General features: G+C 63.9%; 115 protein-coding genes and 1 tRNA gene (2 of these 116 cut by a window edge). 70 read left to right on the top strand and 46 right to left on the bottom strand.

The features are described 5' to 3' along the window. Positions 1-7, bottom strand: partial view of a DUF7882 family protein gene (locus AC1C2O_RS09335; RefSeq protein ID WP_495430156.1) — the 5' portion only. It extends 329 nt beyond the left edge of the window; the window shows 7 of its 336 coding nt (coding positions 1-7); it begins with the start codon at positions 5-7; its stop codon lies beyond the left edge, outside the window. Between the two features lie 27 nt (positions 8-34). Here AC1C2O_RS09335 and AC1C2O_RS09330 point away from each other — a divergent pair, with 27 nt between their 5' ends. Beyond that, a complete protein-coding gene (locus tag AC1C2O_RS09330) occupies positions 35-1,288 on the top strand; it encodes an FAD-binding protein (RefSeq protein ID WP_495430155.1) in 1,254 nt (417 codons plus the stop codon). Positions 1,289-1,305: 17 nt separating this feature from the next. Here AC1C2O_RS09330 and helR read toward each other — a convergent pair whose 3' ends face one another. Next, positions 1,306-3,444 carry an RNA polymerase recycling motor ATPase HelR gene (gene helR / locus AC1C2O_RS09325; RefSeq protein WP_495430154.1) on the bottom strand — a complete coding sequence of 713 codons (2,139 nt, stop codon included), beginning with the start codon at positions 3,442-3,444 and terminating at the stop codon, positions 1,306-1,308. Between the two features lie 126 nt (positions 3,445-3,570). On the opposite strand from helR, the gene AC1C2O_RS09320 reads away from it, so the two are divergent. The 8 genes from AC1C2O_RS09320 to AC1C2O_RS09285 all read left to right on the top strand — a co-directional run bounded on the left by AC1C2O_RS09320 (position 3,571) and on the right by AC1C2O_RS09285 (position 8,800). Next, a complete protein-coding gene (locus AC1C2O_RS09320) occupies positions 3,571-3,909 on the top strand; it encodes a DUF6804 family protein (protein WP_495430153.1) in 339 nt (112 codons plus the stop codon). A 51-nt stretch (positions 3,910-3,960) separates the two neighbouring features. Further along, the gene (locus AC1C2O_RS09315) at positions 3,961-4,137 is read left to right on the top strand and encodes a hypothetical protein (RefSeq protein WP_495430152.1); all 177 of its coding nucleotides are present in this window, start codon (positions 3,961-3,963) and stop codon (positions 4,135-4,137) included. Between the two features lie 47 nt (positions 4,138-4,184). Further along, a complete protein-coding gene (locus AC1C2O_RS09310) occupies positions 4,185-5,480 on the top strand; it encodes a cysteine desulfurase (RefSeq protein ID WP_495430151.1) in 1,296 nt (431 codons plus the stop codon). Continuing rightward, positions 5,477-5,920: a Fe-S cluster assembly sulfur transfer protein SufU gene (gene sufU, locus AC1C2O_RS09305; RefSeq protein WP_495430150.1), complete on the top strand. Its 444-nt coding sequence runs from the start codon at positions 5,477-5,479 to the stop codon at positions 5,918-5,920. The genes AC1C2O_RS09310 and sufU overlap by 4 nt, the downstream gene beginning before the upstream one ends. Before the next feature lie 99 nt (positions 5,921-6,019). Next, positions 6,020-6,892 (top strand): sulfurtransferase, encoded by an 873-nt coding sequence (locus AC1C2O_RS09300; RefSeq protein ID WP_495430149.1) that lies wholly within the window; start codon positions 6,020-6,022, stop codon positions 6,890-6,892. Between the two features lie 82 nt (positions 6,893-6,974). Next, positions 6,975-7,643, top strand: coding sequence for a GntR family transcriptional regulator (locus tag AC1C2O_RS09295; protein WP_495430148.1), 669 nt, complete (start codon positions 6,975-6,977; stop codon positions 7,641-7,643). A gap of 42 nt (positions 7,644-7,685) precedes the next feature. Beyond that, positions 7,686-7,931 carry a hypothetical protein gene (locus AC1C2O_RS09290; protein ID WP_495430147.1) on the top strand — a complete coding sequence of 82 codons (246 nt, stop codon included), beginning with the start codon at positions 7,686-7,688 and terminating at the stop codon, positions 7,929-7,931. Between the two features lie 26 nt (positions 7,932-7,957). Further along, positions 7,958-8,800: a hypothetical protein gene (locus AC1C2O_RS09285; RefSeq protein ID WP_495430146.1), complete on the top strand. Its 843-nt coding sequence runs from the start codon at positions 7,958-7,960 to the stop codon at positions 8,798-8,800. Positions 8,801-8,806: 6 nt separating this feature from the next. On the opposite strand, the gene AC1C2O_RS09280 is transcribed toward AC1C2O_RS09285, so the two are convergent. After that, entirely contained in the window at positions 8,807-9,643 is an 837-nt protein-coding gene (locus AC1C2O_RS09280; protein ID WP_495430145.1) for an SDR family NAD(P)-dependent oxidoreductase, read from the bottom strand. Between the two features lie 127 nt (positions 9,644-9,770). Here AC1C2O_RS09280 and AC1C2O_RS09275 point away from each other — a divergent pair, with 127 nt between their 5' ends. Beyond that, positions 9,771-10,331, top strand: a complete 561-nt coding sequence (locus tag AC1C2O_RS09275) for an asparagine synthase (protein WP_495430144.1) — start codon at positions 9,771-9,773, stop codon at positions 10,329-10,331. Between the two features lie 36 nt (positions 10,332-10,367). Here AC1C2O_RS09275 and AC1C2O_RS09270 read toward each other — a convergent pair whose 3' ends face one another. Then, positions 10,368-11,450, bottom strand: coding sequence for a LacI family DNA-binding transcriptional regulator (locus AC1C2O_RS09270; protein ID WP_495430143.1), 1,083 nt, complete (start codon positions 11,448-11,450; stop codon positions 10,368-10,370). A 170-nt stretch (positions 11,451-11,620) separates the two neighbouring features. Between AC1C2O_RS09270 and AC1C2O_RS09265 the strand changes: the two genes are divergently transcribed. The 6 genes from AC1C2O_RS09265 to AC1C2O_RS09240 all read left to right on the top strand — a co-directional run bounded on the left by AC1C2O_RS09265 (position 11,621) and on the right by AC1C2O_RS09240 (position 17,404). Then, on the top strand, positions 11,621-12,778 hold the full coding sequence (locus tag AC1C2O_RS09265; RefSeq protein ID WP_495430142.1) for an extracellular solute-binding protein: 1,158 nt from the start codon (positions 11,621-11,623) through the stop codon (positions 12,776-12,778). Between the two features lie 13 nt (positions 12,779-12,791). Further along, positions 12,792-13,751, top strand: coding sequence for an ABC transporter permease (locus tag AC1C2O_RS09260; RefSeq protein WP_495430141.1), 960 nt, complete (start codon positions 12,792-12,794; stop codon positions 13,749-13,751). Beyond that, entirely contained in the window at positions 13,751-14,605 is an 855-nt protein-coding gene (locus AC1C2O_RS09255; RefSeq protein WP_495430140.1) for an ABC transporter permease, read from the top strand. The genes AC1C2O_RS09260 and AC1C2O_RS09255 overlap by 1 nt, the downstream gene beginning before the upstream one ends. A 7-nt stretch (positions 14,606-14,612) precedes the next feature. Further along, on the top strand, positions 14,613-15,680 hold the full coding sequence (locus AC1C2O_RS09250; RefSeq protein WP_495430139.1) for an ABC transporter ATP-binding protein: 1,068 nt from the start codon (positions 14,613-14,615) through the stop codon (positions 15,678-15,680). After that, positions 15,677-17,236, top strand: a complete 1,560-nt coding sequence (locus tag AC1C2O_RS09245) for an inositol monophosphatase family protein (RefSeq protein WP_495430138.1) — start codon at positions 15,677-15,679, stop codon at positions 17,234-17,236. The genes AC1C2O_RS09250 and AC1C2O_RS09245 overlap by 4 nt, the downstream gene beginning before the upstream one ends. A gap of 95 nt (positions 17,237-17,331) precedes the next feature. Further along, positions 17,332-17,404 (top strand) — tRNA-Arg (locus AC1C2O_RS09240). 612 nt (positions 17,405-18,016) lie between these two features. Here AC1C2O_RS09240 and AC1C2O_RS09235 read toward each other — a convergent pair. Next, positions 18,017-18,646: a Fic family protein gene (locus AC1C2O_RS09235; RefSeq protein WP_495430137.1), complete on the bottom strand. Its 630-nt coding sequence runs from the start codon at positions 18,644-18,646 to the stop codon at positions 18,017-18,019. Positions 18,647-19,463: 817 nt separating this feature from the next. On the opposite strand from AC1C2O_RS09235, the gene AC1C2O_RS09230 reads away from it, so the two are divergent. Next, positions 19,464-19,796, top strand: a complete 333-nt coding sequence (locus AC1C2O_RS09230) for a CU044_2847 family protein (RefSeq protein ID WP_495430136.1) — start codon at positions 19,464-19,466, stop codon at positions 19,794-19,796. Here the strand turns inward: AC1C2O_RS09230 and AC1C2O_RS09225 are convergent. Further along, the gene (locus tag AC1C2O_RS09225) at positions 19,793-20,011 is read right to left on the bottom strand and encodes a hypothetical protein (protein WP_495430135.1); all 219 of its coding nucleotides are present in this window, start codon (positions 20,009-20,011) and stop codon (positions 19,793-19,795) included. The genes AC1C2O_RS09230 and AC1C2O_RS09225 overlap by 4 nt on opposite strands. Positions 20,012-20,092: 81 nt before the next feature. Here AC1C2O_RS09225 and AC1C2O_RS09220 point away from each other — a divergent pair, with 81 nt between their 5' ends. The 5 genes from AC1C2O_RS09220 to AC1C2O_RS09200 all read left to right on the top strand — a co-directional run bounded on the left by AC1C2O_RS09220 (position 20,093) and on the right by AC1C2O_RS09200 (position 27,307). Beyond that, on the top strand, positions 20,093-21,010 hold the full coding sequence (locus AC1C2O_RS09220) for an AAA family ATPase (RefSeq protein ID WP_495430134.1): 918 nt from the start codon (positions 20,093-20,095) through the stop codon (positions 21,008-21,010). Continuing rightward, positions 21,003-23,348 carry a S8 family peptidase gene (locus tag AC1C2O_RS09215; RefSeq protein ID WP_495430133.1) on the top strand — a complete coding sequence of 782 codons (2,346 nt, stop codon included), beginning with the start codon at positions 21,003-21,005 and terminating at the stop codon, positions 23,346-23,348. Before AC1C2O_RS09220 ends, AC1C2O_RS09215 begins: the two co-directional genes overlap by 8 nt. A 721-nt stretch (positions 23,349-24,069) precedes the next feature. Beyond that, entirely contained in the window at positions 24,070-25,260 is a 1,191-nt protein-coding gene (locus AC1C2O_RS09210) for a hypothetical protein (protein ID WP_495430132.1), read from the top strand. 441 nt (positions 25,261-25,701) lie between these two features. Next, positions 25,702-26,826 carry a DUF3644 domain-containing protein gene (locus tag AC1C2O_RS09205; RefSeq protein WP_495430131.1) on the top strand — a complete coding sequence of 375 codons (1,125 nt, stop codon included), beginning with the start codon at positions 25,702-25,704 and terminating at the stop codon, positions 26,824-26,826. Between the two features lie 250 nt (positions 26,827-27,076). Next, positions 27,077-27,307, top strand: coding sequence for a hypothetical protein (locus tag AC1C2O_RS09200; RefSeq protein WP_495430130.1), 231 nt, complete (start codon positions 27,077-27,079; stop codon positions 27,305-27,307). Positions 27,308-27,377: 70 nt separating this feature from the next. Here AC1C2O_RS09200 and AC1C2O_RS09195 read toward each other — a convergent pair whose 3' ends face one another. Then, entirely contained in the window at positions 27,378-27,722 is a 345-nt protein-coding gene (locus AC1C2O_RS09195; protein WP_495430129.1) for a hypothetical protein, read from the bottom strand. On the opposite strand from AC1C2O_RS09195, the gene AC1C2O_RS09190 reads away from it, so the two are divergent. Together AC1C2O_RS09190 and AC1C2O_RS09185 are read left to right on the top strand one after the other, a co-directional pair. Next, a complete protein-coding gene (locus AC1C2O_RS09190; RefSeq protein ID WP_495430128.1) occupies positions 27,715-27,894 on the top strand; it encodes a hypothetical protein in 180 nt (59 codons plus the stop codon). The genes AC1C2O_RS09195 and AC1C2O_RS09190 overlap by 8 nt on opposite strands. Positions 27,895-28,025: 131 nt before the next feature. Further along, positions 28,026-28,805 (top strand): hypothetical protein, encoded by a 780-nt coding sequence (locus AC1C2O_RS09185; protein WP_495430127.1) that lies wholly within the window; start codon positions 28,026-28,028, stop codon positions 28,803-28,805. 468 nt (positions 28,806-29,273) lie between these two features. Here AC1C2O_RS09185 and AC1C2O_RS09180 read toward each other — a convergent pair whose 3' ends face one another. The 6 genes from AC1C2O_RS09180 to AC1C2O_RS09155 all read right to left on the bottom strand — a co-directional run bounded on the left by AC1C2O_RS09180 (position 29,274) and on the right by AC1C2O_RS09155 (position 36,444). Beyond that, positions 29,274-30,398: a reverse transcriptase family protein gene (locus AC1C2O_RS09180; RefSeq protein ID WP_495430126.1), complete on the bottom strand. Its 1,125-nt coding sequence runs from the start codon at positions 30,396-30,398 to the stop codon at positions 29,274-29,276. Positions 30,399-30,620: 222 nt separating this feature from the next. Next, entirely contained in the window at positions 30,621-31,829 is a 1,209-nt protein-coding gene (locus tag AC1C2O_RS09175; RefSeq protein WP_495430125.1) for a phosphoribosyltransferase-like protein, read from the bottom strand. Between the two features lie 139 nt (positions 31,830-31,968). Then, a complete protein-coding gene (locus AC1C2O_RS09170) occupies positions 31,969-32,283 on the bottom strand; it encodes a hypothetical protein (protein WP_495430124.1) in 315 nt (104 codons plus the stop codon). Between the two features lie 183 nt (positions 32,284-32,466). Then, positions 32,467-33,237 carry an HAD family hydrolase gene (locus AC1C2O_RS09165; protein WP_495430123.1) on the bottom strand — a complete coding sequence of 257 codons (771 nt, stop codon included), beginning with the start codon at positions 33,235-33,237 and terminating at the stop codon, positions 32,467-32,469. A gap of 63 nt (positions 33,238-33,300) precedes the next feature. Beyond that, positions 33,301-35,511, bottom strand: coding sequence for a DUF4073 domain-containing protein (locus tag AC1C2O_RS09160; protein ID WP_495430122.1), 2,211 nt, complete (start codon positions 35,509-35,511; stop codon positions 33,301-33,303). Positions 35,512-35,694: 183 nt separating this feature from the next. Further along, the gene (locus AC1C2O_RS09155; RefSeq protein WP_495430121.1) at positions 35,695-36,444 is read right to left on the bottom strand and encodes a GntR family transcriptional regulator; all 750 of its coding nucleotides are present in this window, start codon (positions 36,442-36,444) and stop codon (positions 35,695-35,697) included. A 59-nt stretch (positions 36,445-36,503) separates the two neighbouring features. Between AC1C2O_RS09155 and AC1C2O_RS09150 the strand changes: the two genes are divergently transcribed. Both AC1C2O_RS09150 and AC1C2O_RS09145 read left to right on the top strand, forming a co-directional pair. Continuing rightward, positions 36,504-37,991: an L-serine ammonia-lyase, iron-sulfur-dependent, subunit alpha gene (locus AC1C2O_RS09150; RefSeq protein WP_495430120.1), complete on the top strand. Its 1,488-nt coding sequence runs from the start codon at positions 36,504-36,506 to the stop codon at positions 37,989-37,991. A 5-nt stretch (positions 37,992-37,996) separates the two neighbouring features. Further along, positions 37,997-38,752 carry an AAA family ATPase gene (locus AC1C2O_RS09145; protein ID WP_495430119.1) on the top strand — a complete coding sequence of 252 codons (756 nt, stop codon included), beginning with the start codon at positions 37,997-37,999 and terminating at the stop codon, positions 38,750-38,752. 33 nt (positions 38,753-38,785) lie between these two features. On the opposite strand, the gene hrpB is transcribed toward AC1C2O_RS09145, so the two are convergent. Next, complete coding sequence (gene hrpB / locus AC1C2O_RS09140) at positions 38,786-41,371, bottom strand: ATP-dependent helicase HrpB (protein ID WP_495430118.1); 2,586 nt, start codon at positions 41,369-41,371, stop codon at positions 38,786-38,788. A gap of 249 nt (positions 41,372-41,620) precedes the next feature. Beyond that, entirely contained in the window at positions 41,621-43,447 is a 1,827-nt protein-coding gene (locus tag AC1C2O_RS09135; protein ID WP_495430117.1) for an HNH endonuclease signature motif containing protein, read from the bottom strand. A gap of 153 nt (positions 43,448-43,600) precedes the next feature. Between AC1C2O_RS09135 and AC1C2O_RS09130 the strand changes: the two genes are divergently transcribed. Continuing rightward, the gene (locus AC1C2O_RS09130; RefSeq protein WP_495430116.1) at positions 43,601-44,419 is read left to right on the top strand and encodes an ABC transporter ATP-binding protein; all 819 of its coding nucleotides are present in this window, start codon (positions 43,601-43,603) and stop codon (positions 44,417-44,419) included. Continuing rightward, entirely contained in the window at positions 44,416-45,150 is a 735-nt protein-coding gene (locus AC1C2O_RS09125) for an ABC transporter permease (protein WP_495430115.1), read from the top strand. The genes AC1C2O_RS09130 and AC1C2O_RS09125 overlap by 4 nt, the downstream gene beginning before the upstream one ends. Before the next feature lie 138 nt (positions 45,151-45,288). Here AC1C2O_RS09125 and AC1C2O_RS09120 read toward each other — a convergent pair whose 3' ends face one another. Both AC1C2O_RS09120 and AC1C2O_RS09115 read right to left on the bottom strand, forming a co-directional pair. Beyond that, positions 45,289-46,902: an SPFH domain-containing protein gene (locus tag AC1C2O_RS09120; protein WP_495430114.1), complete on the bottom strand. Its 1,614-nt coding sequence runs from the start codon at positions 46,900-46,902 to the stop codon at positions 45,289-45,291. A gap of 95 nt (positions 46,903-46,997) precedes the next feature. Continuing rightward, positions 46,998-47,426 carry a MarR family winged helix-turn-helix transcriptional regulator gene (locus AC1C2O_RS09115; protein WP_495430113.1) on the bottom strand — a complete coding sequence of 143 codons (429 nt, stop codon included), beginning with the start codon at positions 47,424-47,426 and terminating at the stop codon, positions 46,998-47,000. Positions 47,427-47,873: 447 nt separating this feature from the next. Here AC1C2O_RS09115 and AC1C2O_RS09110 point away from each other — a divergent pair, with 447 nt between their 5' ends. The 6 genes from AC1C2O_RS09110 to AC1C2O_RS09085 all read left to right on the top strand — a co-directional run bounded on the left by AC1C2O_RS09110 (position 47,874) and on the right by AC1C2O_RS09085 (position 54,116). Next, positions 47,874-48,614 (top strand): TnsA-like heteromeric transposase endonuclease subunit, encoded by a 741-nt coding sequence (locus AC1C2O_RS09110; RefSeq protein WP_495430112.1) that lies wholly within the window; start codon positions 47,874-47,876, stop codon positions 48,612-48,614. Then, entirely contained in the window at positions 48,611-48,820 is a 210-nt protein-coding gene (locus AC1C2O_RS09105) for a hypothetical protein (protein ID WP_495430111.1), read from the top strand. The genes AC1C2O_RS09110 and AC1C2O_RS09105 overlap by 4 nt, the downstream gene beginning before the upstream one ends. Before the next feature lie 260 nt (positions 48,821-49,080). Next, positions 49,081-50,376 carry an RES family NAD+ phosphorylase gene (locus AC1C2O_RS09100; RefSeq protein ID WP_495430110.1) on the top strand — a complete coding sequence of 432 codons (1,296 nt, stop codon included), beginning with the start codon at positions 49,081-49,083 and terminating at the stop codon, positions 50,374-50,376. 202 nt (positions 50,377-50,578) lie between these two features. Next, positions 50,579-52,603: a GNAT family N-acetyltransferase gene (locus AC1C2O_RS09095; RefSeq protein WP_495430109.1), complete on the top strand. Its 2,025-nt coding sequence runs from the start codon at positions 50,579-50,581 to the stop codon at positions 52,601-52,603. Then, positions 52,600-53,040, top strand: coding sequence for an ASCH domain-containing protein (locus AC1C2O_RS09090; RefSeq protein ID WP_495430108.1), 441 nt, complete (start codon positions 52,600-52,602; stop codon positions 53,038-53,040). The genes AC1C2O_RS09095 and AC1C2O_RS09090 overlap by 4 nt, the downstream gene beginning before the upstream one ends. A 305-nt stretch (positions 53,041-53,345) precedes the next feature. Next, on the top strand, positions 53,346-54,116 hold the full coding sequence (locus tag AC1C2O_RS09085) for a hypothetical protein (RefSeq protein ID WP_495430107.1): 771 nt from the start codon (positions 53,346-53,348) through the stop codon (positions 54,114-54,116). A 181-nt stretch (positions 54,117-54,297) separates the two neighbouring features. Here AC1C2O_RS09085 and AC1C2O_RS09080 read toward each other — a convergent pair whose 3' ends face one another. Next, on the bottom strand, positions 54,298-54,666 hold the full coding sequence (locus tag AC1C2O_RS09080) for a DoxX family protein (RefSeq protein WP_495430106.1): 369 nt from the start codon (positions 54,664-54,666) through the stop codon (positions 54,298-54,300). A 120-nt stretch (positions 54,667-54,786) separates the two neighbouring features. Further along, positions 54,787-55,197, bottom strand: a complete 411-nt coding sequence (locus AC1C2O_RS09075; RefSeq protein ID WP_495430105.1) for a nuclear transport factor 2 family protein — start codon at positions 55,195-55,197, stop codon at positions 54,787-54,789. 84 nt (positions 55,198-55,281) lie between these two features. Here AC1C2O_RS09075 and AC1C2O_RS09070 point away from each other — a divergent pair, with 84 nt between their 5' ends. The 10 genes from AC1C2O_RS09070 (at position 55,282) to AC1C2O_RS09025 (ending at position 63,478) form a co-directional block, all read left to right on the top strand. Beyond that, positions 55,282-55,917 carry a TetR/AcrR family transcriptional regulator gene (locus tag AC1C2O_RS09070; protein WP_495430104.1) on the top strand — a complete coding sequence of 212 codons (636 nt, stop codon included), beginning with the start codon at positions 55,282-55,284 and terminating at the stop codon, positions 55,915-55,917. A gap of 113 nt (positions 55,918-56,030) precedes the next feature. Beyond that, entirely contained in the window at positions 56,031-56,447 is a 417-nt protein-coding gene (locus AC1C2O_RS09065; RefSeq protein WP_495430103.1) for an NUDIX domain-containing protein, read from the top strand. A 376-nt stretch (positions 56,448-56,823) separates the two neighbouring features. Next, positions 56,824-57,921, top strand: a complete 1,098-nt coding sequence (locus AC1C2O_RS09060; RefSeq protein ID WP_495430102.1) for an SDR family oxidoreductase — start codon at positions 56,824-56,826, stop codon at positions 57,919-57,921. 56 nt (positions 57,922-57,977) lie between these two features. Next, positions 57,978-58,316, top strand: coding sequence for an ArsR/SmtB family transcription factor (locus AC1C2O_RS09055; protein WP_495430101.1), 339 nt, complete (start codon positions 57,978-57,980; stop codon positions 58,314-58,316). A 1-nt stretch (position 58,317) separates the two neighbouring features. After that, entirely contained in the window at positions 58,318-58,962 is a 645-nt protein-coding gene (locus tag AC1C2O_RS09050) for a dihydrofolate reductase family protein (RefSeq protein WP_495430100.1), read from the top strand. A 9-nt stretch (positions 58,963-58,971) separates the two neighbouring features. Beyond that, on the top strand, positions 58,972-59,433 hold the full coding sequence (locus AC1C2O_RS09045; protein ID WP_495430099.1) for an SRPBCC domain-containing protein: 462 nt from the start codon (positions 58,972-58,974) through the stop codon (positions 59,431-59,433). A 100-nt stretch (positions 59,434-59,533) separates the two neighbouring features. Continuing rightward, positions 59,534-60,568: a helix-turn-helix domain-containing protein gene (locus AC1C2O_RS09040; RefSeq protein ID WP_495430098.1), complete on the top strand. Its 1,035-nt coding sequence runs from the start codon at positions 59,534-59,536 to the stop codon at positions 60,566-60,568. A 94-nt stretch (positions 60,569-60,662) separates the two neighbouring features. Beyond that, complete coding sequence (locus tag AC1C2O_RS09035) at positions 60,663-61,784, top strand: sensor histidine kinase (protein ID WP_495430097.1); 1,122 nt, start codon at positions 60,663-60,665, stop codon at positions 61,782-61,784. After that, a complete protein-coding gene (locus tag AC1C2O_RS09030) occupies positions 61,781-62,464 on the top strand; it encodes a response regulator (RefSeq protein WP_495430096.1) in 684 nt (227 codons plus the stop codon). Before AC1C2O_RS09035 ends, AC1C2O_RS09030 begins: the two co-directional genes overlap by 4 nt. 147 nt (positions 62,465-62,611) lie before the next feature. Then, on the top strand, positions 62,612-63,478 hold the full coding sequence (locus AC1C2O_RS09025; RefSeq protein ID WP_495430095.1) for a CPBP family intramembrane glutamic endopeptidase: 867 nt from the start codon (positions 62,612-62,614) through the stop codon (positions 63,476-63,478). A gap of 62 nt (positions 63,479-63,540) precedes the next feature. Here the strand turns inward: AC1C2O_RS09025 and AC1C2O_RS09020 are convergent, their stop codons facing one another. Further along, complete coding sequence (locus AC1C2O_RS09020; RefSeq protein ID WP_495430094.1) at positions 63,541-64,446, bottom strand: oxidoreductase; 906 nt, start codon at positions 64,444-64,446, stop codon at positions 63,541-63,543. 62 nt (positions 64,447-64,508) lie between these two features. On the opposite strand from AC1C2O_RS09020, the gene AC1C2O_RS09015 reads away from it, so the two are divergent. From AC1C2O_RS09015 to AC1C2O_RS09000, 4 genes are all read left to right on the top strand, one after another. After that, positions 64,509-65,093, top strand: coding sequence for a TetR/AcrR family transcriptional regulator (locus AC1C2O_RS09015; RefSeq protein ID WP_495430093.1), 585 nt, complete (start codon positions 64,509-64,511; stop codon positions 65,091-65,093). Positions 65,094-65,102: 9 nt separating this feature from the next. After that, on the top strand, positions 65,103-65,951 hold the full coding sequence (locus AC1C2O_RS09010) for a helix-turn-helix domain-containing protein (protein ID WP_495430092.1): 849 nt from the start codon (positions 65,103-65,105) through the stop codon (positions 65,949-65,951). 44 nt (positions 65,952-65,995) lie between these two features. Further along, on the top strand, positions 65,996-66,751 hold the full coding sequence (locus AC1C2O_RS09005; RefSeq protein WP_495430091.1) for an SDR family oxidoreductase: 756 nt from the start codon (positions 65,996-65,998) through the stop codon (positions 66,749-66,751). Between the two features lie 191 nt (positions 66,752-66,942). After that, positions 66,943-67,671 (top strand): SurA N-terminal domain-containing protein, encoded by a 729-nt coding sequence (locus tag AC1C2O_RS09000; protein ID WP_495430090.1) that lies wholly within the window; start codon positions 66,943-66,945, stop codon positions 67,669-67,671. A gap of 62 nt (positions 67,672-67,733) precedes the next feature. Here AC1C2O_RS09000 and AC1C2O_RS08995 read toward each other — a convergent pair whose 3' ends face one another. Next, entirely contained in the window at positions 67,734-68,588 is an 855-nt protein-coding gene (locus tag AC1C2O_RS08995; RefSeq protein WP_495430089.1) for a PHP domain-containing protein, read from the bottom strand. A gap of 53 nt (positions 68,589-68,641) precedes the next feature. Here AC1C2O_RS08995 and AC1C2O_RS08990 point away from each other — a divergent pair, with 53 nt between their 5' ends. After that, positions 68,642-69,079, top strand: a complete 438-nt coding sequence (locus AC1C2O_RS08990) for a VOC family protein (protein WP_495430088.1) — start codon at positions 68,642-68,644, stop codon at positions 69,077-69,079. A 239-nt stretch (positions 69,080-69,318) separates the two neighbouring features. On the opposite strand, the gene AC1C2O_RS08985 is transcribed toward AC1C2O_RS08990, so the two are convergent. Beyond that, on the bottom strand, positions 69,319-70,008 hold the full coding sequence (locus tag AC1C2O_RS08985; protein WP_495430087.1) for a helix-turn-helix transcriptional regulator: 690 nt from the start codon (positions 70,006-70,008) through the stop codon (positions 69,319-69,321). 73 nt (positions 70,009-70,081) lie between these two features. On the opposite strand from AC1C2O_RS08985, the gene AC1C2O_RS08980 reads away from it, so the two are divergent. The 5 genes from AC1C2O_RS08980 (at position 70,082) to AC1C2O_RS08960 (ending at position 74,886) form a co-directional block, all read left to right on the top strand. Then, complete coding sequence (locus AC1C2O_RS08980; RefSeq protein WP_495430086.1) at positions 70,082-70,810, top strand: alpha/beta fold hydrolase; 729 nt, start codon at positions 70,082-70,084, stop codon at positions 70,808-70,810. Between the two features lie 114 nt (positions 70,811-70,924). Further along, the gene (locus AC1C2O_RS08975) at positions 70,925-72,361 is read left to right on the top strand and encodes a sensor histidine kinase (protein WP_495430085.1); all 1,437 of its coding nucleotides are present in this window, start codon (positions 70,925-70,927) and stop codon (positions 72,359-72,361) included. 4 nt (positions 72,362-72,365) lie between these two features. Beyond that, positions 72,366-73,037: a response regulator gene (locus tag AC1C2O_RS08970; protein ID WP_495430084.1), complete on the top strand. Its 672-nt coding sequence runs from the start codon at positions 72,366-72,368 to the stop codon at positions 73,035-73,037. 35 nt (positions 73,038-73,072) lie between these two features. Next, a complete protein-coding gene (locus AC1C2O_RS08965) occupies positions 73,073-73,804 on the top strand; it encodes an alpha/beta fold hydrolase (protein ID WP_495430083.1) in 732 nt (243 codons plus the stop codon). Positions 73,805-73,866: 62 nt separating this feature from the next. Further along, the gene (locus AC1C2O_RS08960; RefSeq protein WP_495430082.1) at positions 73,867-74,886 is read left to right on the top strand and encodes an alpha/beta hydrolase; all 1,020 of its coding nucleotides are present in this window, start codon (positions 73,867-73,869) and stop codon (positions 74,884-74,886) included. A 7-nt stretch (positions 74,887-74,893) separates the two neighbouring features. Here AC1C2O_RS08960 and AC1C2O_RS08955 read toward each other — a convergent pair whose 3' ends face one another. The 4 genes from AC1C2O_RS08955 to AC1C2O_RS08940 form a co-directional block, all read right to left on the bottom strand. Then, positions 74,894-75,163, bottom strand: coding sequence for a multidrug transporter (locus tag AC1C2O_RS08955; RefSeq protein WP_495430081.1), 270 nt, complete (start codon positions 75,161-75,163; stop codon positions 74,894-74,896). A 91-nt stretch (positions 75,164-75,254) separates the two neighbouring features. Then, the gene (locus AC1C2O_RS08950) at positions 75,255-75,920 is read right to left on the bottom strand and encodes an esterase/lipase family protein (RefSeq protein WP_495430080.1); all 666 of its coding nucleotides are present in this window, start codon (positions 75,918-75,920) and stop codon (positions 75,255-75,257) included. A 68-nt stretch (positions 75,921-75,988) separates the two neighbouring features. After that, positions 75,989-76,189: a CDGSH iron-sulfur domain-containing protein gene (locus AC1C2O_RS08945; RefSeq protein WP_495430079.1), complete on the bottom strand. Its 201-nt coding sequence runs from the start codon at positions 76,187-76,189 to the stop codon at positions 75,989-75,991. Further along, positions 76,186-77,157 (bottom strand): iron-containing redox enzyme family protein, encoded by a 972-nt coding sequence (locus AC1C2O_RS08940; RefSeq protein WP_495431713.1) that lies wholly within the window; start codon positions 77,155-77,157, stop codon positions 76,186-76,188. The genes AC1C2O_RS08945 and AC1C2O_RS08940 overlap by 4 nt, the downstream gene beginning before the upstream one ends. A gap of 302 nt (positions 77,158-77,459) precedes the next feature. On the opposite strand from AC1C2O_RS08940, the gene AC1C2O_RS08935 reads away from it, so the two are divergent. From AC1C2O_RS08935 to AC1C2O_RS08925, 3 genes are read left to right on the top strand one after another with little or no spacing between them, the layout of a single operon-like run. Next, positions 77,460-78,410, top strand: coding sequence for a manganese catalase family protein (locus tag AC1C2O_RS08935; protein ID WP_495430078.1), 951 nt, complete (start codon positions 77,460-77,462; stop codon positions 78,408-78,410). Between the two features lie 43 nt (positions 78,411-78,453). After that, a complete protein-coding gene (locus AC1C2O_RS08930; protein WP_495430077.1) occupies positions 78,454-78,732 on the top strand; it encodes a hypothetical protein in 279 nt (92 codons plus the stop codon). Positions 78,733-78,781: 49 nt separating this feature from the next. Next, the gene (locus AC1C2O_RS08925; protein WP_495430076.1) at positions 78,782-79,264 is read left to right on the top strand and encodes a cytochrome C5; all 483 of its coding nucleotides are present in this window, start codon (positions 78,782-78,784) and stop codon (positions 79,262-79,264) included. Here AC1C2O_RS08925 and AC1C2O_RS08920 read toward each other — a convergent pair. From AC1C2O_RS08920 to AC1C2O_RS08875, 10 genes are all read right to left on the bottom strand, one after another. Beyond that, entirely contained in the window at positions 79,261-80,136 is an 876-nt protein-coding gene (locus AC1C2O_RS08920) for an HpcH/HpaI aldolase/citrate lyase family protein (RefSeq protein WP_495430075.1), read from the bottom strand. The genes AC1C2O_RS08925 and AC1C2O_RS08920 overlap by 4 nt on opposite strands. Then, positions 80,133-81,320, bottom strand: coding sequence for a CaiB/BaiF CoA transferase family protein (locus tag AC1C2O_RS08915; protein WP_495430074.1), 1,188 nt, complete (start codon positions 81,318-81,320; stop codon positions 80,133-80,135). The genes AC1C2O_RS08920 and AC1C2O_RS08915 overlap by 4 nt, the downstream gene beginning before the upstream one ends. Then, the gene (locus tag AC1C2O_RS08910; RefSeq protein WP_495430073.1) at positions 81,317-83,254 is read right to left on the bottom strand and encodes an SUMF1/EgtB/PvdO family nonheme iron enzyme; all 1,938 of its coding nucleotides are present in this window, start codon (positions 83,252-83,254) and stop codon (positions 81,317-81,319) included. The genes AC1C2O_RS08915 and AC1C2O_RS08910 overlap by 4 nt, the downstream gene beginning before the upstream one ends. Beyond that, positions 83,251-84,183 carry a ribokinase gene (locus tag AC1C2O_RS08905; protein ID WP_495430072.1) on the bottom strand — a complete coding sequence of 311 codons (933 nt, stop codon included), beginning with the start codon at positions 84,181-84,183 and terminating at the stop codon, positions 83,251-83,253. The genes AC1C2O_RS08910 and AC1C2O_RS08905 overlap by 4 nt, the downstream gene beginning before the upstream one ends. Then, positions 84,180-85,547 (bottom strand): ADP-ribosylglycohydrolase family protein, encoded by a 1,368-nt coding sequence (locus AC1C2O_RS08900; RefSeq protein ID WP_495430071.1) that lies wholly within the window; start codon positions 85,545-85,547, stop codon positions 84,180-84,182. Before AC1C2O_RS08900 ends, AC1C2O_RS08905 begins: the two co-directional genes overlap by 4 nt. Then, positions 85,544-86,713 (bottom strand): ADP-ribosylglycohydrolase family protein, encoded by a 1,170-nt coding sequence (locus AC1C2O_RS08895; RefSeq protein ID WP_495430070.1) that lies wholly within the window; start codon positions 86,711-86,713, stop codon positions 85,544-85,546. The genes AC1C2O_RS08900 and AC1C2O_RS08895 overlap by 4 nt, the downstream gene beginning before the upstream one ends. A gap of 73 nt (positions 86,714-86,786) precedes the next feature. Next, positions 86,787-88,082: an ABC transporter substrate-binding protein gene (locus tag AC1C2O_RS08890; protein WP_495430069.1), complete on the bottom strand. Its 1,296-nt coding sequence runs from the start codon at positions 88,080-88,082 to the stop codon at positions 86,787-86,789. Positions 88,083-88,124: 42 nt separating this feature from the next. After that, on the bottom strand, positions 88,125-88,964 hold the full coding sequence (locus AC1C2O_RS08885) for a carbohydrate ABC transporter permease (RefSeq protein ID WP_495430068.1): 840 nt from the start codon (positions 88,962-88,964) through the stop codon (positions 88,125-88,127). After that, positions 88,961-89,893 carry a carbohydrate ABC transporter permease gene (locus AC1C2O_RS08880; RefSeq protein WP_495430067.1) on the bottom strand — a complete coding sequence of 311 codons (933 nt, stop codon included), beginning with the start codon at positions 89,891-89,893 and terminating at the stop codon, positions 88,961-88,963. Before AC1C2O_RS08880 ends, AC1C2O_RS08885 begins: the two co-directional genes overlap by 4 nt. After that, the gene (locus AC1C2O_RS08875) at positions 89,890-90,966 is read right to left on the bottom strand and encodes a LacI family DNA-binding transcriptional regulator (protein WP_495430066.1); all 1,077 of its coding nucleotides are present in this window, start codon (positions 90,964-90,966) and stop codon (positions 89,890-89,892) included. Before AC1C2O_RS08875 ends, AC1C2O_RS08880 begins: the two co-directional genes overlap by 4 nt. Positions 90,967-91,087: 121 nt before the next feature. Between AC1C2O_RS08875 and AC1C2O_RS08870 the strand changes: the two genes are divergently transcribed. The 3 genes from AC1C2O_RS08870 to AC1C2O_RS08860 all read left to right on the top strand — a co-directional run bounded on the left by AC1C2O_RS08870 (position 91,088) and on the right by AC1C2O_RS08860 (position 93,453). Then, the gene (locus tag AC1C2O_RS08870; protein WP_495431712.1) at positions 91,088-91,924 is read left to right on the top strand and encodes an alpha/beta fold hydrolase; all 837 of its coding nucleotides are present in this window, start codon (positions 91,088-91,090) and stop codon (positions 91,922-91,924) included. Between the two features lie 9 nt (positions 91,925-91,933). Continuing rightward, positions 91,934-92,584: a GNAT family N-acetyltransferase gene (locus tag AC1C2O_RS08865; protein WP_495430065.1), complete on the top strand. Its 651-nt coding sequence runs from the start codon at positions 91,934-91,936 to the stop codon at positions 92,582-92,584. 65 nt (positions 92,585-92,649) lie between these two features. Continuing rightward, on the top strand, positions 92,650-93,453 hold the full coding sequence (locus tag AC1C2O_RS08860) for a MerR family transcriptional regulator (RefSeq protein ID WP_495430064.1): 804 nt from the start codon (positions 92,650-92,652) through the stop codon (positions 93,451-93,453). On the opposite strand, the gene AC1C2O_RS08855 is transcribed toward AC1C2O_RS08860, so the two are convergent. Continuing rightward, entirely contained in the window at positions 93,440-93,796 is a 357-nt protein-coding gene (locus AC1C2O_RS08855) for a winged helix-turn-helix transcriptional regulator (RefSeq protein WP_495430063.1), read from the bottom strand. The two genes, AC1C2O_RS08860 and AC1C2O_RS08855, sit on opposite strands and share 14 nt — an antisense overlap. An 80-nt stretch (positions 93,797-93,876) precedes the next feature. Here AC1C2O_RS08855 and AC1C2O_RS08850 point away from each other — a divergent pair, with 80 nt between their 5' ends. Next, positions 93,877-94,662: an NAD(P)H-dependent oxidoreductase gene (locus AC1C2O_RS08850; protein WP_495430062.1), complete on the top strand. Its 786-nt coding sequence runs from the start codon at positions 93,877-93,879 to the stop codon at positions 94,660-94,662. Between the two features lie 140 nt (positions 94,663-94,802). Here the strand turns inward: AC1C2O_RS08850 and AC1C2O_RS08845 are convergent, their stop codons facing one another. From AC1C2O_RS08845 to AC1C2O_RS08825, 5 genes are all read right to left on the bottom strand, one after another. Then, positions 94,803-97,529: an alkaline phosphatase family protein gene (locus tag AC1C2O_RS08845; RefSeq protein ID WP_495430061.1), complete on the bottom strand. Its 2,727-nt coding sequence runs from the start codon at positions 97,527-97,529 to the stop codon at positions 94,803-94,805. Positions 97,530-97,687: 158 nt separating this feature from the next. Next, complete coding sequence (locus AC1C2O_RS08840; RefSeq protein ID WP_495430060.1) at positions 97,688-98,416, bottom strand: GntR family transcriptional regulator; 729 nt, start codon at positions 98,414-98,416, stop codon at positions 97,688-97,690. A gap of 95 nt (positions 98,417-98,511) precedes the next feature. Further along, positions 98,512-99,270, bottom strand: coding sequence for an SDR family NAD(P)-dependent oxidoreductase (locus tag AC1C2O_RS08835; protein WP_495430059.1), 759 nt, complete (start codon positions 99,268-99,270; stop codon positions 98,512-98,514). A 106-nt stretch (positions 99,271-99,376) separates the two neighbouring features. Beyond that, positions 99,377-100,252, bottom strand: a complete 876-nt coding sequence (locus tag AC1C2O_RS08830; protein WP_495430058.1) for an SMP-30/gluconolactonase/LRE family protein — start codon at positions 100,250-100,252, stop codon at positions 99,377-99,379. A gap of 59 nt (positions 100,253-100,311) precedes the next feature. Then, entirely contained in the window at positions 100,312-101,253 is a 942-nt protein-coding gene (locus AC1C2O_RS08825; RefSeq protein WP_495430057.1) for an SDR family oxidoreductase, read from the bottom strand. 123 nt (positions 101,254-101,376) lie between these two features. Here AC1C2O_RS08825 and AC1C2O_RS08820 point away from each other — a divergent pair, with 123 nt between their 5' ends. Continuing rightward, positions 101,377-102,219: a helix-turn-helix transcriptional regulator gene (locus AC1C2O_RS08820; RefSeq protein WP_495430056.1), complete on the top strand. Its 843-nt coding sequence runs from the start codon at positions 101,377-101,379 to the stop codon at positions 102,217-102,219. 57 nt (positions 102,220-102,276) lie between these two features. On the opposite strand, the gene AC1C2O_RS08815 is transcribed toward AC1C2O_RS08820, so the two are convergent. Continuing rightward, positions 102,277-103,320 (bottom strand): NAD(P)-dependent alcohol dehydrogenase, encoded by a 1,044-nt coding sequence (locus tag AC1C2O_RS08815; protein ID WP_495431711.1) that lies wholly within the window; start codon positions 103,318-103,320, stop codon positions 102,277-102,279. A 110-nt stretch (positions 103,321-103,430) separates the two neighbouring features. Continuing rightward, on the bottom strand, positions 103,431-104,237 hold the full coding sequence (locus AC1C2O_RS08810) for an aggregation-promoting factor C-terminal-like domain-containing protein (protein ID WP_495430055.1): 807 nt from the start codon (positions 104,235-104,237) through the stop codon (positions 103,431-103,433). 238 nt (positions 104,238-104,475) lie between these two features. Between AC1C2O_RS08810 and AC1C2O_RS08805 the strand changes: the two genes are divergently transcribed. The 6 genes from AC1C2O_RS08805 (at position 104,476) to AC1C2O_RS08780 (ending at position 107,629) form a co-directional block, all read left to right on the top strand. Next, positions 104,476-104,817 (top strand): PadR family transcriptional regulator, encoded by a 342-nt coding sequence (locus tag AC1C2O_RS08805; RefSeq protein WP_495430054.1) that lies wholly within the window; start codon positions 104,476-104,478, stop codon positions 104,815-104,817. Positions 104,818-104,819: 2 nt separating this feature from the next. Further along, positions 104,820-105,188, top strand: a complete 369-nt coding sequence (locus AC1C2O_RS08800; protein WP_495430053.1) for a DUF1048 domain-containing protein — start codon at positions 104,820-104,822, stop codon at positions 105,186-105,188. Then, entirely contained in the window at positions 105,185-105,982 is a 798-nt protein-coding gene (locus AC1C2O_RS08795; RefSeq protein WP_495430052.1) for an ABC transporter ATP-binding protein, read from the top strand. Before AC1C2O_RS08800 ends, AC1C2O_RS08795 begins: the two co-directional genes overlap by 4 nt. Continuing rightward, positions 105,982-106,746, top strand: a complete 765-nt coding sequence (locus AC1C2O_RS08790; RefSeq protein ID WP_495430051.1) for an ABC transporter permease — start codon at positions 105,982-105,984, stop codon at positions 106,744-106,746. The genes AC1C2O_RS08795 and AC1C2O_RS08790 overlap by 1 nt, the downstream gene beginning before the upstream one ends. Before the next feature lie 144 nt (positions 106,747-106,890). Beyond that, complete coding sequence (locus tag AC1C2O_RS08785) at positions 106,891-107,274, top strand: VOC family protein (protein WP_495430050.1); 384 nt, start codon at positions 106,891-106,893, stop codon at positions 107,272-107,274. Between the two features lie 43 nt (positions 107,275-107,317). After that, positions 107,318-107,629, top strand: a complete 312-nt coding sequence (locus AC1C2O_RS08780; RefSeq protein ID WP_495430049.1) for a hypothetical protein — start codon at positions 107,318-107,320, stop codon at positions 107,627-107,629. Between the two features lie 54 nt (positions 107,630-107,683). On the opposite strand, the gene AC1C2O_RS08775 is transcribed toward AC1C2O_RS08780, so the two are convergent. Beyond that, positions 107,684-109,414 (bottom strand): L-aspartate oxidase, encoded by a 1,731-nt coding sequence (locus AC1C2O_RS08775; protein WP_495430048.1) that lies wholly within the window; start codon positions 109,412-109,414, stop codon positions 107,684-107,686. A gap of 70 nt (positions 109,415-109,484) precedes the next feature. Between AC1C2O_RS08775 and AC1C2O_RS08770 the strand changes: the two genes are divergently transcribed. Further along, a complete protein-coding gene (locus AC1C2O_RS08770) occupies positions 109,485-110,417 on the top strand; it encodes a LysR family transcriptional regulator (protein ID WP_495430047.1) in 933 nt (310 codons plus the stop codon). 12 nt (positions 110,418-110,429) lie between these two features. Here AC1C2O_RS08770 and AC1C2O_RS08765 read toward each other — a convergent pair whose 3' ends face one another. Continuing rightward, a complete protein-coding gene (locus AC1C2O_RS08765) occupies positions 110,430-110,699 on the bottom strand; it encodes a glutaredoxin domain-containing protein (RefSeq protein WP_495430046.1) in 270 nt (89 codons plus the stop codon). A 149-nt stretch (positions 110,700-110,848) separates the two neighbouring features. Here AC1C2O_RS08765 and AC1C2O_RS08760 point away from each other — a divergent pair, with 149 nt between their 5' ends. Further along, positions 110,849-110,947 carry the 5' end (the start) of an extracellular solute-binding protein gene (locus AC1C2O_RS08760; RefSeq protein ID WP_495430045.1) on the top strand. It continues 1,224 nt past the right edge of the window, so 99 of the gene's 1,323 nt are visible here — the first part of the coding sequence; the start codon lies at positions 110,849-110,851; the stop codon falls past the right edge of the window.

Below are 110,947 nucleotides of genomic sequence, written 5' to 3'. Positions count from 1 at the left end.
TCCCCATAGACATACGCTACGCCATGATGGACGAATGGCACTGAACAACTGGGCAGGCAATGTCGTCTTCACCCCCGCGGACGTCCTGCGTCCGGCAGACCTTCCCGAGGCACAGCAGCTGATCGCGACAGCGTCGAAGATCAGAGCGCTCGGTACCCGCCATTCCTTCAACGACATCGCGGATGCCGCGCAGCTCATTTCGCTGAGCGAAATTTCCCTGCCGTTCGAGCTGGACGAGGTCTCGCGCACTGTCACTGTCCCCGGTTCCGCTCCTTACGGCGGCGTCGCCGCTTTCTTGCAGGAGCGCGGCTGGGCGTTGCACAACCTCGGCTCGCTGCCACACATTTCGGTGGCGGGCGCCACAGCCACGGCGACGCACGGCTCCGGCGACGGCAACGGCGTGCTCTCCACTGCCGTGCGTGGCATTGAGCGCATCGGCGCCGATGGCGAACTGAGTTGGGTGCGCGCAGGCGATCCTGACTTCGACGGCAGCATCGTCGCGCTCGGCGCGCTGGGCGTCATCACCCGGATGATTCTCGCGATCGAGCCGACCTACGACATCACGCAGCAGGTATACACCGGAGTCGCCTGGGACACGTTCCTCAACGAATTCGACGAGATCATGAGCGGTGCCTACAGCGTCAGCGGATTGGGTCGCTGGAGCGCCCCGACCCTGTCGACACTGTGGTTCAAGAACCGGAGCGATGGGGCGGATGCTGCGGCGAACCGTTTCGGGGGCGAACGCGTCACGGCCGATGTCCATGCCGTCATCGATGGCGACGCACCTGACGACAACATGACTCCGCTCGGCACCAGTGGAGCGTGGTCGAGCAGGCTCGCCCACTTCCGTTTCGACCGCGCACCCAGCGCCGGAGGCAACGAGATCCAGTCTGAGTTCTTCGTGCCGCGGGCTCAGGCGGTTGACGCGCTGCGTGCCATCCGCCCGCTCGGAGACCGTATCGACCCGCTGCTGCACGTCAGCGAGTTCCGCACGTTCGCTGGCGACGACCTCTGGCTCAGCGGAGGAGAGGGTGGCCCGCGCGTCGCCATCCATTTCACCTGGCATCAGCGCCCGGCCGAGGTCGCCGCGCTCCTCCCTGACATCGAAGCAGCGCTCGCACCGTTCACACCGCGCGCGCACTGGGGCAAGGTCTACAGTCGTGGATTCGATCAGGCAGCGGCATTCAGGCGGCTACCTGATTTCGCAGCACTCGCGGCGCGCGTCGACCCGGATGGCAAGTTCCGCAATGCGCATCTGGACAGAGTGCTCGGGGATGCGCACAGCTGACACTGCGGCGAACTAATTCAGTTCAGCATCACCAGCTCGCGCGTCGAGCGGGTCATCGCCACGTAGCGGTCCACTGCGCCCTCGATGCCATCGCCGAACGCCTCGGGTTCGACGAGCACGACCAGGTCGAATTCCAGCCCCTTCGACAGCTCCGGCGTCAGTGACCGAACACGATCCTTCCCCGCGAAGCTCGAATCCCCGATGACGCAGGCGGTGCCATCAGCGTTCGCGGCGAGCCACGATTCGATGATCGCGTCGCGTTCGCGCGGACGCGCGTACCGCACCGGGATGCCGCTCGTACGCACCGAAGTCGGTACGTTCGCATCGGGTAGGACTGCGCGAATCACCGGTTCGGCTTCGGACATGATCTCCTCCGGCGTGCGGTAGTTCACGGTGAGTGCGGCGATGTGCACGTCCTTGAGCCCCGCGTGCTCGAGCCGCTGCTGCCATGACTCGGTGAACCCATGTCTTGCTTGGGCGCGATCGCCGACGATCGTGAAGCTACGCGAAGGACAGCGACTCAACAGCATCCGCCATTCGGCATCCGTCAGCTCCTGCGCTTCGTCGACGATGATGTGCGCGAATGGGCCCGCGAGCAGGTCGCGACTCATCCTCGGCAACGCATCGTCATCATCGAGACTGTTCTGCACGTCCTCTCCGCGCAGCATCGACATGAGCCCCATATCGTCGTCGGACGCCTCCACGAGATAGTCGGCGACGCTCGCCCGGTACTCCCGCTCCTCAGCCTTCGCCCGCTCGCGCTCGCGGCGGGAGCGTGAGGCGTTCGGGTCGCCCACCAGGTGCCTGGCCGCATCAAGAAGGGGCAGGTCGGATGCCGTCCACGCTCCGGCATCCTCGCGCTGCAGCATCCGCACTTCGTTCTCGGTCAACCATGGTGCGCACCTGCGCAGGAATCCGGGATTGCTCCAGAGCGCCGAGACGAGCCCGAGCGGGTCGAGCAGCGGCCATGCACGGTTGAAGGTCTGGGTGAGCGCTTCGTCCTGAGCGAGCACTCGACGCAGCTGCGCACGAGGGATCTGCTCCTCGAAGCGGTCGAGCACGATCTCCAGCAGCGCGTTCCACACCTCGTCGCGGGCGTCGTTGTGCGCAGCGCCGGGCTCGGCATCGAACGCCTCCTCCCAGTCGCCCGCTCGCACGCGCAGGTCGATCCATGGCGTCTCGACCACCGTGCCTCGCTCGGGCGGGCGCTCGTAGAGACGCACGGCCGACTCCACCGCATCGATGAGCCGCCCGGATGCCTTCAACCGGGCGACGGTCGGATCGGCTTCCCGGGGAGCAGCCGATCCTTCAGGCACGAGGTCGCGCAGCGTGCAGGTCTGCACACGGTCTTCGCCGAGACTCGGCAACACGTCGTCGACGTAGGCGAGGTAGGGCTGGTGAGGGCCGACGACCAGCACTCCGCCACCGCTGCCGCGTGAGATGCGGCTGTCGGAGTACAGCAGGTAAGCGGCACGGTGCAGCGCGACGACCGTCTTTCCCGTTCCTGGCCCGCCGTCCACGACCAGTGTTCCTTCGGACCCTGCGCGAATGATCGCATCCTGATCGGCTTGAATCGTCGCCAGCACATCTCGCATGCGAGGGGAGCGGGAGCTTCCGAGGCTGGCGATGAAGCTCGACTGATCATCGAGCGCGCCGCCATCCGCCAGCGCCTCGGCAGTGAATGCCTCGTCCCAGTAGTCGCTGATGCGTCCGCTCGCCCAGCGGTAGCGACGACGGCTGATCAGCCCCATCGGCTCGGCGTGTGTCGCGCCGAAAAAAGGTTCAGCCGCCGGCGCGCGCCAGTCGACGAGCAGCTGACGCCCGTCTTCACCGGTGAGCCCGAGCCTGCCGATATAAATATGCTCACCGCGGCCTGTGACCATGCGGCCGAGGCACATGTCGATGCCATACCGGCGCAACATCGTGAGTCGGGCGTTCAGTCGATGGATCTCGAGGTCGCGCTCGACGGCAGCGCCGCCGACCCCAGGGGGTGTGGTGAGCGCGCGGTCAAGACGAGCGGAGGCCTCGGCAAGGCTGCGGCGGAGGGTCTCTGCGATCGCGGTGAAGTGCTCATCGTCTGCGGCGATCAAGGTGGGTGTGGCCTTGGCGACGAGCTGCTCTGAGAGGTGGAAAGCGCTGGTGGTGTGCTGAATCACGGTGCTCCGTTCGATCGTGCGGCCGGGCTACTCAGACCGCACGATCGACCAGTATGCGCCCTCTAGGGGGCCTTGCCACAAGCCCCCACCTCGCCGGTAAACTGGAAGTGCGGGAAGATGGAAGACATGACTTCCTCCGCCCCGCAGACGCAGCGCAACGCCCTCGCACCCGGCCTGCTCGCGGCGATTGCACTTTTCCTCTCGCCCCTGTTCCCCGAGGGAACCGTCGCGACGGTGATCCTCTACCTCGTCGCGATCCTCGCGGTCATCGTCGCGTGGTTCGCGTTCACGGCAGGGCAGTGGTGGTGGAGCATCGTCTTCGTCGTCGTCGCGGTGATCTGGAATCCGATCTTTCCGTTCGGCTTCAGCGGTTGGGTGTGGACGGTCGCGCACTTCGTCGCGGCGCTCGCGTTCATCACGGCCGGGGCGCTGGTCAAGAACGAGCGGACCATTCCCGCGGCGTGACCTCGCACAAACCTATGGCGCATCAGCCGGATCCGGCGTAGCGTCCCGAATATGGACGAACGCCGACCCGAGCTCCCTGAGGAAATTCGCCCCGAAAAATCCGCGAGGTCGAAACAGGAGTCTGCGCCGCTGGGTGGCGACGAGACGACCGAGGAACAGCTCGACGCTGACAATGCGGTCGAAGAGGACATGCTGAAGACCCTCAACCCCGACGACGCACCCGCCTGAGCGACTGACCTGGCCCGGGGGGAGCGGCCAGATGAGAAACTTGAAGGATGAGCTCGACCACCCCTGCAGACCTTCCTCTGACGGATGCTGAAATTCTTGGCATCCGCAGAGACTTCCCGATCCTGCAGACCGAGGTGAACGGGCATCCGCTTGTCTATCTCGACTCCGGCGCGACCTCGCAGCGCCCATTGGCCGTCCTCGATGCGGAACGTGAATTCGCCACCACACTGAACTCCGCGGTGCACCGCGGCGCGCATACCCTCGCCGCCGAGGCGACCGAGGCGTTCGAAGACGCGCGCAGCACGCTCGCGCGCTTCATCGGCGCAGACGACGACGAGATCGTATGGACCTCCAACGCCACCGAGGCGATCAATCTCGTCGCGTACTCGCTTTCTAACGCATCCCTCGGCCGTGGGGGTGTGGCAGCTGAGAGGCTTCGGCTGGGTCCCGGCGACGAGATCGTTACCACCGAGATGGAGCACCACGCCAACCTCATCCCGTGGCAAGAACTCGCGGCGCGCACCGGCGCGACGCTGCGCGTGATCCCGATCGATGACGACGGGGCACTTCGTCTCGACGAAGCCCCGATCAACGAGCGCACCAGGCTCGTCGCCGTCACCCACGTCTCCAACGTGCTGGGCGTGATCAACCCGGTCGAGCAGATCATCGCCGCAGCCCACGAGGTCGGCGCCCTTGTGCTGCTCGACGCCTGTCAGTCCGCGCCGCACCTGCCGCTCGACGTCCGCGCGCTCGACGTCGACTTCGCCGTCCTCTCCGGGCACAAGATGCTCGGACCGACCGGCGTCGGCGCCCTGTATGGACGTCGCGAACTGCTCGAAGTGATGCCGCCGTTCCTCACCGGTGGCTCGATGATCACCACCGTGACCACAACCGAGGCCGAGTATCTGCCGCCGCCGCAGCGGTTTGAGGCCGGCACCCAGCGGGTATCGCAGGCGATCGCGCTCGCCGCGGCCATCGACTACCTCACAGCCGTCGGGATGCCGCGGATCGCCGCCCACGAAGAGCATCTCGGTCAGCGCCTCGTCGACGGGCTCTCCGCGATCGATGGGGTGCGCGTGCTCGGCGCGGGCATCGATCTGCCGCGGGTGGGGCTGGCGAGCTTCGACATCCCCGGCATCCACTCGCACGATGTCGGACAGTTCCTCGACGACCGCGGGATCGCCGTTCGGGTCGGGCATCACTGCGCGCAACCGCTGCACCGCCGTCTCGGCGTGACCTCGTCGACCCGCGCCAGCACCTACCTCTACTCGACCGAGGCCGAGGTCGACGCCGTCATTGAGGGCGTCGCCGCGACCATCGAATTCTTCGGAGTGCGCTCATGACTTCCAGCGAATTGCAGAACCTGTACCAGGAGTTGATCCTCGACCACTCCCGCACCCCGCACGGTTTCGGCCTCCGTGAGGAGGTCAAGGCGCAGTCGCATCAACTCAACCCCACCTGTGGCGACGAGATCACACTGCAGGTGCATCCGGCAGCAGACGGCACGATCGAGGCGGTCGCCTGGGAAGGCCACGGCTGTGCGATCTCGCAGGCGTCGGCGTCGCTGTTCGCAGAACTCGTCGAAGGCATGACGGTGCCAGAGATCGAAACGCGCATCAACGCGTTCCGCGAGGCGCTGCGCTCGCGGGGCAAGATCGAGCCCGATGAGGAGTTGCTCGGCGATGCGGCGGCCCTCGGCAGCGTTTCGCGTTACGTCGCAAGGGTGAAGTGCGCGATGCTCGCCTGGGTTGCCGCTGAAGACGCGCTGCGCAAGCTGAACTGAGGCGAAGTATGCGGGACTCTCATGTCCCAGCATGACGCTTCGTTAACGTGCGTGTCATCGGCCAGTGACGGCTGAACGACTGACGCGGATGCTGATGGAATGACTCAACTCGTCAGCGTGGCGCAGCTCCTGCATCTGCAACGCTCCGCAGAGCATCGCACCGGCCCCACCGTGCGGCTGCTCGATGTGCGCTGGCGACTCGATCGGCCGGAGGGCAGGCCAGAGTACGTGCGGGCGCACCTTCCCGGCGCGGCGTACGTGGATTTGGAGCGCGAGCTCGCGCATCGAGGGCAGCCTGAAGATGGGCGGCATCCACTGCCAGAGCAGTCTGACCTTGAGCGCGCAGCCCGCGACTGGGGTCTCGACGACGGCGACATCGTGGTCGGATATGACGACAACCGGAGTGTGCCGGCAGCCCGCCTGTGGTGGCTGCTGCGGCGTTCTGGGGTCGACGCCAGAGTGCTTGATGGTGGCATCCGTGCGTGGGTGGGCGAGGGGCTCCCGGTCGAGGCCGGTGACGTTCGCCCCGCTGTCGGCAATGTCTCGCTCAGTCAGGACCCCATGTCAGACGTGCTGGAGATCCATGAGATCGATGCCTTCATCGAGCACGGGGTGCTGCTGGATGTACGCAGCCCTGAACAGTACAACGGCACGCGTACGGCGAGTACCCCCATTGCGGGCCACATCCCCGGCGCGGTGAATCTGCCCGCAATGGCGACAGTCGGAAGCGATGGCCGTCTGCAGCATCCGGATGCGCTGCGTCGTATTTTCGCCAGCGCCGGTGTGACTGCCGACACCGACGTCGCCGTGTACTGCAGTTCGGGGATCGCAGCGACGCACGCGGCGTTTGCGCTGGAGTATGCGGGAATTCGTGCGCGCGTGTATCCGGGGTCCTGGAGCCAGTGGTCGAACACTCGGGGCAAGCCCGTTGCGGTCGGCATCCTGCCCGCCGGGAGACTGACCACGGTGTGAGTTTTCTCCCAGTCGGTGAAGACCAGAGTGAATGGGATACCAAACCTGGTCAAAACCGCAGATGAATGCGAGAATGCGTCGCATGGGGGAAACATCTGGGGAGCTTGAATCGGCGCGCGTGACGCGCATTTTGCGGGAAGACATCGTATTGGGCAGAAGGATGCCCGGATCGAAGCTCGTTGAACGCGATATCGCCGCCGAACTCAATGTCTCCCGACTGCCGGTGCGCGAGGCGATCCGCGCGCTCGGAGCTGAAGGGATCGTCATCGCCCGCCCTCGCACCTGGGCTGTCGTGCGCGAGTTCACGTTTAACGACATCCAGGACTTCGCCGAGGTGCGCGAGTCCATCGAGGCACTGCTGTTCGTGTACGCGACAGAGCGGCACGACGAGCAGGGCCTCGCGGGTTTGAGGCAACTGTTGGAGCGGGAGGAGCGTGCAGCAAATGCAGGCGACGTGTGTGAGTCTCGCGACCTCGCCGGTGCATTCCACGAGTACATGGCAGTGCTGGCAGGAAATGACATGCTCACTGAGCTGGTCGAGGTCTTCGCCACGCGACTGAAGTGGGTATTCGGTGCGCACCATGATCTGGTGGCAATGGCGGCGGAACACCGGGGGTTGTTTGAGGCGATCGCGTCGCGTGATGTCGAGCTGGTGAAGCTGTTGGTGTCTCGGCATTTGGCTGCGGGGCGAAGGGACGCTGAACAGCGCTTCGCAAAAGCGGCGTCACTGACTGCATCGTCGAACGGCTAGATTTATGAGCGCGGAGGGGGACTCCGATCACTGGGAACATGCATGCGAATTGTCGCACTGACGCTGGGCGGCCTTCTGCTTCTGAGCGGGGCCGTAATTGTCGTACTCGCCGATCAGGAACGTGAAGCGACACTGGAACAGACCAGACAGAGCGTCGTCGTGTTGGAGCAGAGGCTGGAAAGCGCGCGCGAGCTGAACCTGACGCATGCCGAGACGCTGACAACCCTGCGTTCGGCAATTGCTGAGCAGCAGGCGCAGCTGGCCGATTCTGATGGGTTCCTGAAGTGACGTTTCGGCGGGCAGTTGCGATCATCATGAGCCTCATGCTGATCGGCGGAGGGGCCGTGACCGCCAAGGCTCAGGCACTAGACAGTCAGAGGGCAGACCTCATCGCTCAGGCCGGGGGCCTGCAGGCGCAGATCGGCACAACAACCGCTCGAGGCGGTTACATCGAGTCACTCATCGCATATAACGAGGACGAGAAAGCTGATCTGGATGCGGTGCTGGCAGTGCGGCCTGACTTCGTCGCTGAAATCGCAGCGCTTAGTGGTGTGCTGGAGAAGGCCGACGGAAAGCTCGACACGGCTTCGCATCGCGCGGCGGCGATCGCTACACAAGACACGGTGCTCGCCGAGCGTGACGATCCCGCAGTCGTGACGAACGCGGCGGCGACGATCCACGCGCTCGCTGCAAAGGTGAACGACGAACTCGGCACGTGGGAGGCGGCTCAGCGAAACGCTCCAGTCGCCGCGGGGCCGCTGTGGTCGAGTAGTGGACCGGACGGATACGCCAGGGTGCGTGCCGCGCTTGATCGCGTCGGGGGCGGCGGAGTCGGCCTCTACGAGTCAGCATCGTGCGCAGGAGGATCCGCGCCCGCGTGCGCGAACAGTGACGGCTACATCAAGTACCGCGCTGACGTGGCCGGTTGGAGCGATTCTCGCCTCAACTGGGCCATGGCGCACGAGCTCGGCCACATCTACCAGTTTCAGGTGTGGGGATCGCTGAACTCCTCATCGGCCTATCACGCGCTGTTCGGCGGGGATCCTGAGTTCCTCGCGAACTGCATGGCGCTCGTGCGCGGTTACCCGGGATCGGTGGGATGCGACGGCGATCAGCAGGTCTGGGCCTCGGCGATCTGGGTGGGCTCGGTGCGCTGACGGCTGCTAGCTCACCGGCGTCGTCGTATCAGTCGCCTGCCGCAGCGCCCCGCGCATTGCACGCCAGTAGCTGGTCGGGGACAGCCGCACCAGCACGTCGATGAGGCGCGCTTCACGCCCGACCATTGTGCGGACTTTGCGTCGCTCGATGGCACGGATGATGCGTGCCGCAGCATCCGCCGGTTCGGTGTGGTACATCTCCGCCTGGGCTGACGCCGCGCGTGCGGCGACGGCGGGATCGATGGCCGCGGCGTAGCGGCCATGCAGGATGATGCCAGTGCGCACGCCGGCCGGATATACCGCACCGACGCTCACCGTGCTGCCCTCCAACTCGTGCCGCAGAGCTTCGGAGAAGCCGCGCACGGCGAATTTGCTCATCGCATAGGGGATGCGTCCGGCGGGGGCCGCGAGCGCGTAGACGCTGGCGAGGTGGGTGATGTGTGCTGCGGGCGCCGCGTGCAGCGCAGGCAGTAGCGCTTTCGTGATCGAGACCGTGCCCCACAGGTTCACGTCGACGAGCCAGCGCATCTCCTCCATGGTGAGCTGCTCGAGGCTGCCGAGCATCGAGGAGCCGGCACATGTGATGAGGGCGTTGATCTGCGGATGCGCGGCGATGATGGCTGTGGCGGACTCGGACACGGCGTCGTCATCACGTAGGTCGACGATATGAGTCGTGACTGTGCCTGGCAGCTCGGAGGCCAAGGAGGCCAGAGCCGCGGCGTTGTGGTCGAGCAGAGCGAGATGTGCGCCGGCATGGGAAAGCTGGCGTGCGATCTCCGCGCCCATGCCGCTGGCGGCGCCGGTGATCACGGTGGTGTGTCCGGCCAGGGTGAGCTGTCGCATCCAATCCTCCTCCTGGCGCATCAGATATGCGCCGTTCGCGTCGTTGCAGGCGGGGAGAACCTGTTGTCTTCTATTCTGGCTGACACTGAGGTCGGTGGGTAACGGTACGATTTGAAAGGAGGTTGTGGTGGGACGAACTGCGGATGCTATCGCCGAGGGCGTCGCCATTGCCACGGCCGCGGCCCGACTGGCGGTGAAGAACCAGATCCTCGTCGGCACGATCGCCAAGGGCGGAGTGTTCGACGCCGCCCAGTACCTCGAAGTCGCGCGCGAAGCGCTGAATGCGATGGCGACGGAAGCCGAGCAGGCAGCCGAGATGGTGACCACACTGCGACGGCGTGCGCGGGGCCGGCACTCCGATCCGTCGGGTACTCACGACTACCGTGACCGTGATGTGCGCAACCTCCGCCGCCGCGCCAAGCAGTCGGCTGGCGTCGCCGCTCGGCTGAGGGCGATGTCGGAAGACCCCGAGAAGTTGGGCGCGCTCGTGGAGGATGCGCGGGAGGCCGCCTGGGGTGAAGTGCGAGGCAATCTCGATCGTCGACTGCACGTTGAGGGCATGCGTCCAGACCAAGATCCCGAGTACGAGGTCATGCGCGAGGCGCGGATGCAGGCGCTTCGCCTCGTAGATCTGCAGGCGCTGTCGTCGGAACAGCGTGCAAAGCGCAAGCGCGAAGCGACGGGTTGACGCAGCTGACGGACGGCGCCCGCGTTGCACTGCGCGTCAAGATCGCGGTCGTGCGGCGGTCGAACCCTCGATCAGTTCGACGGGAAGCATCACGTTGTCGGGGGTCTCTCCCCGCAATCGGGCTGTAACGATTTCACCGGCTCGACGACCGCGTTCGTGCAGCGGCTGCCGCACTGTGGTGAGTGGCCGGTCCAACCACGGCAGTGCGACGCCGTCGAACCCGGTCACGGTGAGGTCCTCCGGCACTCGAAGCCCACGCTCTCTCGCGGCCGTGAGCGCGCCGGAGGCGAGCACATCGTTCTGCGCGAGGAGCGCGGTGGGCGCGGTGGCGGAATCCAGCAGAACATGAGCCGCCGCGGCGCCGGCGGCAGAGTCACGGCCTCCGGCCTCGACTCTGATCGCACCCGGGAACACACTCTGCACGGCTTCGAGACGGCCACGGATGGTGCGGTTCGCGATTGTATCGAGCCGTGCGCCGATCGGTTCGACGCCCCCGGGCGGATGACGTCCGTCCAGCTGTGTCGTGCGCATGAGAACTCCCACCCGCCGGTGCCCGAGCAGGGCGACGTGCTCGGCCATTGCCCGCATGCCGCCGCGGTCATCGACTTCCACCGTGGTGATGTCAGCTGCGTGCGGTCCTTCGATGCCGACGATCGGAACGCCTCTGGCCCTGACGAGGGGAAGCAGATCGTCGAATTCCTCACCTCGAGTGGCGAAGACGAACGCGTCGACCGGAAGAGTGCGGAGCGGCTCGGGGCGTCCGGACTTGCTCGCTCTGCCCGCCAGGAGCAATTGACCGTATCCGCCGTCGTCGAGCACCTCCGACAGTCCGTCCATCGTCGCCACAGTGACGGGGCTCTGGAATGCGTACCGAACCCGTTCGGCGATGACGATTCCCACGATGCCGCTGCGCCCACTACGTAGGGAGCTCGCAACGGGGTGTGGGCCCCCGTATCCGAGGTCGTCCGCCACCGAGAGGATGCGCTCGCGGGTGCGCGGGATGACGCGTTCCGGATCGCGGAACGCGAGCGAAGCGGTTGATGTGGAGACGCCTGCGCGTTCGGCGACATCAGCGATCGTGATGCGGCCATTGCGCCCACGCCCGGTCGTCATGCTCATCTGGTTCCTCCTGGTTTTCTACATTAGCGACCGAAATCGCAACGTTGCGATTGTTCTCTCCCACTCCGCTGACTCATAACCGGACGTTCATCGGCCGGACACGATAGGCCGGTTCCATCGAAACGGTGCGATGACCGTCGCGCACTCTGACTGATTGAAGGGTCTTCATCGTGATCAAGAAGCGAGTCCTCGCTGTGACGCTCGGCGCCGTCACCGCAGCGGGTCTGCTCAGCGCCTGCGCTCCCGTGGCATCCTCCGGCTCGGCAGCCGATGCGTCTTCCGAGGGCGGGACCGGCATCACGGTCTTCATCTCGGGCGACACGAATGTGCAGGATCTTTGGGAGAAGGGCATCATCCCGGCCTACGAGGAGCTTCACCCGGACGTCACGGTGACGACGACGATCGATCTCCATGGCGAACACGATCAGCAGACCGTTGCGAAACTGGTGACTGCCACTGAGGCGGGCGATGACCCCGGCTTCGACCTGGTGGATGGCGGCTTCGTCGCATCCAGCGCGGCAGAGGCGGGGACGCTTCTTGAGGTCGATGAGGACGTGATCTCCGGCCTCGCCGACGTCCCCGAAGACACTGTCACCGCAGGCAAGGGCTTCGGCATCCCGTACCGCGCCTCCTCTGTGCTGCTCGCCTACGACAGCGCCAAGGTCGACGCGCCGCCGCAGACCCTCAATGATCTGTTGGAGTGGATCGCGCAGAACCCAGGTCAGTTCGCCTACAACTCCCCGTCCACCGGTGGCTCGGGCGGTGCGTTCGTGACGACGGTGCTCGACAGCTTCCTCTCGCAGGAAGACCAGGATGCCCTCCGTATCGGTTACGAGAAGGACCTCGAGGCTGGCTGGGATGCCGGTTTCGACAAGCTCAAGGAACTCGGCCCGGCGATGTACCAAGGTGGCGTTTACCCGAACGGGAACTCGCAGGTGCTCGAGCTGCTCGGCAGCGGCGAGATCAGCATCGCCCCGGTGTGGAGCGACCAGTTCATTACCTCCGTCGAGAGCGGCCTCATTCCTGAGACCGTCGCCTACACGCAGATCAGCGACCCCACCTTCACCGGCAACGCCTCGTACCTGGGCATCCCGCGCACGAGCGACAACACCGAGGGCGCCAGCGATCTGGCGAACTTCGTGCTGAGCCCCGATGGACAGCAGATCATCGCAGAGCAGATCTCCGGCTATCCGGTCATCGACCTGAGCCTGATGTCTACCGACCTAGCCGCGAAGTTCGAGGATGCAGATCCTTCAGCACTGCGCCCCGGCTACTACAGCGAGGTCAACAACGACATGTCGAATCTCTGGGACCAACTGGTTCCCTGAGGAACTCCCACTCATGACCGCAACAGTGATGGGGGCGCGCGCCGAGACGAGCGCGCGCCCCGCAGCCACCCCCGCGCAGCGCCTCGAACGACGTCACGCCGGCATCGGCCTCTCGATGGCGTTGCCACCCGTGCTGCTGCTTGCCCTCTTCGTCGGCCTCCCTGTGCTGCTGTCCATCGGATTCAGCTTCGGGATGACGGGCGGACTGAACAGCACGGCCGCAGCCATCGGGCAGGACGTGCACACGGCCGACGGATTCATCACGCTGGAGGCATATAGGCAGCTTTTCGCCGACCCGCGGTTCGGGCGCGACCTCGTCGCGACGGTGCTGGTGACGGTGTGCTCGACCGTGTGCACGCTGGGCATCGCCGTGGGGATCGCCGTGATTCTTCGCCTCAAGGGTGGCTGGCTCGGGTCGCTGCTGTCTGGTCTGGGCGTCATCCCGCTGTTCATCCCTGTCGTGATCGCGTCATGGGCGATTCTCACGTTCTACTCCGGTGACGGCTTCCTGCGCAGCGTCTTCGCTCAGTTCGGCCTTGAGGGACCGATCTTCGGGTTCACAGTCACCGGCGTGATCATCGCCTCGATCTGGGTGAATCTGCCGTTCGCGCTGCTCATGGCCGCCTCCGGGATGCAGGGAGTGCCGGATGCTCTCATCGATGCGGCACGTGACGCCGGGGCATCCACCGCGACAATCATTGCGCGCGTCCTGGTCCCGATGGCTGGCATCCCGCTCGTGATCGCCGCCACGTTTACCGCGATCGGCGTCCTCGGCCAGTTCACCGTGCCGTACTTCACCGGTCCGAACGCCCCGCAGCAATTGGGAGTCGATATCAGCAAATACTTCCAGTCGTTCAACCAACCCCAGCAGGCGGCCGCGATCGCCGTGGTCGTCTTCGTGATCGCATCCGGAATCGCCGCACTGTACGTATGGGCAAACTTCCGAGGTGCCAAGCAGGAGGGGCGCATCTGATGTACGCCACCGTCACCGCAGCCACCGCCAGAGCGACCGCCACCGCCGGACGGATCGGCTCCCGCGTCTTCACCACGGTGCTGATTGTTCTCATCGCGCTCTTCGTGCTGGGTCCGCTCGTCTGGCTCGGTATGCACGCGTTCGCGACGAGTTGGACGTATCCGAACCTGCTTCCGGACGGACTCACCCTCGATTGGTGGGGTGTTGTCTTCGCCGAGGCAGAGCTGTTCTCCGCGATGCAGAACACACTGTTCTTCGCACCGATCACCGTGCTGGTCTCGGCGGCCGTGTGTCTGCCCGCCGCCTACGCGTTCTCGCGTTTCAACTTCCCTGGTCGCCGGGTCTTTCTCATCGGGTTGTTCGCGACGAATGCCTTCCCAAAGATGGGCCTGTTCGTTGCGATGGCCACGGTCTTCTACGGGCTGAACCTCATGGAGACGGCGCTCGGGATCGTCATCGTGCACGTGATCGGGACCGTGGTGTTCATGACGTGGATTCCCGCCGCTGCGTTCTCCGCGGTACCGCGCTCGCTCGAAGAGGCCGCCAGAGACAGCGGAGCGGGGCGGATCCGTGTGTTCCTTTCCGTCACGCTGCCGCTCGCTCTGCCCGGCATCCTCGTCGCCGCGGTGATGTCTTTCCTCGCATCCTTCGACGAAGCGCAGGGCACCTACCTCGTCGGGGCGCCGTCGTACATGACCATGCCCACCGAGATGTACTCGCTCGTCTTGAACTATCCCAAGCAGGTTGCCGCGGTCTTCGCGATCCTGCTGTCTATCCCTTCCGTCATCCTTCTGCTGCTGACTCGCAAATACATCATGGGCGGTCAGCTCGCCGAAGGCTTCCAGATCCGTTAGGACCATCGTGAGCGTTCTCTCCTCCGTCTCTCCTGCCACCGTCTCTCCTGCCGCAAACTCTCCGTCGACCGACGCCGGGCTCCGCTTGGTCGGGCTCACCAAGAAGCTCGGCGGCCGCACTATCGTCGATGACCTGCGCCTCGACATCGCCGATGGTGAGATGCTCTCGTTGCTAGGACCGTCCGGGTGCGGAAAGACGACGACACTGCGCATGATCGCCGGCTTCCTCTCGCCGGATGAGGGGCGCATTGAGGTCGCAGGAACCGACGTGACGGACCTCGGGCCTGAGCGACGACCGAGCGCGATGGTGTTCCAGAACTACGCACTCTGGCCGCATATGACTGTCGCTAAGAACGTCGCCTTCCCGCTGAAGGTTGCGCGCGTTCCGCGGCGCGAGATTGCCGAGCGCGTCGCCGAGGTGCTCGATCTCGTGGGCCTCGCGCACCACGCCGACAGCAAGCCAGCGCGTATATCCGGGGGAGAGCAGCAGCGAGCGTCGCTCGCGCGAGCCCTCGTGCAGCGCCCGAAGCTGCTGTTGCTGGACGAGCCGCTTTCCAACCTCGACGCGAAACTTCGTGTTCGCGTTCGCGAGGAGATCCGGGATATTCAGCAGCGACTGGGCATCACGACCGTGCTTGTTACGCATGACCAAGAGGAGGCGCTGGCGATCTCCGACCGCGTCGCCGTCATGAACGGCGGGCGCATCGAGCAGGTGTCGACGCCAGCCGAGTTGTACCGGCATCCGGCCACGGAGTTCGTCTCGGAGTTCATCGGCACTGGCAATCGCCTGACGGCACTGGACTTCGGGGACGGAGAGCCTGGAGCGCACTGGATGGTGCGCCCTGAGGACATCCGGCTGGAGTCTGGGGGCTTCCCAGGGCATGTCGCTCGGGTGTTGCCGCACGGACACTTCACCGAGGTCGTCGTAGAGGTGCGCGGTACGACGCTTCGCGCCTTCGTCTCCGGGGATGCCCCGGCCGTCGGTGAGATGGTCGGCATCCGCATCGCTCGCGGGTTGCGCTATCGCGACGGCCGACTAGAGGTATCAACAACAGCAGAGACGGTGGCAGCATGATCCGCACACTGGGCGAGACGAACAAGAACGCAGCGCGCATCGTCGCGCATCGTGGCCTGCACGCGGAGCGGGTAGGTGGTGCGCGGGAGAACACGCTCAAAGCCATCAGCGATGCGCTCGCCGCAGGCGTGACTTGGATCGAGATCGACGTCCGGCTCACTCGCGATGGGGAGGTGGTTTTGCTGCACGACCCGACGCTCGAGCGGCTGTGGGGAGACCCGCGGGCAGTGTCGGATGTCGATCTGGAGACGCTGCGCGGCGTCGGGTTCGCTGAGCGGCGCATCCCGCTGTTGTCGGAGGCACTCGAGGTGATGAACGGTTCGAATGCGACGATCCTGATCGACATGGATGAGTCGGCGCCTGCGGTTGCTGCGGCGTCGGTGGTGCGGGCGACGTCATCCGACGTGCGCACTGCATGGTGTGGCGATCTCGACGCGATGACGCGAGTGCGGGCCGAACTGCCGGATGCGGCGATCTGGATGCCGTGGTCGGAGGCGGAGCCGCCCGACGAGGCTGATCTGGCCCTGCTACGTCCGAGCATCGTCAACATGCAGCACCTCGCGGTCAGCGCACCCGTCGTCGAGGCCGTGCACAAGTTGGGTATCGAGGTCGCGGTGTGGACAATCGACGATGCGGCGCAGGCCGCGCACATGGCCGGGTTAGGTGTGGATTCGATCACCTCGAACGATCCGGTCATGGTGCGAAATGCAGTCGTGGCGCGAGACGCGGATGACACCGCCCGCCAGCTGGCCGTGGTGACGGAACTGGCCGCGCACGCGGCGGAGCTGACCGTACAGGCGCGGCGGCGAGGTGTCGGTGAAGTGCAGACGAAGACCGGTCCGGCAGACCACGTAACTGAGACGGATCGTTCAATTGAGCGCCATGTGCGTACCGCGCTGCGTGCGCAATTCCCCGAGCACGACATCGTTGGGGAGGAATACGGCGGATCGGCGGACGGTGCTCGTCCGTGCTGGTACGTCGATCCGATCGATGGCACGGCGAATCTCGCGAACGGAGTGCCGTGGACCAGTTTCTCCCTCGCTCTAGTCGAAAATGGCCGGCCGGTCGTCGCGGCGGTGCTCGACCCGGTCGGTGACGCGGAGCACGGGGTGAGCAAGCCGCTCCCCGTTGTCGCAGCGGTCGGACGAGGTACGTGGCGTGCTGGCGTTCGCATTCGCACGGCTCCGTCTGAACTTGGTGACCCATTGGCCGGATCGATCGTGACGACCGAGCTGGATGGTGCGATCGCCTGGCCAGGGATGCACGCGCTGATCGACGGCCTCGGTGCCCGGCACTGCACCGTGCGTATTCCCGGTTCCGGCACGGCGACGCTGTCTGGAGTCGCGCTCGGGCGGGGCGTTGGTGCGGTCGTGCACCGCTACAGCCCCATCGATCACGCCGCCGCACTCCTCGTGGTGACGGAGGCCGGCGGTGCGGTGATCGGAGATGACGGTCAGCCGACCACTGGCCCCGCTTCTGGGCCGGTGTTCACCGCAGTCGACGAGCGTGCAGCGGTCGCGCTCTGGGAGCAGTGGCGTACAGCATCCGGTCGGTGAGTCGGTCGCTGGCGGGCTGCGCCTCGGTTTCGCGTTGGAGTGCTTCGCCATGTATGCTTACTGAGGCCCGTTCCACTGGAACAGGCCGAAAAAATGCGCCCGTAGCTCAATGGATAGAGCATCTGACTACGGATCAGAAGGTTAGGGGTTCGAGTCCCTTCGGGCGCACAGAATATTGAGAAGAATGAACGAAAAAGGGCCGGTCATCGGCCCTTTTTTGTTTCTGTGGAGTCTTCTGATCGCGTCGGATGCGAATTAGAGGAGCCTGAAGTCGCCGCTACCCGTGCGTCCGCGTGATTCCGCGGAAACGGGACGTGTGGGGTCTCGTCGCTCCTGGTGAATCAGAAAGTTTTGTGTGCACCACATGTGTGCACCTATGTGTGCACCTCGACCGCAGCCAGGGTTGTCCGCCGCGCCTGCATCTCGCCCGCTGTTGATCACGCCGAGATTGCCCCTGCCGAGGGAACGAGTCTCTACGCAATGCCAGTGGCAACATTTGAGCGCGAAACGGCCCGATAGTGGTGGCGTTGCCACCTGCTGACGCCGGTCGAATCCGAGGTCATCATGACACGACCGTCGCACTGGCGGCGTGACTAGAACTGTCACTTATTCGTGCAGCAGTCCCGTTCGTCTCTGTGAGAGCAATTTCCATAGTCCTCTGTGTCGGGTTTGACTCGACGCTACAAGCACCCATTGACATCCAGTGCCACCGACCTAGCTGTTCTCCGTGCTCTCCCAAGGCTCGGGCTTATCGAGCGTCGTTCCTGCGGAGTCGGGTACTCAGCTCACTTCGGTGATGGGAATGAAGGCGGCGAGATCGGACGAGTTTCTGGTGAGGTCGTATGTTCGCAGCAGGTCAATGTACGCCCGCTTGTCTACTCCCCAGTCGTAGGCCAGCAGGGTTTCGGATGAGTCTTGTGCTGCAAAGTACACGAGGTTCGCGAGAAGGCGTGTCGATCTGCCGTTGCCGTCAACGAAGGGGTGGATACGCACCGTTTCCGCATGGACGGCGATGCCGAGTTCGCGGCTAGTCCAGTCGCTTGTATGCTCCCAGCGGTACCCGATGTTGTTGAGCGACTGCCGCAGCTCGATTGGGATGTGAATGGGGTCGATTCCCACGCTCTTCTCGGTAAGTCGATACCGGCCGGCCCATGTCCAAATATCGCTGTAGAGCATGCTGTGAAGGTTGCGAAGGAATGTGTCGGTCAGCAGCTCGGCAAGGCCGAGTCGTCCATCGAGTACATCCGTGAACAACGTGATGCTGGCCTCGTCGCTGATCGCTTGTTCAGCGTCGAATACGTCCGCCCGGGAGGGAACGTCGCCGAGAAGCTCGCGTGCTACGGGTGTTAGCGCATCGGCCTCGTCAGGGTCGAGTGGAGTTTCTCCGTAGCCGGAGTCGGTCGCTGTCACTGAGAGTGGCGTGCGGCGAGGAATCGCTCGACTTTGACCGTACGCACGTGACCGGCAGGCACAGTCCGGCGCTCCAACGCGGCGGAGGAACGAGTGGAACGTTCGACCGTGCGGCGGAGGGCGTTAGGGCTGACATAGTTTCGCATGTCTTACTCACCTCGGATCCATCACTCGATGGAAGCAATTCTATGCGCTCCCACTCAACGTCGTCTATGGACTCGTTCCTCAACGGTGGTGATGTCCCGGTACGACTCCAGCGATCGATCAAGAGGAAGCGTTCGACTTCGTGCGTACTTGCGCTCCCTGTGCGTCGGCAAGATTCGTGCAGGAGCGAAAACTGCCACTCGGGGAGGTAAGCGCGATCGAGACTCGTGCCCACATTTTGCGTCAAATCGAGCAAGAACGAATCCCGCTGAAGCGGGACTAGACCGGGCCTCCCAAAGGTGTAATCCGCGTGAATCCGGGCTTCTGCGTGGACTGAGACGAGGCGGGCCTCCGAAATCTGGGGTTCAAATCCCTCCGTCTCCGCCATGAAAACTCTTGATCAGAGGGTACTTCCTTGCGGCGGAGATTGTACTTGTTGCATGCTTCTAGCGGCAGGCGACGAAACACGGTGAACGACTTCGCAGAGCGGCATCGTGCACCCTGGTGTGCCCCAATGCCCTCTGTGTGGTTCGTGGGCGCAGCCGATACTGTGAGCGGAAGCCGCGAGGTGCTTCACTGAAGTGAGCGCATGGGGTCGAGCCGTTTCTGGTGGGTGCGCGATTCAGGCATACTGAACATGCCGCGTGCGCACAGGCAGATCTAGGGAGACGGTATGGCTCGGGTGATACTCGACGAGCAGGGTAAGCCGTGGTTCGCGGTGGAAGTCGAACCGACCGAGACCAGCCCCTTGCGGGGAGTGGCCGACACTGCGGAGAATGTCGCCCGCAGCCTCGCCGACGTCGGGGATGTGATCGCCAAGGCGAGCCGCGACGTCCTCGAATCCATGCAAGCGGGCCTCGGCGCCCTCGCCCCTGACGAAATCGAACTGGAGTTCGGTGTGTCGTTGTCTGGGGAAGTGGGTATCCCAATGGTCACAAAGGCCTCAGGACAGGCCACGTTCACCGTCCGCGTCTGCTGGAAGCCTGACGCCTCTTCTGGTAACTAAATCAGCTCGTAACGATGTTGACTTACCAAGATAATCGCTTGGTTTGGTTTTTCAAGGTATTTCGTTGGTAACCTTTGGACATGAGAGATCGACGGCTGGGAGAGACGGAACAGGCTCTCGTCGATGTTGCTCGTGTCGCGCTGACGGGTGATGCGGATGGTGTGCGGCATCTGAGTCGTCGTCTGGCGCGTCGTCCCCCGGGCGACGCTGCGCATCCGGACGCGTTGAAGGAAGAGTTGTTTGCCCTGATGGCGACCGCTCCTGCATCGGATTCGTCGCCGTTACGAGGCCGGTTAATGTCGGACGAGGCCAGTTGGGTGCAGTACCCGACGGGTGTGGCGGCACCGATTCTCAGCCCTGTTGTGCGGGTTTCCGTGGATCTTATCGTGGCGGAGCATGCGTTGCCGGAGCGGCTTCATGAGTTTGGGCTCGCCCCGACGCGCGCAGTTTTGTTCACCGGTCCGCCCGGTGTGGGGAAAACGCTGACGGCGAGCTATATCGCTGCAGAGTTGTCGTTGCCTCTGATCACGTTGAATTTGGCGTCCCTGATGTCGAGCCTGATGGGGCAGACGGGCAAGAACTTGCAGGAGGTGCTGGCGCGTGCGGCGGGGGAGCCGTGCGTGTTGTTCTTGGATGAGTTCGACGCGCTGGCCAAGAGTCGCGTGGATGCGTCCGATGTCGGCGAAGTGAAGCGATTGGTCAATGTTGTTCTGCAGCAGCTCGACCAGTGGCCGCCAGGTGGGTTGCTGGTGGCGGCGACGAATCACCCCCAGTTGCTGGATCCGGCGGTGCATCGCCGGTTCGACACGACGATCGAGTTCCCCCTCCCTGCGTTCGACGAACGCGTGCGATTCCTGCGACTGAGAAGTATTGCTGCCTTCCGGGAGAGCGACGATGCGGCGCAGAGGATTGTGGCGCTGATCAGCGAAGGCTGGTCTTTGGCGGATTTGGAGAGTTGGGCGAATCGTGCGGCGCGGGGAGCCGTGATGGCCAGTGGTGCGGGGCCCGTCGATATCGTCGAGGCAATTTTGCAGGCCGCGCAGGAACGTGCGCGGGCGTGGGCTGCCCAGTCTGTTCAGAAGCGTGCCGAACTATCGCAGTTGGCGGGCGAGAACCTGGGGTGGACGCACCGCAAGATCGCCGATTGGTTGGGCGTGAGTCATGTCACTATCGGGAATGACATAAAGCGTTCTAGAGGGGGAATCGATGCCTGACAACGATGCGGGTGGACGAATACTGGTCAACGGGGAGGCGCTCTCTCAGGAGGCTGTGCGCGCGGGAGGCGGTGGCGATAAACACCACCCGCAAACCCTCGCGCAGGCGCAACAGCATCTTGCACCGCAGTTGTCCGTCGTGCGTGACGTGCTCGAGGCGATTCCGGAGCGGCTGCGCGCGGAACGCGTCGTCATCGAAGCGGAGGTGTGGGCGAACTACCTCGCCAACTCCTATTTTCCCGAGGACCTCGTGAAGCAGTTGAAGTTGCGTCCGCTGGGCTCGAAGATCGTCGAGCACGGCATCCAACATCTTCCGAGCACCGGTGAGACGGAGGCGATCTCGAAGTCGTTCCTGTTGTCGGCGGACGCGAAAGCTGTGCAGGGTATGCAGGCGATTTTGGCGGGCACCGGCGGCACGAAGGGCGCCGCGGACGACCTGCGCCAATTCACGAAGATCGCTGTGTCAACCGCGCACCGATCGACGATCGCGACCGAGATCGGTGAGCTGGTCGCATTCGAAGCGGTTCTGCATCCGGACCCCGATGAGTCGTCGGTTGACGAACGGGCTGCAGCGTCCGGTCCTACGCTGGCGAAGTTCACGGAACTGGTGGAATCGGTCGGCGGGCGGGTGCACCTCGAGGAAAATGACGTCGTCGACGGTTTGACATTCGTCGCCGTCGAACTTCCGCCGACGAAGGTGGACGAGGTTGCGGCGTTCAACCCGTTGCGGTCGTTGACGCCGGCACCTCGGGTCGTTCTCATGGAGGACGATCCTGTCGATGACGCCGAGGGCGGCCTCGTTGCGGCACCCGTGGCGGTCTCCGGTGTGCCCGAAGTTCTCGTGTTCGACGGCGGGGTCGATGACACCGGCGCTATGTTCGCCGGGCATGTGACGACCGTCGATCTGACCAACAACGGCCAAAACCCGCGGTCCGCGCTCCACGGCAGCGCTGTGACCGCTGCGATCCTCTATGGGGATATCGCGGACACCGGCGTAGTGTCGGCTCCCGCCGCGCACGTCACGCATTATCAGATCACGCCAGGCCCGAAGGAGGACGCGGCAGAGTTCCCCTGGGTGCTGCGCCAGATCCGTCAGGTGGTGGAGACGACGGATGCCCGCATCGTCAATCTGAGCGTGGGACCGCAGGCGCCGGTCGAGGACCGTGAACCTCACCGCTGGACGGCAGTGCTGGACAAGATTGCCTACAACCGGCAGATCCTCTTCGTGACGGCCGCGGGCAACAACGGTGAATCGGACGCGGCCACCGGTCTGAACCGGGTTCAGTCGCCGGCGGACATGGTGAACGGGCTGTGTGTCGGGGCTTCCGACACGCCGGCCTCGGAGGCGGACTGGAACGCGGCCGCATATTCCGGACGCGGTCCGGGGCGCCCTGGTGCCCGCACCCAGCCAGCAGTAATGGCCTTTGGTGGGACGAAGGCACGCAGATTCGGCCGGGTGCGACCGAACGGGCAGATCATCCATGATCACGAGGGCACGAGTTACGCGGCCCCACTGGTTACCAACGTGCTGTCGAAAATGGCGGCTCAGCTCGCGGGTCGTTCGGACGCGAACACGCTTCGTGCGTTGGCGGTGCATTTCGCCCAGAAGACCAAGGGGCACCCTGTGTTTGAGGTGGGTCACGGGCGCCTACTACATGACGTCGATGAGGTCCTGACCTGCCCGCCCCATGAGGCCACCGTCATCTACCAGGGTGTACTCAAGCGGGACGAGGTCCGGGCGTATCCGCTGCCCGTTCCCAGCACGCTCACCAAGGGCATGGTCGATGTTCGGTGGAGCCTCGCGCTCAGCACGGCGACCGACAGTGCCGAGGCCGGTGAGTACTCGAAAGCGGGTCTCGAGGTGAAGTTCCGCCCGCACGACCAGGTTTATTCGATGCGGCGGACGAAACCGGGAACGAACAAGGATCAGACGAAAAACGTTCGCATCACCGATGCCACTCTTGTCGCACAGATGCTCGCCGCGGGATGGAAGATCAGCCAGAACCCTGTCACCCGCCAACCTAAGCGCAGCTCGCGTAATGAGGCAGCGAAACGTGAGCAGGGCAAATGGGAATCATTGTGGCGAGCGGACTCGTTGATGAGAGCGTCGAGCTTGCGCCACCCGCGGATCGACATCAACCACCTCACTCGCGAGGGTGGCCGCATCACGACCGGAACGGATGACATCGAGTTCAGCTTGGTGGTGACGATCTCATCGAGGGCGGGTGTCCCCATCTACGCTGACGTGCAGAATGAGTTCGCCGTCCTCACGGCGCTCCCGATCGTGACACCGGTGAACGTGACCGTCGCGGACATCGAAACGAGTATCACCGTCTAGTTATCATCGCGGTGGACGTGAGCCTCGGCTGCGGAGAGAGGTACTGCGCGAGTTCTCGCGGCACCGAGCTCAACTGCTGTGGGGTGCACCGCTACTCGTCGCCTCTGCGCATGCAGCGCAGAGCCCCGACTTCGATCAAAATGTTGCTCGAAGTCGAGTTCCACAATCCGGCCTCCTTCGGTGGGGATGTCCCAGCTGTGAGGATGAAGAGCTGGCGATTGGATGCTTCGGATCGGCCAACCTGGGCACCTTGGCACGGCCGGAGCGATCCCTCGATCTGGCCCGCATGGTGAACGGCGGCGGTATGCGCGGTCTGCCGATCAGGCCGAACCGTGGTGGTGGCTCTGGCACGACTTCGACGTTGTTGGAAGTCGCCCCACAGAGTCGCTAGTTTTCAATGATGATGCGCCTGTGGGCATCCATCGGTACTCGAAGTTGCCCGAACTTGCATCGATCCTGGTTGCAGCCGGGGCGTAAGGCGAGTGAGATGCACGAGGCCAACGCCAGCACGATCATCATCGCACTACGAAGAACATGATGTGTGATATGCTACTCGATCTGGCGGTTCTGGTCCGCCTCACTCCGAGCCTGACTCCCCACGCGAGTCAGGTGCCGAGGACAACGGATGCCGAACCAGGGGAGCACCATCTGTTCGAGTTGAGATTTCTCTCTTTGCCAGGGTGCGCAGGCGTGGGATGTCGTGCCCGGAACAAGGATTGAGATGACCTCCTCCAACCACACCGATAACCGCGCGCTACAGCAGGACGCCCGTGCCTGGCGAGACTTCGCCGGTGTGAAGTACACCGCGGCGCTGCGCGAGCTAAATACTCCTTTCGCCAGCGGCATCCTCGGCGAGCGCATATCGCCACGTGACCTGATCACTGTTCTTGACGAACACCCCGTCGTCGGCGCTCGTGCTGGTGTCGTCGTCGGCCGCAACGGAATGAACGCGGAGCGGTCGTTCCGGGAAGATGTCCCTGCCGGGGCGTTTGAAGCGCTCGTCGTCGTCACTGAGTTCCTTCGCATGTTCTCGCCCGTCGAGGCCCGCGATCGAGCGCACCCTGACATGGATGCTTGGACCAGTAGTTACGCCATCAAGCACACCGCCGAGAGGTTCCTCGGCGTCTACGTCTCGAACGGCGTGGTGATCTGGGCCGCAGCAGCGGCCGGGCTTCCGATCCTCCCCATGGAGCGCACCAGTCCGAACGTGCTCATCGCGCTTCCTCACCTCGAGCATCGCTACGTCCGACGCTTCGCCGAAGGAGATATTGGCGCGGCGCAGGACGACTTCCACCGCCCCGCCGGCTTTGAGCGCCTACGCGCAGCTCTCGCGCAGATCGCCGCGGACAACGAGGTCGCTAGTCTTCCCGACGTCGCCCAAGCCAAGCCTGCAACATCGGACTTCCACAATTGGGTGGTTCGACAGGCTGACCGCCTCGCGCCGCAGGGATACGTCGTGGCGGACTACCGCTACGGCTTCGAGAATGGCACCCACCGACCCGCGGCATCCGATAAGGACTTCGTGAGTATCATCCGCAACGCGACGTCGAACGACTGGTACCTCGAAGCTGCTGAAGAGCTCGCCCGTGAGTGGTCGCTGGGACGCACGATCGCGACGGTCTCTTGCTACATCGAGGAGTATCAGAGCGACCGTGGCCTCGCCGCGCGCCTACGCGAGAAGGTCACGGGGCGCAAGGTCGATATCGGCTTTACAGACGACCCGGCCAGCTTTCGACACTTCCTCGGTTTTCTGAGCGCCAATGGTAGGGCCGCCCATACGGGCGTTCTTCCGTCGCTGTTGGACCAACTTGACGACCAGGACAAGATCCAGGTCTCCGGCGTCGTCGAGATCGATACCGCTGAGGAGATCCGCTTCATCCACAACGACCTGCTCAATTACCTCGTCGTATGACAAAATAGCTGTCACTCACGACGGCGGAAGCCGTCCAGCATCCGGGTGGGCGGCCCTCGTCGCCTCATCCGGAACCACCGATGACACCTCTTGGGCATGCCGATGGGCAATCTAGGCTTCCGAGAAATCGGAGGTGTCGAGCGACGGACTGTGCTGCCTGCGCTAGGCGTTTGTGAGGTGATGTGACGAAGACTCCCGTATTTTCAAGGAAGTTCAGCGCTGCGCCCATGTTGTCTGGAACGCGAGATGAGCTCAATTCCCACCGTCACCGTCACCGCCAGCACGAAGGCCCCAAATCCCTTGGAAACACTGCTGGGATGCGGGGCCTTCGTCGTTACTGGTGCAAAGAACGCAGCAACGCAGCGGTAACAAACCCTCTGCGAGCGATATGCCGGCAGCATCTTCGATGCCGACGACGGGTATGTCCTGCATACTGGCGATGTGAAGCTCCGAGCAAGTGCGCGCATCCTGAAGAAGAAGGCCGTATCTTCATTCCGGCGTTCGATCTCCGCATTCAACAGCGTGAATGATGACGGGCGGGTTACGACTGTCCTTCTTCACGCGCAGCACGCGTTCGAGATGCTCTTGAAAGCTGCGCTGAACCAGAAGCAAGTCAACGTATTCGACAAAGCTACGGGGCGATCGATCGGGTTCGAAGCCGTGCTGCGGCGCTCGGCTCAGACGGTAGGCGTCAAGTTGACCGACGAAGAGGCAGGGACCCTACGCGCCATTGACGCCCTGCGCGACGATGAACAACACTGGTACAACGACGTGGACGAATCATTGCTTTACGTTCATCTTCGAGCGGGGGTGACCCTGTTCGACGATCTGCTGCAACGCGTGTTCGGGGAGCACCTCGCCGATCACCTGCCGCGAAGAGTTCTGCCCGTGTCCACCGAGCCGCCTCAGGATTTTCAGATCCTCGTGGATCGCGAGTACTCGAAAATCACTGAACTCCTGCAGCCGGGACGACGTATGGGAGCCGACGCACGTGCGCGCATTCGAACGCTTCTCGCGATGGAGGCTCACACTGAGCCGGACACAAAGGTCTCAGACAAAGACGTTACGCGGGTCGAGAACGGAATCCGCGAGGGAAAGGCGCGCACTGCAGTTTTTCCCCGCCTGAGCAAGGTGGGTGCTGCCATCAGCGGCGACGGCCTCGAGGTGCAAGTCCGGTTCGTCAAGCATGACGGCGCATTGCCGGTGAAGTTCACGAACGACGAAGACGTCGATGCGGCTGCGATCCGCACGGTCGATCAGCAGAAGAAGTATCACTGGACGGCGTTCGATCTCGCGGATGCTGTGGGACTCTCTCGCCCTCGAGCGACGGCCTTACGAACGCATCTCGGTCTCGACAGCGACCACAACCTCTGTCACACCTTCACGTTCTCCAAGCAGCGGCACGTCCGATTCTCGGATCACGCGCTCGTCAAAATGAAAGCTGCGAAGGAGTCGTCCGACATGGCAAGAGTATGGGCGGTTCACTCTCCGAACAAGAAGCAGAGTAAGGGAATCACCAACTGCGGAGAACCTGATTGTGCGGTCGCACCTGCCGGTTCGTTATAGCGGCGGCGTCTAGCGCGCGGCTCCCGCACGACAAGTCGCAACGGCGGGACGAACGCGGGTAGCTCCGCTGGCCCTCGTCTGTCGATCCCGCCGCCAAGGAGTCCGTCGTAACGTACCCCGGAGGCAGGGCTCAATCTGCGCGGCATCCACTATCACCCGGCGCCGATCCGGCCGGTGTTGCCCGAAAAAGGAGCCCCAGATCGCCTTGGTTGTGTCCCATGAGAATCTGATCAACCGTACGCTGGCGGGCTTGTTCCTTCCTTTCAGGCCCAAGCTCACGCGCCACGCGGCGCGGATGCTCGAGATCCCGGAGCATATCGGCGAGAAGGTGCTGGACCACCTGCCGATCGACGGGTTCAGTCCGGATGTCGTACTCCTCGAGGAGAGCGGCTCTGAGATCAAGGTCGTTATCGAGACAAAAGCTGTTCGCGGTCGCGCAGCGGGCCGCTCTCGTTACAGTCCAGAACGCTCTCAAGCTTGAAGGAGACGAGCGGACGAGAGCGGTTCACGACGCCGTGCCTGATCCCACGTACGGGGTTGCGGTAGGAAGGTCACGCGCAGGCGTCAAGCCCAAGGCCACCTGGTAGATCGATGCATACTACGGCTGGAAGTGGTCGGACAAGGACTTCCGGCACTCCAACCTGGATGCTTACGCGCAGTTCATCTACCTGTCCCTCGACGGTGCTGAAGCGGACGGAAAATATGATGGCGCCGCGTCCGTGGAGCATTGACGTGCGACGAGCCTCGTCAACCTTGTCGTTGGCGTCAACCTCGAGCTCCGGCGTGAGCAGGGAGACGACTTCCTGCCGGACGAGTTCGGCGCCTTCACACAGGACGAGAAGGACGCGATCACCGTCCTGACCTTCCTGGTCTACACCCACGTGGGCGGTGAGCACGCAAGCTTCCTCGGCTGAGTGGACGAGGAGCTGGTCAAAATTGCCCCGCTCGGGGCTCGCGCTGACGGCTGAGAAGGTCGCCGAGCGCGCCTGTATCTCGCGCGGGACGCCGCGACGACTCGAGCACGGGATGATCGGGGCGCTGCACGAGCTCACCCAGCTCGAGCGTTGAGAAGACATGATGAAGGAGGCTCGCTGCGTTCGCACGGGTCCACCTTCTGCCTGCGGTGTCCGCCTGTGCACTCATACTGGACTCAACGCTCACAGCCAGCAAGGTCGTGACCTGAACGAGGAGGTTTGTGCGTGACCCTGATCGTGGCCAACATCTACGACGGCAACCGGATCTCGATGGTCTCTGACACCAAGGTGACGTGGGAACCAGACGACCATGCGACCGCTCCGGGCACCATTGCGAAGATCGTCATCCTGCGCCCGGAAATTACGATCGGCATCAGCGGACCGTACCCAGAGCAGCGCATCCGCGACGTGAGCTATATGCGGGACGAGCCGCTGAGCGAGATCATCGAAATGCTCAGGCAGGATCCCCACGCGGGGTTCGTCCTCGCTTCTCTTGACCCCGTCCAGCTCACCAAGGTCGCCAGTGGTAAAGCCACCGACTACACGTCGATCGGGCAAGCCTGGACCGGGGATCGAGACGCGTACTCGACGTATCAGAGCAAGTTCCTCACCGAGTGGGTCGGGAAGAAGGAGATGGACGTGCCGTTCCGACAGATGTCCGCGCTGCAGTGGCAGACGAGCTTCGACATGCATCGCACCGTCGGCGGCCACACGGTGCGTATCGCTGGCGGCGGCGGTGCAGGGTTCCATTTCCTCCCTGACACCACGACGGTCGTCGGCAGCACGATTAGCAGCACTGTGTTCTTCGCGGGGACCGGGAGCACGCCTGGCGCATTTGGGCTGTTCGACGCTCACCGGCGTTCCGGAGGGCTGTTCCGCCACGAAGCTCCGGATACCCCGGTGGAGGTGACGGCGGCGTCTCTTGACGAGTTCCGCCGGAAGGCGTGGGCGAACCACAAACAGGACCTCATCTACGCACGCTCGTCATTCTCGGTGTTCTCGTAACGAGCGGAATCACGCGTTGAAAGGGCCCGTCCTGGCTACGGGGCAGCCCCTCTGCTACTCGACGTCCTACATGCTCCAATGTTCACCGTGACCAGCCTGGACCACGCCCGGTTCGCGGTGAAGCTCGGCCTGATCGAGGGCGTTCACGCGGCGCCGGGCACCACCGTGCACATGGGGACACCCTCAAGTTGATCCGCGGCTTGATGTGAGTGTTGACGCCATCGCCGAGGACAACTCGGTGCTTCGCTGGGATCCGCTCGAGGAGCGGGTTCTCGTTCTCGAACGAGCGCCCGCTCTTCAGCGCGAAGATGCGGGTCATGTCCAGGGCGCGGAAGCTGTCAATCGACACGATCGAGGTCTCTGGGTCGCCCCAGATGCCGATGGAACGACTGAGTATCCAAATAGCGCTGACGCTGAGACATTCCCACCGGCTCAGCACACCGCCAGCCCACTTTGCGCGTGGCACCCCTAGGCGTCTTTGACCAACGGATGTCCCTGCCCTCGGAGTGCATCGAGCCAACGTTGAGTTCGTTCTCTGGCCCATTCTGGTTCGATGTCGGTCGCAAACGCGAGGCATCCATCGACGTAGTTGATCATCGACAAGGTGGAGTCGAAGCGGCGTGCAGCTGCATGGGCTGCTGGACCGTACTTGCGTACGCACCGGATATGGTTATCGATGCGATTTCGAAACTCTGGGACAAGTCGGATCTCCCGCTCGGTGAGCATGAGTCCGAGAACGATCTTTCTTGCACCCGGCGGAACCACACGGGTTTTTTTCTTGTGCGTCTGGAATCCTGCGAGCCCAATCGCGCGTTCAACTTTCGTAACGAGCTTGGGTACGGTTGCGCGGTTGAATGGAGCGGACGATGAGAAGGTGAGATCGTCCGAGTATCTCGTGTAGACCAGGTCACTTGCGTCCGCGATGTCCCTGAGCATCGAGTCCATGCGGCTGGCGATGGCGTTCGCCAACGCCCCGCTTGTGGGAGCGCCTTGCGGAAGCGCACCCCGATAGGGGGTGTCATATCGTTCGATCCCTCGCCCTTCGAGCGGAGGAAGTTCATGCCCTGGCCAGCTGATTTTTGTGCAAATTCTCGCCATCTCGAAGGCGAGTAGCGCGGGGTAGCCGAGGGCGCGGAAGACGCCGAATACGCGTGATTCCTCGATCGTGCCGAAGAAGTCATGCAGGTCCATCTTCAGGAGCCATCGCGCTCCGACATGCTGTCCAGCACAGTGTTTGATGGACAGACCGCGTCGGTACGCGAACACGGTGTCTTGGAGCTTAATCCCGGTCAAGACATTGGTTAGAATCCAGCGTTGAACATGCATAAGGCTCGGCTGCGGGGCCCATATTGCCCGGTAGGTTCCATCCGACTTGAGGCGTCGGATGGGAGTGTATTCGTTTAGGCGCCGTTCGACGATAGACCGAAGGTAGCCCCACTCTGTGTCGGTTTCTCGAGCCAGATGTCCCAAAGTAAGGACGGGATAGCACCCGTTCGCTGCGATGTCGCGCTGATAGGCAGCTGCGCGGCGGAGCATGCCTTCGTCGCGGCCGAGGCGGATGCCCTCGCTGATGTAGTGATGAGGAGATGGCAACTGGTCTACTCCGAATGGAGATCCCGAAGGGATCCACGGGCAGGAAGAGCCCGAAGGCACACGCAGGGCGGCCTGTCCGTGCTTGCACGCGTTGCGCGAGCTAGTCCGGGTGCACCGGCTACCCGGAGCACCACGGTACGTTTCCGCACCGATTGAGCGTTTCCGCTCAACGAGTCACAACTACGCTGTGACTTCATCTCTAGGCCAACGGCTACCATCTCCTCACCTCAATGACTCAGGATAGTAGGGATCCGAGATCACCCTTGTCTGCCGCGGCTCGACGCGCCGGGGCTTCCTCTTGCCGGCGGCGAGTTCGGCAACGCCGCTCTCAGTGACCTTGTTATCGAGGTCGAGCCAGCCTTGGGTAAGCATGTATGACAGCATTGTCTCGACCTCGGTTTGGGTCATGCTCAGGGCGACGCCGATGAGGTTGGCGCGTCTTGGCGAGACGCGCAGAAGCGCGAGTGTGGCGAGTATGTCGCGATGGCTCTCCCGTTGCTGTTTGCCAACACTCACAGCAAGCCGCTCCTGACGTACAGCGCGAATGATCTCGTCGTGAGCAGTGGGGATGTTCGAGCCACTCGCAAGTTCATGCACCATGCCGCTTGGGACGTTCCGACCGCCTTTTCCGGTGAACAAGGGTGCCCAGTCGGTGCCGTGCTGGCGGAAAATCTTGGGAATGGTATTGGGCACGCGATCCTGGAAGCCGAACAGCCCGGTATGGTTCCCGTATCCGAGGCGATGGCTGCCACGCCCATAGTGGAGACAGAGTTCAATCGCCGCAGCGATCTCTCCCCTAGTCCAGGGCAAGCCCGTGATCGTGGGTGCGTGGCGAACGAAGCGCAGGGAATCAACCTCGGGGAGGGAGTTGATTTTCCGCTCGCCGTCGGCCGACACGGCGAACGCCAGGACCACGACCCGTATCCAACGAAACGAGTGCCAGCTCTTCAATGATGGGTTGCGCAACAGCGACTTCACATACTTGGCGACCTGACCGCCGGTCTCGATCGTGTCGGAAACGACGATGATTGTTCGCACCCGATTCTCGCGAAGCTCTGAAATCTGGGCGGTCGGCGGGAAGACGCCGTTGTCTTGGACGTCGCGAAGCAGGTGGCCGATGAGTCCTTCACTTCCAGGCATCGACGGAATACCCATTCCGGGTTCGAAGTTCTCGAACGCGGTCAGTGATTCTTGTATTGGTAGCTTGTTTGCTTTCCGGATGTCGCCGGAGTCCATCGCTGGTAGCACCCATGCGGGCCCCGTGCTTCGTACCGCGTCGATCTCGCTTCTGATCAGTTCCAGGAGCGAGGCGCGTGCAGAGGTCCACGCATCTAGCACAAAAACATCCAGTAGCCGCTTGGCGAGCGCACGATCCTCGGGGCGGAAGTTGTCCAGCCAAGCGACCGCCCCGTCCGTGTCTGACAACGCCATCGGCATGCTCCTTCTGCTGCGTTTACTCACGATATGTCCTCAAGACGAGGCAACATGCCACATCATGCATTATCGGTGAGAGCCCCAGCAGGCTGCCACTTCCAGGCCAGGATCTCTGCTCCTGCCACGCCGCCTCCCATCAGACGGGTCGTGCCCGAACCTGATCGGCGCCGCTTCTGACATGTGGTGAAGCGTGATCATCGAGCGCATCGAGCGCATCGAGCGCATCGAGCGCATCGAGCGCATCGAGCGCCGGCGCTTGTGCGGTCGGTGGCTGCAGCGACTCCGGAAGCACCGCAAACGGGAAAGCCTCGCCCGTTTGTGTGATCAGCTGGACTAGCGAGGAGAGGTACGCAGGAGACACGTCGTCGTTGACCGCAGCGCGTTTGGCCAGTGCTCCAGCGGCGTGAGCTGCCACCGCGCTGTCGGGATCACGAGTTAGGGCGGTGAGCATCGGGGCGTATCCAGGGGGCTTTGGTCCCGCCCAGGCTGGGCCGTGACATGGGTTCAAATCCACGGTAGGTCGGCGAGTTTGGCTCATCGCACCCGCCCGCGCAATGTGTGCACCTATGTGTGCACCACGCGTCAATACTCGCGGAAATACAAGGATTCCGGCAAAGAAGCCGATGACTACGGATCAGAAGGTTAGGGGTTCGAGTCCCTTCGGGCGCACAGAGTGTGAAACCCCCGTCGCGAAAGCGGCGGGGGTTTTGTCGTCCCCGCTGCCCGCTGCAGGGCGCAGAGGCAGGCGGAGATCCTGCGCGCCGCGCCCTCTCAGCGTCGGCCAGAGCACGTCGGCGCTGTCATCGGCGAGCGGCAAATGATGCGGCACGCCGACCGTCACCACACCGGCGGCACGCGCGGCGGCAAGGCCGACCGGAGAGTCTTCGATCGCGATGCAATCCGCGGGATCGACCCCCAGCAGCTCGGCGGCGCGAAGATAAGCGTCAGGGAACGGCTTGCCCCGCGACACATCGTCACCGGTGACGATCGTGTCGAACAACCCGGACGGGAGGGCGCTGAGGATCTCTTCCGCGTAGCGGCGGTATGACATCGTGACCAGCGCGAGCCGCACATTGGCAGCCTTGAGCTCACTCAATAGGCTCCGCGCACCTGGACGCCATTCGATTCCCTCGGCGCGGGTGCACACCAACGCCAGATCGAGCCAGCGCTCGACGATCGACTCAGGTGAACCCGACGCTCCGAGTTCGCGGATTACACGCGCCCCATCGGGCAGCGCGAGTCCGATCAGCCCGTCGAGCGCACGTTGAGGTGCGACGATGTCCTCCGCCGCCAGCATCCGCTCGGCCGCGGTGATCCAGTGGCCTTCGGTGTCGACGATGGTGCCGTCCATGTCCCACAGGACTGCGGCGGGCAGGCGACGGGCGTGTGTGCGGGGGTGAAGCATTCGAACTCCTGTGGTGGTACGGCAGTGCCCCGCCCTCAGGAAGGGCGGGGCACTGTGGGAATGTCAGTCGATGCGGATCGGCTCGGATTCGTTGGTCGCCGGAGCGAGTCCCTGAACGGTGCCGGTTACCTGAACAGTGATGTCCTGGCCCTTCCACTTGCCGACCAGGTGGAACCGCTCGGTCGTGGCGCCGTCGATCGGCTCGCCGTCGGCGAGCCACTGGTAGGAGAACTCTGTGCCATCGGTCCAGTCGCCCTCTTCGACCGTGAGCTTCGCACCCGGCTTGATGCCGAGGTGGTGCGTGGAGACGATCTTCGGAGTGCCAGCCACGATGCCTTCCACGGTCGTGCTCGCGACGAGCGGGTTGGGGATCACAGCCTCGCGCAGCCACGTGTCGCCCGCGAAGTCATAAGCCTTCACCACGACCCGGTCGCCATAGGCTTCGAGCGTGAGTCCCTGGTTGATGTCGCGCGTCACGATCTCGTCGATGCCGGCGGTGTTCTCTCCGCGTGCATCCCATTCCACGTGCATCGCGATGGTGTTCACGGCCCAGAACCCGTCGGCGTGCCCATCTGCGGTACGGCGCTGCACGGCCCAGTCGCCGAGCTCGGCGGGGTAGTGCGTGTGCCCCGAGAACACGATGGCGTTCGGGTAGTTGCCGAGGATGCTGGTGAGTCGATCATTCATCTGGTGGTGACCGTGGTACCAGGGGATCCACGACGCGGAGACTGTGTCGCCGAGCGGGAAGTGGGTCATCACGACGACCTGCTTGTCGAGCGCGGTCCAGTGCGCGAGACGCTCCTCGAGGAACTCCACCTGAGCATCACTCATGGCGACGTCCGTGGGGCTGGCGAACTCCTGGCCAAGAACGATCACGGGCAGGTCGCCGGAAGGCCCTTCGATCACATACTCGTCCCACACTCGGTCGCGCTCCGCGAAGGTGAGGAATCGGTTGGTGTTCGCACCAAAACCACCATCGGCGTAGCGCTCGTGGTTGCCCATCGACGCGATGGTCTGACGTGGGCGGATGTCGGTCGTGGCATCCATCACATCGTAGATTTCGTCCCAGTCCGCGTCTGAACCGCTGTTCACGATGTCGCCGACCATCAGCATGCCGTCGGCCCCTGGCAGGAGCTCTGCATAGTCGCCGAGAGCGTGCTGCAGATCCTGCGGGTGGCCCTGGATATCACTCATCACCCAAGCGCTGGTGGGGTCGCCCGTCGGAGCGGCAAGCGACTCGTGCACGGTGACAGAGTCGATCGCCCAGTATCGAGCGTCGGCTCCGCCGGACAGGTTCCAGGTGAAGACGGCATTCTCGGCTCCAGCCGGAACATCCACAGTGACATCCTGTGCGTAGTTCAGCTGACGCGCGTCGTAGCCGTCGGCGACGGACGCAGAATCGAGCCGTAGGATCTCGGCCTGATCGCCGCCGTCGAAGCTCACCCCGACGGTGCCGGACTGTCCCGCAGCGCCGCGATAGTGGCTGTCGAAGGTGAGGCGCACCGCACCCAGGCCCTCGACAGAGATGGGAGCGCCGGTGAGGGTCGTGTTGAACGGCAGGTCCCCGAACTGCTGCGCGTCGGCCACAACGATCGTGTCGTGCGCACGGCCGAAGCGCTTGCGCATCTCGTCGACCTCGTCGGTCCATTCGTCGCGACTGGTGAACTGCCAGCCGCGGTAGTCGTCCGTGCCCTGGTCGGTCATGGCCTCATCGAAGCTCATGCTCCACTGGTCGGCCCCGTCAGTGCCGAAGGCCTCACGTGCGATGACCTCGTCGGTGTCGTTGTCCGTGACGATCGGATCGATCTCGACGGCGGCGTTCGCGTCTCCCGGCATAGGACGGTCCGGATCACCGGCGATCGTCACGGATACGGGGCCATCCAGCACGCCGTATCCATCCTGCGCGAGCAGATAGATTTCCCAGACGCCGGCGTGGAGTCCGGAGAAGGTCACCGTGCCTGACTCGGCTGCTGTGTACGCCCACTGAGTCGATGCGGTGGAGCCGGGCTTGACACCCTTCGGGTAGACACCGATCCAGTTCGTGTCGTGAGGCACATCGGTCGTCCAGGAGAGGACCACCGGGGCGCCTTCGAGAAGGTCGACACCTTCGGCTGTCAAGGTCGATCCGGCCTGAGCGTCGACAGCGGAGGGGACAGTGAGGCCGAAACTGTCGGCGGCGACTGCGGGGACGGCGGGAGCGGCGATGAGGCCGATCGTCGTGGCAACGACGATCGCGCGCCGCAGATGCGGGCGGGAGCGTTTGAGGGGAGGCATCGTGATCCTTTCGGAGGGCGCCGGGGTGGCGTTGCCTCGAGTCTCAGCACCGTCTTCGAACGTTCGATGAACACCTCGCCAACGGGGTGCGAAACCGGCCGGTATCCGCCGAAATGGCAGGGACGGCTGTGCACAGCTGTCCAGCTGCCGTCATCAGGATCTGCGTCTGCGTCAGCGTCAGCGTCAGGAGAGGGTGCGGGTCCATCCTCCGGGCTGGGTATCCGACGTTGACGAGGCCTCGAAGGACACGGCGTCGGGCAGATAGCGGTCTTCGGTGAGGTCGAGCGGGCGCCCGTCGCGCGCGAAGGCCTGTCGCCGCACGCGCAGCAGCGGGCTTGACCGGCGCACACCGAGCAGACGTGCATCCTCACTTGAGGCGGCGACAGCGTCGATCCGGTGCGACCCGAATACTTCGCCGTGGCCAGCAGCCTCGAGCACCGCGGCGTGGGAGGGCGTGTCGACGGGCAGCCCGCGTAGCGCGGCAGCGAGCCACGCCGGATACACGGGCCGCTCGACCATCACCACGTGCCCGTCGAGACTGCGCAGTCGGGTGAATCGCAGCACGAGAGACCCCTGCGCGATCCGCAGCATCCGTGCCTCATCTGCAGTCGCTTGCGACTCCTGCTCCTGGACGGCCAGTCCACCCGGTGTGAGACCGCGGTTCTTTGCCCATTGGGCGAAGGATCCGAACGCGGCGAGGCCCTGCGTGTGCGCCGACGACTGCACTATCCACCCGGCGCCGGGACGTGAGGAGACGGTGCCGCGCCGGGCAAGCTGAGCCAGAGCGCTGCGCACGGTGCCGCGCGCGACGCCATGTTCGCTAGCCAGGGCCTGTTCGCCCGGCAGCATGGATCCGACAGGGAACTCTCCGTCGGCGATCCGCTGTGCGAGACGGTTCGCGACATCGCGATAGCGCGGCGCGTCGATGGTCACGCCACCAGTCTGTCGCAGAACGGCGCTCGAGCACGCTTCCACGGCGTAGCCTGGGAGTCGTGACAGCGTACGTCTCGGCATTCGACTTCTTCTCCATCGGGGTGGGGCCTTCCAGCTCCCATACCGTGGGGCCGATGCGCGCAGCACGGGACTTCGCCCGACGGCTGAGCGCCAGCGGCGCACTTGCCGATGTGGCACGAGTGACGTGCACGCTTTATGGCTCGCTCGGAGCGACCGGTATCGGACACGGCACACCGGATGCTGTCTTGGCAGGTCTGCGCGGACTCGCCCCGGAGACGTGTGAACCCGCAGAAGTGCGTGCCGCCTGGACGAACTTCCCCGATGGAGCAGTGCTGCTCGTCGACGGCATTCACGAGGTCGCGTTCGCGAAGGACGACATCCAGTTCGCGCCGCGCACACGGTTGCCGGGGCATCCGAACGCGATGACGCTCACGGCCCTTTCTGGCGATGGCGCTGCGCTCGCAGAGGAGACCTACTACTCGATCGGTGGGGGATTCATTCGACGGGAAGGCGAGGACGTTCAGATCGCCGCGCACGGGTTCCCTTTCGCGTACCCCGACGCCGCATCGCTGCTGGAGCTGTGTGACGAGTATGGACTCTCGATTGCCGAAATCGCTCGCCGCAACGAGATGGCACTTCGCTCTGAAGACGAAGTCGCGGCCGGTCTCGATGCGATCTGGGATGCGATGGCGTCGTGTGTCGACGCCGGTCTGCACGCGGATGGCGTGCTGCCGGGCATCCTCAAGGTCAAGCGTCGCGCCGGCGCGATTCGCGAGCAGTTGGAATCTGCTGAAGCCGACGGTGCGCGGGAGATCCCTGGCGAGTGGCTTGGTGCCTTTGCGCTCGCCGTCAATGAGGAGAACGCTGCTGGGGGACGAGTCGTCACCGCGCCGACCAACGGTGCTGCAGGCATCCTTCCCGCTGTCGCGATGTACTGGTGGCGATTCCTCGCTGACTCAGGACTCGGGGCGGGCAATGCCGTCACGCCGTACGGCGAGCTCGTCGGCAGTGCGCTGCTCGGGTTCGGTGGCGAGATAGCGGACATACAGGATGCCGATGGCGAGGTGGTCGCCGAGGCGAACCGTCGCCGTGGCATCCGTCGATTCTTGCTCACCGCCACCGCACTCGGATCGCTTTTCAAGGCAAACGCGTCGATTTCTGGTGCGGAAGGCGGATGCCAGGCCGAGGTTGGTTCCGCGTGCGCGATGGCCGCAGCCGGGCTGACCGCGGTGATGGGCGGCACCAACCGGCAGATCGAGAATGCCGCGGAGATCGCGATGGAGCACCACCTGGGTCTCACCTGCGACCCGATCGGCGGGCTCGTGCAAATTCCCTGCATCGAACGCAACGCTATTGCGGCATCCACTGCAGTGACCGCTTCGCGCCTTGCCCTGCGCGGCGACGGACATCACTATGTCTCGCTGGATGCCGTCGTCGAGACGATGCGGCAGACCGGACTCGACATGTCTACGAAGTACAAGGAGACCAGCGAGGGCGGTCTCGCGGTCAACGTCATCGAGTGCTGAGCGGGATGGATTCGTTCTGGGACCCCAATAGTCGTCGCCGACGTCAGCAGCCGGTGGTCGCTGTCATACCGACTGAGGACGCGCCGACGCCCGGCGGTCGCTGGCCGACGAACATTCCGGCTGTTGCCCAGGTGCTGCGAGACGGGATCGACCTCGATCCTGGCATCACGTTCCTCGTCGGTGAGAACGGAAGCGGGAAATCCACCATTGTGGAGGGAGTGGCGCTTGCATACGGTCTTTCGCCCGAGGGCGGATCCCGCCAGGCGCAGCACAGTACTCGTTCGACCGAATCGCCGCTGTCGGACTGGCTCCGCCTCCAGCGCGGCGTCGGCGCCAGCAGATGGGGCTTCTTTTTGCGCGCCGAGACGATGCACTCGTTCTACACATATCTGGAGGAGAATCCCTCGATGACGTCGCCGGACGTCGCCTTTCACGAGATGAGCCACGGAGAATCGTTCCTCGCGCTCTTGGAGAGTCGATTCGATGAGCCAGGGTTCTACTGCCTTGACGAGCCAGAGGCGGCCCTGTCGTTCGGATCGACGCTGTCACTCATTGCCGTGCTTCGACGAATCGTCGACGATGGCGGCCAAGTACTGTGCGCGACTCACTCACCGGTCCTCGCTGCTCTTCCCGGCGCGCGGATACTGGAGGTCGGCGACTGGGGCATCCGCCCTGTCGACTGGCACGATCTCGAGATAGTGAACCACTGGCGCTCGTACCTGGAGTCTCCGGAGCGCTATCTCCGTCATCTGCTCGATTAAATGACACGGCGCGCGGTGGTCGCGCTGCGCCGCTCACTGCTGCGCAGCGCGACGCGTGGTGTGCCGGGTGGGCGCCGTGGACCAGGGGTCCTCGGGCCATGGATGCTTCGGATATCGGCCGCGCATCTCTGCGCGCACCTGCGCGTATGGACCAGCCCAGAACGATGCGAGGTCGTCGGTCACCGCAAGGGGGTGTCCGCCGGGGGAGAGCAGATGGAACAGCACCGGCACGCGGCCCCTGACGAGACGCGGAGTTTCTGCCCAACCGAAGCACTCCTGCAGTTTCACTGCCACGACAGGCCGCGCCGTCGGGTCATCGACAGGCGGGTAGGTAAGACGGACGCGTGATCCGCTGGGTACCTCGAAGCGTTCGGGAACCAGTGCGTCGAAGTCGGCTGCGGCAGGCCAGGGAAGCACGCGCCGGAGCGCCGAGGTCAGGTCGATGCGCGCGGCGGGGATGCCGGTGGCGAGGTTCGAGAGCTCAGGGCCGAGCCAGGAATCGAGGGTGCCGAGGAGTGCAGCATCGGAGACATCCGGCCAGGGGGACCCGAGCTCGCGATGCAGCAGAGCGATGCGCCGCCGCAGGCTATCTGCGGCCTCTGACCACGTGAACACCCCGAGGCCTTGTTCCTCGACGGCACGGCGAGCGGCATCTCGGCCGCCTTCACCCGCCTGAACGCGCACGGGGACGGACGAGCGGACGATCGCGCCGAGCCGGCGCTCGCGACGCGCCTGGACGCGACCATTCACGAACTGCGCTTCGATCCGGTCGGTGATCAGATGTGTCGCTGCCTGCTCTGCCTGGCTCTCCGAGATGGCGGCAGCGGAGCGGATGATCGCTCCGGTTCCTGCGGCAGCCCGACCCTGAGCGCGCGTGACATCGGCCACCGCCAGCCACTCGACACCTGCGAGCGGACCTGCGATCCCCGCACGGGTTCCGGACGCGAGGAGGAAGGTGGCACCGTGCGCCGAGTGGTCGACGCGGCGGGCGATCCGCTCGGGGAAGGCGAGTGCGATCAGAAGTCCGACCTGATCGGCGCCCCCGCGCTCTGCGCCGGTCTTGCTGTTCCTGCTGTTCTTGCTGTCAGTGGAAGTGAAGCGTTCGAGGCGCCGGACCTCCTGCTCCCAGCGGCGGGTGTCGGGGCTTCGTCCGTTTCTTAGCGCGATGAGTGTGGCCGTGACATCTCCGTCCGCGATACGGAGCTCACCACCGATCAGCGCGACGACCTCGGCCGCCATGCGCCCGCCGACCAGCACACTCCCGTCGCGAAGCGCGCGGGCAAGACGCGGATCAGTCGGAATGCGGGCGAGCTGCCGGCCCTCTGCGGTGGCCCGTCCATCAGTGGAGATCGCGCCGAGTCCGTGCAGCACGGCGAGGGCGTCACGCAGGCTGTCGGCGGGAAGCGGATCAACCAGCCGGAGCCCTGCGCCGCCTGGTGCACCCCAGCAGGCGAGGAGCAGGGCAGCATCGGTGAGATCCGTCGCTTGGATCTCGGGGGCAGGGCGCGCGGGTGCCGCAGCGTACGTCCGCTCGTCGACGCATCGGACCACGATGCCCGGTCCCTGTCGGGTGGCGCGCCCGGCGCGCTGGATAGCGGATGCGCGGGATACAGGCCCAGTGACAAGACCACTCATCCCTCGCGCCGCATCGCGTTGCGGTGCACGAGACAGGCACGTATCGACGACGAGGCGAACGCCGGGGACGGTCAGCGAGGATTCGGCGAGTGACGTCGTGACGATGATTCGGGCTGGCTGATCGGGGGTTCTCCCGCTGATCACGGCATCCTGCTCGGCGGCGGGGATTTGGCCGTGCAGTTCGCGGACGTCGAACTCCGCGGCGAGACTTCGGATGCGTCTGGCGATCTCGGAAACCTCGCGCGCTCCGGGCGCAAAGACGAGGGCGTCGGCGGTCGGGTTGCTGCGCACCAGATCGCGGTGCGCGGCAACCGCCGTGCTCGCGACGTGGTCGAGGAAGGCCCAGGTCACCCCGCGCTCGTCCAGTCGCGGGGTGGGGCTCGGTGCCCAGCGCACGTCGAGTGGATGCGCGGGAACCGTCTGATTCACGATTGGGGCAGGCGACGCATCCGTACCGAGGACCGTCGCGAACCGATCGGCGTCAAGAGTCGCAGACATCGCGACGAGGACGAGGTCTTCGCGTAGTTCCCGAACCTCGCCGAGCAGTCCGATCAGCAGATCCGTCTCCAAAGCGCGCTCGTGCACCTCGTCGATGATGACTGCGCCGATTCCTTCGAGTCCTGGGTCATCGAGCAGACGGCGCAGCAGCACTCCGGCGGTCACGAACTCAATTCGGGCGGAGGGTTCCACGTGGCGCTCGCCGCGTACGGTGAACCCGACGCGGGAGCCAAGGGGCGATCCGTCCAGTTGCGCGAGTCGTCGAGCGGCGGCGCGGGCGGCGACCCGTCGTGGCTGAGTCACGATGACTCGGCCAGGGACACGATCGGCGACGATCGGCGGGACGAGCGTGGTCTTGCCCGTACCTGGTGGCGCGCTGATGACTACGGATGCGCTCCGGTCGAGCGCGGCGCGCAGATCATCGACGGCGGAGGCGAACGCGAGCCCGCGACCGATCCTCGACGGGTCGAACGGGGCGCTGGTCACCCCTCCAGTCTCTCAGCGTTCGAGGCGCGTGCGCGCGCAGGTCAGTTTCGGTGCGCGCGCGGGGTGCGGCGTGCGGCGTGCGGGGTGCGTGGCGCGTGCAGGTCAGTCTCGCTGCGCGCTTTAGGGATCGGAAACGAGGCGGTGGCCGTCTGGTCGCAGTAGCGACGTCGGGGCCTCGCGTGGGGCCAGGACGGTGCGACGACGCGAGTGCTGAGGTCGTCGACATCCGAGCGCATCGAGATGCTGCATTCACCATGTCGCCCAGGCTCGGTCTTTCTCGGTGTCAATGGCTTCGTCGACGGCGGTGTAGTTGTGGTGTGGTGATCGCCAGCGGGCGTAGGGGTCCCACCAGTGGGGGCCGCGGATTTCGGGCATGCCGTTGCGCATGCGGATGAGCCAGATGTTTTCGTCGAGGGTGCGGTGGTGGTGCCAGCACAGGGGTACCCCGTTGCTGGTGTGGGTGGGTCCGCCGAGGGCGTGTTCGGTCACGTGGTGGATTTCGCACCATTCTGCACGGATGTCGCACCCGGGGATGAGGCATTGTCGGTCGCGGAGCACGATCGCCCGGCGTTGGCGGGCGTTGAAGATTCGCGCGGTGGTGCTGATTCCCACGATCGCACCGTGTTCATCGAATAGCACGCGTTCGATGCCGCCTGCGCATGCGGCGTGGTCGGCGGCCCCGAGGGGCACGTCGTATCCGGCGCCCTCGACCGTGGCCCGGCCGGTGCGGTGGGTGTAGTCGTCGGCGTTGACTGAGACGACGAGGGTTGGTGCGGCACCGCCCAACGTGGGCATGCCATCGGATGCCGCTGCGACCATGATGATGCTCGCGAACGCGTCGTGCCGTTTCTGCGCATGCGTCCGCAGATCCGCGGCGTGTTGTGGGGGCGAGGCGGCTTTGTGGTCCGGGAGACCGTCGGCACGGCCAGAGAGACCATCACTCTCACTCGCGGGCGCGGTGCCGGGTGCCGTGCTGTACTTGGCGGCGAAGCGGTCACGGTCGGCAGTGGAACCGTCGCCGTCGGCACTGTCATCGTCTGCACTGTCACTGTCGGCGCTATTGTCGTCGGAACCGTCGTCGTCGTCGCGGTCATCGCCGGCACTGGCATCGTCGGAATCGTCGCCGATGTCGCCGTCGTCGGCGCAGGCCTCGCTGGCATCGTTGTCTTCGTTGTCGGAACCAGCGTTGTCGGAACCCCCGTCGTCGTCGTCGCCGTCACCGTCACCGTCGTCAGAGGGCCGGAATCGTACCGTGCCTCCCGCACTGGTCTCGTCGTCGACTTTGGGGTTCATCAGACTGTCGAAGAGTTTCTGTAACTGGGCTGCGACCTCGGGGAGGAGCTCACCGCGCACAGGAACGGACCCGTCGCGGAGCCGTCCGATCGTGAAGAACCGGCGGCGCTTGCCTGCCCGGTCTTTCGGCTCCGCACCGTCCGGGTCGAGCCGGTCGATGATGTGCGCGGTCAACCCGGCCAGCTCATCGGTTGTGGGAGCGGGTGCCCGCTCATCATCGGCGCCGTCAGTCGCCACATCATTGGCGGCATCCACCCCATCCAACGCCAGCCCGCGCGCGAAGCGTGCGAGCACGGCATCTGCCGCCAACCGATCCGCCGCCCCGAGGCGCCTGGCCTTCAGCAACGGTGTTGTGCAGGCCAGGAACCCACTCAACGACATCACCCCATCGGCCAGCGCGGCCGACAACTCCGGGAACGCCCCCGGCAGCAACTCGCCCGAGGTGATGTCCAGATCCCGGTGCACCGCCGACACCGCCGAGACGTATCGCCTCGCCGCATGCCCATCCACCAGCAGTGTGCGTCGCAGGAGTTCGGCAGCGTCCCGGCATCCGAGTTGTGTCGTCAACCGGGCGTCACGTTCGCACTGATCCCGCTCCACCACACGGTCTGTCGCTTCAACGATCGCACCATCCACCCGCCGTTGAATACTGCCGAGCGCCTGAACGATACCTAACAGATCACCATCGCCGGCAAACCGCACCCCGCCACGTGCCGCAGAAGCAGACATCGCATCGGCCAACTGCCGATCGATGCTCTCCAACTCCTGCACAAGCGATGTCATACCTCCATTCAACCGCAGGCCACAGACATTCATCCACCGAATAAACCCCAGATCAGAAGCCATTCACAAACGGTGGAGAACTCCACAAAACGCCAAACCTGTGCAGAACAATAGGTCTGGCCCCGCGGCCGCGGTAGGTCGATAATTCATCACATGACGATTAATCCGCGCGCGACAGATCACGATGCCGTGGTGATCGAAGATCTGCGCGTCCGCCGTGGGAAGCGCGGCGTGTTCGATGGACTGTCGCTGCGCATCCCGAAGGGCGAGGTGATCGGGCTTCTCGGTCCGTCCGGGTGCGGCAAGACGACTCTGATGCGCACGATCGTCGGCGTGCAGCGCACGCAAGGCGGATCAGTGACTGTGCTCGGCGAGGCCGCTGGATCTCCTGGCCTCCGTCGTCGAGTCTCCTACGGCACGCAGGGCGCGGCTGTGTACACCGACCTCAGCGTGCGCGAAAATCTCCGGTACTTTGCATCCGTGCTCGGCGCTCCGCGCACTGATGTCGATCGCGTGATCGCCGAGGTGGGCCTCAACGACCATGCGCAACAGTCCGTTGCTGCTCTCAGCGGCGGCCAACTGAACCGGGTGTCATTGGCGGTTGCGCTGCTGGGCTCTCCTGAACTGGTCGTTCTCGACGAGCCGACGGTGGGCCTTGATCCGGTGCTGCGCGCCGAACTCTGGGCATTATTTCGTCGCATCGCCGATGCTGGCACCACGATGCTCGTGTCGAGCCACGTCATGGATGAGGCCCTGCGTTGCGACCGGCTGCTACTCATGCGCGAGGGGCGAATCATCGCCGACACGACTCCGCAGGGCCTCCTCGAGACGACGGGTGAGATGGATGCCGAGGCAGCCTTCCTTGTGTTGATCGAACGCGACACCACAGGCGAACGCGACACAGCGGACGAGCACAGCAGTGTTTCAGCGCATCCTGAGACGCGTCGCTCGCGCCGGGAGGGGGAGCGATGAACTTCCGCCGTACTCTCGCCACCGCTGGTCGCGTGCTCAGCCAACTGCGCCACGATCCGCGCTCGATCGCGCTGATGCTCATCGCCCCGAGCCTGCTGGTCGGGCTGTTCGCCTGGCTGTTCGCCGATCAGGAAGGAGTCTTCGACCAGTTCGGCGGAGCGATCCTGGCGCTGTTCCCGTTCATCGTGATGTTCCTGATCACCTCGATCACGACGCTGCGTGAGCGACGGTCAGGAACCCTCGAACGGTTGATGACCACGCCCCTCGGCAAAGCCGACTTCATCCTCGGCTACGCCCTCGCGTTCGGGCTGATGGCTATCGTGCAAGCGGTGATCACGGTGGCCTTTGCCGTCTACGTCTGCGGCTTGGGGGTCGACGGCCCAATCTGGCAGCTGGGTTCGGTGGCAGTGGTGGACGCCGTGCTCGGCACAGCCCTGGGACTACTGGCCAGCGCTTTCGCGCAGACGGAGTTCCAGGCAGTGCAGTTCATGCCGCTGCTGGTGTTCCCTCAGATCATCCTCGGCGGGCTGTTCATGCCGCGGGATCAGATGCCCGACGTGCTGTATGCGATCTCGGACTGGTTGCCGCTCAGTCATGCGATCGACGCGATTCAGGCGGTGGCTGCAGGGGATGAGGGATGGGACGTCGGGGGTCCGTTGCTGATCGTGGCGGCGTTCGCGGTCGGCTTCCTCGTGTTGGCGCCGCTGACGCTGCGGCGCCGAACGCAATAACGCTGCGGCACCGCTAACGCCGCGGCGCCGAACGCAACAACGCGCAGACCGAACGCAGTGACTCGCAGCCGGCTGAGACCTAAAAATGCCCCGCCGTGGATCTCAAGAGATCCGCGGCGGGGCATTCTGGTCTGAATCTCAGATTACAGCGGGCGGAGCCGGGGGAGTTGCTTCGGACTCAGGAGCCTTCGCCTTGGCGCGCTTGGGTGCCGTGGCAGGCGCAGGAGCCTGCGCCTCCGCGATGCCCGTGCCGATACCCCGGCCGACGGCCTGGCCCTGGATGATCGCGGCGAGGTCGAGCCCGGTGGCCGAGCTCACACTGTCGAACACTGACTTTAACGCCTTCGCGCTGTCAGCACCGACGACGCTGGAGGCGCCGTCTTCGCCGGAGCCGCCAATGATCGAGACACTGCCGATCGTGGCGTAGCCCTTGGCGAACTCGCTCATGATGTCCGGCAAGACGTCAAGCACGCGCTGTGAGAGGAATGCTTCCTGGTTCGACGCGATGGCCTTTGCCTCTGCTTCGAGGGCGGATGCTCGCGCGTCACCCTCCGCACGAATGGCGTCGGCTTCTGCGTTGGCACGAAGGCGGCGGGCCTCGGACTCGGCCTCGGCGAGAGCACGGAGTGCGTTTGCTTCACCGGTTGCCTTGGCTTCTGCGGCGTGGGCTTCACCGGCCGCGCGGGCCTTGTCAGCCTCTGCCTGCTGTTCGGCGATGCGGGTGCGTGCCTCTGCCCGCTTGACCTCTTCGATCGCTCCGGCCTCGGCCGCCTTCTCGCGAGTGTAGAGCTCAGCCTGAGCGCGGGTCTCGGCCTCGTATCGCTGTGCATCCGCGACACGCTTGACGTCGGCATCCAGCTGCGCCTGGCGGTTCTCTGCCTGCTGCTGGAGAACTGCCTGCTCGGCCTGGGCACGGGCGAGGTGCTCTGCCTGCTCTGCCTCAGCACGGGCACGGCCGATACCGGCGTTCGAGTTGGCGGTGTTCGTGTCGAGGGCGGTCTGCTCGACCAGGTTCGATTCCTGGTTGGTGATGACCTTCTGGTTGATCGCACGATCGGCGTTGGTCTGCGAGATCTCGGCCGACTGGCGCTTCGACTGGATCTCCGGCGCACCGAGCGACCGGATGTAGCCGACGGCGTCGGTGATGCCCTTGATCTGGAACGAGTCGAGGATCAGACCCTGCTCGGCGAGATCCTGTGAAACGTCAGCAGCGATCTGGTCGGAGAACTTCTTGCGATCGCGCATGAGCTCGACGACGGAGAGTGTGGCGACGATACCGCGGAGAGCACCTTCGAGCTGCTCGGTGGTGAACTGCTCGATGGCGGCATCCTGCGAGGCGAAACGCTCTGCGGCCCGGCGCACGTAGAGCGGATCGGAGCCGATCTTCACGATCGCGACGCCATCGACGTTCAGAGTCACGCTGTCCAGCGACTGCGCCTCGGCGTTCAATGAAACCTGGCGCGAGCGCAGCGAGATGATCTCGTGGCGCTGCGTGATCGGGTTGACGAGCGACTTGCCGTTCACGATGACCGTAACGGGCGAGTCGATGGTCTCGGAGCTGCTGGTGCCATCCGCCGAGACGATCGCGCGTTGCACCTTCTGCTTGCGGCCCGAGATGACCAGCGCCTCATCTGCGCGCGCCACCTTGATCCAGCTGCGTGCGAGCAGCAGTGTGATCAGACCGACCACGATCAGGACGACGACACCGATGCCGACGAAAATTAGGATGCCGAAGGCTCCTGCGATCTCCATGTATGTACCCTCCCTGTGGTCCGCTTTCGCGGAAACTACACAGAGTCGACTATGCCAGACATGGCCGACGAACAACGGGGCTGTGGATACTTCGGTCAGACCTCGCGGAGCTTTTCGGTCAGCTCCCGGAGCGTGCGCAGTTCGCCGTCATTGAGGCGTGACATCTGCTTCGCGATCGAGCGGCCATGTACCAATGCCACTTCGCGGAAGGCCCGAGCGCCGGCATCCGTCGCTCTGAGCAGTGCACCGCGTCCGTCTTCCGGATCGGGACATTTGGCGATCAGGTCCCTCGCGACCATTCGATCGACGAGGCGCGAGACGCTGGGCTGGCTGATGAGCATGTTCGCTGTCACGTCGCGCAGGCGAGTGGTCATCTCCGGTGCACGCGTGACGGTGAGGAGTACGTCGTACTCGGCCTGCGTGATCGGAGTGTTCTCGAAGTCTGCCGCCATCGCGGCGAAGAGTTCATGCTGCGCGCGGAACAGGCCTTCCCACGCTTCGAGCGCGAGCTTACGGTCTGTCATAACAACAGAGTAACGGAATGGTGAAGGGCCGGTCGGAGAGGCTCCCGACCGGCCCTTGTCCCTTGCACCAAGAGTGTCCTGCAATCACATGCGGTGTATGCCACAGCAAACATTCACCGTGCGATAACTGTATAACGGCGTGGTAACGAATGCAACGGTTTGGTTACGGAAAGTTTGGATGGATGCCGATGTCCGATCTCACGAACGGTGTCGGAATCTCACGAAGTTGGCGGATCGTCTCAGGAAGGTGGCGGAATCTCAGCAAGGTGGCGGAAAGTGCGGCGTGTCGAGGAGATCTCTCTTCTGGCAGCCCTAACCTGCTTGTGGGTGGGCCGTCCTCATTGAGGGCGTCCGTTTGTCAGGGCCCGAAATATAGGTCAGAACCGCTCCTCAGGAGTCAGGCCGTCTGCCGAATAGGAAGTATCCGTCGAAAACGATTGGATCCCTATGGACCTGACCTTGCAGTGGGCACCTTCTCCAGAGCTTGAGGGAATGAACTTCGGGCGATGTCTCGTGGAACACCGCCTTGACGGAGTTCGCCGCGAACTAGACGCCTCTGATGTCGGCGACGTTGCCTTCGAAAGTTGCGACCCCGTGCGTTCTTTTCCGAACTGGCGAGGGAAGCGTCACTATGACGGTCACCAGTGGATGGGATGTCTCGGGCGATCCGTCGGGTTCGAGTCTCTGCTCGAACGCGCGTGCCTTATCGAACTTGATCGGATTCCATCGGTGCTCGCAGTCTCAAGCCAGCCGATGTGGATTCGCTGGCGCGCAGCCGAAACTCTGCATGAGCATGTACCGGACTACTTCGCGCGGCTGGACGACGGCTCGGCAGTGCTTATCGATGTGAAACCGGCTAAGCGCATCGACGATCGGGTTCGTGCACAGTTTGATCTCACGGCCTTGCTCTGTCGAGAGCGAGGGTGGAGGTACGTCGTGTTCGAAGACGCGTCCAAGAGTCGTGAGGCGAATCTGCGGTTTCTGGCGCGATACCAGCACGTCCAGGACGGCGGCGAAACTCCGCGACTCCCTTCGGGCGGGGCGCCTCTTGCGGTCGTCGCAGAGCTGCTGGGAGATGGGCCCGAAGGATATGCCCGATGCTATGCGCGGTTGTGGGCCGGGGCTCTTCAGATGGACCTCGAGTCGCCGTTGAACCTCAAGACCACCCTGCGTGGGAAGGATGCATGATGCGTGTGAATATTGGCGGATCGCTCGTCTGGCGTGAGCGCACTTATCAAGTGCTGTTCATCCAGGAGAACTCTGCGGTTCTGCGAGACGAAGATGGAAAAGAGATCGAAGTCGCAGTCGACGAGCTTTCGCAAGCGGCGGAGCCGACTGAAAGCTTGATGAACGTCCCGCCGCGGCGTCGTGAGCGAATCCGCCAGCAGTCGTGATCAGGCGAGGGCGAGGGAGCTTCGTCGCTGTTGAGGTTGGGATCTCCGTGGGGATCTCACCCTTGTGCGCCGGAACGTCCGTCGAGCAGGATCATCAGACCTGAGCAGGCGAAGGTGCACAGCCCATTCGCCCTTCGTTCTCGGCATCGGGCCGCCCAATTGTTTAGATGGTTGCCCTGTCTGAGCGGTCTGGCCGGACCCCGACACCATTTCCCGACAGAGTCCGACAAACTTGACAATGCCGCCGATAGCATCGGCTCATGTACGAACCCGAGGGCTTCACCGGCCTGAACGAGACCATCTGCCTCTCTCACATCACCGACCTCGTTCTTCTAGAACTCGTCACGAATGAAGCCGACAGCCGCGTTTGCTCCTACTGCGACCACCGCAGCACGGACGGGCAGATAACGGCGGTCTCGATGGACATTGTCGGGCGTCTGGTTTACGACGCCGCGATATGGCTCTACCACGACCACGGCGGGCTGGCCCCCGATGAGTGGGACGAGTGGGATGGCGGCCACGACACCGACTACGTCGTCGATGACTGTACGTCCGGCGCGTTCGACGCCTCCGTCATAGACGAAGTGAACGCCCACATCACCGACGCCATCGCCACACCGAACTATTGGATGGAATCGGGATTACGCGACGAATTCCAGTTCTCGTGGGACGGCTTCGCGGAGACCGTGAAGTACCAGTCACGGTTCGTGTTCGTCGGCGTCCGCGAGCGTGAAGGGCGCAGGAACGAGCCGCCAGCTCGCGTCTCGCGGTTTCTGGACGGACTTCTCGCCTACGTTCAGGACGACATGCTGACGGTGGTAGAGCCGGGGGAGAAGCTCTACCGCGCGCGGATGGCCGAGGACGGCTTCATATTCCAACATGAGGCGCGAAACGACCCCGCGAAGCATCTCGGTCCAGCACCCGCAGGCAAGGCGTCTGCGGGACGGCTGAACCCTGAGGGCGTGGGCCTGTTCTACGGCGCTACGACGCGCGAGGTCGCAGTGAAGGAGACCGCACTGCACAGCCTGTTTGACGACGCTGTTGTCGGGGGCTTCGTTGCACAGCGGCAGTTGACGATCTTGGACTTCACGAAACAGCCAGCGCTGCCGAGTATCTTCTCGGGGGACAAGCGGCGCCAGTTCCTGTTCGCGAGGTTCGCCGACGACTTCGAGGAGCGACTGACTCAGTCGGTGAGGCTGACGGGCGAGGAGCGCGTCGAGTACGTGGTGACTCAAATCATCGGGGAGCACTTCCGTTGGGCGCCAGAGAAGAAGCTGGACGGCATCGCATGGAAGAGCCACCTCCTGAATGGCCGCGAGGAGGGAAAGAACGTGCTCGTTTGGGCGAGCGCCGATGACGTTCGCTCTGACCCACCACCCGCTGATGACCCGGCTGACTCGGAGCTGTGGCGCCGTTCGTTCTCCCCGCCGACTCCGACGTTGACGTTGTCGGACCGGGACGTGACGGTGCACCGCGCGAAGCGATTCGTCACGGTGAGCCACGCGATTCTGCCGGGTGACGATGCCCCGGACCCGCTGTTCATGGACGTGAAGTAGTTGCGTGAGCCGAAGCTGCGCACTGTTCCACCATGTAGGACGGGAAGGACAGCGAGGAAGCCCGGCAAGGTATTCAGGCGCCGCATCAAGTCACTGCCAACTTTGGTGGGATCGGACCGTACTCCTTTGCATCGCTTCGTCGCCGACGAAACAGGGCTGTGGCGCTGAGAGCTAGCGCATAGCGTGCCCTACGCTGGGCGCTATGGCGCAAGTTCAGATATACGCCTGGAGCGCTGAACGCTCGCAGGCTGGCTCTGAGTATTCTCGCGTGCTGGAACTGCACCGAGATCATCGCGCCACGCTCGGGCATCTGCCCTTTGCGGCGTTCGAAGAGGCTCGATCCCGCGGCCGACTGATTGTGGGTAGCGTCGATGGAACGGTGCAAGGATATGTGCTCTACAGCACGCCTCGGCAACAGACTCTGAAGCTCGTCCACGTCTGCGTCGGCGAGGGCGCCCGCGGGACCGGTCTTGCAAAGAAGATGGTCCATGCAGCGATCACGGCAAATCCAGATCGTGCACTCATCACGGCGCATTGCCGGTCAGACTACGGAATCGATGGTTTTTGGCACTCGCTTGACATGGCGCCGACGGGTGAGCGCCCGGGCAGGGCGGCTAAGGGCTCGGTACTCACGATTTGGGCGAGGAAGATCGGGCAGTTCGACCTGCTGGAAAGTGCGCTTTACGAATCATCTCGACCGATCGCCGTGCTTGATTCGAACGTCGTCATAGATCTGTACGTCTCGGACCAGATGAATCGCCCGGATCGTGAAGAATCCAAGGGCCTCGCGGCGGACTGGCTGGTTGATGTAGTTGACCTCGCAGTTTCACCCGAGGTGTCCTTTGAGGTGAACCATCTTGAGCCTGCGTCCGAACGGCACCGTGTACAGCGCAACCTCAGCGGACTGGTTGCTTTACGGCGGCAAGACGACATGCGGTCCCTCGCCGCGGCCATCCTCCAAAGAATGCCGGCCGAGCTCACGGCACGAGACAGCAGCCTTCAGAATGACGCCAAGCATTTGGCGGACGCGGTGCTTGCCGGGGCTGACTACTTTGTGACGCGGGACGAGACATTCCTCGCCGCGACCGCGAGTTGGTCACGCGAAGAGTACGCAATCGATGTTCTACGGCCCGTCGATCTTCTCAGGACATTCATTCCGCCGTCCGCACCGACGGAATTCCGCTCTGGACAACTCGAGTCGGTCGGACTTCGTTGGGAGGCAGTGAAGGCATCGTCCTCTGGTCTCGAGGAGGTGTTTGTCGAAGTTCACAAAGGTGAAAAAGGCAAACAGTTCCGGAAGCGGCTTCATGCAGTTCTTGCGCGACCCGCAAGTGCAAGAATCGACCTGCTGGTTGATGAGCGAGGGCGGAGACGTGCGCTGCTCTCGGCCGAGATCCGCGGTGAGGTGCTGTCGGTGGCGGTGATCCGCGTCGCGCGGGGATCGCTCGGCGGTACCATCGCGTTTCAGCTCACACGATACCTTCGGGCATTGGCATTGGAACGAGGCGCAACGGTCGTTGAGGTCGTCGATGACGTCGTCGACCAAGTACTGCGAGCTGCCCTGGTCGCAGACGGTTTCGAGGGGGCGCCCCTCATGGTGAAACTAGGTCGTCACCCGCGTGCGGCCCAGGCTGAGTCGCTGGAGACACCAGGCGAGGTCGCTGACTACGAGCGGAAGAACTGGCCCCAGATCGTGCTCGACAAGGATGTTCCAGTGCGCATCGTGCCTATTCAACCGCGGTATGCGCGTGAGCTCCTCGGGTTCAACGACACGCTGATCCAGCTGCGCGAACGGCCGGCGCTCGGGCTCGCCCGCGAGTTCGTCTACTTCGCTGCACCGAAGATGAGACACTGGGACTTCCCGACTCGCGTGCTTTGGTACGTCACCAAGGACCCCAGGGCGCACGAGAGTAGCGCCGTCCGAGCAGTGGTGGCACACTCCCGCGTACTCGATGCAGAATTATTGGACGTTCAGGACGCGGCTGAAAAATATCGATCACTCGGCGTCCTAGACCGAGGCGAGATCCAAGGTCATGCGATTGATGGAAAGGTGCTTGTGCTGAGGTTCGAGGACACGCAGGTGCTTGACCAGCCCGTCGGCAAGCGTTCGTTCGACGCGCTGCTCCGCAAGCACGGAATCACGACGTCGCTAATCACAACACGCACCGGAGCTCCCGGTCTTTTCGACGACCTCATCCGCACGCAGCCAGGGTGGGAAGCCAGATGAAAAGCGCGCTGCTCATCTCGGTGAAACCACGCTACGCGCGCGCGATTCTCGAAGGACGGAAAACTGTCGAAGTGCGACGGCGGTTCCCCGAGGTTCCACCCGGCACCACAGTTGTTCTGTACTCCAGCTCCCCAGAAAGAGCGGTGTTGGGGACTGTGCGCCTCAAGCAGACAAGCAAGGTTCCTCCCGACCGGGTCTGGGAGATGCACTCCGACGCGATCGACATTGCCGAAGAAGCGCTCGGCGAGTACCTTGACGGTGCCGACGCCTCCACCCTGCTTGAACTTGAGGACCCGCAAACATGGGCACGGCCTGTCTCGTTGGCGTCCTTGCGGACTCTCCTTGGCCTCGAGCCGCCTCAGAGCTTCCGCTATCTCGATGCGGATCAGGTGGCTTTGATCGCGATGAGCGGAGCAGAAGGCCTACCGAAGTCCTAGTCGGTGACAACGCGATCGTGACTAGTGTCGGTGCAGGCTGAGAGACTTCCCTCATGACCTTTCGTACCGCTGACGGCGCAAGCCATGAGGGGCGTGACGAATCAGGGAACGAGACGTTTCGCGTGTCGATTCCGCCTGATGAGCACGGTTACTTCGGACGCGAGTGCCCAGCATGCCAGCAGATCTTCAGAATGCACCTAGAGGACTACAAAGCGCTTCCGGACGATCTGATCTTGACCTGTCCGTACTGCGGACATCAGGACGAGCACAGCAGCTTCGTGACCTCGCAACAGCGAGAACGAGTGATGCGCGTCGCCCAGGACGCCGCGATGCAGCTCATATCCGAGGCCTTCGGTAAGGGATTCGGAGATCTCGCCCGATCAAGCCGAAGCAACAAGTTCGTGAAGATCACTTACAGGTCGACGCCCTTCTACCCGCAGCCTCTCCCAGATCTAGACGAGGAGCAGCTGGTAAGGGAGCGAACCTGCGTGACGTGCGGTATCCGTTATGCCGTTTTTGGCGAGCACTCATTCTGTCCCGTCAGCGGAGCTCTCGATGCAGCCGAGGTCGCCCGCGACGCGTTGGGAGCGGAAGCCGCGAAGCTGAGCGCGCTCGACAGCATTCCCGGCCCTCAACGAGCCGTCTTGAGAGAGCAGGGCGTGTTCGACCGCATCGCAGTCGACACGCTCAGCAGAGTCGTAGGCGTCGTCGAGCGATTGGCGCGGGCCGAGTTCGAACGCCGCGTCGAACATGCCGGTCAACTCCTGAAAGGAAAAGGCAACGTCTTTCAGAGGCTGGATGAGCTTGCCGACCTGTACTCAGCTCACCTGGATATCGATCCGCGACTCGTCCCAGATGTCGACTGGGTTCGCCTGACCGAGCTTTGGGCAACACGCCACGCACACGTGCACGCAGGTGGGCTTGTCGATGCGAGGTATCTGCGGGTCGTGGAGTACTCATCGCTGAGAGTGGGTCAGCGAATCGTGGTGACCGCAGACGACGCCCGAAACGCACTCCGACAGGCGATGGCTCTGTGCTCAACCTTGGCTGAGGAAGACACGTCGTATCCCGCCTGACGAAAACCCTGCGACACGCTCTCGGTGCAGATTCTGACAACTCGGATGAGACAGATCAGGGCCGGAGCACGCTTGAGATTTCGCGTGATTCCGGTGATCGCACGTCTCATCTCATGACAACTCTCGTGAGATTGGACAGCACTAGCCGGAGACTGTCGACAGCAACACACCGGCTAGGGAATCACGAGGACAAGACGATGAAGCCGAGGACGGCTGCGACGAGGGGTAGCGCTGTCAGAACGATTGCTGCGATAGGGGATTCGTTGCGGCGGACGTGCACGGCGATGGCTCCGGCCATCAGCACGGTCAGGGCGACGCCGGCGATGGGGCTGAGGGCAGGGCTGATCCCGGTCGCGATGGGGAGGACGAGGCCGATTGCTCCGACGACTTCTGCGAGGGCGATGAGCTTGACGGTGGTGCCGGAATAGTCCTCGACCCAACCCATGCCCGCGTCTTTGAGTGCCGGTATCGGACGGAGCAGTTTCAAAAGCCCGGCGCCGAAAAAGGCGACTGCGGCGAGACCGGTAACGATCCAGAAAGCGATGGTCATGAGTGATATCTCCAGGTGGGGTGAGCTTGACGGTATGTGCCGGCGGAGAACGCGTCCACGCCTACCCGCCCGGAGCCGGGGCGCCACAGGTTCGCACCTTGCCCACAGTCGTCGCGCGCATCAGTGCTCGTCGCCAGAGGCCGCACGTAGGGGCAGGATGACGCGGCTCGCGATCAGCCAGCGGCCTTCACGCAGGGCAACCGTGTCGTCGTAGACGACGCCGTGCACACTGCCGTCGGACATGATCATCAGTCCCTTCGACCGCACTGACGCCGTCGACTCACCCGTCTCCGTGATGACGATGTTCGTCACGAAGTGCGACAGCGGTGCGTGCCCGGATGCAAACAGCTGCCCCGCAGCGGTCCGGATGGCTTCCAGGCCCTTGAAAGCTCCCATCCCCGAACTGCTCATGTCGTACGTGGCATCGGGGGTGAACACCTCCCCGAGCTGATCCAGAGCGTTCTTGTCCACCACGAACGCTAGACGCGCAAGAGTCTCGGAGATCTGAAGCCGGTTATCTGTAGAGAGCATTGCTCCTCCTTATTTGATACTCAGTACCGTAGCAGACTCAGTGCCTTAGCGGACTCAGTACGGTGGCTGCGTTATAGTGAGGTCATGATCGAGCGAACTGCCGAGGTGGAGAAGGCCCCGCTGACCCTGGTCGAACGAAAGCAACGCGCCGCGCGGAATCGGATCGTCGATGCTGCGGATGCGCTGTTCGCCGAGCGCGGGTTCGATGCGGTCTCGGTCACAGACATCGCCGAACGCGCCGAGGTTGGCCGGACCACATTCTTCCGACACTTCGGAGACAAGACCGAAGTCGTCTTCGCGAAAGAGCAGGCCATGTTCGACGCGATCGCCGCCGCCGCATCCATGACGTGGGACCGGGCACCATCGGTGAAGACCCTCGCAGGCGCTCTCAGCGCACTCGAGCCGCTAGTTCTCCAACTTTGCGCGCGGGCAACGGTGGATCTCACCTCCTACCAGCGACACACGTTGCTCCTCGACGCGCACGAGGAGCTCCGGGCACGAGAGGCGGTGAAGCACCAGTACATCGCGGATGAATTCGCCAAGGTCCTGATAGAACACGACGCCCCCGTCGACATCGCCACCATCGCGGGACAACTCGCGGTGGCCTGCTACTGCAGCGGTCGCATCCTGGCCAGCAGCCCTGCCGGCCTCATAGAGGAGACGGCAACCGCGTTCCGTAAGGCGCTGGCGATGCATCCAGTAGCATCAGTGCCCCAGTGAGGCAACATGCAAACCGTTCTTGCGCCGCAGACCGCGAGCACGAATGAGCGCTGAACTTTGGCCGATCACAGTGGGGGTTCTGCCGCCTCGGTGTTGTCGTGCAGACTGGCCGGGTGCACTTCTCCGAGTACGACACCAGGCTCGCCGCCTACGCTGTCATCGTTGACGACGGCCAGATCCTGATGGCCTGGTATAACGGAGCCACCCCGCAATGGACACTGCCCGGAGGTGGTGTCGAGTTTGAGGAATCGATTGAAGATGCAGTGGCCAGGGAGGTCCTGGAAGAGACCGGCTTTGAGATTCGGGTGGGACCGCCGCTGACGACCTGGAGCTTCACCAGCGGTCAGGGGCCTCGCCCGTACAAATCCGTACGCATCGTGTTCTCAGCGACAATTGCCGGTGGAACTCTCGGGACGCGGGAACGCAACGGAACAACAGACTTCGCTCGGTGGCTACCGCTCGACGCCATTTCGACGCTAGAGCCACGGGCGGAAGTCGTCGATGTCGCCATGCGCGCTTTCGCGCGCTGATCGCCGAGCCGTCCGACAGCCGTTCCGTAAAGGAAACGAGTTCTTCATCCGAACTGGTCCCCTGGGCAGCGGAGTGTCCGGCAGGTTCGTGGAGACACTAGATGACGACGCACTTACCGACAGGCTTCGTGAGACAGAGCGCCTTGTCGTCGAAGTAGCAACTACGCGTCATCACGGGGATGCCTCGTCTCATCGTCTGCCAACCTCCGTGAGATCGGACAGCCGATGTCCTGTCCCTTCTCACGAGAGTTGGCACGTTCTCACGAGAGCTGGCATTGCCTCCGGAACCACTCCACAGGAACTTCACCGACTGACGAATGGGGGCGCATCCCCGCTTCTGCAGGAATACCTGCACGCGTCACTGGTTGTGGCAAGGGTGACTTCTTCCGTAGGTATCTCGACCGCCCCCGCCCGCACAGCTCTTGTCGTTGGAGCCTCTGGAATCACAGGGTCGGCGCTGGTGGAGCAACTTGTGCACGACGGCTGGGAGGTACTGGCGCTCTCCCGGCGCGCGTCCTCGTCCGAGGGGGTTCGCGGCATCGCCGCCGACTTGCGAGACCTTGGCAACCTCACTGCAGCTCTCGCCAATGAGCGCCCTACCCACGTGTTCTTCACGGCATGGCAGCGGCAGGCGACCGAGGCCGAGAATATTGCGGTGAACGGGGCGATGGTTCGCGATCTCCTCGCGGCCCTGTCGCATGCACCACTCGAACACGTCGCTCTGGTGACGGGCCTCAAGCACTACCTCGGCCCATTCGAGGCTTACGCCGCAGGCGAGATGCCTGACACTCCGTTCCATGAGGAGGAGCCGCGCCTCGACACTCCCAACTTCTACTATGCGCAGGAGGACGAGCTCTTCGCTGCCGCCGAGAAACAGGGCTTCACCTGGTCGGTGCACCGTTCGCACACCGTGATCGGTTACGCCGTCGGCAACGCGATGAACATGGGACTGACGATCGCGGTGCAGGCGACGATCGCGAAGGAGCTCGACCTGGACTTCGTATTCCCCGGCAGTGAAATGCAGTGGAACGGGCTGACCGACATGACTGACGCGGGTGTCCTGGCCGAGCAGATGGCGTGGGCCTCGACGGATCCCGCCGGCGCCGACGAAGCGTTCAACATCGTCAACGGCGACATTTTCCGGTGGCGGTGGATGTGGCCACGCCTGGCCGGGCACCTCGGCATCGACCCGCGGCGTGTCAAGGGCTACGAGGGTGCGCCAAAACCCCTCGAAGAGCAGATGGCCGCTCACGAGCATGCTTGGCCCGATATCGCCAGCAAGCATGGGCTGGTCGAGTCCGACCTCAGCCGCGTCGCCTCCTGGTGGCACACTGACGCCGACCTAGGCCGCGAAATGGAAGTCGTCACCGACATGGGTAAGAGCCGGGATGCCGGGTTCCTCTCCTACCGGCGCACGGAGCAGGCGTTCGCTGAGCTCTTCGATCGCTACCGTGACGAACGTCTCATCCCGTAACAGCCGGGTGGCGAGATGCCTTGCCGAAATTCGATACCTCCCTTATGGTTAGGCATATGCCTAAGTATGCCGATGAACTCGATGCCGTGCTCCGCGCTCTCGCGGATCCCACGCGCCGCGCGGTCGTGGAGCGGCTGACGAAGTCCCCTGCGATCGTTTCCGACCTCGCGGCACCGTTCTCGATGGCATTGCCATCACTCATGCAGCACCTCAGCATCCTTGAGAACGCGGGTGTGGTCACGTCGGAGAAACACGGGCGCGTGCGTACCGTGAGCCTGCGACCGGGTGCCCTCGACGTGCTACACCTGTGGCTCGGCGAGCAGCGAACCCCCGCAGAACACCAAGCCGACCGGCTCGGCATCCATCTCGCACTCGCGACCCCGAAGGAAATCTGAAATGACCCGCGTTCGCATGGACCTCTTCACCTCGCTGGACGGTTACACGCCGTCCGACGCGACACCCGACAACCCGATGGGCGAAGACTGGGAGCGCCTCACAGCTGCGTACGCTGCTACCCGTACGTTCCGGGAAAAGGTCTTCGGCGACACTAGCGGCGCAGGCACGACCGGCGTCGATGACCGATACGCCGTCGCGTTCGCCGAGGGAGTCGGCGCCGAGATTATGGGCGCGGGGATGTTCGGACTCCACTCTTTTCCGGACGATGCAGACTGGAAAGGCTGGTGGGGCGATACACCGCCGTTCGGCACCGCGGTCTATGTGCTCACCCACGCCGCATCGCGTCCGTCGCTCCCGATGAAGGGCGGCACCACGTTCCACTTCCGCGATACCGCGATAGAGGACGTGCTCGCCGAGGCGACGGAGGCCGCTGGCGACCTGGATGTGCGCATCGGTGGTGGGTACCGCACGGCGCGCGACTTCCTGCGCGCCGGGCTCGTCGACGACCTGCACCTCCAGGTCGCTCCGATTTTCCTCGGCCGTGGTCATCGGCTGTGGGACGACCTGCGCGGCTTCGAACTCACCCACAAAGTTACGACGGAAGTAGCGGAGAGCGGCGTGATCCACGTCACTCTGACGCGATAGGACGCACGGATGACGATAGAACGCCGACTCGCTCGCTCCGGATTCACCCTGACCCGTGACTACCCCGCTCCTCTTGAGCGCATCTGGGATGCGTTCGCCGACGAGGACCAGAAGCTGGTTTGGTGGGGTGACGGCGACCGCGTGGAGACTCGTGAGTGGGTGTTCGACTTCCGCGTCGGCGGACGCGACGTCGACGAGGGTAAATTCCACAACGGTCCAGTCTCACGGTACGAGGCCACGTATACCGACATCGTCGAACACGTCCGCATCGTCACGACATACGACATGTGGCTCGACGGGGCCCACATGTCGACATCCGTGGCGTCATTGGAATTCGAGCCGACGGATGCGGGCACCAGATTCACGCACGTCGAGCACGGCGTCTTCTTCGACCAGTTCTGGGCTGACGGGCCGGGACGTGAGGAAGGCACCCGAGGCCTGCTCGACGCACTGGGTAGCTACCTCGCGTGACGTCTCCATCACTCAGAGACCAGCGCGTGCGAGCTGCGAGATGCAAGCCGGGGAGACGACGACTTGCATCTCAAGTCGCTTGAGGTCGCAAGGTGGGGACATGAACATTTCAGAAGACACTCTCTACTCCATCGGCGAGGTCGCACATCGCACCGGGCTCAGCGTCAGCGCCATCCGCTACTACGCCGATGAGGGGCTCGTACACTCGACGGACACGACCGACGGCGGCCATCGCCTTTACGACGTGGATGCGATCGCCCGCCTGGAGTTCGTGCGCACGCTGCGCGACCTCGAGACCGGTCTGGATCAGGTGCGCCGCGTCCTCGCCGGAACGACCTCGCTGCGAGACACCCTCGCCGAGCATCTCGATGTCATCGAGAGGCGGACGACGGACATTCAGGCGAAGCGAGCCGTGCTCCGCGCACTCGTGCGGCAGGAGGGCACGACGGAACGCGCGAATCTCCTGCGCAAGTTGGTGACGATGTCCGACGCCGAGCGTCAGCGACTGGTCGATGACTTCCTGGATGACGTCACCGCAGGCCTTCCAGATGAGGCGATCGAGCGGATCCGTAAAGCGCGGCCAGTGCTATCGCCCGACCCTGCCCCGGAACAGCTCGATGCCTGGGTCACCTTGGCAGAGCTGCTGCGGGACGACCGGTTCCGTGAGGCGACCCGTTCCTATCTGCACGAGACGTATGCGGAGTTCCCCGGCTCGGAGATCTCCACACCGCACGTGCAGGATTTCATCAACTCGGCGGGCACCGACCTGACGCCAAAACTGATGGCTGCTCAGCAGGCGGGATACGCTGCGGATGACGCCCAGGTGGTCGCCCTCGCCGCACAACTGGTCGAGCAGCTCGCACAGGCCTTCGGAGTCGCGGCTGACGACGACCTTCGGCGACGGCTCGCGGCCCGCTATCACGATCTCGACAGTCTCACCCTTGAGGCGCTCCAGGACGCGGACTACAACGCGACCGAGGGACGCTACCTCGAACTCGTCTCGATCATCAATGATCAACCCCACCCGGATGCGGCTCTCCTCGACAGCGCTCGCCGAGAGCAGAGCGACGGTGACGGGCCCGGTTTCCGAGACCTCGGCCAGTGGCTGTCCGCCGCAATTCTCGCCGCGCGGTAATTCAGAGGTCGGCGCGGACGGATGCGGCGGGGTCTCGCCCGCAGGGACAGGGCCGGGGCCAAGACTCATCCTTGCATCCGCGTACGATGCAAGGATGAGGGTCGTCCGCTTTCTCCTGACTCGTGTCAAGTGGGACGTACTGTCCGCGGTCGTTCTCGTCGGCCTGTCGTTCGTGCCGGGTGTGGCGCAGCAGGGGCTGGAGCTGGCCACCTCGCCCGATCGACCACTCGATCTGCTCGGCGCATCGCTCATCGTGATCCAGGGCGGCGGAGTCGCGCTACTGCGCCGATGGCCACAATGGTCCTTGGCATTGACCTTTTCAGCGTTCGCGGCGTACCAACTGCTCGGGTTCCCCACGACGTTCGCTGCCCTCGGTCTGCTCGTTGCACTGGTGGGCGCGGGGGCGTTGGTCGAGCGGCATCGGATGCTAACTGCGATGCTCGCCTTGGGTGGGTACGTCGCTCTCGTCGTGGCGCTGATCGCGCTCAACGCCGCACTCACCGTGCTCGACGCACTGGTCTTCGGCGCGCTTCTGGCGGCGCTGTGGATGTTCGGTTCGTGGCTCCGATCGCAGGCCGCTTTGCGTCGCGGCCGCACTGAGAGAGCTGAACGGGAGACGATCACGGCCGAGCGGGCGCGCATTGCACACGAGCTGCACGACGTGGTCACTCATCATGTGACGGCGATGGTCGTGCAGGCTGAGGCCGGTCAGTTTCGTCAGAATATCGATCAGGGGACGCTGGATCTCCTTGCGTCCATCGCCGACGGGGGCAGAACGACGCTCGTCGACCTCCGCAGTCTGCTCGGGGCTCTAGAGGGGGATGCTGAGATCACGCGAGCGCCCGCCGAGCAGCAGGTCGGCGAGATCGTCACCCGGGCCCGCTCGACCGGTCAGGTGGTCGAGCTCGTGGAGCGTGGCGAGCCTCGACCGCTGACAGGGGCCACCGGACTCGTGGTCGTTCGGGTCGTGCAGGAGAGCCTCACAAATGCGATGAAGCACTCGCGTGACGGTGCCGCAGCGGTGGCGATCGAATATGGCGAACGTGAGATCCTGGTTGAAGTGGTCAGTTCCGGCCGCAGCCGCAAGAGTGCGGCTTCGATGTCGGGGGGTCGGGGGATCATCGGGATGCGTGAGCGCGTGGAACTCGTGGGCGGCGACCTGCAGGCCGAACCGGTCGGCGATCGGTTCATCGTGCGTGTGCGGCTTCCCGCATGAGTGCGGACTCGACGAGCATGCCCATCCGTGTCGTCGTCTGCGACGACCAAGAGCTCGTGCGCACCGGATTCGTCACCATCATCGATGCTCAGCCCGATCTCATAGTCGTCGGCGAGGCGGCTGACGGAGAAGAGGCCGTACGGGTCACCCGTCGCGAGCAGCCGGATGTCGTAGTGATGGATATCCGTATGCCTCTTCTCGACGGGATCGAAGCCACGAGAAGAATAGCGGGGCCGCAGGTCTCGGACGCGGCGCGCGTGCTCGTGGTCACGACGTTCTCGCTGGACTCACTCGTATACGACGCCCTACGCGCGGGCGCGAGCGGCTTCCTGCTGAAAGACGCCAGGCCCGCCGAGCTGACGGCGGCTATTCGGACCGTTGCCGCGGGCGACTCGCTGATCGCGCCGGCAGTGACGCGATCGTTGATCGGACGCTACGGTGAGCGGCTGCGACCTTCGACGCAGGGCGGTGCGATCTTCGAAGCGCTCACGGCGCGGGAACGCGAAGTGCTGATCCTCATCGCCGAGGGGCTATCGAACGCAGAGATCGCTGCACAGCTCGTCATCAGCCACGAGACGGTGAAGACCTACGTGTCACGTATCCTGACGAAGCTCGACGTGCGTGATCGGGTGCAGGCTGTCGTCCTCGCGCACAGAGCGGGACTCGCCGCCTGGTCTTGACTCTCCGCGCGGATCGCTAGTATCCATGCCACTTGGGTCCCCCGAGCGAGGGATCCCAAGTGTCCACCCTCGTGGGATTCGCCGTGTTCGCAAGCTCCGTAACGTCATTCTCGCACCCCGAAATCGAGTAGGGGATAAGGAGCAAGAATGACGAAATCCACGCAGGATCTCAAGCCATCAGCCAAGCCCGGAATCGAGGGGCCCCGAACTCGATCCTGGATCAGAACGACCGTCGTCGTCGTCGGTTTCGCCGTGGCGATGCTCCTCACGAACTCCATCGCCGCAGAGCTGCACAACCCTGTGGCTGCGCTCATCATCGGACCAGTCCTGGCCATTGCGATGGCATACCTGTACATCTGGACAGGCCGACGCGTCGAACGTCGCCAGGTGACAGATCTCGCAGCGAAGGGCGCTACCCGTCACCTGCTGATTGGCGCGGGGGTCGGATTAGCTTTGTCGGCGGTGACCATCGGCATTCTCGCGCTTTTCGGCGCCTACACGATCACCGGCTGGGGGTCACTGGCCGGTGCGTTGGCCGTCGCCGGAACGATGTGCGCGGTCGCCGTTTCGGAAGAAGTGTTCTTCCGGGGAGTCGTGTTCCGACTCATCCAAGGTCGATGGGGCGCAGTCGTGGCGCTCGGCGCCTCGGCGATCATTTTCGGACTCGTCCACATGCTCAACCCGGGCGCCTCGCTGTGGGGTGCGGTTGTGATCACGATCGAAGCCGGACTCATGTTGGGCGCTGCCTACCTCGCGACCGGGTCGCTGTGGTTGGCCATCGGCCTGCACTTCGGCTGGAACTTTGCGACGGTGGGCATCTTCGGCACCGTGACCTCCGGCTCTGAGCCGCGCGATTCCCTTGTCACTGCCGTGACAAGCGGGCCGGCATGGCTCTCCGGGGGAAGTTTCGGACCAGAAGCCAGCATCATCGCCGTCCTGGTGTGCTCGGTGGCGACAGCGGTGCTTCTGATCGTGGCGCGCCGTCGAGGTCGACTTTCGCTTCGTCGCCGCTGATCGCCAGGGCCGGAGCGGTCGCCCGTGCGGGCAGCGGCGGTCCGGTCCTGACAGCGTGACTCCTACTCTGAGGCGACTGACCGGGTGCTGAGAGGGAAGCGTGCTCCAGTGAGCTGTTCGGAGACTTCCCAAAGCCGTCTGGCCGTGTCTGGATCCTGTGCGGCGGCGGACGGCGCACCCACCGCGGCCGGTCCGCGGACTCCGCCGAAACGGCTCGGCCCCGCGAAGGTGCCGCCGCCCAGGTCTCCGACCGCCGCCAACAGAGTGGGAAGTGCGCCGCCCTCGGGGCCGTGGGCGAGCAGAGGCGTGCTGATCGCCGACAGAACATCGAGAGCCCGGTTCCCGCTCGTGATCCGGAATCCGGTAGACGCCCAGCCGGGATGGGCGGCGGTGGCGATCACCGGTGAGCTGGCAGCGGTCAGGCGGCGCTGCAGCTCAGCGGTGAACAGCAGGTTCGCCAACTTGGACTGTCCATAGGCGCCGAACGGCTTGAACGCGCGCCGCTCCCACTGCAGATCATCAAAGTCGATCCGCGCGGTGCGGTGTGCGGATGACGACACAGTCACGACACGGCCAGTGACACGGTCAAGCAGCAGGTTCGTCAGCGCGAAATGCCCGAGATGATTGACCCCGAACTGGGTCTCAAAGCCATCCTTGGTGTGCTGTAGCGAGTCGGTCATCGTGCCGGCGTTGTTGATGAGTACGTCCACTGCGCTGTCGATGCCGGCGGCGAAGTCCCGAATCGACGCTAGCGACGCGAGGTCTAACGGGCGGACTTCGACTTCACCATCGATCGTGGCGGCCGCAGCTCGACCCTTGTCCTGATCTCGCACGGCGAGGACGACTCGCGCTCCTTTGGAAGCCAGCGCGGCTGCCGCCGCCCGGCCGATCCCGCTATTGGCGCCGGTGATGATGACGGTGCGGCCGGTCTGATTTGGTATCTGAGAAGGTGAAGTCAATTTAGACATGACGTTAATGTAACCAGTGGAAACAATCTTGTCAACGGATACATCATTGATAGACTGCGCGTATGACGACTTCCCGTCCGTATCACCACGGCAATCTTCGTCGGGCCGTGCTCGATCAAGCGGCGATCGTGGTGCGTGACCGGGGAGTCTCTGAACTGTCGTTGCGCGAACTGGCCGCGACGATCGGCGTCACCCATGCCGCCCCGCGCCGGTACTTCGCCGGCAGGCAAGACCTTCTCGATGCCCTGGCTGTCGAGGGTTTCGTTCGGCTCGGTACCCGACTGAATGAAGCTGTCGAGGCATCGTCCGATTTTCACGAACAGCTTCGTTCGATCGCGCGCGTCTACCTCGACTTCGCGACCTCCGAAGCGAACCTCGTCGAGCTGATGTTCGCTCATAAACACGGAGCAGGCAGTGAAGCTGTGGGCCAGAATGCCGAGGCCGCATTTGCTCCGATTCTGCACGTGTTCCAAAGCAGCGGGACCCAAGATCTACTGCGGGGCCGGAAGCCGGAACGAGTCTCATTCGTATTCCTCGCCACTCTCCAAGGCCTCGCCGGCCTCGTCAACTGCGGCGTCATCCCTGCCAGTCAGCTTGGCGAGTTGATCGATGAGGCAGTTGGCCTTTATCCACCGAATCTCGCGTAGCTTGTCGATGTGAGTTCCAACGAGGATGTGCGGTCGTTCCTGAAGTCACGACGCGCTCGAATCGACCCCGAGAAGGTAGGGTTCGGCGCGGGCAGCCGGCGCAGGGTCCCGGGCCTGAGGCGCGAAGAAGTCGCGGCTCTCGCAAACGTCAGCGTCGACTACTACACGCAGCTCGAGCAGGGGCGGGACCTCCGACCGTCCGTCGCAGTGCTCGCCTCGATCAGCGATGCGCTTGATCTGGATGCCTCGGAGCGTTCGTATCTGACCCGCCTGACACGCTACGACGAACCGGCGAAGGGCACGGAAAAGTTACGGGGTGGCCTTCGCGACTTGGTCGAGGGGATGCGCACTCAAGGCGCATTCATCGTCGATCACCGTATGGACGTGCTTGCCATTAACCGCATCGCAGACGCGCTCATGGGCGGGGTAATCAGTGGCGGGCAACACGACTGGAACCTTGCCAGGTACGTGTTCGAGGACCCTCACGCTGAAGTGACGCATCCGGATTGGGATGAGGTGGCCGAGAGCATGGTCGCAACACTCCGCTACGGCGTGACGCGGCGGCAGGACGATGTGGCACTTGACCGTCTCATACAGCGCCTCCACGGATCCGATCGATTTGCGCAGCTCTGGGAACAGCACGATGTCACTGCCAACACCAGCGGAACCAAACGCTTCCAGTTCGGCAGCCACGTCATCGACGTGCATTACGAGGTCCTTGTTCCTCCGACAGATGCAGACTTTCGGTTCACCATCTACAACGCGGCGCAGGATTCTGCGGCATACGAAGCGTTCGCCGCGATCATTGACGCTGCCGAGACGAATGCCCCCTGGGTGGTGACACCGACACCCCCTTAAAAAGTCACCTTCCACCCGGCACCTAATGCCGGGAAAGTGGAGGAATGACTACGCACACAACGAACAAAGTCGCCATCGTGACCGGCGCGTCGAGCGGCATTGGCCGTGCCACCGCGCAACGACTCGCGGCGGCCGGGTATGACCTCGTCCTCGTCGCGCGCCGCAAGGACCGGCTCGAGCAACTCGCCGCCCACCTCGGCGCTGCCGAGCGAACAGTGAGGGTTGTGGACGGCGACCTCGCTCATCCCGACACCGCGCAAGCTGCCGTCGCGGCGGCGATCGACATGGCGGATCGACTCGACGTTCTGGTCAACGCGGCGGGTCTCATGCTCATTGGTGACTCCGTGCAACAGCCCGCGGACGACTGGGAACGCATGATCGACGTCAATTTGCGCGGCTTGATGCACCTGACCAAAGCAGCCCTACCGCGACTCCTCACCACAGCCTCGGAACACGGCGGCCCCACTGATGTGATCAACGTCAGCAGCGTTGCGGGCCGGGTCATCGCAGCGAATACGGCCATCTACACGGCAACGAAGTTCGCCGTGACTGCCGCGACAGACGCATGGCGGCAGGAGTACGCCGGCACGGGGCTCCGATTCTCGGCGGTTGAACCCGGTTTCGTCGACACCGAACTCGGCTCGTTCCAAGACGCAACCCAAGCGTTCTACGACCACATGGCGTCCGATCAGGACATCCTTCACCCCGACGACATCGCCTCCGCTATCGAATACATCATCACCAGGCCAGCGAGAGTCGCAATAAACGAGATCCTCGTCCGCCCGTCCCACCAGCAATAGATGCCGGCCAGTTCGCGTCACATCGACGGCGCCGCTCGAAACGATTTGGTGACGTGGCTACGAGATTGCGCGCAGTCGGGGGATGTCGCTTCTTCAGCGTCTGCGGCAACTCAGAGCGACCGCCGCCCACCCGATTGATCTGCCGTTCAGGTCGTGCTGTTAGCGTCGCTCCCCAGCGAAAGGACGATTGAGTGAGTCGCAAAATTTGGGTAGGGCTGGGCGTGGCAGTCGCACTGTTTGGTCTCGTCGGATGCAGCAGCACCAGTTCAGAGGAACCAGCCCCCGAGAGCAGTCAGCAGGAGGGTTCGTCTCAACAACCCGATGTGGAGGGTGTCCCTGACGTGGTCGCGGAGGTGAACGGCGTAGAGATCACCAAGGACGAATTCGTCAGTCTTTATGAGATGCAGTTCACGCAATCGCAGTCTCAAGCGCAGCAGACCGGCGAAGCTATCGATCAGGATCAGTTGCGCACGCAGACGGCGGAAGCGATGGTTGACACCGAGCTCCTCGTGCAGGAAGCAGACGAGCGCAAGATCGAAATAACACAGGAGGAACTCGATTCCGCGCTGGAGCAGCTTGCTACGTCCAGCCAGATGGAGTCGACGGATGCTCTGCTCGCGGCGCTGAAGGAACAGGGCATGGGTGAGAAGGAAGTGTTCGCTGAGCTGGAGATGCAGCAGAGAGTGGACCGTCTTCTTACCGAGGAGGTCGGAGACGCGGAACCGACCGAGGAGGAGCTCCTCGAACTCTACGACCAGGCTGCCGCCCAGCAGGAGCAGTCCGGTGGCGAGGCGCTACCGCCGTTCGAAGAGGTGAAACCGCAGATCGTGGAACAGGCCGTGAACACCAAGAAGTCCGAGGCCTACCAGACACTGGCTGCCCAGCTACGTGAGGGAGCAGAGATCACGCTGAACCTGTGATCCGGTGCCCCCGAAGCGCCGGGACAACGGTTCAGAGCGAGACACCTGCCGATTCTCGCATCTCAGCGGGTCCAGAAGCCTTCAGGGGTCGACCCAGGTCGGAAGCCGAAGCTTTCGACCATTGACATGGCCTCCGGAAAGTTCGCCGCGAGTGTGGCCGGGCCATGAGCATCGCTGCCGAACGACACCGCGCGCCCTCCTTCCTCTGCCCACCACTGCGGAATCCACGGCTCAAGTCGTCGAGTGTTCATCTCCAACGCCCTGCCAGAATCAGCGATCGCGCGCATTGCCACCCGAAACCCGTCTTCGAATGGTCGCGGATTGAAAGGCCCTGCCGTGAGAACTGGCCAGGAGCGGGCCGCGTAATCGATGTGCGTGAAGACAGCAAACGAATCTGAGCCAGCGACCATTCGTGGGATCTCTTCGAGGTACGCCCGCATGACTTCATCCGCTGGTCGATGGCGATAAAGGGTTGTTGGCTCCGTTCGATCCTGGCCATCGGACGGGAGCATGTGCAAAGAACCGTTTACGCGATCGATCAGCCCGCTCGATAGCAGAGCAGTGGCCTTGCTGTCCCACAGGTGGGGTTGCCCGAATTCCACCCCAGTAAGGATGCGGAGGTCTGGGTACTTGTGACGACAACGGTCAATTGCCTCTAGGTATCCTTCGAAATCGAACGGGGGGAGTCTCACGTACCCGGATTCGTCGACGTAGCGCTGGCCGTATTCACCGATATCTCCGGCGTCGACGCGCCAAAAATCCTCCAGATCAAGGTGCTCCGTGAAGACGAGCGCTGGCAGCCCGATTCGAGAGGCCTGCGCGCAGATTCGACCCATGGCACCAGCCGAAGACGGGTCAGAACCGGCATCCCACGAATACTCGCTGTGAACGTGAGCGTCCGCGGTCAGATCTGTCATGCGCTCAAACTACCCGGATGCGGCGAATCGGCCGGCTCGGTAGCATGCAACGCATGGCTATCAAACTTGAGAACGTCGGCATCGCCGTTCGCGATCTCGAAGCAACGATCTCCTTCTTCACCGACCTCGGGCTCACGGTTATCGGGCGGGACACGGTCAGCGGCGAATGGACAGACACAGCCGTCGGCCTGGATGGCAACCATGCCAAGATCGCGATGCTCCAGACCCCAGACGGTCACGGTCGCCTTGAGCTCTTCGAGTACATCCACCCCGACGCGATCGAGTCGACACCGACTCTCCCCAACGAGATCGGCATGCACCGCGTCGCATTCTCCGTCGACGACATTGACGAAGCCCTGGCGATAGCCGCGCGGCACGGGTGTCATCCGCTTCGTGGCGTCGCTACCTACGAGGACGTCTACAAACTCACGTACCTCCGTGGCCCCAGTGGCATTCTCGTGATGCTCGCGGAGGAACTGAAGAAGAGCTGACCGCCGATCAGCCGGCGATCCGCCATTCGCGAGACCCACGAACTGGTCGTCGCGGACGTCGTTGATAGCGACTCCGGCCGTCTGCGCTTCGGCAACGTCGACATGTCCAAACAGTCGTATCGAGACGGCACGGCTTCGCTGCCAGATATCAAGAAGAAGTTCGACGAGGTCGCAGCTCTGACGGATCGCTTCGTCTGATCCGCCAGAACATCGATTCCTGCCGTGATCGGAGATGTCGGTCAGACACCAATCGGACGCGCCCGTTCGGGAGGGGTGCCGATCTCGTCGATCGAGTGGCCGGTGCACGAACGGCGAGTGGCTGTTGCGCTCTGGATCCTGGTCAAGTCGAACCAACGGACGTCATCTCGCAATCTGCACCAAGCAACAAGCAGCCACCGTCCGCCCGTGAGGGCGAAGATCATCGGCTCCACCTCTCGTCGCGTGCGCTGGCCCTTGGCGTCGATGTAGACGATATTCACAGTGACCTGGTCGACCGTGGCTTGTTCGAGCGCCGACATCACTCGTCGCTGAGCGGACGGGCCGACGTCGACCCACACCCGGCTGGACAATTCAGCCGCCCGACGGCGGGCTGCAGGATCCAACACGTCCAGCACTTTGCGGATCGCGGCGCGTGCCGAATCAGAGAACGGCGCCTGAGCAGTCGCCGACACCGCGGCGGCGAGGGCTAGAGCTTGTGCCGCCGTGAGATTCACCGGCGGTAGCGAGGATAGCTCCGTCAGGCCGTAGCCACCACCAGGACCGGTTCGTCCCCAGACTGATAAGCCGCCCGCCCCGAGGGCTTCGAGATCACGCTTGATCGTGCGGACGGTCACCTCGAATTCGTCTGCGAGCTGCTGCGCAGTGCGGCCACGAGTGCCGGCTCGACGCAGCGACTCAGTCAGCGAATGCAGACGTTCGGTTCGGTTCACTCTGCCACTATCTCAGAAATAGTGACTGTAATAGTGACATCCAGTTGTCTTGTGGCAGGGGGAATATGAAGACATGAAGACGCTCACCCCCACCAAAAAATCATTCGTTCTCGTCCCCGGCTATTGGCTGGGCGGATGGGCCTGGGATGCCGTCGCGAATCACCTACGCGACCTCGGCCACCGCGTCATCGCCGTGACTCTGCCAGGCCTCGACCCTGACGACTCTGATCGGACAACAAAGAGTCTTGCCGACCAGGTCGACCATCTGCGCGCGACGGTGACTGCCGCTGGTGGTGCCGGCTTGGAGGTCGTCCTCGTCGTTCACAGCGGCGCCGGAGCTCCCGCATCCGTTCTCTTGGATCTGAATCCCACCGCGGTCGCTCAAATCGTCTACGTCGATAGTGGACCGTCCGCCAGCGGCTCTGCCGTCGATGCGTCGGTGCCCCCAGATCAGAAAGAGATGGCGCTGCCGCCGTTCGAGGAGCTGGGGGCCAGCCTTGATGGGCTCAGCGAGGAAGACCTCGACCGGTTTCGTCAGCGAGCGGTTCCGGAGCCCGCAACCGTCATGCGCGCACCGGTTCATCTCGAGAACGAGGCCCGACGAAATGTGCCGTCGACGATCATCGCCTGCTCCTTCCCCTCCGAAGCGTTGATGCAGATGGCTCGTGAAGGACACCCGATGATGGCGGAAACCGCCACGCTCAGTGATCTCGAAATTATCGATCTTCCGACCGGGCACTGGCCGATGTGGAGCCGACCTGCAGACCTCGCCATCGTCATCGCCCGCGCAGCAGACCGCTGACGGCGATCCCTGAGGTGTTGCCGATGAGCGGCAGCACCCAGGGGGGATAACCCCCGTGAAGAATCGGATGCTGGCCCGCTGGCTGATCGAACCAGACGAAGCGAGGATTGATTCATGACCAACTTCCTGCTCGATGCCCAAGCTGGTAGCGATTCTGACACGCTGGGACACGTGACTTCTTCACCGCCCATCGAACGCCCGAAGCGCGGCTCTAGCTACGGCAGGCTGTGGCAGTCCGTACCGCGTGAGCTGGGCTTCCTGCTGCTCACGTTCCCCATCGTGACGGTCGGGCTCGTGATCGGGTGGGTGCTCTTCGCCGTCGGGATTGCAACCCTGATCATTTGGATCGGCCTCTTCATCTTCGTTGCCGGCTTGTTCGTTGCCCGGGCCTTCGGCACCCTAGAACTCACCAGGCTGAGTTGGGCCGGGCTTCCGGCCATCGCTCGTCCACGCTGGGAGCCGGCCGTTCGCCGTCCGGGCCTGAGCGGCTGGTTCCGTGGTCTCTTCAGCAACGCTCACTATTGGCTCTATCTGCTGCACACCCTGCTGCTCGGATTTATCCTCGGGACATTCACCTGGGCCGTCAGCCTCGTGTGGGTGGCCGTGGGTGTCGGTGGTGTCAGCTACTGGTTCTGGGGTCGATTCCTCCCGCAGAGCGAGCAAGACGTCTGGTTGCATGACGTCGTGCTCCGGTTCTTCTTCCCCGAGTTCCAGATGGCAGACAGCTACGTCGGGCGCTTCTATGGAGAGAGCGTGCTGTACGCGATAGCCGGCGTCGTCTTCCTGGCGACGCTGCCGTGGGTGGCCAGGGGTCTCATCCTGTTGCATCAGGGACTCGCGGTAGGTGTGCTCGGCGCATTCCGCTCAGAGGCGCTCGAGCGAGAGGTCGCCGACCTCGGCGCGTCGCGTGGTGCGGCCGTCGCAGCCGAGGACCACTCGCTGCGCCGCCTTGAGCGCGACATCCACGACGGGCCTCAGCAGCGGCTCGTGCGGCTGCAGTTTGATCTGGCCAGTGCAGGGCGCAAGCTTGAGAGCGATCCGGAAGCCGCCCGCACGCTACTCGATGGCGCCATGCAGCAATCTCGCGACACGCTTGAAGAGCTGCGTGAGCTGTCCCGCGGATTCGCACCGCCGATCCTGCAAGACCGCGGCCTTGCCGCTGCGATCGATTCGCTTGCCGGACGCAGCTCAGTTCCCGTGACCACAACGGTGACACTCACCGGTCAGGCGCTGCCGCCAGAGGTCGAGCGCAGCGCATACTTCGTGGTGGCTGAACTTCTCACGAACGTGACCAAACATGCATCCGCATCGCGGGCAGAGCTCACCGTCGACTCGACCAGGGCCATTGCCGGTGCGGGAAACGTGCTGTCGATCGTCGTCTCCGATGATGGCGTCGGGGGAGCGGAAGTGGCAGAAGGGCGCGGCCTGGCCGGCCTCCGTGAGAGGATCCATGGCCTCCGCGGCAGCCTCCACGTCACGAGTCCGGCAGGCGGTCCAACCGTCATCTCGGCGAGCATCCCGTATGAGGCGACAACGGGCACGGTATCTTGATCGGATGGCAGGCCAGAGGGATGACGATCGCACGGCGGTGAGAATCGTCTTGGCCGAAGACTCTCTCCTGCTGCGCGAAGGTCTCATCAGACTCTTCGACGAGGCAGGGTACGAGACCGTAGGAGCCTACGGCGACGCGGATGCCCTGCTCGCCGAGGTGGCGGAGCTGCAGCCCGACCTCGCCGTGCTCGACGTACGGATGCCGCCGACCTTTCGAGACGAGGGGGTGCGTGCGGCCCTGGAGCTGCGCCACCGGCACCCGGATGTGGGCATCCTGTTGCTCAGCCAGTACGTCGAAGAGACCTATGCGGTGGAATTGCTCGCCGCCGGAGACACAGGTCTTGGCTATCTCCTGAAAGACCGGCTCGCATCAATCGACGAATTGAAGGATGCTGTCGCGCGGATTGCCGACGGCGGGACCGTGCTCGACCCGCAGGTCGTGCGCCAGCTCCTCGGACGCCGTCGGGATCCGCTCGCAGCTCTCACCCCTCGGGAACGCGAAGTCATCGCGTTGATGGCGGAAGGCCGCACCAACGCCGGCATCGCGGAAAGCCTTGTCATCGGCGTTGGGGCGGTTGAGAAACACGCGACATCAATCTTCAGCAAACTGGGCCTCGACGGCTCTGGATCGGCGCATCGCCGTGTGCTGGCGGTACTCGCCTGGCTGCAGCGCTAGGTCCGAAGAACACCCGATGAAATGGAGACACAGCAGTGGCTACTTACGTACTTGTCCATGGTTCCTGGCATGACGGCTCGATGTGGGAACCCGTTGCGGCTGAACTGCGCAACGCCGGGCATGATGTGTTCACTCCGACGGTCGCCGGCCACGGTAAGGACGGAGACAAGTCGGCCACCCATGCAGACGCAGTCGCCTCGATCGTCGATGCGATTGTCAGCGCAGGGCTCTCGGAGATTATTCTTCTCGGTCACAGCTACGGTGGCACGGTCATTGCCCGGGTGTACGAGGAGATCCCTAATCGCATCCGTCGTCTGATCTTCTGGAATGCGTTCGTACCGGATGCCGGGAACTCCCTCATGGATGAGGCGCCGCCACATTACCGAGAGCTTTTCGCGTACCTGGCGGAGACGTCACCTGATCGCACGGTCAGTCTGCCCTTCTCGATCTGGCGTGAGAACTTCATCCAGGATGCGACGCTCGAGTTCGCCGAGTCGACATTCGATCTGCTGTCTTCGGAACCTTTCGCTCCGATGCTCGAGAAGCTGCCGCTGGACCGCTTCTACGCCACGTTGCCGCAGGTGGGACGCAGCTTCATCAACTGCACGGAAGACACGGCTCTCCCGCCCGGCGAGTGGGGGTGGCACCCTCGTATGTCTGGTCGGCTCATGGGGGCTCGCCTCGTTCAGCTCCCTGGAAGTCACGAGGTGATGTTGACGAACCCGGTTTTGCTGGCGCAGAAGATCATTGAGGCCGGGCGCGACTGAAGAAAGTCGCGCCGTTCGGGTGACACTTGTCACGAAGGATCGTGACGCGGTGACACTTCCGGGTGTTCCGCGCACCTGATGGTCTTGTCGGACACCCTCTGCGCGCTACTGTGCGCGTCTCGACTCGAACGGCATCCATGCGCAAGATCACCAAATCCATCCTTATCGGCGTAGGCGTAATCATCGCCGTACCAGTCCTGGCCGTTGCGACGACCTTCACCGTGAATGTCGTCGCAACGAGTATGGAAGCGGGAAGGATCCTGCCATACGGGCAGCTCGTGCCTGTTGATGGCAAGGAGATGAACGTCGTCATCGCCGGCGAAGGTGAGGAGACCATCGTGCTCATTCCCGGGCTAGGGACCGCCGCACCCGGCCTCGACTTCGCGCCCCTAGTCCAGGAGCTGCAGAGCGACTATCGCGTCATCGTGGTCGAGCCTTTTGGCACAGGTCTCAGCGACGGCACCGACACGGCGCGCACCGCGGAGAACATCATGGGGGAGATGCATGAGGCGCTCGAGCACCTCGGTGTCGACCGTTTCGTATTGATGGCGCATTCGGTCGGAGGAATCTATGCACTCACCTACAGCAGCGCATATCCCGATGACCTCATCGCATTCATCGGCATCGACAATAGCGTCCCTGATCAGGCGGGCGCAGAGGACCCGCTTCCGGCGGACTTCATAGCCACGCTGGGCGACCTCGGGATCATGCGTGTCCTCACGGCGATGTCGGGTGACGCTTACGAGGGATTCCCGTATGGCGAGCAGGAAAAAGAACAGATGGGGCTGTTGACGATGAAGAACACCACTGCATCAACGATGGTGGATGAGATGCGGCACAAGTCAACGAACTTCGCCGCGGCCAGCGGCAAGACCTTTCCCGCGGACCTGCCAGTGCTGGACTTCGTCAGCTCGATTGATACCGGCGTGACGGGCTGGGTGGAGATCCACCGTAAGCAAGTGGAAAGCGTCGATTATGGTCAGATCGAGGTCCTCGATGCACCCCACTACCTGCACCACGTCCTGTCGAAGGAGATTGCGCAGAGCACGCGGACATTCCTCTCGGAAATTGCATCGCGCTGAGGGCGGACTATTCGTCGGACGGTAGAGCATCCGCTTCGGGCATGCCGGGACCGGGGCCCGGGCGAACTGGCGTGTCTTTCGCCATATCGACTCGCGTGACGCCGTTGCGCTCGGTCACCTCAATTCGCGGAGCCGCGTCGTCTTCCGAGGCGTCGGGAGCCGAGGTCAACTGGTCGTGGCGCTTCTGCTCATCCGTCATGCCGTCATCGACGTTCAGGTCTCCTTCTTCGGGAGTCCGGTCGTCACTTCCGTCTGCTGACATGTTCAACTCTGACATCGCGTTTCCTTTGGTCGGTGGGAACCAGGTTGACAGCCAAAGGCAGTTTCGCATCGCCCATTGACAATTAGTCGTCGTGTTCACATAGATGCTATTTGCAGATAGCAGTGAGCTCCGCGAGGACTCGGGGATGCGCGAGCACACGAAAGTGGCCGCCCGTGTCGAGCAGGACGTTCTTGGCCCCCGGGAGCTCACTGCCCTCAGGAATGTGGGGATCGAAGCGGGCATAAACTGAGATGACCCTGCTGTTGATGGCTGTGTTCCGGGTGAGGCTAACGATCTCCGGGTCAGTGGGAGAAAATGCGCGCAGCGTGCGGCCGACCATCAGACGCGCATATCGAGACCCACCGAAAGGTGTCGCAATGGCGAGCATGCCGCGCACTCGGCTTCCGGCAGCACCGACCATCACCAGCTTTCCCGCGAGGCCTCCTTTGCTGTGCGCTACCAGGACAACGTCCTTGAGATTCTCGGCCTGCAGGTAAGACGCGACCTCCTCGGCCATTTCCGCGATCGGTCGATGGTTCCGTCGGAGTAACTCCACGATGTGTACAGGGTGGCCCCTGGCATGCATCTCCTCGACCAGCGGCTGCATGAACTTCCAGGTTTCGAAAACTCCGGGCAGCACGATGATGGGAACCCCATTACCGATCAGGAAGGAAGAGGGGGCGGTTCGGTTGAAGAGCGCTCGCGTCTGCCATACCAGTGCATACGCGTAGTCCCATATCCACCACACGGCGGCTCGGAGCATGTCGTTCATGCGGACAATTCTCTTCGAATTTCCGGAGGACCGGTGAAAGAGCGGATGACGGAGGGACGTAGTCGACGTCACTCTTCTGTGCGGAAATTGGCTGCCTTGTGTGTCCCGTCACAGAACGGCTTGATCGTGGACAAGCCGCACCGACACAGGGCCACGGTGCGGCGACTGCGCTTTATGGGCTCGCCGTCTGGGGTTCGAAGCTCAACGTCGCCGCGGAGCAGTAGGGGGCCATCCGGATAAGGTGTGATCGTCGCGCGCTCCGTGTTCATCGTGCGCCTCCTGTCCGCAATGATGATGCTCCGTTCGACCATGCGTCGAGGATGTGCGCCCCTACCCAACCATCGACGGTCAGGCACGCGGCCGCGCCGAACATAATGTCCTTGAGCAGGTCGGGCCGGTCCTCGGCGAGTGCGCCGGCGAGATCACGGCCTGCGATCTGTTCATGCACGGCGTCCGCTTCGACATGCTCGTCGAAGTAGTCAGTGACGTCTTCGCCGAAACCAAGTCGTCGAAAGCCATCGCCGTACATGCGGTTCGGAATGGAGGATGTCATTTCGAATGCGGCGAGGTGGCCGACGATCGCTCCGATGAGTCGTCGGTTGATACCGAACATCGACATCGTGTTGTGCGAAGTGAGGGTGACAGCCGGGACCACGTCGACGTAGCTGCCGTATGAGTCGTCCAGTCCGGCACCCCGCATCGAAGCAGCGAAGATCGTGGCGTGCATGCGATCAGCTCGCCCACCCCCATATTCGTCGGCTTGGATCTCCACGAGCGCTGCTTTGGCGCGACCGTGCAAGCGGGGGATCGCCCAGGAGTGCGGATCTGCTTCGCGCAAGGTGTACACAGATCGCTGCACGAGGAATTCGCGCGCCTGCTCCACCGTCGCCTTCTTGGCCACATAGCGCGACAGGCTCGGCCCGGAGTCGTCATTGGTGAGCGCGAACAGCGATCTGGCGACGGCATCGATCGCAGGATCGGGGAGATCCGGTATCTGCACGGCCGCGCGGAGATCGCTTTCGAAGCGCTCTTCTAGGATTCGTCGCGTTGTGATCAGCTGTGGGTCCCATTCAAGATCCGATGCGAATTGATCGACCGATCCATAGGCGGATGCGTACAACGTGAATAGGGCGAGTTGGATGTCTTCGTCCCTGAAGATGTCAGAAGTCTCAGCGACCGCGCGAGCTGCAAAGGCGCCATGATCAAGGCCTTCGCGCGAGCCGGTGAGGTGACGCATTACGGCGTTACTGAGTGGTCCGCGCGAAGCGAAGGGCAGACGGACAGCGTCTGGGGCGATGGCGATGGTGGACACAAGTCACTCCGTTCCTGGGGATACCAGCATTTTGCGGGTATCGATGTCGCGAAAGAACCTCCTTGACGTTTGCCGCCGGAGCAAGTAGCGATTCGCTCGCACGTATCCCACATGTTGCCCGTTGACGCAACCCCCGAACGCCACCGCTCGTGTGGGGCGTAAACCTGTCGAGTAGACACGCTCGGAAGCCATCCGGCAGCGGCGCAACGAGATCATGGAGGCAAGCAATGTATTTTCACGTGCAAGAGTTCATCAACGAGATCGCTCAGGACGAGCCGGATCCCGCGGCAGCGAACGCGCTGCAAGAAGGCCTTGGTGGACAATTCGGCGAGATGCGCACGATGATGCAGTACCTCTTTCAAAGCATCAATTTCCGCGGTCCGAACGGTAAGCCGTACAAGGACCTGATCCAGGGCATCGGTACGGAAGAGATCAGCCACGTCGAACTGATCGGGACGACGATCTCGCGGTTACTCGACGGATCCCCGCGCTACCAGGGAAAGCCCACTGATCCGGTCGACGAGCCGGCTGCAGGCGGAGCCACTCCGTTGAGCATCGCGCTGGATACGAGCAACATCCACCACTACCTCGTTGGCGCACAGGGGGCACTTCCCGTGGATGCTGCGGGCAATCCGTGGATGGGCAGCTACGTCTACAATTCGGGCAACCTCGTCCTCGACCTGCTCTACAACCTCATGCTCGAATCGACCGGCCGTTTGCAGAAGTGCCGCCTCTACGAGATGACCGACAATAAGACCGCCCGCAGCACGATCTCTTATCTCATCGTTCGAGATCAGGCGCACGAGAACGCGTATGCGAAGGCGTTGGAAACGCTCGGAGTGAACTGGCGTACTTCGCTGCCCATCCCGAAGACGAATGCCGAGCAGTTCCCTGAGGTCAAGGCGCTCCTCGACCTAGGGCTGCAGAGCAAGCAGTACTCCTTCGACCTGACGGCGCAGTCCGAGGCGGGGAAGATCTTCCAGGGAGCATCGCCCTCGAATGACGGGACGGTTCTCGACGCGAGTGAGCAGGCGCCGTCGGGAGTTCCGATGACCATCTCACCCGAACGACTCGAGGAGTACTCGCCGGGAGCCGATGACGAACTTCGGAAGCTCATCGAAGCCACTGCGGCGATGGAGATGGCCGATATCGATGCGACGTTCGGACGAATGACCTGAGCAGGGTGGCCGATGGCGGGCGAGGAAAGGGTAAGGTCTCCGGATGGACGAGATGCAGACGATGGTGCGCACGCAGATTGCTGTGAATGGTGGAAGCTTCTTCCTGGCGCAGGGTCAGGACCTCGAAAACCTGAAGCGGCAGGTCGAAGTCGCCGCGCAGTCCACTGGGAAATTCGTGGACTTCGTGGTCGTGGGCAATCGCGCGGTGAGCGTTCTCGTTTCCTCAAGCACTGAAGTCGTGGTGTCTGTCGAGACCGTTCAATTCGATCCTCGTGATACGGGCGATGATGACGTGCCCTTTGGCGGCCTCTTCGACCTTTGAGCCGACAGATCCACGCCTTAACCATTCGATATCGCGAGAGAATTGATTCGTGACCGCGATCATCCTTAGCGACCTCCAACGCCGACTCTCCGCCGAAGGGCTCCTCGACGAGCCGTCCATCGACGATGGATTCGTCTCCGGACGGGCACACTTCGAGACGGCAGGCAACGCCGTGACAGTGCATGTCGACCCAGATCTTGAGGAGGCCGACGACGATGACATCGACGTTCGCGGGCTCGTGGAGATGGTGTCGCGGGTGCTTGCTTTTCCCGAGGCGCGTTGGCGGGCGGTCCTCGATCGCATTGCGGAAGAGATTGAGGATGCCGTCGGCGATCCCGACGCGATCGCGGAGAAGACCGACCTGCGGCTGGATCTCGAGGTGCACTCGATAACCGTGCTGCCCGACGCGGTTCTGCTGTCTTTTGTCGCGCCGCGTCAGTTCCCCGAATCGTGGATTCGTGCACAGCTGGACGACGAACTCGAGATCGAGGATGTCTTCGTCGAGGAGAAGCTCGATGGCACGTCCAGTTAGGGCGGAGTGTCGCTTTTCTGCGCCGATGGATTCCCACCGGCGGCGAGCACGCGTTCGGCTGCACGGACCATTGCGATGTCTATGAAGGTCCCGTCTTCGAGCGCGAAGGCTCCGGTGCCGTCGGCGGCGGCAGCACGCACACGGTCGACGATGCGCTGAGCTCGGTCGATCTCCGTGGCATTCGGCGTGAAGACACGGCGGATGACATCGAGCTGGCGTGGATGCACAGCGGTGCGACCGGCAAAGCCGAGAGCGCGACCGGCGCGGCAACTCGCCTCCAGACCGTTGATGTCGGACACATCGGCGTAGACGGCCATCAACGGAGACGGGAGACCGGCCGCGGCTGCGGCATTGACGATGCGGCCGCGTGACCAGGCCAGCCCCGCCTCGCCATCCGAGCCAGCGGGAACGCCGAGTTCCGCGCGCAGGTCGGCCTCTCCGGTCGCGATCGACGAAACCCCAGAGCAGGCGATCTCGAACGCGCGTTCGATCGAAAGCGCCGACTCGAGGAGGGCATGCACCGCGCGACCAGGTGCGGCGGCGCGGACGGCGGCGACATTCTCGGCCGATTGGGTCTTCGGCAAACGAACGCCGAACGCGGACGGCAGGTCGGCGACGGCGGCGAGATCGGCCTCGTGCGCGGACGATCCGATGCCGTTGATTCGCACCTGCACGGCGGGTGCACGCTCGCCGAGAACTTCCCACGCCGCCGCGAAGTCGAGCAGGGCGGCGCGGGCCTCGGTCTTGTGTGACGCCGCGACAGCGTCCTCGAGGTCGATGACGACGGCATCCGCACCTGAGGTCAGTGCCTTCTCAAAGCGCTCCGGTCGATCAGCCGGCGCATAGAGCGCGACGATGATGGAGCGAGTCATCCGATACTTCCTTCCTCGCGCAGTGCCGCGAGTTCGTCGTCCGAGTATCCCAGCTCGATAAGCACCGCGTCGGTATCCGCGCCGTGCGGGCGCCCGGTGAATGCGATCGTCGCGTCATCGCGTGACATACGGAACAGCGGACCTTGCATAGCGATCTCGCCGAGATCAGGGTCATGTATGCGGTGGATGGTGCCGAGCGCGTTGAACTGCGGATCGGCGACGATGTCGGACGGATCGTAGATCGGCGCGACTGCAGCATCCGCAGCCTCGAACGCGGCGATGACCTCGTCGCGAGAATGCTGGGCGATCCATGAGCCGACGGCGTCATCGAGAAGGTCAGCGTGCTCGGCGCGGGTCGCCCCGGTCGCGAACCATGGTTCGTCAGCAAGCTCCGGTCGGCCGACGAGGGCGACGACGCGTTCGGCGATGGACTGCGCGCTCGTTGACACTGCGACCCATGAGTCATCGGCCGTTCGGTACGCATTACGCGGTGCGTTATTGACGGAGCGATTGCCGGTTCGCGGCTGTACTGTGCCCAGCTGATCCCATCGGGTGATCTGAGGGCCGAGCATCGCCAGGATCGGCTCGATGATGGCGACGTCGACCTCCTGGCCCTTGCCGTCACGATCGCGGGCATGCAGTGCGACCATGATCGCATACGCCGTCGCGAGCGATGCGACCCCGTCTGCGAGCCCGAACGGAGGCAGAGTCGGCGGACCATCCGGCTCACCTGTAGACGACGCGAACCCGCTCATCGCCTCGGCAAGAGTGCCGAAACCCGGTCGGCGCCGGTACGGCCCGATCTGTCCGAAGCCGGTCACGCGGGCGAGCACCAGCCCCGGATTCTCCGCGGAGAGCGCGGCGTAGTCGAGCCCCCATCGCTCGAGTGTGCCGGGGCGGAAGTTCTCGATCACGACGTCGGCGGTGCGGGCGAGCCGAAGGAACGCATCGCGACCGCCGTCGGTGTGCAGATCGATCGCCACGGTGCGCTTGTTGCGCCCGAGGGTCTTCCACCAGAGATTCTGTCCGTCCTTGCTCGGTCCGTGGCCGCGCGCAGGATCGGGCCGATTCGGATGCTCGACCTTGATGACCTCGGCGCCCATGTCACCCAAATGCATCGCAGCCATCGGGCCGGCGAACAGCGTCGAGGCGTCCACGACCTTCAGGCCGTCGAGCGCACTCACGGTCGGCCGTCTCTGCAGATACGGAATCCGATCGAAGGCGATGCATCCTGCCCGAGCCCGGGCAACAGCAGTTTTGCGCTGAACTCAGGCGGCTTCACGCCGCCGTCGAAGTACCAGTCCGAGCCCTCACTGCGATGTGCGCTGCCACCCTTGAGCATGACGAACCGGGTGCGACCGTCCGAATGCTCCGACTCGGTCCAGTTCCAGACCTCGGGCGTGCGTCGGCCGAAGCCTGGCTGGACTGCGGCGAGCTGCCACTCGTCCTCGGTCGGAAGCCGGCCGCCGGCCCAGGCCGCGTACTCGCGGGCACGAGCAAACGTCACATTCGCCGCAGGGCGTTCGGGGTCACGGGCGTCTGTGACTTCGCCGATCGCGTCGAGGAACCGGGCGTACTCGGCTTCGCTCACCTCTGTGGTGGCGACATGAACCGGCTGCCCGACGACCACCGTTCGGTCGAGGGTGCGCTGATCGTGCAGACGAGGAGGGAGCGGCTTCCACTCGTCGACGTACGGTGCGCCGTCGTACATCCCGGTCTCACGCATCCGGAACCTTACAGTGAGCGTGTACTCGCCGGCGGGTACCGTGACGGGAGTGATTGACGCCGATTCGACCGGCGTGACCGGACCATCCCACCGGGGTGCGGTCAGGCGTCGTGACCTGCGGTGCGGGAATGAGGCGTCGCGGCGAGCGGTCTCGCCGGCGAGTGCCGCTTGCGCTGCCTCGAACTCGTCCGGGAATGTGGCTCCGTCGCCGACCTGCACGGCCGCGGCGATTCCTCCTGCGGGGACGGTGATCGCATCGGCGGTGTCGCCTGCGTGCAGCGCCGTCCACCCCGTACCGGGGGGAACGTACGTGGCGTCGTCGTTCGACGTGTTGGCGAGAAGTAGTAGCGTCACGCCGTCGAGCTCGAAGGTGGATCCGACGACCGCGCCGTCGAGAACGGTGAGCGGCGTCCACTCTCCCTCGATGAGCCAGCGGTGGAATCCGCGTTGAACGGGGAGCATCCGACGCAGCGTCGCGGCGTCCCGGCTATTCCAGCCGACCCACGCACCGAAGACGACCTCCCACACCATGACCCCGACGCCATTGAGCCAGGCTGATCGGAGTTCGGCGGCGTGATCGCGGTGCCAGCGGCGGATGTGATGCTGCATGTGTCGGCGTTCGAACCACCGAGCGCGAAGGACGCCGGGGACATCGGAGTCGGCGAACCACTGAGCCCAGGAGAGCGTGTGGTCGGCAATCCGCTCGGTCGCAAGCTTCGACTCGCCTTCGAGGCCGATGCCTGGACGAGCCGCGTCGAGGGCGGCGACAAGCTCGGGATCCGCCTTCTTAAGAGTGTCCAGGAAGACGCCATCCGCACCGAGACGACGCACGGTCGTGGCGAGCTCGTCGGCGTCACCGCCTGCGCGGCGGGTGCCGGTATCCCAGGGGTTGTAGTCGAGGAACACCGCGACGCCGGCGGCGCGCAGCTCTGCAGCGACGTCGGCAAGCCCCGGCACGTCGTAGAAGTCCCATTGATTGCGGTCGTCGATGCCGATAACCGGATACGCGTGCCACAACACGACGCCATCGAGACCGCCGAAGCGCTCTCGGGCATCGGCGAGAAAACGTTCGGGGGTGAAGCGCTGCGTCTCGAAGTCGAAGAACAGTTCGTCCCACAGCCAGAGCTGCGCCACGGTGAAGCAACGGCTAGCCCAGCGCGATGCCGGATCGTCGTACCGTGCCGGCTCGCCGTGGCGTCGCCGGGCGCCGTCGCGCCACCCTGTGAGCTGCGTGCGCCACACGTCGAGGTCAGCTACGTCAGCTGGTGCCGCGAAGATCTTCGCGTCATCGAGTGCGATGGCCGCATCTCCCGTGGCGAGATCGACGTCGAGTGGAATTCGAGTGGGCAGGTCCAGTTCGCGCGGGTGGAGGGGATCGAAGCCGCCGCTCATGCGTGCGTCCTTTCCAATAGTTCGGCGACCTCGGACGCAAAGGGGACTGCATCCTGTGCGCCGGGACGGGTGACCGCGATCGCGGCGGCTGCTGCCCCTGCGCGAGCGGCGCCTGCGAGCAACGCGGCATCGACGCTCTCCGGTGCGCGGCCGGATGCCGCGAGGGTGGCGGCGAACATCCCGCAGAATGTATCTCCGGCTCCGGTCGTGTCGACCGCGTCTGCAGCGTAAGCAGGAACATCGACCCGCTCGTCACCGCACACGATGAGCGAGCCGTGCCGACCGAGGGTCACGACGAGCGCGCGCACACGAGGTGCGAGCGTAGCGACGGCCGCCGCGAGATCGTTGACACCTGCGACGTCGAGAGCCTCGTGTTCGTTGACGATGAGCACATCAACAGAGGGGAGTAGTGCGGCTCCTGCTGTCACGAACGGCGCCGACGGTGCGGCATTGAGCAGATGCCATGCCTGCGGGCCGCGAGTGGCCGCGGCATCCAACACCAGTGCGATCGGAATCTCCAGCTGGGTGAGCACGACCTGCGCCGCTGCCACGACCGAACGCTGTGCTGGCGTCAGAGCAGTGGCCGCTGCGTTCGCGCCGGGCACGACGACGATGGCGTTCTCCGCGGTGTCATCGACCGAGATGAGTGCCATGCCGCTCGGCCCGTCGACCTGCGACAGCCCGGAAACGTCGATGCCGTCGGCGACGAGCGCGGCACGGAGACTCTCACCGTCCGGGTCAGTGCCCACGGCCCCGACGAAGGCTACGGCCTCTCCTCCTGCTCGACGGGCAGCGACAGCCTGGTTGGCGCCCTTTCCTCCGCCCGTGCGCACCATCGAGGATGCGAGCACCGTTTCGCCCGGGGCAGGAATCCGGCCTACGCGCGCGACGACATCTTGGTTGATGCTGCCGACGATGACAACGCTCATGACGTTCCTTCAGACAGACGAAGCGTACGTTCGGCGAGTTCGCGGATGGATCTCTCGGCGCCACCGGGCATCGAAGTCGCGATGCGGTCCTTCAACGGTGCGGTCCATGCCTCGCCAATTCCGTCAGCGCCCACGAGCCCACCGACGACGGACCCGACGGTTGCCCCGACTGAGTCGGTGTCCCAGCCGCCGGCCACCGCGAACGCGATGGCTGCGCCGAAATTGTCGCCGTACGCCTGAAGAGCGCAGGCTGTGAGCGCCGCATTGTTGAGCGTATGCACCCAGTGCATCCCGTCGAAAGCAGTGTGCAGCGAGTCGAGCGCCGACTCCACAGTCAGCGCGCCCGCGGCGAGGGAGCGCCCGGTTTCGCGTCCGAGCCTCACGGCTGCGGCGAGGCGTGAGGCTGGCGGCACGACCGTGTCGGCAGCATCCAGCACTTCATCGGCTGAAACGGCAATCAGCGATGCCGAGCACAGCGCTGCCGCCCACATCTCTCCGTATATGCCGTTGCGGGTATGGCTTAGCCGCGCATCGGTCCATGCCGATGCGGCAGCAGCGCGCACATCACCTGGATGCGCCCAACCGTGCACGTCGGCGCGGATGAGAGCCCCGATCCATTCGCGGAACGGGTTGTGATGCTTCGCCGTGTCCGGCACGGTCCGCGCGTCGAGGATGTTCCGGTACGCCGCCCGCTCGGCGGTGAAGACCCGGCCCGCAGGAAGTGCCCCCAGCCAGGCTTCTGCGACGTGCTCGGTCGTCAGGCTCGCGCCGTGTGTTTCCAGCAGATCGAGTGCGAGGATCGGGAAGTTGAGGTCATCATCCTCAGGCATCCCGTCGATGTTCTCCAGGAGTGAGGTCGGCGCAGAGCGACGGTTCCACGGCCAGCGCTGCGCGATGTCCTGGGGGAGTCCGACCGCCGTGAAATATCTCTGGATCGGCCAGTTCCCGGTGGCGCGCGCGATCTGCTCGATGCCCTCGCGCGGAATCTTCTCCACGGGTTTGCCGAGCACGCATCCCGCGGACCGGCCGAGCCACGCCCCATGCACGCGGGTGAACGCCACGGATGCCGCACCAGGCGACGTCGTGGCAGGGAGGAGCGCGACGATATCGGCCCACTCGTCCGGCTCATCGACACTCGGCGCCTGCAAGAGCTGCAACTCATCGAGCACCGTGCGCGCCAGTGCGCGCACCTCTGGGGGAGCAGGCGTAGCGCTTGCGCCAGATGGTGCGAGCTGAGTCGAGCCGCCCGCATCTGCCCATCGCTGCTCGATAGGGGCGATATCGCTCTCGGCGACGCCCTGCTCGCGGAGAGCGGCGAATTCTGCGGGGACCAGGTCTTCCGGCTGCGCCCAGGTTAATCTCACGCCGCGCCCTCCTGGCCGAGCACTGTTGCAAGTGCTGCCACTCGCTGCGTTGCGCGGTCGGCATCCGCTCGTGCGACATCGCGAACGACCTCTGTCATCGAGGTCACGACGCCGTCGAGATCGAGTCGACTGGCCGTTGTGACGCCCGAGACCCATTCGCTCGGCACGGCATCCTGGCCATGAAGGCCACCGCAGATGGCACCGGCCATTGTCGCGATCGAATCGGAGTCACGGCCGTAGTTGACGGCGTCGAGTACCGCCGCGCGCAGGTCGCCATCTCGAGCGACGACGAAGCCGAGGGCGACAGGAAGTTCCTCGATCGATTTGGTGCGAGAGGGTAGTCGGGCATCCATTGCAGGAGCGCGGTACTGGTCGCCCACGGTATCGAACGGGGAGACTGCGGCACGCACGACGCGAGCGAGGTCGCGCGGATCATCCGACCCTCCGGCCGCGGTGAAAGCGTCGACCGCATCGAACACGGCGCGGATCGCCGCGGCGGTGCCGTCGTGCGCGACGTCGAGCACTGCTGCGCGCACGTCAGCGATGGTCGCGCCGGATGCTGCGGAAGCAGCTACGGCTGCGGCGAACACGCCCGCGGCCTCGCGTCCGTAGGACGACTGGTGTGCTCCGGCGATATCGATGGCCTCGGCGTATGCACCGCGCGGATCACCGATGTGCACGAGCCCGACGGGGGCCATGTACATCGTGGCGCCGCAGTTGACGATGTTACCGACGCCTGCCTCACGCGGGTCTGCGTGGCCGTAGTGCAGCTTCGCGACGATCCACTTCTCGGCGAGGAAGACGCGCTGCAGGATGAGCGCTTCGTCCTCGAGCTCTGGAACCCAGCGACGCTCACCGATCATGAGCGGGACGAGATCCCCGGCGACGTCGTACGCATCGAGGTGGCGACGCCGCTTGGCGTACACCTCCACGAGTGCGTGCGTCATGAGGGTGTCATCCGTGACATGTCCGTCGCCCTTGTGGTACGGCGCGATCGGTCGCGCCGTCCTCCAATCGGCGAGGAATGGGCCGACGATCCCCTCGACTCGACCGCCGTGGCGTTCCTCGATCTGTTCGGGGGTCCAGCCCTCGGTGGCACCTCCCAGTGCGTCTCCCACTGCGGCGCCGGCGAGCACTCCGGCCACTCGGTCCTGCAACACGAACATTTCCACTCCTTGTTTACCTCTGATGTCGATGACGGGCGGGGGCGAACCGGCGGCTCGCCCCCGCAAAATGTCATCAGCCGGCGATGTCGGCCCAGCCGTCGGACAGCTGGGTGGCCAGCTGCTCACTGGTGATCTGGTCGGCCAGGTACTGCTGGAAGGCCGGCGTCGCGATGGTGTCTTTCCACTCGGTGTACTTCTCCACCTTGAGGAACGGCGGGCCAACGAGCCCCTCGCCAGATGCCAGCACCTGCGTCCAGGCGGGGTTGTCCGCCGCCAGCGTTTCCACCGCGGCGCGTGCCGAGTCGGACGACGGGATGAGCGCGTCGGCATAGGCGATCTCGGCGAGGTTGTCGCCGCTCATGAGGAAGTTGAGGAAGTCCGCAGACTCCTTGACATGCTCGGAATCGATGTTCACCGAGTAGGTCTGCGGGTTCGCTGCCTGGATGGCACCGGCCGAGCCTTCGAGAGGCGGCAATGCCACCCAGTTGAAGCCCTCGGGTGCGTCGCCTGCGATGTTCGTCGCCTGGAACGAGCCCTGCACCGTCATCGCGATCGTCCCACCGTAGAACGACGCGAGCACGTCCGAACCTGACTGGGTCAGGGAGACGGGTTGGATCGATTTGTCGGTGTACGCCATCTCGTGGATGAGCTCCGGCACGGCGAGTTCGGCATCGCCGACCTCGATTGACGCGTCCGCGCCCTCACCGGAGAAGAAGCCGCCATCGAAGCCGAGTGCGAGGCTCATCATCGTCGCGGTGGGCGAGGCCAGGCCCCAGCCGAGACCGTGAGTGTCGCCGGTGGTCGTCGCCTTCGCGATCTCCTGCAGCTCCTCCCACGTCATCGTGTCGCCGCTGGGAATCTCGACGCCGGCAGCTTCAAGAAGGTCGGCGTTGGCGAACACCATGTACGACTGCAACGTCGATGGGTACGCGATGATCTCGCCGTCCTGCGTGACGGACTCCCAGATACCGTCGGAGATGTCGGACTTCAGGTCATCATCGATGTAGTCCGTCAGATCGGCGAGATAGCCGTCCGCTGCGAACGAGACGATGGAACTCGCCTCGTAGTGGATGATGTCCGGTGCGGTTCCACCCGTGAATTGAGTGATGAGCTTGTCGAAGGTGCCATCCCACCCGGCCTGGATGATCTTGACCTGAACGTCGGAGTTCTCTGCGTTCCAATCGTCGACGATCGACTTCACGGCGGCCTGCGTCGCCGGCTGATCGGATAGCGACTGGAACTCGAGGGTGATAGCACCGCCTTCGCCGTCGTCGCCTCCTCCGGTCGCGCTGCCCTGCTGGCATCCGCTCAGGGCTAGGACTGCCACGCCTGCGAATGCGATGGCGCCAATGCCTCGGATTCTCTTCATGTTGCTCGCCTTTCTTCTGTGATCTCTTCTTGGTGAACTGGTTCAGCCCTTGACAGCACCGGCGAGCATTCCGCCGGTCAGCTTCTTCTGCAGGATGCTGAAAATGATGAGCGACGGGATCGTCGCGAGGATCGCACCTGCGGCCAGCGGGCCGAGCTGGGTCTGTCCTTCGGCGCCCAGGAATGAGCGCAGAGCGATCGGAAGCGTGTAGAGCTCGGGGCTCTGCAGCAGCACGAGGGCGAGGAAGAACTCGTTCCACGCCGAGACGAACGTGAACATCGCGGTAGCGACGAGCCCCGGTGCCAGCAACGGAAGGACGATCGTGCGGAGGATCGTGATTCTTGACGCGCCGTCCATCTCGCCGGCTTCCTCGAGCTCGGTCGGGATCGCCGCGACGTAGCCCTGCAGCATCCAGAGCGTGAATGGCAGCGTGAAGGTGACGTAGACGAGAATCAGGCCGAACAGGGTGTCGTTCAGGTTGATCGAACGGAGCACCAGGAACAGCGGGATGATGATCAGGATCGACGGGAAGACCTGACTGGTGAGGATCCAGACCGTTCCGGCCGCGCGAAGCTTGCCGCGCAGTCGAGCGAGGGCATAGGCCATCGGCATGGACAGCAGCACCGTGATCACCATCGTCGAGATCGAGACCAGGAGCGAATTGCCCGCGGCAGGCAGGAGATTCTGCCTCTCGAGCGCAGCGCCGTAGTTGCTGAAGTCCCAATTGGCTGGCAGCAGATTGACGGCGAGAGAGTTCAGCTCTCCCGACGACTTGAACGATGCGGACAGCAGCCAGACCAGAGGGAATCCGAGGAACAACAGGAACGCTGCGAGTGCCACGTACATCAGTACCGTCGCGTACCAGGGGCGCTTCGTGGTCATGAGCGCGCTCCCTTCGTCTGACGGAACTGATTGATGAGATAGAGCGCGAGGATCAGCATGATCGCGATGACGAGCACGTCGCCCATCGCAGATGCGTACCCGATCTCACGGTTGCGGAAGGCCTCCAGGTAGGTGAACAGCGGAGGGATCATCGTGCGCCCGCCTGGCCCACCCTCCGTGAGCACGTAGATGAGCCCGAATGAGTTGAACTGCCAGATGAAGTCGAGGGCGGTCACAGCGAAGATGATGGGGCGCAGCGCCGGGAGCGTGATGTGCCAGAACCGGCGGAAGGCGCCAGCGCCGTCGACGGCCGCCGCTTCGTGCTGCTCTGTCGAGATCGACTGCATGCCGGCCAGTAGCAGCACCGTCGTCTGTGGGATACCTGACCAGACGCCGACGACGATGACTGCGGGCAAGGCGGTCGAGAAGTCGCCGAGCCAGTTGACTCCGGGGATCCCGACAGCTTCGAGTGCGCCATTGAGGGGCCCGGAGTTCGGGTTGTAGATCATCCGCCACACGATGGCGATGACCACAGGTGGCATGGCCCAGGGGATCAGTGCCAGAACCCGGGTAAGCCCCTTCAGGCGCAGATCGCTGTTGAGGAGCAGCGCGAGCCCCATTGCACAGACGAGAGTGAGTAGCGCGACCGATCCGGCCCAGACGATGCCGATGCCGAAGGATCCCCAGAAGCGGTGATCGCCGAGTAGCTCGATGAAGTTGCCGAAGCCGATGAAGTTGATCTCGGCGTTCCGCTTGAGCGTGGCATCCGTGAAGCCGAGTGCCACACCACTGACGAGCGGGATGACGGAGAAGATGATAATCGGCAGGAGGGCCGGAATTACGAGGGCTACGGCCTCGCGGCGCTGCGCGCGAGCGCGATGACCTATCCGCTTCGTCTGCCGCGCGGGTTTCGTGGCTGTGCTGCTCATCCGGCTGTCCTCTCTTCATCGAGTTCGATTGCTTCAGCGCTCAGGTCACGAGCGGATGCTGCCCCTCCCAGTGCATGGGCACGGGATAGGGATGAACCGCGCACGACCAGTGAGGGTGCGACGGTGACCGTGTGCGCGGCGCGCGATGGTTCGGCGATGCGCGCGAGCAGAAGCTCTGCGGCGACACGACCGCGCTCCTCGGCGCCGAGGTCGACGCTGGTCAGGCCGGGGCGGATGACTCCTGCGAGTTCAGTGTTGTCGATGCCGGTCACAGCGATGTCGCCCGGAACGGTCAACCCGAGGTCTTCGGCAGCACGAATCGCACCGATGCCGATCAAATCGTTGGCGGCGACAATGGCGTCGGGGCGATGGTCACTGTCGAGGACTCGGCGAGCGGCGGCGTACCCGGCAGCGATCGTGAAGTCCTCGGCGTCGACACTACGGGTCGAAACGAGTGGATGAGCGGTGACAGCTGCGGCGAAACCGTCGCGGCGGAAGGTACCAGGCGTCGTGTCGCTGGGGCCGTTCACGAACGCGATATCGCGTCGACCCTCGCCGACGAGGTGATCCACCACGAGGCGCATCGCTGTGACTGAATCGGCTCGCACGGTGTCGAGGCTCGCGCCGTCGGGCAGACGCCCGAGAACGACGATCGGCGTGGGCGTCTTCGCGAGAGCGGCGAGAAGTTCGTCGGTGACGCGCAGAGGCGAGAGGATCATCCCATCGACGTAGCCTCGTCCGAGGTCGCGCACCACGTCAACAGACGACGATGACGTTCCTGTCGACGAGAGAACCAAGCGGTATCCCGACGCAGACACCACACGCTCGATCACGGTCATCATCTCGACATAGACCGGGTTGCCGATGTCAGCGACGGCGTAGGCGAGCTGGTGTGTACGGCCGAGCTTGAGCGACCGCGCAGTGGCATCGGCAACGTATCCAAGTGTTGCGGCCGCGCGCTGCACTTTCGCGATCGTCTCGGCGCTCGCGATCTGACCGTTCAGCGCCCGTGACGCAGACGCGATGGACACGCCCGCATGCGCGGCGACTTGAGTGATGGTGACCCGGACCACGCGCTCTCCCTCGAGTACTGTAAACGTTTCCAACGGTGACCAAACTATGTCATCGGAGGGTGTTCGGTGTCAAGGCGGCCATGGGAATCTGGCCAGGAGGCATGATTGGACCGTGACCCGAATGCACCTCACCCGAGAACTGCGCTGGCGTGGCCGATCCGTTGCCTGGGAACGTCTAGGGGAAGGGCCAGCCCTCGTATTCCTGCATGGCACTCCGTGGTCGTCAGCGTTGTGGCATCCCATCGCGGAAGCACTCTCTCAGCGGTTCACGGTCTACCTCTGGGATATGCCCGGCTACGGTGCCTCGTCCAAAGACGCCGCGCACGCGGTCGACCTCGGTACGCAGGGTGAGCTGTTCGCTCATCTGCTCACGCAGTGGGGGCTCGATCGGCCGCATATCATCGCCCACGATTTCGGCGGCGCGGTCGCCCTTCGCGCGCGGCTGCTGCATGGCGCTCAGTTCGCCTCACTCTGTCTCGTCGACGTCGTAGCAGTGTCGCCCTGGGGTTCGCCGTTCTTTACGTTGGTCAAGCAGCATGCCGAAGTCTTCGCCCAATTGCCACCGACGGTGCATCGCGGTGCCATCGACGCGTACATACGCGGCGCGAGCCATCGAGGCCTGCGCGACGATGACCTCGCCATGCTTGTGGAGCCGTGGCTGGATGAAGCGGGACAAGCCGCGTTCTATCGCCAGATCTCGCAAGCTGACGAACGCTTCACCGACGAGATCGAGCCGAAGTACGGCACTCTTACCGAACCAGTGCACATCATCTGGGGCGCCGAGGACACCTGGATCCCGGCTGATCGAGCGGCTCGGCTTCGACACGCGATCCCGCACGCATCGGTCGCGCTCATCCAGAACGCTGGGCACCTGATCCAACTCGATGCTCCCGCGGCGCTCTCCGCAGAGCTCACCAGGTGGCTGATCGAGGAAGCACGTATCCGCAACGTGGGATAGCGTCACGGAATGGAATTGGAAGACATCTGGCCGCTGTTCGGACTCGAGATCAGCACTCCGAGGCTGGTACTGCGACCGATCAGAGACATCGACCTGCCAGAGCTCGCGCAGGCGGCTCTTGACGGTGTGCATGATCCTGAACGGACGCCATTCAGTGTGCCGTGGACCGACGCCGATCCCCGTGACCTGCCGAGGAACCTCGCGACATTCCAGTGGAGTCTGCGCAACCGCGTCTCGGAGCGACACTGGAACGTCGCCTTCGGCGTCCACTTCGAGGGTCGCGTTGTCGGGTCGCAGGATCTCTCTGCCCACGACTTCACCGACCGGCGCACGGTGAACACCGGATCCTGGCTCACCCAGCGGGTGCACGGTAAAGGTCTGGGAACCGAGATGCGCGCCGCGTTGTTGCTGTTCGCGTTCGATGTGCTCGGAGCGGAATGGGCTGAATCCGGTGCTGCGAGCTGGAACGAGGCATCCCTGAAGGTGTCGAAAAAACTCGGCTACGAGCTGAACGGCATCACTCGGGTCGCGCCGCGGCAGGGCGAGCCCGTCGACGAGCAGCGTGTGCGCCTTGAAAAGGCTGCGTTCGTGCGTCCAGACTGGTCGATCGAGGTCAGCGGTGTGGAACCCGCCCTCGCCCAGTTGGGTGTGAAGCGCTGAGCAAAGGTCCGAACCGATCACGCGATACTTGACCCTGACACTGTGGCAGGCGGGAGAACTGAGACATGTTATCCATCGGAGCTTTCGCGCAGATCGGCCAGGTGACTCATCGGATGCTTCGGCATTGGGACACCGCAGGTCTGCTCGTACCGGCTCACGTGGACGAGTTCAGTGGTTATCGCTCTTATGACCCATCGCAGCTGGAACGACTGCATCGGATCGTCGCGCTGCGTCAACTCGGGTTCGGTCTCGATGACATCTCATCGATTCTCAACCAGGGAGTTGACGCGGATCGCATCGCTGCGCTGTTGCGAATTCGGCGTGCCGAGGTCGAGCAGGAGCATCGAATTGCCGCTGGCAGACTCGTTGACGTGGAACGGCGGCTTCACCTCATCGAGAAAGAGAATCACATGTCGCACATTGAAATCATCGAGAAGCCCCTGCCCGCTGTCCGCCTCGCAGCCCGTCGCACTGTCGTCGCCGATCAACCCGACGTTGCAGGCTTCGTGGGACCAGCTTTCGATGCCGTCTCAGAGGTCATCGGCGATGAGTGCGGGTCGCTGACGACGCCGATCGCCCAGTACGAGACGATCGACGGCGGACTCCAGATCATCGTGGGGTACGCGTATAACGGTCCCGCTCGGGACGGCTTCGAGATCATCGAGATGCCGGCCGCGGAAGCCGCCGTCTGCGGCATCCATCTCGGATCGATGGAGCACATCGCCGAAAGCTGGCAGGCGATCCACTCCGAGATCTTCGCTCGAGGTCTGGTGCATTCCGGCCCGTGCCGCGAGCTGTATGTGCGAGCCGTTTCGGATGACCAGTCCGACTGGGTGACGGAGCTGCAGCAGCCGGTCACTCGGCGTTGAGTGTGACGCCTTCTTTGTGGTCGGCAGTCCACTGCTGACCCCACTGATCCATCATCTCGACGAGCGGCTCCAACGAGCGGCCTTGAGGAGTGAGTGAATACTCGACGCGTGGCGGAACCTGCGCGAACACTTCACGATGCACGAGATGGTCGGACTCCAGTTCGCGCAACTGACGGGTGAGCACGCGGTCGGTGATGTCGCCGATGTCCCGACGGAGTTCGCCGAATCTGCGCGTGCCGGCTAGAAGCTTCTGGATGATCGTCAGCTTCCATGACCCTCCGACGATGCTCACCGTCACCTCAACGGGGCATACGGAGGCGGCATGTGTGGTGGAAGATCTCATTTCGACACTATCCAGACAGTCGGTATAGGACAGAAAAGTGCATACTTCACAAAATATGGAGTAGGTGGTTCGATCGTTGCATGTCTACGAGAAGGCCACAAGCGCTTTATGTCTACGTGCATCCCGATGAACGGTCGTTCAACCGGCAACTATTCGAAGCGGGGCGAGCCGCACTCGAACGCACCCACGACGTTGTGACGAGCGACCTCTACGCCATGGAGTTCAACCCTGTTCTCACCCGTGCTGATCTGGGTGGTTTCGCGCAGTCGGATGAACCTTTCCTCACACGTTGGGCACATGCGTACGCGGAGGGGCAGCTTCCTGAGGATGTCCGTATCGAACAGCAGAAGCTATTGGATGCTGAACTTGTCGTCTTCCAGTTCCCGCTCTGGTGGTACTCGGTGCCTGCGACGCTCAAGGGGTGGTTCGATCGGGTGTTCGCGTCTGGATTCGGATTCGATGTGCTTGATCCCGCGACTGGCATCCCGCGGAAATACGGTGACGGTGTGCTTGTCGGGAAGCGCGCCCTGATCTCCGTATCGCTCGGCGAAGGCCTTCGCTCGGTGGCGCCGCGTGGGATCGCGGGTGATCTTGATTCTCTTCTCTTCCCCCTTACTCACGGCACGCTGTTCTACACCGGCATCGAACCACTTCCGCTTCACATAATCGCGGATGCCGATGACCTGGGTCCTGATGATGTGGAGCGTGAGATCAGGCGATTCACTGATCGCATCGCCGGTGTGGCGGAGGAGACTCCGACCCCGTATCGCACGATGATGAGCGGTGACTATCGTCCAGGTCGTGCTTTACGCGAGGAGTTCGCACCGGGGCGCACCGACCTCGGGATCCACCGCGTCGACACGTGATCCCCACCGCAGATATGGAATGCGATGGCGACGATGAAGTAGACGACCAGGCATGCCGCGGCGACGAGAGACACCGCGCCTCATCCCACGAGGGAACGAGACGCGGTGTCGACCAGATGCGGTGCTGCCTTCGCTGCCGATCAATCGATGCGTATCGCCTCCGACTCGAGCATCACTGGGGTTGACCCGTCCGTGGTGCTGGTCACCTGCACGGTGATGTCGTGGTTCTTCCACGCACCGGTGAGATGGAATTCTTCACTGGTCGCGCCGTCGATCGGCTCGCCATCGGACAGCCACTGATAGGTGAACTCTGCGCCCTCAGCCCAACTGCCCTCGTTGACCGTGAGCTTCGCGCCGGGCTTGATGCCGTTTTTGTGCGTTGACACGATGACCGGTTTCTTGGCGACGTAGACCTGAGGATCATCGATCGCCCAGAACCAGCCACCGGTCGGCGCGGCCAGGTGCCAGGATACCGTCATGGTCGTGGCGCCGGCGGGCACCGGAACCTCGGCAGAGATCCTCTCTGAGGTGATGGCCGAGGTCAGATCCAGTACCGGGGTCGATTCGCCCCCGTCGAAGGCGACGGAGACCGACGCAGTTTGTCCGTCTGCCGGACGGTACTGGGTCATAAACGACACAGCTGCCGTCTTCCCATTCGTGACATCGTACGAAGAAGAGGTGAGCGTGGAATCGAATCCGCCCGCGTGGTCCTTCTCTCCCCAGGCATCCGGGTCAGCGACCGCCCAGACGTCGCGACCGCGAACGAAGTTCTCTCGATCCTCGTACTGGTTCGTCCCCGTCCAGAACACGTCAGTGGCGAAGCTCCATCCGCGCCACTCAGTCATGCCATCTGCTCCCATTGCCGAGTTGTCGATCGACCAGTCGGTGGGGGCGGCGTTCGTCCAACCCGCGTAGCCCGCGCCAGGGCCGGTCTCGTCGACCGCCGTCTGCAACGCAGACTTCAGCGTGTCGAAGGGATCATCCGACGGTGTGCCGATCGGTAATCCGTCGAGTGCCGAGTCAAGAGGGAAGCCCATGTGATCGATCACGGTTGCCGCGATGTCAACGAGCTCAGGATCGCGCTCGGCGATGACCTGGTTCGGGATGCCGCTTCCCATGGCGTAAACGAACACTCGACGCTCATCCAGCTCGGGGCCGCCGTGTCCGTGCCCGACGAATCCATGATCGGGGGCAACCATGATCACCCACTCCTCGTCGTCGTATGTGGGGCGCGTCTGCACTGCCTCGACCAGGCGACCGATTCGATCATCGGTGCTCTCGACGGCGACCCGGTACTGGGCGCTCTCACGGCCGAAGGAGTGGCCCTGGTCGTCCGGCGAGCCGAAGTACACGTAGGCGGCATCCGGGTTCTGCTCGGAAAGGAGCTGCTGCATTGCGACGGTTTCGGCTTCGTCTCCTGCGGGGTAGCCCGAGTATGGTCCACCAGGGTTCGCCGGCATCAGCGCGTCGATCTCGTCCGACAGCACGCCGCCGCTGAACAGGTCGAGCCAATCAGCAGTGGCGACGGTGGAGAGGTCAGGGTTGAGGCGTTCAAGGCGAGTGAGGAAGTCGGGATAGGTGTCGAACTGCTGGCCCTCGAACGTATAGTTCCGCACTCCGGACTTGTCGGGCCAGACGCCGGCGAGCTGACTCGCGTGGCCTGCCCAGCTGGCGGTGTTCGCGTATTCGGGTGCGTAGAGGTAAGAGCTTCCGGCGAGGCCGGCAGCCTGGATCGCGTCGAGGTTCGGTGTGTCGAACTGGTGGATCTGATCCCAAGCCAGCCCATCGACGCCCACCACGAGCACCTTCTGGTTGCTGGTTCCGTTGGGAACCTCAGGCACAGGTAGATCCGGGTCGAAGATCGGGCGCACCTGCACGTACCCCGTGGACGGCATGGTGAAGGTGTTGCGTGTGACGGTCAGTCCAGCCGGACTCATGACCTCCCATGTGCGCAGGTGATAGCCCGCATCGGGTGTGGCGATCAGCGTGATCATCTCGCCGGCGTCCGCCGATTCGACATTCGCTTTCGCGGAGCCGTTGGCGCCAGCGAGCACCGTGACGCTGCCGTCTTCCGGGATCGTGCCCTCCGGTGCCACCGCGCGGAAACCAGTTCGCACCTGTTCGGCATCGAGCGGAACTTCGTAGAACGCGAAATCATCGAAGAGGCCGGTGATCCACGTGTTGGGGTAGGGGGTGAGAATGTCGCCGGACCCGTCGGAGCCAATTCGGAAGGGCAGGCCCGAGTCGAGCGTTCGCGCGCCGCTGGGAAGCGAATTCACGAGTTCCCCGTTGCGGTATACCGACTGCGTCTGCCCGTCGAGATCGATGACAACGGTGATGTGGTTCCATTCGGGCAGTGCAGCAAGGCCACCCGCGGCGAGATCGAAGAGATCGTACTGTCTGCTGCCGTTGAATGAGGCGTAGAGATCCGTGTTCGCGCCCTGATTCGCCAACGTGATTCCGGGGTTGGTGCCGGTGCGCCAGTTCTGGTTGCTGAAGATCGAGCCATCCGATGATTTCTCGGCCTGCTTGTACCAGAACGAGGCCGTCATGCCAGATGCTCCCGGCTGCACGTCGACAGGCAATGAGACATAGTTCTGTCCCTTTGTTACCAACAATGCCTGGCCGTTGACGCCTGCGGCGTACGCGGGATCATGCGCGTTGCGCGGCTCTGCGTCTTGCTGATTGCCCGATTCATCGGCCAGGTCGCCGTCAAAATCGTAGGAAACCGCCGGGGAGAGTGGTTCTTCTGCGGCCTCCGCCGCAACCGACGGCGCCGCAGTGAGTGCTCCGACGGCGAGCGGCAGGGCGAGGACCCCTGCGAGCAATCGGGAGGTATTGCGATTCCTCGTGCTGTCTACGTGCATGGTGACCTTTCGGCAGACGGGTTGACAGAGACAACCTCAAAGAACCGGGAGGCGGCAACGAGCGGGTGAACGCGAGGTGGCAATCGTCGTAAGAATCCGCGATCTCACCCAGAAAAGTCAGACCTGCGTGCACATTGGGCGCGTTTACGCGGCGAGGACTACTTGACGTCGCTCGGGGCGACCTGCGAAGCGGCGAGCACTTCGAAGACGACAGTGCCGGGCACGTAGCGGTCGTCGTTGGACCACAGGGGCAGTCCCTCATCGGTGACCGCAACATGGCGCACCCGCAGCAGAGGGCTCGAGCGCCGGATCCCCAGCGTGTCGGCGTCGACGGTGCTCGCCGCAACCGCGTCGATGAGATGACGCCCTTGCGCAACCGATACGCCGGTGCTCTCGAAGGAGACGACAATCGACGGCACGTCTTCCGCCAGGGCAGCGACGCGAGGAGCCAGCCACTCCGGGAAATAACTGCGCTCAAGCATCACTGGCCGCGCATCGAGCGTTCGGACGCGCAGCACTCGAAAGCCCTTGTCCCTGAGTGGCACCCCCAGATCGCGCGCTTCCTCGGCGGTCGGGTGGTCCCGTGTGCGCTCGAGGATGCTGCCGCCGGCAGTCATTCCCCGACTCCGCGTCCACTGCCCGAAGCCCATCAGCCGCCCGAAACCCTGGATCTGCGAGATCGACCGGATCACCCAGCCTCGACCTCTGATCGGTGAGATGAGGCCCTTGTGCGCGAGCGAACCGAGGGCGCTGCGCACAGTGCCTCGAGAAACGGCGAACTCGGTCGCCAGATCGGCTTCAGGCGGCAGCGAAGACCCGATGGCGAACTCGCGCTCATTGATGCGAAACCCGAGTTGAGCGGCGATCTCGCGGTACCTGGCGGCCATATCGCCAGGCTAGTCGGGGTGTCGCCTACCGGATGCTTTGCCGAACGGGGCTGCTCGAATTCTTCGGCAACTGTTCGCTTCTGGCAGGGGCAGCGTCACCGAAGGTGAGACGCGCCGTTGAGGTCGAGGACCGCGCCGGATGCCCACTGCGCCCCCGGTGAGGTGAGGTAGATGACCGCTGCGGCCACTTCATCCGGAGTGCCGACGCGACCGAACGGGCTTTGCGCTCTGAGCGCGTCTCCGCCGTCGCCCGTGAGCTTCGACTCCTGTCGTTCGGTGCCGATGAACCCGGGAGCGATGCTGACGACGGAGATCTGGTGCGGCGCGAGTGCCACAGCCAGGGACTGCCCGAGCGCGTGCAGTCCGGCTTTCGCCGCTCCGTACGCGGGGTAGTCGGGCTCGCCTCGGTTTGCTCCGCGCGAGCCGATGTTCACGATCGTTCCCGGCTTCCCTGCGTCGATGAGCGCGTTCGATACGAGATAGCTCATGTTGGCAGCGGCGAGGAGGTTGACGTCGATCATCTGCCTCCAGGCGCGTATCCATGTGGCGTAGTCGGTCTGGTCGACGCGGTGAAAGTTCGCTTCGTTGGGTGCCATCGCCGCGTTGTTCACGAGGATGTCCACGGATCCGAGGGCACGGACGCTCTCATCCAGCACGTTTCGTGCGATCTCGGGGTCGGTGAGGTCCCCGTTCACGAGGTGGTGTCCCTGACCGCTCAGAAGGCTCAGAGTCTCTTCCGCGGATGCACGGTTGGAGCCGTAGTGGACCGCAACGCGATCACCGCGATGGCTCAGGGCGATTGCCGTAGCCCGTCCAATTCCGCGCGAGGCGCCGGTTACCAAAGCGTTGACCATCTACTTGCCTCACTTGTCGAGTGATGTCTGTGGCGAGAGAGCCGAGATCACATGACGACGTTATCTCGTGAGCGGGGTGCGGAGTTGACGGCACCGGTGCAGTCCTTCAGCGAACGGCACGCGTCGATGTTCGAAGCCGGTAGAGGCTCGTCGTCGCGGTGATGAACAGATCGGTTCCGTCGTCTCCTCCGAAGCACACGTTGGCGACAACTTCGGGCACAGGGACGAACAGGAGTTCTGCGCCATCGGTCGCGAAGACATGAATACCGTCGCCTGCTGACGACCACACGCGGCCTTCGACGTCGACTGCGATGCCGTCGGGAAGGCCGACCTCGATCGTGGCGAAGTGTCGGCCACCTCGTGCGTGGGCACCATCGACGTCATACGCGCGGATCCAATGCCCTGGCCCGTCATCCAGACCGGACCCAGTGTCCGTCACGTATATGGTGAGCCCGTCGGGGGAGAAGGCCAGTCCGTTCGGGCGGTCCATGTCGTCGATGACCGACGTGAGGCCGTCTTCCTTCGACCAGCGGAAGACCCGACAGCCCCCGTACTCGCGCTCGCCGGGATGCCCCTCCTGCGGTTGCACGATGCCATAGTCCGGATCGGTGAACCAGTATGAGCCATCGGGCGCGAGCGCCACATCGTTCGGCGAGTTCAATCGATGCTCGCCCCAGTGGTCGACGATCTCCGTCACCGTGCCGTCGGGTGCTTCCCGTTCGAGTCGACGCATCCCGTGAGAGCACTGCACGACGCTGCCATCGCGGTCGAGCATCCGACCGTTGGTGAACTCGACGCCATCCCGGTGCACGCTGACCGCGCCCGTCGCCGCATCCCAGCGCATGATGCGGTTGTTGTGGATGTCGCTCCACCGCACTGCCCGCTCGGCGGGCATCCACAGCGGGCCCTCGCTCCAGGTCGCCCCGGTCGCGAGCCGTTCGATGTTCGCGCCGTCCGGCAGCAGATTCGTATCGGTCGTCATAGTTGGGCGCCTCCTGATCCGGGAATGATGACTCCCGTGATGGTACCGGTGACGACTCGCTACGGGGCGACCGTTACCGCGACCAGCTCCTCCGAGATCTTCCATACTCGCGCAGCCTCTTCTTCGCCGCGCAGCCGGGAATAGAGCTTCTGCTCGGCTGGCGCGCCGCCCATTTGGCCGATCCCGCTCGGCCCGTACAGGCGACGGCGGCCGGTATCCGGCGCGGTGACGGCAGCCAGCGCAGCGAGCGCGGCGGTTTCCGGCGTCCCGACGACCAGCCCGCGTGCTGAGGCCCAGCGGATCACCTTGACGCCCAGAGTGTCTTCGCTTCGTCCGATTTCAGCACGGGCGGAGAGCAAGCTGGTTGGCGCGATGCCCGGATGAGAGAGGTTGCTGGTGATGCCCCAACCCGCGACAGCACTTCGTCGGTCGAGTTCGAGTCCGAAGAGCCCGAAGGCGATCTTCGACTGGCTGTAGGAGCGCATCCCGTCGTAGGAATTCTCCCAGTTCAGATCCGCCCAGTTGATTGACCCCTGGTTCGCAGCCACGCTGATCTGCGAGGTGACACGTGCGTGGCCGGCGCGCAGCAGCGGCAGCAGGTGTGCGACAAGCGCGAAATGGCCGAGATGGTTGGTGCCGAACTGCAGTTCGAACCCGTCAGCCGTCGTCTGCCGCTCGGGTGGAGTCATTACGCCGGCGTTGTTGATGAGCATGTGAACCGGTCGTCCGTCAGCACGCATAGTCTCGCCCAGAGAAGCCACCGATTCAAGCGATGACAGATCCAAGGGCAGCAGCGCGATCTTTGCGTCCGGGACGAGCCGCCGGATGCCGTCGGCGGCTGCCTCACCCTTGCTTGCGTTGCGCACGGGGAGGACGAGTTCAGCACCCACCCGAGCGAGACGAGTGGCGATCCGCAACCCGACGCCGTCGCTGCCTCCGGTGATGACGGCGCGACGGCCGGTCAGCGTGGGGATGGTGATGTCGATGGTCCTGCGTGGCATGTCGGTGCTCCTTCGTTGACTTCCTCCACTCTGCGGGTTCTTACATCCGGCATCCAGGACCTCTCAGTCAGTGGATACCGATCGTGTCCGAGTGCCAGGATCGATGCAGATGGAAGGCGAGACATGGTGATCGACAAAGCAGGGCTGGCGGACTTTCTCCGCCACCGGCGTGACGCGCTGCAGCCGGAAGACGTCGGGCTTGCGCATGGTCAGCGTCGGCGGACCGAAGGGCTCAGGCGCGAGGAAGTCGCCGTGCTCTGTCACATGTCGCCCGACTACTACGCCCGGCTGGAGCGGGGCAGTGGACCGCAGCCCTCAGCGCAGATGATCGCTTCGATCGCCCAGGGGCTGCACCTGTCGATCGAGGAGCGGGATCACGTGTTCCGTCTCGCGGGCCATCAGCCGCCAGCGCGCGGGCTGATGAGCGATCACATCAGTCCCGGGATGCTGCGCATCTTCGATCGCCTGCAGGACACCCCCGCCGAGATCGTGACAGAGCTGGGAGAGACGCTGCGCCAGACCCCGCTGGGCGTCGCCCTCACGGGTGACCTGGTTGGTCTCAGCGGGGCGCATCGCAGCATCGGCTTCCGGTGGTTCGCTGATCCGCGGACGCGGGATCTCTACGCACCGGAGGATCACGGGTTCCTCTCCCGACTGTGGGTCTCAGGGCTCCGTGAAGCGGTTTCGCGGCGCGGACGTGACTCGCGTGCAGGTCAGTATGCCGATCTTCTGCTCGCCCAGAGCGCCGAGTTCCGCGCGCTCTGGGACAGGCAGGAGGTCGGGCTGCGTCCGCGAGAGACCAAGCACTTCATTCACCCCGAGCTCGGCACGCTCGACCTCGCATGCCAGACGCTGCTTGATCCGATGCAGTCGCATCGGCTGCTCGTCTACACGGCGGCACCGGGGTCGGAGACGCACGAGAAGATGCGGATGCTCTCGGCGCTGAGCCCACGCCAGGCGCACTGAGCCAGGCGGGGTACCGCTCCTGGCCGCAAGGCAAGGAAGGGAGCGATGCCGATCGTGTCAGGCGTGCGGAACGACGACCGCTCGACCGGAGATCTCGCCGGCTTGCAGTTTCTCGTACGCAGTGAGAGCTTCGTCCATCGTGAAACGCTCGACGTCGGGACGGATCTGCCCTGAACGGTAGAGGGCTACCACCTCATAGAGGTCTTCAATCGTGCCCCAGTAGGTGTTGAGGATTGCTGCTTCGTACGGGTTGGTGAAGAACGACCACTCCACGACGCCACCCGCGATGCCGACGACGATAAGGCGCCCCTGTTGGCGGATGAGCGACTGACCGAGTGCGATCGTCGGGGTGATGCCCACGAAGTCGATGACGGCATCGACGCCCTTCCCGCCGGTGAGCTCGCGAATGCGCTCGGCCTGGCCGTCGCCTCCGGCCACAGTGACTGCGCCGAAGTCTTCGGCGCGACGCATCGCAGACTCCTTCATGTCGGTGGCAATGACCTGCGCGCCTGTGAGCGCCTTGAGGATCTGCACGCCGATGAGGCCGAGTCCACCGAGTCCAATGACGAGGACGCTCTTGCCTCCGGCCTGAAGCGCAGGAAGAGCGAGTTTGATCGCGTGGTACGGAGTGAGTCCCGCATCGGCGAGTGGTGCGGCGTCGATGGGGTCGGCATCCTCAAGCGGAATGAGGTTCGTGGCAGGCACGGTCATGTACTCAGCCATGCCGCCGTCACGTCCGAGCCCGGTCGCTAGGTAGCCCACCTCGGCGACGTTCTCGCAGTACGTGTCCTGTCCGCGAGAGCACGCCTTGCAGTGCTTGCATCCGATGGGGCCGTAGACGAGGTACGCATCGCCCTTGGCGAACCCGGTGACTCCTTCTCCGACTTCTTCGATCCAGCCGGATGACTCGTGCCCCAGGGTGAAGGCGGGCGGGATTGCTCCTGGAGTGCCCTCATCCATTTCGTTGTAGACGGCGACGTCAGAGTGGCATGCTCCCGCACCGGCGATCTTCAGCAGAACCTCCCCGGGGCCGGGCTTGGGACGTTCTACCTCTTCGATTGTGGGGAATGTCTTGTACTGCGTGTAGCGTACGGCGCGCATGGTCCTGCCTTTCGGTATGACGGTGATCCTGCCGATCTTGTAGTGACCTACATGCCCAGTGTCGCCGCTATCCCTGCTGGTGGGCAGGCGCTTGACAACCTGGCCGCCGCTCAGTACCAGTTCACCGACTGCGAGTGACCCCATGCCGAGCAGGGTGCGCCGTAGGCGCGCTGGATGTAATCCAGGCCCCAGCGGATCTGCGTGGTTCCGTTGGTCGCCCAGTCGTCGCCGAAGCTGGCCATCTTGTTGCCGGGGAGGGACTGCGGGATGCCAGTTGCTCCACCGCCGGAGTTGTACGCCTGGTAGTCCCAGCCTGACTCCTTGTTCCACAGCGAGTTCAGGCAGGAGAACTGGTCGTCGCCCCAGCCGTACTGGTCGGCAGCGATCTGCCGCGCAACATTGCGGGCGCCGTCGGGTGTGTTCGCTGCGGTGAGAGCCGCGGCGGCGGCTGCTTCAGCCTGCTGTTGTGCGATCGCGGCATCAATGCGTCCGCGTAGCGCGGCGGACTGCGCTGTCACCAGCTCGGTCTGTGCGGCGAGGTCGGCGGTGAGGGTGGGGCGCTGCAGTATCGTGTCGACATCGTCCTGCGAGAGCGAGCCGAGCGCGCTCAGGAGGCCTGTGGTTTCAATCGCGATGCTCTCGGCGCCCAGATCAACTTCGGCTGACTTCGCGTCCAGGACGACCTTCGCAGCATCCGTCAATGCGGTTCGGCCGGTGGCAACTGCCGACTCAGCTTCGGCCAATCCCACTCCGAGCTGCGCCGAGTCGGCGACCGCAGCGCGTCCGGGCGAAGCGGCGACGGCGGGGGCCGCAGCCGAGATTCCCGCAGTGACGAGTAGCCCCAGAACCGCTCCCACGGCGAGGGTGATGACAGTGGTGCGCGGGCGGGTGGGTGTGAGCAACTGAGTTTTGGGCATGACGAACGTAACGATCCTTATAGCTATCAGCGCCGCTTCGGGGCGGCAAGCGCGACCTCGGGGCTGGACGCGCAAAGTAACGATTCTGCATCATCGACCCTATGTGTGGCCTCCGTGCCGCCTGAATGCCCGGTGTGAGCGGTCGTTCGAAGATATTGCTACTCAGTCTTGCCAAGTACCGGTACTTAGTGTTACTTTCTACTGGTAGTCAGTGACACCGAGTAGAAGGGAGCAGTCAATGGCAAGTCAACTTACCGAGATGCTCAAGGGCACTCTCGAGGGCATCGTCCTCACCATCCTGACCGAGCGCCCCGCGTACGGGTACGAGATCACGGCGCGGCTGCGCGACGAAGGCTTCGTCGACGTGGTCGAAGGCACTGTGTACGCGCTGCTCGTCCGCATCGAGCAACGCGGCTTCGTGGATGTGAAGAAGGTTCCCTCTGAGAAGGGGCCGCCCCGCAAGGTCTATTCGCTCAATCGGACCGGGCGCACCCAGCTCGGAGAATTCTGGAAGACCTGGAGCTTCCTCTCCGAACGCATCGAACACCTCCACCAGAACACATACGACGAAGGGAAATGATCATGGCAGCAAAGTGGATCGAAGCGCTCACTGGATCGCTCGAACAGAAGAAGCAGTACAAGCAGGACAAGGCCCGCATCGATGGGCTCCCCGAGCCCTATGCGACGGCAGCCAACGCGATGCACCGGTACCTCATGTACTCCGGGAACGTCACCGACGGCGAGACCCTCATGACGATGCTCACCGACCTGGCCGACCTCTGGGAGCGCGCCGCGGTCGACGGCACGCCGGTGCGCGAAATCGTGGGTGACGATCCGGTGGAGTTCACCGAGACGTTCGCCAGCGCGTATCTGGGCAAGCGGTGGATCGACAAAGAGCGCGCACGCCTCACGGCGGCAATCAACGGCGCAGACGAGGAGGAGAAGAAATGATCACCGACAAGTCAAGCGGGCCCGCGATCCGGGTGCAGGGCGTCACGAAGTCTTTCAAGGATCTGCAGGTGCTGCGGGGCGTCGATTTCGATGTCCAGGCAGGCAGCATCTTTGCACTTCTCGGTTCGAACGGTGCCGGAAAGACCACCCTCGTACGGATCCTGTCGACGCTGTTGAAGGCGGATGCGGGTACGGCAGTCGTTCATGGGTTCAACGTCGCGGCAGCGCCGAACGATGTGCGTCAGTCGATCAGTCTGACGGGCCAGTTCGCCGCAGTCGATGAGGTGCTCACAGGCCGGGAGAACCTTGTCCTGGTCGCGAAGCTGCGGCATTTGAAGAACTCTGGAGAGATCGCAGATGAGATGCTTGCCCGGTTCTCGCTCACGGATGCCGGTGCCCGCAAGGCCGCGACATATTCGGGTGGGATGCGGCGTCGGCTTGACATCGCGATGAGCCTGATCGGCAATCCGCCGATCATTTTCCTCGACGAGCCCACCACCGGTTTGGACCCGCAGGCCCGCATCGAGGTGTGGCAGACCATAAAGAAACTCGCCAAGGCGGGAACCACGGTGCTTCTCACCACGCAGTACCTCGATGAGGCGGAGCATCTCGCTGATCGGATCGCGATTCTGCATAAGGGCACCATCATCCAGAACGGCACTCTCGCCGAACTCAAGAAGCTCCTCCCCTCGGCGAAGGTCGAGTACATCGAGAAGCAGCCCTCCCTCGAAGACGTCTTCCTCGCGCTCGTCGGCGAGACATCGACCGCAGCATCCAGCGGAAAGGAACTGTAATGACCAGTCACTTCCTCAGCGACACCCGAGTTCTCACCGGGCGGTCCCTGACTCATATCGTTCGCAGCCCCGACACGATCATCACGACCGCTGTCACCCCGATCGCGTTGATGTTGTTATTCGTGTACGTCCTGGGCGGTGCGATCAACACTGGCTCGGACGAGTCTTATATCAACTACATGCTGCCCGGCATCCTGCTCATCACGGTCGCGATGGGCGTCTCGTATACGGCGTACCGGCTGTTCCTCGACATGCAGGGCGGAATCCTCGAACGCTTCCAGTCGATGCCGATCGCCCGATCCAGCGTGTTGTGGGCGCACGTGCTCACATCCCTGGTTTCGAACCTGCTCTCGATCGCGATCGTTACTGGCGTCGCGTTCGCTATGGGATTTCGTACCGGGGCATCCTTCGGTGCCTGGTTGGCCATCGCTGGCATCCTGACCCTATTCACCCTTGCCCTCACCTGGCTTGCGGTGATCGCGGGCCTCGCGGCGAAGACCGTCGACGGCGCGAGCGCATTCAGCTATCCGTTGATTTTCCTCCCGTTCATCAGTTCCGCGTTCGTGCCCACCGCCTCGATGCCTGGGCCGGTGGCCTGGTTCGCCGAGAACCAGCCGGTGACGTCGATCGTGAACAGTATCCGCGCGCTGTTCACCGAGCAGCCGGTCGGCAACGACATCTGGATCGCCCTGGCCTGGCTCGTCGGCATCCTCGTTGTCGGCTACCTCGCCGCCGTCGCGATCTATCGCAAGAAGATCAGTTGATTGTCGATCCGAATGCAAGGTCGGGCCGTCTCCTTCCGGAGGCGGCCCTTCTTCGTGCGTATACCTGTGGACAGACCTTCGGCGCAGTGAAAGTCTTGAAGCCACGCGCGGATACTGACCGTGACACACACAGGGAGCAGAGCGATGTTCGAGAACTCCGATGCCTTCAGCGGTATGTCGTCCAACGACGTCGCCGCCTCACGCGACTTCTACGAGGGGGTTCTCGGCCTCGTCGTCGTCGAACAGGGCGGTGGCCTGATCGCGGTTCAACTGCCCAAGGGCGGCGCCGTGCTCATCTACCCGAAGGATAATCACCAGCCAGCGACGTTCACGATTCTCAACTTCCCGGTCGAGGACATCGACGCGGTCGTCGACGAGCTTGTCGCCAAAGGCGTGACGATGGAGCGGTATGAGGGCTCAGGGCAGGATGAGAAGGGGATCGCGCGCGGCAAGGCCGCAGGCCGTGGCCCCGACATCACCTGGTTCAAGGACCCTGCCGGCAATATCCTCTCAGTCCTCTCGAGCTGAGGCGGCCGGACGGGAGCCTGATACCGTTCCAAGAACTTGACCCGTGATCGGAGACGCTGTGGCACTGGAGCCGACGCGAGCGCGCCCGATGGCTGGGGCCGCGATCGCCAGCCCGATGCTCGCTGTCGCGGCAGTGGTGACGACGGTGATGGGCCTCTGGTTTGTCGCCATCCCGTGCGCGCTTGCCGGTATCTCCACAAGTCTTCAGGCGCGGCGTGCGCTGCAGGCCGATCCAAATCTGCGGGGGACGACCTTCAGCCTGATCGGCTTCCTCGTTTCCGCGATCGTACTGTTCATCACGCTCTGGCCGGGTGTGCTTTATTTCTGGGGGCTGACTCTCGCTCAGCTGGGCTGAGCTCCTGCGCCGCTGTACCCGGGAAATGCTTCCCGCTAAGGAGCGCGGGTCGGCTCACTCCACGAGCTTGCCCTCGGAGGAGACCTCGCGGATGAGCGCCAGGATCTCGGCGGGCGCGGGTGGGATCTCCTCACGCGTCACACCAGTGGTCGGTGACCACACGAGGTTCACCTGCAGCGCCGGATCCGTATCCGGGAAGTCGCTGCGGTTGTGGCATCCGCGGGTCTCGCGCCTCTCCAGCGCTGCTTCGAGAGTTGCCCGTGCGGCCAGCGCCGAACCCTTGAGGTCGAAGGCGTGCGCGAGATCCTGAAAACCGGCGATGTCGGGGTGGATACCGACATCCTGCATCCGAGCTTCGATCTGGTCCAGCTCGGCAAGCCCAGCCAACAGCCCCTCTTCGGAACGCACCACACCGGCGTGCTCGGTCATTGTGTTGCGGATGCCGCGCTGCAGCGCGCGCACGTTCTCTCGGCCATCGGCGGCGAGCAGGTCATCGATCTCCGCGCGTGCCTCGGCCACCGCCTCTGCTGAGCGGTGCTGAGCGTCCAAGCCCTCGGCGTGTGCGATCGCGGCCTGCCCGACCAGGCGCCCGTACACCAGCAGCTCGATCAGGGAGTTGCCGCCGAGCCGGTTTGCGCCGTGCAGCCCGCTGGAGGCCTCGCCGATCGCGTAGAGCCCGTCGACGTCGGTGCCATGGTCTTCCGGACGCACCCAGACGCCACCCATTGAATAGTGCGCGGTCGGGGCGATCTCGATCGGGTCCGTGGTGATATCGAGCATCTGCAGCTCCATCATCGTCTGGTAGACGCGGGGGAGACGGGTCATGATCGTCTCGCGAGGCAGATGAGATACGTCGAGCCAGACGCCGCCGTTCTCAGTGCCGCGACCCTCCGCGATCTCGGTGTAGGCGGCCAGTGCGACGCGGTCGCGGGTGGAAAGCTCCATCCGCTCCGGGTCGTATTTCGACATGAAGCGCTCGCCGAGTGCGTTGCGGAGGATGCCGCCTTCACCGCGGGCGGCCTCAGAGATCAGGGTGCCAGCGGCGTTCTCCGGCTCGATGATGCCGGAGGGGTGGAACTGCACGAGCTCGGGGTCGCGCAGTCGCGCCCCGGCGTCGACGGCGAGCCGGAACGCGTCGCCGGTGTTCTCATCGCGACGAGACGAGGTGCGCCGCCAGATGCGGGTGTGTCCGCCGGCCGCGAGGATCACCGCATCCGCATGGATCAGATAACGCGTGCCGTCGGACTGATCGAAGCCGTACGCGCCGAAGACGACGTTGTCCTTGACGAGAATGCGCGTGATGTAGACGCCGTCGAGGATCGGCACATCGAGCTGCTCGGCTCGGCGCACCAGCGTGCGCTGGATCTCCAGCCCCGTGTAGTCACCGGCGAATGCGGTGCGGCGGAATGTGTGAGCCCCGAAGAAACGCTGCGAGATGCGGCCGTCATCTTCACGTGCGAAGTCCATGCCCCAGCGCTCCAGATCACGGATGCCGCGCTCCGCGCCCTGCGTGACTACCTCGACCGTGTGCGGATTGGCGAGGAGATAGCTCTCCTTGATCGTGTCGGCGGCGTGCTGTTGCCAACTGTCGTCGGCATCCATCGTCCCGAGAGCGGCGTTGATACCACCCGCGGCAAGAGAGGTGTGTGCGTCATCGCGGTGGCGTTTACCCACGGCCAGCACGTCGACGCCGCGTTCAGCGACCTCGATGGCTGCGCGCAGCCCGGAACCACCGGTGCCGATAACCAGGACGGTGGTGGAGATCTGTCGTTCGCGTGTGCTCATGCTTCCACGCTAAGAACGCGCGCCCGATAACTCCAATGCATTGTTTATCTCGTGTCGATAGACTTTGAGCATGAACCTGGAGCAGCTGCGAGGTTTCGTCGAGATCGCCGACATCGGACACTTCACGCGTGCATCCGAGAATCTGCATCTTGCCCAGCCTTCGCTTAGTCGCCAGATCTCAACGTTGGAGCAAGAGTTGGGCGCCGAATTGTTTCATCGCGCTCGCGGGAACATCTCGCTCACTGACGCGGGGCAGACGCTTCTGCCGCGTGCGCGGCGCATGCTGGCAGATGCCGATGCCATTCGTTCCGAGATGGCAGAGCTCGCGGGTCTCCAGCGAGGGCGTGTGCGTCTCGGTGCCACGCCGACCCTGTGTATCAGCCTCGTCGCAGAGGCGATGGGTGCGTTCCATGTCGCGCATCCCGGTGTGGAGCTGCTGCTCACCGAGGCCGGCTCGAACGTACTGATCGAGCAGCTCTCCGCTGGTGCCGTCGACATGGCGCTCATCACGTTTTCGGATGCGCTTCCGGTGACGGGATCTGCGCTGGTGCGCACGCCCTTGCTGACTGAGGAACTGGTGGTCGTTTCATCGGCGGCGCACCCGCCAGTCGCCACCGACGAGGGCATCGATCTTGCCGATCTCGCACGTCTGCCGCTCGTATTCTTCGCGGAGAGCTACGACCTGCGTGCGACGACGGATGCCGCCTTTCGCGCGGCCGGCCTGGCGCCAACGCCGGTCGTCGAGGGGGCCGAGATGGATGCCGTGCTGCGGTTCGTCGAGCGAGGACTCGGCGTCGCGGTCGTTCCGGCGATGGTGCTGCTCGACCGGCCGACGCTGCGGTCCGCGCGCCTGCGTGACCCGCGTCTTGCCCGTACGATCGGCCTCGCCCACCGCTCTGACGTCAATCCCACCCGCGCGGCGGCGGCGATGCGGCGGGTGATCGTGCGAACGGCCGGTGAGCTCGTCGACCGCGACCCGACGACAATGGCGCTGGTGGGGTAGCAGCGCTTGCTCCTACTCCGCTGGCAGTGCCTTCACGGCCGCGGCCAGTACCTGTGGCACCGTCGGAACGCCTTCGGCGCGGAACACCTGAACGCCCGCGGCATTTCTCACGATCACGGTGGGGGTGAAACGGATGTCCAGGGCCTCGGCGGCATCCGGATCCTGAGCCACATCGATCTCGGTGATCGTCGCGTCCGGGAGGAACCGTGCCGCGTCAGCGAGTACCGCACGCGTGCGTGAGCATGCGCCGCAGAACGCCGACGTGACCAGTGTCAACTCCATAGAGCAACCTCCCTACTCCGCCCCAACGCGCACTCGGGTAAACAAATTCCGTCGGAGGGGTTGCGGTTTAATTAATAAGTGTGGATTATTAATTAATCCATCCGGGTCTGCTCGCGATGGTCTACCTAGAGGCTCACAGAGGAGTTCAGATGCGAAAGATCATGCGAGTGGCGGCGTTCGCCACTGCCGGAGTAGCGGCCCTGGCATTGGCCGGGTGTGGTTCGAGCGGCAGCGGTGCTGCTGGCGGC

The sequence above is a fragment of the Microbacterium sp. Y355 genome, from assembly GCF_059445345.1.
This window is presented reverse-complemented; position numbering and strand designations above follow the sequence as displayed.

Bases quoted from the DNA above. Each gene is read 5' to 3' on its own strand.
- AC1C2O_RS09330 (WP_495430155.1), top strand. From the start codon at position 35: ATGGCACTGAACAACTGGGCAGGCAATGTCGTCTTCACCCCCGCGGAC.
- AC1C2O_RS09320 (WP_495430153.1), top strand. From the start codon at position 3,571: ATGACTTCCTCCGCCCCGCAGACGCAGCGCAACGCCCTCGCACCCGGC.
- AC1C2O_RS09315 (WP_495430152.1), top strand. From the start codon at position 3,961: ATGGACGAACGCCGACCCGAGCTCCCTGAGGAAATTCGCCCCGAAAAA.
- AC1C2O_RS09310 (WP_495430151.1), top strand. From the start codon at position 4,185: ATGAGCTCGACCACCCCTGCAGACCTTCCTCTGACGGATGCTGAAATT.
- sufU (WP_495430150.1), top strand. From the start codon at position 5,477: ATGACTTCCAGCGAATTGCAGAACCTGTACCAGGAGTTGATCCTCGAC.
- AC1C2O_RS09300 (WP_495430149.1), top strand. From the start codon at position 6,020: ATGACTCAACTCGTCAGCGTGGCGCAGCTCCTGCATCTGCAACGCTCC.
- AC1C2O_RS09295 (WP_495430148.1), top strand. From the start codon at position 6,975: ATGGGGGAAACATCTGGGGAGCTTGAATCGGCGCGCGTGACGCGCATT.
- AC1C2O_RS09290 (WP_495430147.1), top strand. From the start codon at position 7,686: ATGCGAATTGTCGCACTGACGCTGGGCGGCCTTCTGCTTCTGAGCGGG.
- AC1C2O_RS09285 (WP_495430146.1), top strand. From the start codon at position 7,958: ATGAGCCTCATGCTGATCGGCGGAGGGGCCGTGACCGCCAAGGCTCAG.
- AC1C2O_RS09280 (WP_495430145.1), bottom strand. From the start codon at position 9,643: ATGCGACAGCTCACCCTGGCCGGACACACCACCGTGATCACCGGCGCC.
- AC1C2O_RS09270 (WP_495430143.1), bottom strand. From the start codon at position 11,450: ATGAGCATGACGACCGGGCGTGGGCGCAATGGCCGCATCACGATCGCT.
- AC1C2O_RS09260 (WP_495430141.1), top strand. From the start codon at position 12,792: ATGACCGCAACAGTGATGGGGGCGCGCGCCGAGACGAGCGCGCGCCCC.
- AC1C2O_RS09255 (WP_495430140.1), top strand. From the start codon at position 13,751: ATGTACGCCACCGTCACCGCAGCCACCGCCAGAGCGACCGCCACCGCC.
- AC1C2O_RS09245 (WP_495430138.1), top strand. From the start codon at position 15,677: ATGATCCGCACACTGGGCGAGACGAACAAGAACGCAGCGCGCATCGTC.
- AC1C2O_RS09230 (WP_495430136.1), top strand. From the start codon at position 19,464: ATGGCTCGGGTGATACTCGACGAGCAGGGTAAGCCGTGGTTCGCGGTG.
- AC1C2O_RS09225 (WP_495430135.1), bottom strand. From the start codon at position 20,011: ATGCGCAGCGTCGCCCGGGGGACGACGCGCCAGACGACGACTCAGATG.
- AC1C2O_RS09220 (WP_495430134.1), top strand. From the start codon at position 20,093: ATGTCGGACGAGGCCAGTTGGGTGCAGTACCCGACGGGTGTGGCGGCA.
- AC1C2O_RS09215 (WP_495430133.1), top strand. From the start codon at position 21,003: ATGCCTGACAACGATGCGGGTGGACGAATACTGGTCAACGGGGAGGCG.
- AC1C2O_RS09210 (WP_495430132.1), top strand. From the start codon at position 24,070: ATGACCTCCTCCAACCACACCGATAACCGCGCGCTACAGCAGGACGCC.
- AC1C2O_RS09175 (WP_495430125.1), bottom strand. From the start codon at position 31,829: ATGGCGTTGTCAGACACGGACGGGGCGGTCGCTTGGCTGGACAACTTC.
- AC1C2O_RS09170 (WP_495430124.1), bottom strand. From the start codon at position 32,283: ATGCTCACCGCCCTAACTCGTGATCCCGACAGCGCGGTGGCAGCTCAC.
- AC1C2O_RS09165 (WP_495430123.1), bottom strand. From the start codon at position 33,237: ATGCTTCACCCCCGCACACACGCCCGTCGCCTGCCCGCCGCAGTCCTG.
- AC1C2O_RS09160 (WP_495430122.1), bottom strand. From the start codon at position 35,511: ATGCCTCCCCTCAAACGCTCCCGCCCGCATCTGCGGCGCGCGATCGTC.
- AC1C2O_RS09145 (WP_495430119.1), top strand. From the start codon at position 37,997: ATGGATTCGTTCTGGGACCCCAATAGTCGTCGCCGACGTCAGCAGCCG.
- AC1C2O_RS09135 (WP_495430117.1), bottom strand. From the start codon at position 43,447: ATGACATCGCTTGTGCAGGAGTTGGAGAGCATCGATCGGCAGTTGGCC.
- AC1C2O_RS09130 (WP_495430116.1), top strand. From the start codon at position 43,601: ATGACGATTAATCCGCGCGCGACAGATCACGATGCCGTGGTGATCGAA.
- AC1C2O_RS09125 (WP_495430115.1), top strand. From the start codon at position 44,416: ATGAACTTCCGCCGTACTCTCGCCACCGCTGGTCGCGTGCTCAGCCAA.
- AC1C2O_RS09120 (WP_495430114.1), bottom strand. From the start codon at position 46,902: ATGGAGATCGCAGGAGCCTTCGGCATCCTAATTTTCGTCGGCATCGGT.
- AC1C2O_RS09115 (WP_495430113.1), bottom strand. From the start codon at position 47,426: ATGACAGACCGTAAGCTCGCGCTCGAAGCGTGGGAAGGCCTGTTCCGC.
- AC1C2O_RS09110 (WP_495430112.1), top strand. From the start codon at position 47,874: ATGGACCTGACCTTGCAGTGGGCACCTTCTCCAGAGCTTGAGGGAATG.
- AC1C2O_RS09105 (WP_495430111.1), top strand. From the start codon at position 48,611: ATGATGCGTGTGAATATTGGCGGATCGCTCGTCTGGCGTGAGCGCACT.
- AC1C2O_RS09100 (WP_495430110.1), top strand. From the start codon at position 49,081: ATGTACGAACCCGAGGGCTTCACCGGCCTGAACGAGACCATCTGCCTC.
- AC1C2O_RS09095 (WP_495430109.1), top strand. From the start codon at position 50,579: ATGGCGCAAGTTCAGATATACGCCTGGAGCGCTGAACGCTCGCAGGCT.
- AC1C2O_RS09090 (WP_495430108.1), top strand. From the start codon at position 52,600: ATGAAAAGCGCGCTGCTCATCTCGGTGAAACCACGCTACGCGCGCGCG.
- AC1C2O_RS09085 (WP_495430107.1), top strand. From the start codon at position 53,346: ATGCGCGTCGCCCAGGACGCCGCGATGCAGCTCATATCCGAGGCCTTC.
- AC1C2O_RS09080 (WP_495430106.1), bottom strand. From the start codon at position 54,666: ATGACCATCGCTTTCTGGATCGTTACCGGTCTCGCCGCAGTCGCCTTT.
- AC1C2O_RS09075 (WP_495430105.1), bottom strand. From the start codon at position 55,197: ATGCTCTCTACAGATAACCGGCTTCAGATCTCCGAGACTCTTGCGCGT.
- AC1C2O_RS09070 (WP_495430104.1), top strand. From the start codon at position 55,282: ATGATCGAGCGAACTGCCGAGGTGGAGAAGGCCCCGCTGACCCTGGTC.
- AC1C2O_RS09055 (WP_495430101.1), top strand. From the start codon at position 57,978: ATGCCTAAGTATGCCGATGAACTCGATGCCGTGCTCCGCGCTCTCGCG.
- AC1C2O_RS09050 (WP_495430100.1), top strand. From the start codon at position 58,318: ATGACCCGCGTTCGCATGGACCTCTTCACCTCGCTGGACGGTTACACG.
- AC1C2O_RS09045 (WP_495430099.1), top strand. From the start codon at position 58,972: ATGACGATAGAACGCCGACTCGCTCGCTCCGGATTCACCCTGACCCGT.
- AC1C2O_RS09040 (WP_495430098.1), top strand. From the start codon at position 59,534: ATGAACATTTCAGAAGACACTCTCTACTCCATCGGCGAGGTCGCACAT.
- AC1C2O_RS09035 (WP_495430097.1), top strand. From the start codon at position 60,663: ATGAGGGTCGTCCGCTTTCTCCTGACTCGTGTCAAGTGGGACGTACTG.
- AC1C2O_RS09030 (WP_495430096.1), top strand. From the start codon at position 61,781: ATGAGTGCGGACTCGACGAGCATGCCCATCCGTGTCGTCGTCTGCGAC.
- AC1C2O_RS09025 (WP_495430095.1), top strand. From the start codon at position 62,612: ATGACGAAATCCACGCAGGATCTCAAGCCATCAGCCAAGCCCGGAATC.
- AC1C2O_RS09020 (WP_495430094.1), bottom strand. From the start codon at position 64,446: ATGTCTAAATTGACTTCACCTTCTCAGATACCAAATCAGACCGGCCGC.
- AC1C2O_RS09015 (WP_495430093.1), top strand. From the start codon at position 64,509: ATGACGACTTCCCGTCCGTATCACCACGGCAATCTTCGTCGGGCCGTG.
- AC1C2O_RS09005 (WP_495430091.1), top strand. From the start codon at position 65,996: ATGACTACGCACACAACGAACAAAGTCGCCATCGTGACCGGCGCGTCG.
- AC1C2O_RS08995 (WP_495430089.1), bottom strand. From the start codon at position 68,588: ATGACAGATCTGACCGCGGACGCTCACGTTCACAGCGAGTATTCGTGG.
- AC1C2O_RS08990 (WP_495430088.1), top strand. From the start codon at position 68,642: ATGGCTATCAAACTTGAGAACGTCGGCATCGCCGTTCGCGATCTCGAA.
- AC1C2O_RS08980 (WP_495430086.1), top strand. From the start codon at position 70,082: ATGAAGACGCTCACCCCCACCAAAAAATCATTCGTTCTCGTCCCCGGC.
- AC1C2O_RS08975 (WP_495430085.1), top strand. From the start codon at position 70,925: ATGACCAACTTCCTGCTCGATGCCCAAGCTGGTAGCGATTCTGACACG.
- AC1C2O_RS08970 (WP_495430084.1), top strand. From the start codon at position 72,366: ATGGCAGGCCAGAGGGATGACGATCGCACGGCGGTGAGAATCGTCTTG.
- AC1C2O_RS08955 (WP_495430081.1), bottom strand. From the start codon at position 75,163: ATGTCAGAGTTGAACATGTCAGCAGACGGAAGTGACGACCGGACTCCC.
- AC1C2O_RS08950 (WP_495430080.1), bottom strand. From the start codon at position 75,920: ATGAACGACATGCTCCGAGCCGCCGTGTGGTGGATATGGGACTACGCG.
- AC1C2O_RS08945 (WP_495430079.1), bottom strand. From the start codon at position 76,189: ATGAACACGGAGCGCGCGACGATCACACCTTATCCGGATGGCCCCCTA.
- AC1C2O_RS08940 (WP_495431713.1), bottom strand. From the start codon at position 77,157: ATGCGTCACCTCACCGGCTCGCGCGAAGGCCTTGATCATGGCGCCTTT.
- AC1C2O_RS08935 (WP_495430078.1), top strand. From the start codon at position 77,460: ATGTATTTTCACGTGCAAGAGTTCATCAACGAGATCGCTCAGGACGAG.
- AC1C2O_RS08930 (WP_495430077.1), top strand. From the start codon at position 78,454: ATGGACGAGATGCAGACGATGGTGCGCACGCAGATTGCTGTGAATGGT.
- AC1C2O_RS08920 (WP_495430075.1), bottom strand. From the start codon at position 80,136: ATGACTCGCTCCATCATCGTCGCGCTCTATGCGCCGGCTGATCGACCG.
- AC1C2O_RS08910 (WP_495430073.1), bottom strand. From the start codon at position 83,254: ATGAGCGGCGGCTTCGATCCCCTCCACCCGCGCGAACTGGACCTGCCC.
- AC1C2O_RS08905 (WP_495430072.1), bottom strand. From the start codon at position 84,183: ATGAGCGTTGTCATCGTCGGCAGCATCAACCAAGATGTCGTCGCGCGC.
- AC1C2O_RS08895 (WP_495430070.1), bottom strand. From the start codon at position 86,713: ATGTTCGTGTTGCAGGACCGAGTGGCCGGAGTGCTCGCCGGCGCCGCA.
- AC1C2O_RS08890 (WP_495430069.1), bottom strand. From the start codon at position 88,082: ATGAAGAGAATCCGAGGCATTGGCGCCATCGCATTCGCAGGCGTGGCA.
- AC1C2O_RS08885 (WP_495430068.1), bottom strand. From the start codon at position 88,964: ATGACCACGAAGCGCCCCTGGTACGCGACGGTACTGATGTACGTGGCA.
- AC1C2O_RS08880 (WP_495430067.1), bottom strand. From the start codon at position 89,893: ATGAGCAGCACAGCCACGAAACCCGCGCGGCAGACGAAGCGGATAGGT.
- AC1C2O_RS08870 (WP_495431712.1), top strand. From the start codon at position 91,088: ATGCACCTCACCCGAGAACTGCGCTGGCGTGGCCGATCCGTTGCCTGG.
- AC1C2O_RS08865 (WP_495430065.1), top strand. From the start codon at position 91,934: ATGGAATTGGAAGACATCTGGCCGCTGTTCGGACTCGAGATCAGCACT.
- AC1C2O_RS08860 (WP_495430064.1), top strand. From the start codon at position 92,650: ATGTTATCCATCGGAGCTTTCGCGCAGATCGGCCAGGTGACTCATCGG.
- AC1C2O_RS08855 (WP_495430063.1), bottom strand. From the start codon at position 93,796: ATGAGATCTTCCACCACACATGCCGCCTCCGTATGCCCCGTTGAGGTG.
- AC1C2O_RS08850 (WP_495430062.1), top strand. From the start codon at position 93,877: ATGTCTACGAGAAGGCCACAAGCGCTTTATGTCTACGTGCATCCCGAT.
- AC1C2O_RS08845 (WP_495430061.1), bottom strand. From the start codon at position 97,529: ATGCACGTAGACAGCACGAGGAATCGCAATACCTCCCGATTGCTCGCA.
- AC1C2O_RS08840 (WP_495430060.1), bottom strand. From the start codon at position 98,416: ATGGCCGCCAGGTACCGCGAGATCGCCGCTCAACTCGGGTTTCGCATC.
- AC1C2O_RS08835 (WP_495430059.1), bottom strand. From the start codon at position 99,270: ATGGTCAACGCTTTGGTAACCGGCGCCTCGCGCGGAATTGGACGGGCT.
- AC1C2O_RS08830 (WP_495430058.1), bottom strand. From the start codon at position 100,252: ATGACGACCGATACGAATCTGCTGCCGGACGGCGCGAACATCGAACGG.
- AC1C2O_RS08825 (WP_495430057.1), bottom strand. From the start codon at position 101,253: ATGCCACGCAGGACCATCGACATCACCATCCCCACGCTGACCGGCCGT.
- AC1C2O_RS08820 (WP_495430056.1), top strand. From the start codon at position 101,377: ATGGTGATCGACAAAGCAGGGCTGGCGGACTTTCTCCGCCACCGGCGT.
- AC1C2O_RS08815 (WP_495431711.1), bottom strand. From the start codon at position 103,320: ATGCGCGCCGTACGCTACACGCAGTACAAGACATTCCCCACAATCGAA.
- AC1C2O_RS08810 (WP_495430055.1), bottom strand. From the start codon at position 104,237: ATGCCCAAAACTCAGTTGCTCACACCCACCCGCCCGCGCACCACTGTC.
- AC1C2O_RS08805 (WP_495430054.1), top strand. From the start codon at position 104,476: ATGGCAAGTCAACTTACCGAGATGCTCAAGGGCACTCTCGAGGGCATC.
- AC1C2O_RS08800 (WP_495430053.1), top strand. From the start codon at position 104,820: ATGGCAGCAAAGTGGATCGAAGCGCTCACTGGATCGCTCGAACAGAAG.
- AC1C2O_RS08795 (WP_495430052.1), top strand. From the start codon at position 105,185: ATGATCACCGACAAGTCAAGCGGGCCCGCGATCCGGGTGCAGGGCGTC.
- AC1C2O_RS08790 (WP_495430051.1), top strand. From the start codon at position 105,982: ATGACCAGTCACTTCCTCAGCGACACCCGAGTTCTCACCGGGCGGTCC.
- AC1C2O_RS08785 (WP_495430050.1), top strand. From the start codon at position 106,891: ATGTTCGAGAACTCCGATGCCTTCAGCGGTATGTCGTCCAACGACGTC.
- AC1C2O_RS08775 (WP_495430048.1), bottom strand. From the start codon at position 109,414: ATGAGCACACGCGAACGACAGATCTCCACCACCGTCCTGGTTATCGGC.
- AC1C2O_RS08770 (WP_495430047.1), top strand. From the start codon at position 109,485: ATGAACCTGGAGCAGCTGCGAGGTTTCGTCGAGATCGCCGACATCGGA.
- AC1C2O_RS08765 (WP_495430046.1), bottom strand. From the start codon at position 110,699: ATGGAGTTGACACTGGTCACGTCGGCGTTCTGCGGCGCATGCTCACGC.